This is a genomic window from Paracoccus maritimus (assembly GCF_025195095.1).
GTDB classification, from domain to species: Bacteria; Pseudomonadota; Alphaproteobacteria; order Rhodobacterales; family Rhodobacteraceae; genus Paracoccus; species Paracoccus maritimus.
In genome coordinates, this window is the sequence record NZ_JANAVZ010000006.1 from 115344 (window position 1) to 225866 (window position 110523).

Annotated in this window: 119 protein-coding genes and 1 tRNA gene (2 of these 120 running past the window's edge); 55 read left to right on the forward strand and 65 right to left on the reverse strand. The window is 64.2% G+C overall.

Translation table 11 applies throughout. The annotated features are described in order from the left end of the window. Together lepA and aroA are read right to left on the reverse strand one after the other, a co-directional pair. Window positions 1-186: the beginning of a translation elongation factor 4 gene (gene lepA / locus MU516_RS11855; RefSeq protein ID WP_260277417.1), read on the reverse strand. It extends 1614 nt beyond the left edge of the window; the window shows 186 of its 1800 coding nt (coding positions 1-186); it begins with the start codon at window positions 184-186; the stop codon falls past the left edge of the window. 62 nt (window positions 187-248) lie between these two features. Beyond that, a complete protein-coding gene (aroA, locus tag MU516_RS11860) occupies window positions 249-1580 on the reverse strand; it encodes a 3-phosphoshikimate 1-carboxyvinyltransferase (protein ID WP_260277418.1) in 1332 nt (443 codons plus the stop codon). A 112-nt stretch (window positions 1581-1692) separates the two neighbouring features. On the opposite strand from aroA, the gene MU516_RS11865 reads away from it, so the two are divergent. Then, a complete protein-coding gene (locus MU516_RS11865) occupies window positions 1693-2367 on the forward strand; it encodes a DNA alkylation repair protein (protein ID WP_260277419.1) in 675 nt (224 codons plus the stop codon). Here the strand turns inward: MU516_RS11865 and MU516_RS11870 are convergent. Beyond that, entirely contained in the window at window positions 2355-2867 is a 513-nt protein-coding gene (locus MU516_RS11870; RefSeq protein ID WP_260277420.1) for a hypothetical protein, read from the reverse strand. The two genes, MU516_RS11865 and MU516_RS11870, sit on opposite strands and share 13 nt — an antisense overlap. Window positions 2868-2989: 122 nt before the next feature. On the opposite strand from MU516_RS11870, the gene moaA reads away from it, so the two are divergent. Then, entirely contained in the window at window positions 2990-4003 is a 1014-nt protein-coding gene (gene moaA, locus MU516_RS11875; RefSeq protein ID WP_260277422.1) for a GTP 3',8-cyclase MoaA, read from the forward strand. Window positions 4004-4156: 153 nt separating this feature from the next. After that, window positions 4157-4615 (forward strand): DUF2267 domain-containing protein, encoded by a 459-nt coding sequence (locus MU516_RS11880; RefSeq protein ID WP_207012316.1) that lies wholly within the window; start codon window positions 4157-4159, stop codon window positions 4613-4615. A gap of 282 nt (window positions 4616-4897) precedes the next feature. Here MU516_RS11880 and ispG read toward each other — a convergent pair whose 3' ends face one another. From ispG to MU516_RS11910, 6 genes are all read right to left on the reverse strand, one after another. Continuing rightward, a complete protein-coding gene (gene ispG, locus MU516_RS11885; RefSeq protein WP_209055885.1) occupies window positions 4898-6031 on the reverse strand; it encodes a flavodoxin-dependent (E)-4-hydroxy-3-methylbut-2-enyl-diphosphate synthase in 1134 nt (377 codons plus the stop codon). A 109-nt stretch (window positions 6032-6140) separates the two neighbouring features. Beyond that, window positions 6141-6806, reverse strand: coding sequence for a thiamine diphosphokinase (locus MU516_RS11890; RefSeq protein WP_260277423.1), 666 nt, complete (start codon window positions 6804-6806; stop codon window positions 6141-6143). Then, window positions 6803-7015, reverse strand: coding sequence for a DUF2842 domain-containing protein (locus MU516_RS11895; protein WP_209055883.1), 213 nt, complete (start codon window positions 7013-7015; stop codon window positions 6803-6805). The genes MU516_RS11890 and MU516_RS11895 overlap by 4 nt, the downstream gene beginning before the upstream one ends. Then, entirely contained in the window at window positions 7015-7614 is a 600-nt protein-coding gene (locus MU516_RS11900; protein ID WP_260277424.1) for an NAD(P)H-dependent oxidoreductase, read from the reverse strand. Before MU516_RS11900 ends, MU516_RS11895 begins: the two co-directional genes overlap by 1 nt. Before the next feature lie 5 nt (window positions 7615-7619). Beyond that, a complete protein-coding gene (locus MU516_RS11905; protein WP_209055881.1) occupies window positions 7620-8912 on the reverse strand; it encodes an adenylosuccinate synthase in 1293 nt (430 codons plus the stop codon). Between the two features lie 131 nt (window positions 8913-9043). Then, a complete protein-coding gene (locus MU516_RS11910) occupies window positions 9044-9289 on the reverse strand; it encodes a SlyX family protein (protein WP_311319108.1) in 246 nt (81 codons plus the stop codon). Window positions 9290-9315: 26 nt separating this feature from the next. Between MU516_RS11910 and hisS the strand changes: the two genes are divergently transcribed. Genes hisS through hisG form a run of 3 tightly spaced genes read left to right on the forward strand, consistent with a single transcriptional unit; the run spans window position 9316 to window position 12523 of the window. Further along, the gene (hisS, locus tag MU516_RS11915; protein ID WP_260277425.1) at window positions 9316-10797 is read left to right on the forward strand and encodes a histidine--tRNA ligase; all 1482 of its coding nucleotides are present in this window, start codon (window positions 9316-9318) and stop codon (window positions 10795-10797) included. Further along, on the forward strand, window positions 10797-11852 hold the full coding sequence (locus tag MU516_RS11920) for an ATP phosphoribosyltransferase regulatory subunit (RefSeq protein WP_260277590.1): 1056 nt from the start codon (window positions 10797-10799) through the stop codon (window positions 11850-11852). The genes hisS and MU516_RS11920 overlap by 1 nt, the downstream gene beginning before the upstream one ends. After that, a complete protein-coding gene (gene hisG / locus MU516_RS11925) occupies window positions 11849-12523 on the forward strand; it encodes an ATP phosphoribosyltransferase (protein ID WP_260277426.1) in 675 nt (224 codons plus the stop codon). The genes MU516_RS11920 and hisG overlap by 4 nt, the downstream gene beginning before the upstream one ends. 102 nt (window positions 12524-12625) lie before the next feature. On the opposite strand, the gene MU516_RS11930 is transcribed toward hisG, so the two are convergent. The 5 genes from MU516_RS11930 to MU516_RS11950 form a co-directional block, all read right to left on the reverse strand. Then, window positions 12626-13135, reverse strand: a complete 510-nt coding sequence (locus MU516_RS11930) for a CarD family transcriptional regulator (RefSeq protein WP_209055877.1) — start codon at window positions 13133-13135, stop codon at window positions 12626-12628. A gap of 373 nt (window positions 13136-13508) precedes the next feature. Continuing rightward, the gene (fdxA, locus tag MU516_RS11935; RefSeq protein ID WP_209055876.1) at window positions 13509-13847 is read right to left on the reverse strand and encodes a ferredoxin FdxA; all 339 of its coding nucleotides are present in this window, start codon (window positions 13845-13847) and stop codon (window positions 13509-13511) included. Between the two features lie 159 nt (window positions 13848-14006). Next, window positions 14007-14294 (reverse strand): RNA-binding S4 domain-containing protein, encoded by a 288-nt coding sequence (locus tag MU516_RS11940; protein WP_260277427.1) that lies wholly within the window; start codon window positions 14292-14294, stop codon window positions 14007-14009. Next, window positions 14291-17149, reverse strand: a complete 2859-nt coding sequence (locus MU516_RS11945; protein WP_425606856.1) for a helicase-related protein — start codon at window positions 17147-17149, stop codon at window positions 14291-14293. Before MU516_RS11945 ends, MU516_RS11940 begins: the two co-directional genes overlap by 4 nt. Before the next feature lie 9 nt (window positions 17150-17158). After that, the gene (locus tag MU516_RS11950; protein WP_260277429.1) at window positions 17159-17626 is read right to left on the reverse strand and encodes a tetratricopeptide repeat protein; all 468 of its coding nucleotides are present in this window, start codon (window positions 17624-17626) and stop codon (window positions 17159-17161) included. Window positions 17627-17817: 191 nt separating this feature from the next. Between MU516_RS11950 and MU516_RS11955 the strand changes: the two genes are divergently transcribed. Beyond that, the gene (locus tag MU516_RS11955) at window positions 17818-18102 is read left to right on the forward strand and encodes an SCP2 sterol-binding domain-containing protein (RefSeq protein ID WP_209055874.1); all 285 of its coding nucleotides are present in this window, start codon (window positions 17818-17820) and stop codon (window positions 18100-18102) included. Between the two features lie 10 nt (window positions 18103-18112). Then, window positions 18113-19057 (forward strand): alpha/beta hydrolase, encoded by a 945-nt coding sequence (locus MU516_RS11960; protein ID WP_260277430.1) that lies wholly within the window; start codon window positions 18113-18115, stop codon window positions 19055-19057. 52 nt (window positions 19058-19109) lie between these two features. Here the strand turns inward: MU516_RS11960 and MU516_RS11965 are convergent, their stop codons facing one another. The 6 genes from MU516_RS11965 to alr form a co-directional block, all read right to left on the reverse strand. Beyond that, the gene (locus MU516_RS11965; RefSeq protein WP_260277431.1) at window positions 19110-20078 is read right to left on the reverse strand and encodes a transporter associated domain-containing protein; all 969 of its coding nucleotides are present in this window, start codon (window positions 20076-20078) and stop codon (window positions 19110-19112) included. Beyond that, entirely contained in the window at window positions 20078-20572 is a 495-nt protein-coding gene (gene ybeY / locus MU516_RS11970; RefSeq protein ID WP_260277433.1) for an rRNA maturation RNase YbeY, read from the reverse strand. The genes MU516_RS11965 and ybeY overlap by 1 nt, the downstream gene beginning before the upstream one ends. Continuing rightward, window positions 20565-21644, reverse strand: a complete 1080-nt coding sequence (locus MU516_RS11975) for a PhoH family protein (RefSeq protein ID WP_260277434.1) — start codon at window positions 21642-21644, stop codon at window positions 20565-20567. Before MU516_RS11975 ends, ybeY begins: the two co-directional genes overlap by 8 nt. A 156-nt stretch (window positions 21645-21800) precedes the next feature. After that, window positions 21801-22511 (reverse strand): ABC transporter ATP-binding protein, encoded by a 711-nt coding sequence (locus MU516_RS11980; protein WP_260277435.1) that lies wholly within the window; start codon window positions 22509-22511, stop codon window positions 21801-21803. Further along, a complete protein-coding gene (locus MU516_RS11985) occupies window positions 22508-23272 on the reverse strand; it encodes an MlaE family ABC transporter permease (protein ID WP_260277436.1) in 765 nt (254 codons plus the stop codon). The genes MU516_RS11980 and MU516_RS11985 overlap by 4 nt, the downstream gene beginning before the upstream one ends. After that, a complete protein-coding gene (alr, locus tag MU516_RS11990) occupies window positions 23269-24285 on the reverse strand; it encodes an alanine racemase (RefSeq protein WP_260277437.1) in 1017 nt (338 codons plus the stop codon). The genes MU516_RS11985 and alr overlap by 4 nt, the downstream gene beginning before the upstream one ends. A 175-nt stretch (window positions 24286-24460) precedes the next feature. Between alr and MU516_RS11995 the strand changes: the two genes are divergently transcribed. From MU516_RS11995 to MU516_RS12025, 7 genes are all read left to right on the forward strand, one after another. Then, a complete protein-coding gene (locus MU516_RS11995; protein ID WP_260277438.1) occupies window positions 24461-25993 on the forward strand; it encodes an acyl-CoA carboxylase subunit beta in 1533 nt (510 codons plus the stop codon). A gap of 204 nt (window positions 25994-26197) precedes the next feature. After that, on the forward strand, window positions 26198-26344 hold the full coding sequence (locus MU516_RS12000; RefSeq protein ID WP_260277439.1) for a hypothetical protein: 147 nt from the start codon (window positions 26198-26200) through the stop codon (window positions 26342-26344). A gap of 78 nt (window positions 26345-26422) precedes the next feature. Beyond that, window positions 26423-26839, forward strand: coding sequence for a hypothetical protein (locus MU516_RS12005; RefSeq protein WP_260277440.1), 417 nt, complete (start codon window positions 26423-26425; stop codon window positions 26837-26839). A gap of 130 nt (window positions 26840-26969) precedes the next feature. Beyond that, the gene (locus tag MU516_RS12010; protein WP_209055863.1) at window positions 26970-27218 is read left to right on the forward strand and encodes a hypothetical protein; all 249 of its coding nucleotides are present in this window, start codon (window positions 26970-26972) and stop codon (window positions 27216-27218) included. Between the two features lie 72 nt (window positions 27219-27290). Further along, window positions 27291-27503, forward strand: coding sequence for a hypothetical protein (locus MU516_RS12015; protein ID WP_260277441.1), 213 nt, complete (start codon window positions 27291-27293; stop codon window positions 27501-27503). Between the two features lie 105 nt (window positions 27504-27608). Further along, the gene (locus MU516_RS12020; RefSeq protein ID WP_260277442.1) at window positions 27609-29657 is read left to right on the forward strand and encodes an acetyl-CoA carboxylase biotin carboxylase subunit; all 2049 of its coding nucleotides are present in this window, start codon (window positions 27609-27611) and stop codon (window positions 29655-29657) included. A gap of 4 nt (window positions 29658-29661) precedes the next feature. Next, entirely contained in the window at window positions 29662-30366 is a 705-nt protein-coding gene (locus MU516_RS12025; RefSeq protein ID WP_260277443.1) for a hypothetical protein, read from the forward strand. Here the strand turns inward: MU516_RS12025 and MU516_RS12030 are convergent. Both MU516_RS12030 and MU516_RS12035 read right to left on the reverse strand, forming a co-directional pair. After that, complete coding sequence (locus MU516_RS12030; RefSeq protein ID WP_260277445.1) at window positions 30332-30532, reverse strand: hypothetical protein; 201 nt, start codon at window positions 30530-30532, stop codon at window positions 30332-30334. The genes MU516_RS12025 and MU516_RS12030 overlap by 35 nt on opposite strands. A gap of 114 nt (window positions 30533-30646) precedes the next feature. Then, the gene (locus MU516_RS12035) at window positions 30647-31165 is read right to left on the reverse strand and encodes a DUF4174 domain-containing protein (protein WP_260277446.1); all 519 of its coding nucleotides are present in this window, start codon (window positions 31163-31165) and stop codon (window positions 30647-30649) included. A 57-nt stretch (window positions 31166-31222) separates the two neighbouring features. Here MU516_RS12035 and scpA point away from each other — a divergent pair, with 57 nt between their 5' ends. Next, the gene (scpA, locus tag MU516_RS12040; RefSeq protein ID WP_260277448.1) at window positions 31223-33358 is read left to right on the forward strand and encodes a methylmalonyl-CoA mutase; all 2136 of its coding nucleotides are present in this window, start codon (window positions 31223-31225) and stop codon (window positions 33356-33358) included. 79 nt (window positions 33359-33437) lie between these two features. On the opposite strand, the gene MU516_RS12045 is transcribed toward scpA, so the two are convergent. The 3 genes from MU516_RS12045 to MU516_RS12055 all read right to left on the reverse strand — a co-directional run bounded on the left by MU516_RS12045 (window position 33438) and on the right by MU516_RS12055 (window position 35783). Continuing rightward, on the reverse strand, window positions 33438-34727 hold the full coding sequence (locus MU516_RS12045; protein ID WP_260277449.1) for a homoserine dehydrogenase: 1290 nt from the start codon (window positions 34725-34727) through the stop codon (window positions 33438-33440). 87 nt (window positions 34728-34814) lie between these two features. Beyond that, a complete protein-coding gene (locus MU516_RS12050; RefSeq protein WP_260277450.1) occupies window positions 34815-35258 on the reverse strand; it encodes a methyltransferase family protein in 444 nt (147 codons plus the stop codon). Window positions 35259-35261: 3 nt separating this feature from the next. Next, a complete protein-coding gene (locus MU516_RS12055; RefSeq protein WP_260277451.1) occupies window positions 35262-35783 on the reverse strand; it encodes a hypothetical protein in 522 nt (173 codons plus the stop codon). A 110-nt stretch (window positions 35784-35893) separates the two neighbouring features. Between MU516_RS12055 and MU516_RS12060 the strand changes: the two genes are divergently transcribed. Further along, a complete protein-coding gene (locus MU516_RS12060; RefSeq protein ID WP_260277452.1) occupies window positions 35894-36220 on the forward strand; it encodes a DUF6665 family protein in 327 nt (108 codons plus the stop codon). Between the two features lie 5 nt (window positions 36221-36225). On the opposite strand, the gene MU516_RS12065 is transcribed toward MU516_RS12060, so the two are convergent. Continuing rightward, window positions 36226-36852: a lytic transglycosylase domain-containing protein gene (locus MU516_RS12065; RefSeq protein ID WP_260277453.1), complete on the reverse strand. Its 627-nt coding sequence runs from the start codon at window positions 36850-36852 to the stop codon at window positions 36226-36228. 271 nt (window positions 36853-37123) lie between these two features. Between MU516_RS12065 and ssb the strand changes: the two genes are divergently transcribed. Beyond that, window positions 37124-37615 (forward strand): single-stranded DNA-binding protein, encoded by a 492-nt coding sequence (ssb, locus tag MU516_RS12070; protein WP_260277454.1) that lies wholly within the window; start codon window positions 37124-37126, stop codon window positions 37613-37615. 88 nt (window positions 37616-37703) lie between these two features. Here ssb and MU516_RS12075 read toward each other — a convergent pair whose 3' ends face one another. Then, on the reverse strand, window positions 37704-39029 hold the full coding sequence (locus MU516_RS12075; protein ID WP_260277455.1) for an MFS transporter: 1326 nt from the start codon (window positions 39027-39029) through the stop codon (window positions 37704-37706). A 238-nt stretch (window positions 39030-39267) separates the two neighbouring features. Between MU516_RS12075 and cyoA the strand changes: the two genes are divergently transcribed. The 5 genes from cyoA to MU516_RS12100 are packed head-to-tail and all read left to right on the forward strand — an operon-like array spanning window position 39268 to window position 44187. Next, a complete protein-coding gene (gene cyoA, locus MU516_RS12080) occupies window positions 39268-40476 on the forward strand; it encodes a ubiquinol oxidase subunit II (RefSeq protein ID WP_260277456.1) in 1209 nt (402 codons plus the stop codon). A gap of 13 nt (window positions 40477-40489) precedes the next feature. Then, entirely contained in the window at window positions 40490-42493 is a 2004-nt protein-coding gene (gene cyoB, locus MU516_RS12085) for a cytochrome o ubiquinol oxidase subunit I (RefSeq protein ID WP_260277457.1), read from the forward strand. 1 nt (window position 42494) lies between these two features. Continuing rightward, the gene (gene cyoC, locus MU516_RS12090; RefSeq protein ID WP_425606851.1) at window positions 42495-43106 is read left to right on the forward strand and encodes a cytochrome o ubiquinol oxidase subunit III; all 612 of its coding nucleotides are present in this window, start codon (window positions 42495-42497) and stop codon (window positions 43104-43106) included. Continuing rightward, window positions 43106-43468 carry a cytochrome o ubiquinol oxidase subunit IV gene (gene cyoD / locus MU516_RS12095; protein WP_260277458.1) on the forward strand — a complete coding sequence of 121 codons (363 nt, stop codon included), beginning with the start codon at window positions 43106-43108 and terminating at the stop codon, window positions 43466-43468. Before cyoC ends, cyoD begins: the two co-directional genes overlap by 1 nt. Beyond that, entirely contained in the window at window positions 43465-44187 is a 723-nt protein-coding gene (locus tag MU516_RS12100; RefSeq protein ID WP_260277459.1) for an SURF1 family protein, read from the forward strand. The genes cyoD and MU516_RS12100 overlap by 4 nt, the downstream gene beginning before the upstream one ends. Window positions 44188-44858: 671 nt before the next feature. Here the strand turns inward: MU516_RS12100 and MU516_RS12105 are convergent. The 4 genes from MU516_RS12105 to MU516_RS12120 form a co-directional block, all read right to left on the reverse strand. After that, window positions 44859-44934, reverse strand: a tRNA-Thr gene (locus MU516_RS12105). An 83-nt stretch (window positions 44935-45017) separates the two neighbouring features. Continuing rightward, window positions 45018-46787 carry a heme biosynthesis HemY N-terminal domain-containing protein gene (locus MU516_RS12110; protein WP_260277460.1) on the reverse strand — a complete coding sequence of 590 codons (1770 nt, stop codon included), beginning with the start codon at window positions 46785-46787 and terminating at the stop codon, window positions 45018-45020. A 10-nt stretch (window positions 46788-46797) separates the two neighbouring features. Continuing rightward, entirely contained in the window at window positions 46798-48213 is a 1416-nt protein-coding gene (locus tag MU516_RS12115) for a COG4223 family protein (RefSeq protein ID WP_260277461.1), read from the reverse strand. Between the two features lie 95 nt (window positions 48214-48308). Beyond that, the gene (locus MU516_RS12120) at window positions 48309-48983 is read right to left on the reverse strand and encodes a uroporphyrinogen-III synthase (protein WP_260277462.1); all 675 of its coding nucleotides are present in this window, start codon (window positions 48981-48983) and stop codon (window positions 48309-48311) included. Between the two features lie 65 nt (window positions 48984-49048). Between MU516_RS12120 and tsaD the strand changes: the two genes are divergently transcribed. From tsaD to truA, 9 genes are all read left to right on the forward strand, one after another. After that, entirely contained in the window at window positions 49049-50116 is a 1068-nt protein-coding gene (gene tsaD, locus MU516_RS12125) for a tRNA (adenosine(37)-N6)-threonylcarbamoyltransferase complex transferase subunit TsaD (RefSeq protein ID WP_260277463.1), read from the forward strand. Next, window positions 50113-51054, forward strand: a complete 942-nt coding sequence (locus MU516_RS12130; protein ID WP_260277464.1) for an NAD(P)H-dependent glycerol-3-phosphate dehydrogenase — start codon at window positions 50113-50115, stop codon at window positions 51052-51054. Before tsaD ends, MU516_RS12130 begins: the two co-directional genes overlap by 4 nt. Further along, entirely contained in the window at window positions 51051-51326 is a 276-nt protein-coding gene (locus MU516_RS12135) for a YciI family protein (RefSeq protein WP_260277465.1), read from the forward strand. Before MU516_RS12130 ends, MU516_RS12135 begins: the two co-directional genes overlap by 4 nt. Further along, a complete protein-coding gene (locus tag MU516_RS12140) occupies window positions 51326-51739 on the forward strand; it encodes an EVE domain-containing protein (RefSeq protein WP_260277592.1) in 414 nt (137 codons plus the stop codon). The genes MU516_RS12135 and MU516_RS12140 overlap by 1 nt, the downstream gene beginning before the upstream one ends. 290 nt (window positions 51740-52029) lie before the next feature. Beyond that, window positions 52030-52275 carry a DUF4170 domain-containing protein gene (locus MU516_RS12145; RefSeq protein ID WP_260277466.1) on the forward strand — a complete coding sequence of 82 codons (246 nt, stop codon included), beginning with the start codon at window positions 52030-52032 and terminating at the stop codon, window positions 52273-52275. Next, complete coding sequence (locus MU516_RS12150) at window positions 52275-53453, forward strand: 3-deoxy-D-manno-octulosonic acid transferase (protein WP_260277468.1); 1179 nt, start codon at window positions 52275-52277, stop codon at window positions 53451-53453. The genes MU516_RS12145 and MU516_RS12150 overlap by 1 nt, the downstream gene beginning before the upstream one ends. Further along, the gene (gene lpxK / locus MU516_RS12155) at window positions 53450-54448 is read left to right on the forward strand and encodes a tetraacyldisaccharide 4'-kinase (protein WP_260277469.1); all 999 of its coding nucleotides are present in this window, start codon (window positions 53450-53452) and stop codon (window positions 54446-54448) included. The genes MU516_RS12150 and lpxK overlap by 4 nt, the downstream gene beginning before the upstream one ends. Window positions 54449-54730: 282 nt before the next feature. Next, window positions 54731-55711 carry a 5-bromo-4-chloroindolyl phosphate hydrolysis family protein gene (locus MU516_RS12160; RefSeq protein WP_260277470.1) on the forward strand — a complete coding sequence of 327 codons (981 nt, stop codon included), beginning with the start codon at window positions 54731-54733 and terminating at the stop codon, window positions 55709-55711. A 6-nt stretch (window positions 55712-55717) separates the two neighbouring features. Continuing rightward, window positions 55718-56509 carry a tRNA pseudouridine(38-40) synthase TruA gene (truA, locus tag MU516_RS12165; protein ID WP_260277471.1) on the forward strand — a complete coding sequence of 264 codons (792 nt, stop codon included), beginning with the start codon at window positions 55718-55720 and terminating at the stop codon, window positions 56507-56509. Window positions 56510-56529: 20 nt separating this feature from the next. On the opposite strand, the gene MU516_RS12170 is transcribed toward truA, so the two are convergent. Both MU516_RS12170 and MU516_RS12175 read right to left on the reverse strand, forming a co-directional pair. Then, window positions 56530-57480 (reverse strand): NAD-dependent epimerase/dehydratase family protein, encoded by a 951-nt coding sequence (locus MU516_RS12170; protein ID WP_260277472.1) that lies wholly within the window; start codon window positions 57478-57480, stop codon window positions 56530-56532. A gap of 131 nt (window positions 57481-57611) precedes the next feature. Next, window positions 57612-58367 carry a sugar transferase gene (locus tag MU516_RS12175; RefSeq protein WP_260277473.1) on the reverse strand — a complete coding sequence of 252 codons (756 nt, stop codon included), beginning with the start codon at window positions 58365-58367 and terminating at the stop codon, window positions 57612-57614. A 154-nt stretch (window positions 58368-58521) separates the two neighbouring features. Between MU516_RS12175 and MU516_RS12180 the strand changes: the two genes are divergently transcribed. From MU516_RS12180 to MU516_RS12220, 9 genes are all read left to right on the forward strand, one after another. Beyond that, window positions 58522-58977 (forward strand): universal stress protein, encoded by a 456-nt coding sequence (locus MU516_RS12180; RefSeq protein WP_209055816.1) that lies wholly within the window; start codon window positions 58522-58524, stop codon window positions 58975-58977. 63 nt (window positions 58978-59040) lie between these two features. Then, window positions 59041-59601 (forward strand): NifU family protein, encoded by a 561-nt coding sequence (locus MU516_RS12185; protein WP_260277474.1) that lies wholly within the window; start codon window positions 59041-59043, stop codon window positions 59599-59601. Continuing rightward, window positions 59594-60202 carry a tRNA (adenosine(37)-N6)-threonylcarbamoyltransferase complex dimerization subunit type 1 TsaB gene (gene tsaB, locus MU516_RS12190; RefSeq protein ID WP_260277475.1) on the forward strand — a complete coding sequence of 203 codons (609 nt, stop codon included), beginning with the start codon at window positions 59594-59596 and terminating at the stop codon, window positions 60200-60202. The genes MU516_RS12185 and tsaB overlap by 8 nt, the downstream gene beginning before the upstream one ends. Before the next feature lie 7 nt (window positions 60203-60209). After that, window positions 60210-60632 (forward strand): GNAT family N-acetyltransferase, encoded by a 423-nt coding sequence (locus tag MU516_RS12195; protein ID WP_260277476.1) that lies wholly within the window; start codon window positions 60210-60212, stop codon window positions 60630-60632. A gap of 79 nt (window positions 60633-60711) precedes the next feature. After that, window positions 60712-61701, forward strand: a complete 990-nt coding sequence (locus tag MU516_RS12200) for a BMP family lipoprotein (RefSeq protein WP_260277478.1) — start codon at window positions 60712-60714, stop codon at window positions 61699-61701. Further along, window positions 61702-63351, forward strand: a complete 1650-nt coding sequence (locus MU516_RS12205) for an ABC transporter ATP-binding protein (protein ID WP_260277479.1) — start codon at window positions 61702-61704, stop codon at window positions 63349-63351. Then, window positions 63351-64448, forward strand: coding sequence for an ABC transporter permease (locus MU516_RS12210; RefSeq protein ID WP_209055806.1), 1098 nt, complete (start codon window positions 63351-63353; stop codon window positions 64446-64448). The genes MU516_RS12205 and MU516_RS12210 overlap by 1 nt, the downstream gene beginning before the upstream one ends. After that, window positions 64448-65413: an ABC transporter permease gene (locus MU516_RS12215; RefSeq protein WP_260277480.1), complete on the forward strand. Its 966-nt coding sequence runs from the start codon at window positions 64448-64450 to the stop codon at window positions 65411-65413. The genes MU516_RS12210 and MU516_RS12215 overlap by 1 nt, the downstream gene beginning before the upstream one ends. Next, a complete protein-coding gene (locus tag MU516_RS12220; protein ID WP_260277481.1) occupies window positions 65397-66206 on the forward strand; it encodes a purine-nucleoside phosphorylase in 810 nt (269 codons plus the stop codon). Before MU516_RS12215 ends, MU516_RS12220 begins: the two co-directional genes overlap by 17 nt. Here MU516_RS12220 and yghX read toward each other — a convergent pair. The 3 genes from yghX to MU516_RS12235 all read right to left on the reverse strand — a co-directional run bounded on the left by yghX (window position 66194) and on the right by MU516_RS12235 (window position 68830). Continuing rightward, entirely contained in the window at window positions 66194-67081 is an 888-nt protein-coding gene (gene yghX, locus MU516_RS12225; RefSeq protein WP_260277482.1) for a YghX family hydrolase, read from the reverse strand. The genes MU516_RS12220 and yghX overlap by 13 nt on opposite strands. Before the next feature lie 121 nt (window positions 67082-67202). Next, on the reverse strand, window positions 67203-68255 hold the full coding sequence (gene mnmH, locus MU516_RS12230; RefSeq protein ID WP_260277483.1) for a tRNA 2-selenouridine(34) synthase MnmH: 1053 nt from the start codon (window positions 68253-68255) through the stop codon (window positions 67203-67205). 2 nt (window positions 68256-68257) lie between these two features. Beyond that, a complete protein-coding gene (locus MU516_RS12235; protein ID WP_260277484.1) occupies window positions 68258-68830 on the reverse strand; it encodes a L,D-transpeptidase in 573 nt (190 codons plus the stop codon). Between the two features lie 425 nt (window positions 68831-69255). Between MU516_RS12235 and MU516_RS12240 the strand changes: the two genes are divergently transcribed. Together MU516_RS12240 and MU516_RS12245 are read left to right on the forward strand one after the other, a co-directional pair. After that, entirely contained in the window at window positions 69256-71670 is a 2415-nt protein-coding gene (locus MU516_RS12240; protein ID WP_260277485.1) for a heavy metal translocating P-type ATPase, read from the forward strand. Continuing rightward, window positions 71667-72311: an arylesterase gene (locus tag MU516_RS12245; RefSeq protein ID WP_260277486.1), complete on the forward strand. Its 645-nt coding sequence runs from the start codon at window positions 71667-71669 to the stop codon at window positions 72309-72311. The genes MU516_RS12240 and MU516_RS12245 overlap by 4 nt, the downstream gene beginning before the upstream one ends. A 39-nt stretch (window positions 72312-72350) precedes the next feature. On the opposite strand, the gene MU516_RS12250 is transcribed toward MU516_RS12245, so the two are convergent. The 13 genes from MU516_RS12250 to soxX form a co-directional block, all read right to left on the reverse strand. Beyond that, on the reverse strand, window positions 72351-72830 hold the full coding sequence (locus MU516_RS12250) for a copper chaperone PCu(A)C (protein ID WP_260277487.1): 480 nt from the start codon (window positions 72828-72830) through the stop codon (window positions 72351-72353). Between the two features lie 49 nt (window positions 72831-72879). Beyond that, window positions 72880-73197, reverse strand: a complete 318-nt coding sequence (locus MU516_RS12255; RefSeq protein ID WP_260277488.1) for a hypothetical protein — start codon at window positions 73195-73197, stop codon at window positions 72880-72882. A gap of 31 nt (window positions 73198-73228) precedes the next feature. Next, window positions 73229-73534 (reverse strand): divalent-cation tolerance protein CutA, encoded by a 306-nt coding sequence (gene cutA, locus MU516_RS12260; RefSeq protein ID WP_260277489.1) that lies wholly within the window; start codon window positions 73532-73534, stop codon window positions 73229-73231. 115 nt (window positions 73535-73649) lie between these two features. Further along, on the reverse strand, window positions 73650-73949 hold the full coding sequence (gene rpmB / locus MU516_RS12265; RefSeq protein WP_260277490.1) for a 50S ribosomal protein L28: 300 nt from the start codon (window positions 73947-73949) through the stop codon (window positions 73650-73652). Between the two features lie 185 nt (window positions 73950-74134). Beyond that, a complete protein-coding gene (locus tag MU516_RS12270) occupies window positions 74135-75181 on the reverse strand; it encodes a bifunctional transcriptional activator/DNA repair enzyme AdaA (protein WP_260277491.1) in 1047 nt (348 codons plus the stop codon). A 67-nt stretch (window positions 75182-75248) separates the two neighbouring features. Then, a complete protein-coding gene (meaB, locus tag MU516_RS12275) occupies window positions 75249-76220 on the reverse strand; it encodes a methylmalonyl Co-A mutase-associated GTPase MeaB (RefSeq protein WP_260277493.1) in 972 nt (323 codons plus the stop codon). A 75-nt stretch (window positions 76221-76295) separates the two neighbouring features. Next, a complete protein-coding gene (locus MU516_RS12280; protein ID WP_260277494.1) occupies window positions 76296-77426 on the reverse strand; it encodes a c-type cytochrome in 1131 nt (376 codons plus the stop codon). Next, the gene (soxC, locus tag MU516_RS12285) at window positions 77410-78681 is read right to left on the reverse strand and encodes a sulfite dehydrogenase (protein WP_260277495.1); all 1272 of its coding nucleotides are present in this window, start codon (window positions 78679-78681) and stop codon (window positions 77410-77412) included. The genes MU516_RS12280 and soxC overlap by 17 nt, the downstream gene beginning before the upstream one ends. 16 nt (window positions 78682-78697) lie before the next feature. Next, the gene (soxB, locus tag MU516_RS12290) at window positions 78698-80386 is read right to left on the reverse strand and encodes a thiosulfohydrolase SoxB (RefSeq protein ID WP_260277496.1); all 1689 of its coding nucleotides are present in this window, start codon (window positions 80384-80386) and stop codon (window positions 78698-78700) included. Between the two features lie 82 nt (window positions 80387-80468). Next, a complete protein-coding gene (gene soxA / locus MU516_RS12295; RefSeq protein WP_260277497.1) occupies window positions 80469-81335 on the reverse strand; it encodes a sulfur oxidation c-type cytochrome SoxA in 867 nt (288 codons plus the stop codon). Between the two features lie 82 nt (window positions 81336-81417). Further along, window positions 81418-81747, reverse strand: coding sequence for a thiosulfate oxidation carrier complex protein SoxZ (gene soxZ / locus MU516_RS12300; RefSeq protein WP_260277498.1), 330 nt, complete (start codon window positions 81745-81747; stop codon window positions 81418-81420). A 20-nt stretch (window positions 81748-81767) separates the two neighbouring features. Next, the gene (gene soxY, locus MU516_RS12305; RefSeq protein WP_209055772.1) at window positions 81768-82208 is read right to left on the reverse strand and encodes a thiosulfate oxidation carrier protein SoxY; all 441 of its coding nucleotides are present in this window, start codon (window positions 82206-82208) and stop codon (window positions 81768-81770) included. An 8-nt stretch (window positions 82209-82216) separates the two neighbouring features. Beyond that, a complete protein-coding gene (soxX, locus tag MU516_RS12310) occupies window positions 82217-82702 on the reverse strand; it encodes a sulfur oxidation c-type cytochrome SoxX (RefSeq protein WP_425606852.1) in 486 nt (161 codons plus the stop codon). A gap of 217 nt (window positions 82703-82919) precedes the next feature. Between soxX and MU516_RS12315 the strand changes: the two genes are divergently transcribed. From MU516_RS12315 to MU516_RS12330, 4 genes are all read left to right on the forward strand, one after another. Continuing rightward, the gene (locus MU516_RS12315; protein WP_260277499.1) at window positions 82920-83366 is read left to right on the forward strand and encodes a thioredoxin domain-containing protein; all 447 of its coding nucleotides are present in this window, start codon (window positions 82920-82922) and stop codon (window positions 83364-83366) included. Continuing rightward, window positions 83363-83740, forward strand: coding sequence for an ArsR/SmtB family transcription factor (locus MU516_RS12320; protein ID WP_425606853.1), 378 nt, complete (start codon window positions 83363-83365; stop codon window positions 83738-83740). The genes MU516_RS12315 and MU516_RS12320 overlap by 4 nt, the downstream gene beginning before the upstream one ends. Before the next feature lie 145 nt (window positions 83741-83885). Beyond that, complete coding sequence (gene serS / locus MU516_RS12325; RefSeq protein WP_260277500.1) at window positions 83886-85178, forward strand: serine--tRNA ligase; 1293 nt, start codon at window positions 83886-83888, stop codon at window positions 85176-85178. A gap of 69 nt (window positions 85179-85247) precedes the next feature. After that, window positions 85248-86006: a hypothetical protein gene (locus MU516_RS12330; RefSeq protein ID WP_260277501.1), complete on the forward strand. Its 759-nt coding sequence runs from the start codon at window positions 85248-85250 to the stop codon at window positions 86004-86006. A gap of 16 nt (window positions 86007-86022) precedes the next feature. Here the strand turns inward: MU516_RS12330 and der are convergent, their stop codons facing one another. From der to MU516_RS12345, 3 genes are read right to left on the reverse strand one after another with little or no spacing between them, the layout of a single operon-like run. Further along, a complete protein-coding gene (gene der, locus MU516_RS12335) occupies window positions 86023-87507 on the reverse strand; it encodes a ribosome biogenesis GTPase Der (protein ID WP_260277502.1) in 1485 nt (494 codons plus the stop codon). Beyond that, on the reverse strand, window positions 87504-88832 hold the full coding sequence (locus tag MU516_RS12340; RefSeq protein ID WP_260277503.1) for an outer membrane protein assembly factor BamB family protein: 1329 nt from the start codon (window positions 88830-88832) through the stop codon (window positions 87504-87506). The genes der and MU516_RS12340 overlap by 4 nt, the downstream gene beginning before the upstream one ends. Before the next feature lie 43 nt (window positions 88833-88875). Continuing rightward, entirely contained in the window at window positions 88876-89544 is a 669-nt protein-coding gene (locus tag MU516_RS12345) for a tetratricopeptide repeat protein (RefSeq protein ID WP_260277504.1), read from the reverse strand. Window positions 89545-89687: 143 nt separating this feature from the next. On the opposite strand from MU516_RS12345, the gene MU516_RS12350 reads away from it, so the two are divergent. Beyond that, complete coding sequence (locus MU516_RS12350; RefSeq protein ID WP_260277505.1) at window positions 89688-90638, forward strand: calcium-binding protein; 951 nt, start codon at window positions 89688-89690, stop codon at window positions 90636-90638. A 111-nt stretch (window positions 90639-90749) separates the two neighbouring features. Here the strand turns inward: MU516_RS12350 and MU516_RS12355 are convergent, their stop codons facing one another. The 7 genes from MU516_RS12355 to MU516_RS12385 form a co-directional block, all read right to left on the reverse strand. Further along, window positions 90750-91349 (reverse strand): superoxide dismutase, encoded by a 600-nt coding sequence (locus MU516_RS12355; protein WP_260277506.1) that lies wholly within the window; start codon window positions 91347-91349, stop codon window positions 90750-90752. Window positions 91350-91524: 175 nt separating this feature from the next. After that, window positions 91525-92043 carry a sarcosine oxidase subunit gamma gene (locus MU516_RS12360; RefSeq protein WP_260277507.1) on the reverse strand — a complete coding sequence of 173 codons (519 nt, stop codon included), beginning with the start codon at window positions 92041-92043 and terminating at the stop codon, window positions 91525-91527. Further along, the gene (locus tag MU516_RS12365; protein WP_260277508.1) at window positions 92036-94963 is read right to left on the reverse strand and encodes a sarcosine oxidase subunit alpha family protein; all 2928 of its coding nucleotides are present in this window, start codon (window positions 94961-94963) and stop codon (window positions 92036-92038) included. The genes MU516_RS12360 and MU516_RS12365 overlap by 8 nt, the downstream gene beginning before the upstream one ends. Next, entirely contained in the window at window positions 94960-95295 is a 336-nt protein-coding gene (locus tag MU516_RS12370) for a sarcosine oxidase subunit delta (RefSeq protein ID WP_260277509.1), read from the reverse strand. The genes MU516_RS12365 and MU516_RS12370 overlap by 4 nt, the downstream gene beginning before the upstream one ends. After that, on the reverse strand, window positions 95296-95631 hold the full coding sequence (locus MU516_RS12375) for a TfoX/Sxy family protein (RefSeq protein ID WP_260277510.1): 336 nt from the start codon (window positions 95629-95631) through the stop codon (window positions 95296-95298). Between the two features lie 102 nt (window positions 95632-95733). Further along, on the reverse strand, window positions 95734-95991 hold the full coding sequence (locus MU516_RS12380; RefSeq protein WP_260277512.1) for a hypothetical protein: 258 nt from the start codon (window positions 95989-95991) through the stop codon (window positions 95734-95736). A 91-nt stretch (window positions 95992-96082) separates the two neighbouring features. Beyond that, entirely contained in the window at window positions 96083-97348 is a 1266-nt protein-coding gene (locus MU516_RS12385) for a sarcosine oxidase subunit beta family protein (RefSeq protein ID WP_260277513.1), read from the reverse strand. 255 nt (window positions 97349-97603) lie between these two features. On the opposite strand from MU516_RS12385, the gene ccmI reads away from it, so the two are divergent. The 4 genes from ccmI (at window position 97604) to katG (ending at window position 102040) form a co-directional block, all read left to right on the forward strand. After that, window positions 97604-98848: a c-type cytochrome biogenesis protein CcmI gene (gene ccmI, locus MU516_RS12390; protein ID WP_260277514.1), complete on the forward strand. Its 1245-nt coding sequence runs from the start codon at window positions 97604-97606 to the stop codon at window positions 98846-98848. After that, the gene (gene ruvX, locus MU516_RS12395; protein ID WP_260277515.1) at window positions 98845-99312 is read left to right on the forward strand and encodes a Holliday junction resolvase RuvX; all 468 of its coding nucleotides are present in this window, start codon (window positions 98845-98847) and stop codon (window positions 99310-99312) included. Before ccmI ends, ruvX begins: the two co-directional genes overlap by 4 nt. 165 nt (window positions 99313-99477) lie before the next feature. Continuing rightward, complete coding sequence (locus tag MU516_RS12400) at window positions 99478-99696, forward strand: DUF1289 domain-containing protein (protein WP_260277516.1); 219 nt, start codon at window positions 99478-99480, stop codon at window positions 99694-99696. A 175-nt stretch (window positions 99697-99871) separates the two neighbouring features. After that, window positions 99872-102040: a catalase/peroxidase HPI gene (gene katG / locus MU516_RS12405; RefSeq protein ID WP_260277517.1), complete on the forward strand. Its 2169-nt coding sequence runs from the start codon at window positions 99872-99874 to the stop codon at window positions 102038-102040. A 64-nt stretch (window positions 102041-102104) separates the two neighbouring features. On the opposite strand, the gene MU516_RS12410 is transcribed toward katG, so the two are convergent. The 6 genes from MU516_RS12410 to MU516_RS12435 form a co-directional block, all read right to left on the reverse strand. Next, complete coding sequence (locus MU516_RS12410) at window positions 102105-103208, reverse strand: pyridoxal phosphate-dependent aminotransferase (protein WP_260277518.1); 1104 nt, start codon at window positions 103206-103208, stop codon at window positions 102105-102107. A 40-nt stretch (window positions 103209-103248) separates the two neighbouring features. After that, complete coding sequence (gene cydX, locus MU516_RS12415; RefSeq protein ID WP_260277519.1) at window positions 103249-103377, reverse strand: cytochrome bd-I oxidase subunit CydX; 129 nt, start codon at window positions 103375-103377, stop codon at window positions 103249-103251. A 15-nt stretch (window positions 103378-103392) separates the two neighbouring features. Next, the gene (cydB, locus tag MU516_RS12420) at window positions 103393-104556 is read right to left on the reverse strand and encodes a cytochrome d ubiquinol oxidase subunit II (protein ID WP_260277520.1); all 1164 of its coding nucleotides are present in this window, start codon (window positions 104554-104556) and stop codon (window positions 103393-103395) included. A 4-nt stretch (window positions 104557-104560) separates the two neighbouring features. Continuing rightward, entirely contained in the window at window positions 104561-106141 is a 1581-nt protein-coding gene (locus tag MU516_RS12425; protein ID WP_260277521.1) for a cytochrome ubiquinol oxidase subunit I, read from the reverse strand. A 276-nt stretch (window positions 106142-106417) separates the two neighbouring features. Then, window positions 106418-106654 (reverse strand): Lrp/AsnC ligand binding domain-containing protein, encoded by a 237-nt coding sequence (locus MU516_RS12430; RefSeq protein WP_209055730.1) that lies wholly within the window; start codon window positions 106652-106654, stop codon window positions 106418-106420. Window positions 106655-106687: 33 nt separating this feature from the next. Further along, window positions 106688-108064 (reverse strand): MATE family efflux transporter, encoded by a 1377-nt coding sequence (locus MU516_RS12435; RefSeq protein WP_209055728.1) that lies wholly within the window; start codon window positions 108062-108064, stop codon window positions 106688-106690. 187 nt (window positions 108065-108251) lie between these two features. Between MU516_RS12435 and MU516_RS12440 the strand changes: the two genes are divergently transcribed. The 3 genes in view from MU516_RS12440 to pyrC are tightly spaced (each overlapping or abutting the next) and all read left to right on the forward strand, a layout consistent with a single transcriptional unit that may run on beyond the window. Next, entirely contained in the window at window positions 108252-109214 is a 963-nt protein-coding gene (locus tag MU516_RS12440; RefSeq protein ID WP_260277523.1) for an aspartate carbamoyltransferase catalytic subunit, read from the forward strand. Beyond that, on the forward strand, window positions 109211-109609 hold the full coding sequence (locus MU516_RS12445) for a hypothetical protein (RefSeq protein ID WP_260277524.1): 399 nt from the start codon (window positions 109211-109213) through the stop codon (window positions 109607-109609). The genes MU516_RS12440 and MU516_RS12445 overlap by 4 nt, the downstream gene beginning before the upstream one ends. After that, a protein-coding gene (pyrC, locus tag MU516_RS12450) for a dihydroorotase (RefSeq protein ID WP_260277525.1) crosses the window boundary here: on the forward strand, window positions 109602-110523 show its 5' portion. 368 nt of this gene lie beyond the right edge of the window; only the first 922 of its 1290 coding nucleotides appear in the window; the start codon lies at window positions 109602-109604; its stop codon lies beyond the right edge, outside the window. Before MU516_RS12445 ends, pyrC begins: the two co-directional genes overlap by 8 nt.

Below are 110523 nucleotides of genomic sequence, written 5' to 3' on the forward strand. Positions count from 1 at the left end.
GACGGTGTTGGCCTTGATGGTGATGCCCCGCTCGCGCTCGATATCCATCGCATCCAGGATCTGCGACTTCATGTCGCGTTCGGCGACGGTGCCGGTCAGCTGGATCAGCCGGTCGGCCAGCGTGGATTTGCCGTGGTCGATATGGGCCACGATCGAGAAATTGCGGATGAGGGTCTGCTGGGTCATTGCGCGGCTATACAAGGCCGCAAAGCGCGCGAAAAGAGGGTATCGCGCGCTTGCCCGGCGGATCAGCCCAGATCGCCGCCCAAGCCCTGCATCAGCGGCAGGAAATCCGGGAAAGACGTGGCGATGGGGCCGCCATCGTCAACCGCCACCGGATTTTGCGTGGCAAGGCCAAGGATCAGGAAGGACATCGCGATGCGGTGATCCAGATGGGTGACGGCGGTGCCGCCGCCGGGCACACTGGTCATGCCGTGAACCGTCATGCTGTCGCGCGTCTCCTCGACCCTCACGCCGTTCGCCTCCAGGCCGCGCGCCATCGCGTCGATCCGGTCGCTTTCCTTCACGCGCAGCTCGGCGACGCCGTTCATCACCGTGGCGCCCTCGGCAAAGGCCGCGATCACCGACAGGATCGGGAATTCGTCGATCATGCTGGCCGCGCGTTCGCCAGGCACCGTCACGCCTTTCAGGGGGCCGTGGCGGACGACCAGATCGGCCACCGGCTCGCCGCCCTCTTCGCGAGGATTCTCGAACGCAATGTCGGCGCCCATTTCCAGCAGGGTCACATACAGCCCGTCCCGAGTCGGGTTGCGGCTGACGCCCGGCACGCGGATCCGGGATCCCGGCACGATCAGCGCCGCCGCGACAGGAAACGCCGCGCTGGACGGATCACGCGGCACCGCGACCGGCTGCGCCACCAGTTCGGGCCGCCCGGTCAGGGTGATGACATGACCTTCCTCGGTCGTCTCACTGCGGATCTGCGCACCGAAACCGGCCAGCATCCTTTCGGAATGATCGCGCGTGGGCTCGGCCTCGATCACCACCGTCTCGCCCGGCGCGTTCAGCCCGGCCAGCAGGATCGCCGACTTGATCTGGGCGCTGGCGACCGGGGTGCGATAGCGCAGCGGCACCGGGTCCGCCGCACCGCGAATGGTGATCGGCAGTCGCCCCCCTTCGCGCGTGGTGATGTCAGCCCCGAACTGGGCCAGCGGATCGGTGACCCGCGCCATCGGTCGGCGCGACAGGCTGGCGTCGCCGGTGAAGGTGACGGCGATCGGCGTCGTCGCGACCGCCCCCATGATCAGCCGCACCCCGGTGCCGGAATTGCCGCAATCGATCACCCCCTCGGGTTCGGCGAAACCGCCGACACCCACGCCATGCACCGACCATTCGCCGGGTCCCAGCCGTTCGACCTGCGCCCCGAACGCCGCCATCGCCCGCGCGGTGTCCAGCACGTCCTGCCCTTCCAGAAGCCCGGTGATCCGTGTCTCACCGACCGACATCGCCCCAAGGATCAGCGCACGGTGGCTGATCGACTTGTCTCCCGGCACCTGCGCCTCACCCTTCAGCGGGCCGCTGCGGCGCGACGTCATCGGACGGGGATCGGCGGAATGCGACATGGAAACACCTTTCGATTTGCGCGGCTCTTTTACCGCTACCACGCGGGCGCTGCCACCATGTTCTTGCGGCGCGGCGCAGGGCTTTCTAGAAGCACGGGAAACGGAGACCCCGATGCAGGAACTCGACGCGCTGCGATCCATGGCCGACCCCGACCGGGCCGCGCAGATGGCGGCCTATCACAAGGCCGACCGCACCTATCTGGGCCTTCAGGTGCCACAGATCGAAGCGCTGGTCGCCGAATGGCGCGCGGCGCGCGATGTGGGCGAACGGGTGGCGCTGGCCGCTTCCCTTTGGGACAGCGACATCCACGAGGCGCGGGTGGCGGCGGCCAAGCTGCTGACCCAGGCGCGGATCAGGCCCGATCAGGCGGTCTGGGACCTGATCGCCTCATGGGTGCCGCAATTCGACGCCTGGGCCATCGCCGATCACGCGATGACCGCCGGACAAAAGCGGCTGGTCGCCGACCCCACGCGTCTGGATCAGGTCGCAACCTGGCTGGGCCACCCGAATTTCTGGGTCCGCCGCGCGGCCCTGGTCGGCACCCTGCCCTGGGCCAAGATGAACCACCCCAGGCCCGACGATCTGGACCGGCGCGAACGGATCCTTGGCTGGTCGGCGGGCATGGCCGATGACCGCGAATGGTTCATTCAGAAAGCCATCGCATGGTGGCTGCGCGATCTGTCGAAACGCGACGCACCCCGCGTCCGCGCCTTTCTGGTGGAACATGGCGCGCGGCTGAAACCCTTCGCGCGGCGCGAGGCCGCGCGGCTGATTCAGGACTTGTAGACCTCGATCGTCGGCAGGTCGGTCAGCGACACCCCGATCAGCTGCAGCGCCGGCAGCGACACCTGGCTGCCGCCACTTTCGGGTCCGTCCAGCGGGATCAGATCGACCTTGGCCGACTTGCCGTTGGCCGGGTTGACGATCCGCCCGATGCCGCGCGCCTTGACCAGCGGCGTCTTGATCCAGAACCCGCCCTCGGTCGGATTACCCAGCGAGGCGATGGTATCGCCCAGCTTCGTCTCGGCCACTTCGGGCGCCTGGGCGGCCGCGGCCTTCTGCTCGGCGGTGGTGGTGTCCAGCTGCGCGGCGCTGGCCCGCGCGGCGGCCCGTGGCGCGGGCGCACGGGTGATCGCGGTCGCCGCAGCGACCTGATCGGGCGTCAGGCTGCTGTCGATTTGGGCCGGCGCGGCATCTGCCGCCGGGCGGCTGTCGGTGGTCGTCGCCGCAGGTGTGCAGGCGGCCAGCGCAAGCGTGGCCAGCACGGCCGTGGTCGTCATCCGCATGAGGGGCGCTCCTTCGGGTGGCATTTCGCGCAGGTTAGACCGCCGCGCCGCACCGCGTCCACCAGCGGTTGCGTGATCGGCGGCAGCTTGTGTGTTGGCCGTCACATGCCTAGATTGAGGGCATGGATACCGCCGCCTCCGCGCCCCTCATCGACCCGTTCGCCCGACCGATCACCTATCTGCGGGTGTCGGTCACCGACCGCTGCGATTTCCGCTGCGTCTATTGCATGGCCGAACATATGCAGTTCCTGCCCAAGGCCGAACTGCTGACGCTGGAAGAACTGAACCGCCTGTGTTCGGCCTTCGTGGGGCTTGGCGTGCGCAAGCTGCGCATCACCGGGGGCGAACCGCTGGTCCGGCGCGGCATAATGCAGTTCTTTCGCGGCATGTCGCGCCATCTGGGCAAGGGCCTGGACGAGTTGACCCTGACCACCAATGGCAGCCAGCTTGGCCGCTTCGCCAGCGAACTGGTCGATTGCGGGGTCCGCCGCGTCAATGTCTCGCTGGACACGCTGGACGCCGACAAATTCGCCGCGATCACCCGCTGGGGCCGCTTGCCGCAGGTTCTGGACGGGATCCGCGCCGCCCAGGCGGCCGGGCTGCGGGTCAAGATCAACGCCGTCGCGCTGAAAGGCGTGAACGACGACGAATTGTTCGATCTGGTCCGCTGGTGCGCCGACGAAGGCCACGATCTGACCTTCATCGAGGTGATGCCGATGGGCGATCTGGGCAACGAGGATCGGCTGGACCAGTACTGGCCGCTGTCAGACCTGCGCGCCCGGCTGGCCGAACGCTTTACCCTGACCGAACTGGCCGAACGCACCGGCGGCCCGGCGCGCTATGTCCGCCTGAACGAGACCGGCCAGAAGATCGGCTTCATCACGCCACTGACCCATAATTTCTGCGAAAGCTGCAACCGCGTCCGTGTCACCTGCACGGGCGAACTGTTCATGTGCCTGGGCCAGGAAGACAACGCCGACCTGCGCGCCCCGCTGCGCGCCAGCCCCGACGACACCCTGTTGCGCCAGACCATCCGCGACGCCATCGCACGCAAGCCCAAGGGCCATGATTTCGACTATTCCCGCCAGTCCGTGACGGGCCAGATGACCCGCCACATGAGCCATACGGGTGGCTAGCCGGGGCCATTGTTCCCGCTTGCTGAGTACGCATCAGTAAACCGAGAGATCGCGGCGGGTTTGCGGGACGAAGCTGCCGTTGGTTTGTTCGACAAATACCGTGGAGTTAGATAAGAGTGTCGGTGACGATGACGCCAAAGGAACCAGCGACCGATGCCAATGCCGTGGACATATCGGCACGCCTCCAAGGAATGGCGCGCTTTCCTCGATGACGTGAAAGAGCGCATGTCCCTCGAGTCAGACAACATGGCTTACACGGCGGTCGATGCGGTCTTTCAGGTGTTCCGGCGTCGTCTGACCGCTCAGGAGGGCTTGAACTTCGCAAGTATCTTGCCAAGCGTGCTTCGCTCGATCTTTCTTCAAAACTGGGATGTTACGGAGCCTCGCGCAGCGTTTGACGACCGAGAGACGCTCATCTCGGAAGTCAAGGAGGTGCGGGTAAACCACAACCTAACGCCGGACAATGCGATTGAGGCGACGGCATGGGCGGTTCGGCGCTGCACCAATGGAAGAGACTTCGAGCGCGTTTTGGCAAAGCTTCCGGCTGAAGCGCGCGCCTTCTGGCATGTCGACGTTGCGGATCCTGCCGAGCTGGAGCAACGGATCATTTAGCGGCTTTGCACCATTCGGAAGGTTTGGGCTCAGAGCCGCCCTTCGTCCCCCTTACCCGCAAATCCTGCGGTCCGCGGCCGCAGACCGCATTCCCTAACCCTTCCTTAACCCACAGCCCGCAAGCGGTGTACGCCCTGTGCACGCGTGGTGCCGCGCTGGTGCACGGGTTGTGACACATCAAATCCAGCATTTGCAGGGATTTCCGGGATCACGCTCCGATCCGGCGACACGGGCAACGCGCGCTGCCGTTGCGCGCAACACCCGGGCCTCCGGGCAATGCCTCTATTCGGCCGCGGTCTGCTCGGCCGCCGCTTCGGCTTCCAGCTTCTCGGCGCGTTCCTCGACCAGTCCGACGATGTGGTCGATCATCTGGTCGTTCGACAGCTTGTGGCTTTGCCGGCCGGCCAGATAGACCATGCCGCTGCCCGCGCCGCCTCCGGTGAAGCCCAGATCGGTCATCAGCGCCTCGCCCGGCCCGTTCACCACGCAGCCGATGATCGACAGGCTCATCGGCGTCTTGATGTGTTCCAGCCGTTTTTCCAGCGTTTCCACGGTCTTGATGACGTCAAAGCCCTGCCGTGCGCAGGACGGGCAGGAAATGATCTGGACGCCGCGGGTGCGCAGGCCAAGCGATTTCAGGATCTCGAACCCGACCTTGACCTCTTCGACCGGATCGGCCGACAGGCTGACCCGGATCGTGTCCCCGATGCCCGCCCACAGCAGGTTGCCCAGACCCACGGCCGATTTCACCGTGCCGCCGACAAAGCCGCCCGCCTCGGTGATGCCCAGATGGATCGGCGCGTCGGTCGCCTCGGCCAGTTGCTGATAGGCGGCGGCGGCCAGGAACACGTCGCTGGCCTTCACGCTGATCTTGAAGTCATGAAAATCGTTGTCTTCCAGGATCTTGATGTGATCCAGCCCGGATTCCACCATCGCATCCGGGCACGGTTCGCCGTATTTTTCCAGCAGATGCCGTTCCAGCGAACCGGCATTGACGCCGATGCGGATCGAACAGCCGTGGTCGCGCGCGGCGCGGATGACCTCGCGCACCCGGTCGGACGAGCCGATATTGCCGGGATTGATCCGCAGGCAGGCCGCGCCCGCCTCGGCAGCCTCGATGGCGCGCTTGTAGTGGAAATGGATGTCCGCGACGATCGGCACCGGGCTTTCGCGGCAGATCTCGCGCAGGGCGCGCGTGGTTTCCTGATCCGGCGCGCTGATCCGGACGATATCGGCGCCTGCATCGGCAGCCCGGATCACCTGATCCAGCGTCGCGCGCACGTCGTGGCCGTCGGTGTTGGTCATCGTCTGCACGCTGATCGGGGCGTCACCGCCCACCGGCACATTGCCGACCATGATCTGGCGGGATTTCCGCCGCTCGATATTGCGCCAGGGACGGATCGGGTTCAGCGACATGCGGCACCTTTGGGTTTCGCCTCACCAGATAAGCCATCCGGCCATGCGCGGCAACCGCCGCACGGATCCTTGATCGGCGATCGCAAGGATCAGGGCCCCGCAGCGGCGTTCAGAAATGCGGCAGCCGCAGCGCCGTCATCACGGTTGCAAGGGCGTGGCGCGGCAGCATCAACAGCATCTTGCCTTCGATGCGCAATGTCACCAGACCCTTCGCCATGTTCGAGGTGCCGACGCGCGCGCCCGGCGCGAACTCGATCCCCTCGATCGGCCATTCCAGCCCGGTGCTGACGCCGCGCGCGGGACCCATCGGATACAGCGAGACCCGCGTTCCCGGCATCAGCGGCAGCGTCACACGCGGGGGTGCCAGAAACACGATGTCGTCGCTGGCGATCAGGATCACGGGCGGGCGGGCGACATTGGCCATGGTGGTCAACGCGGCCAGGGTGTGATCCAGCCGCATGCCCGCGAAACCCACGGCGATGACGTATGGCGCCGCGATCCGCGTCAGGCATTTGGTGAAATCGGTGCTGTCCTGTTCGGCGATATGGACCACGCGTTCGGGCGGGATCATCCGTCGGGCGGCCGGGCTGATGCTGTCCAGATCCCCGATCACCCAGTCGGGCGCATGCCCCAGCGCCAGCGCACGATCCGCACCGCCATCGGCCGCCACCAGGGTTGGCGCGACCGCCATCGCCAGCGCAAGTTCGGTTGGTCCGACCGCGCCACCGCCGATAACGGTCACGCCGCGATCCGAGATGACCAGCGGCGGGATCATTCTCCCCGGCCGATGCCGGTGAAGATACGCTTCAGCGGCACGATCCAGATCAGACCCAGACCCACATAGACCAGCAGTTCGATCCAGATCGGTTGCCGCCCCCATCGCGCATCCATCCAGTTTACTAATGTCACCGCCACGACGACATATCCCGGCAGTCCAAGCACAAGGATCAGCAGCGACAGCCGCTTTCGGGTCTTCAGATCCATCACGCTTTCCTTCCGCGTTTGAGGGCTTCGGCGCTCTCGGCCAGTTGCGTCAGCTTCTTCTGCCACGCGGCCATCCGCCGTTCGGCGCCACCGCGCCGCACCGGCCCGAAGAACCCGACCCGCAGCGGCCTTATGCCGCAAAAGCCCAGCACCTGATGGGAGAGGCGCTTTCCCAGCGGGTTGCCGAAGCGCAGCTTCAACCATGCGACCGGTGTGTCCGTCGTCACCAGCACATCGCCCGAGCGCCCCTTCAGCAGCTTGTCCCAGAACGGACTGCGCTTGTGGTACTGGAAGGTCGTTCCGGGCAGGAACACCCGGTCGTAAAATCCCTTCAGCAGCGCCGGTTCCGCGCCCCACCACAGCGGATGCGCGATCACGATGTGATCGGCGTCAAGCATTGCCTGCGTAGCGCGCTGCAGATCATCCTCCAGCGGCTGCGGCTCGGCATAGCCGCGGCGCAGGTTCGGGTCAAAGCGCAGGTCGCGGATCGCGATCCGGTCGATCATGTGATGGGCAGGCAGCGCCCGCTGATACAGGTTCAGCAGATGCGCCGTCAGCCGGTCCTGGTCGGGATGCCCGTCGATCAGCAGCACCCGCATGGCGATCAATCCGCGAACGGGTCGGTGACAAGAATCGTGTCGTCACGTTCCGGGCTGGTGGACAGCAGCGCAACGGGGCACTGGATCAGTTCCTCGACGCGCCGCACGTATTTGACTGCGGCTGCCGGCAGATCGGCCCAGCTTCGGGCGCCTTCGGTCGATTCCTGCCAGCCCTCCATTTCCTCGTAGATCGGCTTGACCTTCGCCTGCAGCGCGGCGGCGGTCGGCAGGTAATCATAATGCTGGCCGTCGATCTGGTAGCCCACGCAGATCTTCAGCGTGTCGAACCCGTCCAGTACATCCAGCTTGGTCAGCGCGATGCCGTTCACGCCGCTGATCGCACAGGTCTGTCGCACCAAAACCGCGTCGAACCAGCCGCAGCGGCGCTTGCGACCGGTGACGGTGCCGAATTCGTGACCGCGTTCGCCCAGACGCTGCCCGTCGGCGTCATCCAGTTCGGTCGGGAACGGGCCTTCGCCCACGCGGGTCGTATAGGCCTTGACGATGCCAAGGACGAAATCGATCGCGCCGGGTCCCATGCCCGTGCCGGATGCCGCCGCGCCCGACATGGTGGTCGAGGAGGTGACATAGGGATAAGTCCCGAAATCGATATCCAGCAAAGATCCCTGCGCGCCTTCGAACAGGATGCGCTTGCCGGATTTGCGCGCCTCGGCCATCACCTTCCAGACCGGCTGCGCATAGGGCAGCAGTTTCGGCGCGATCTCTTGCAGCCTGGCCTTCAGGTCGGCGCGGTCGATCGGATCGGCGCCCAGTCCCTGACGCAGCGCGTCATGATGGGCCAGCAACCGGTCCAGCCGCGCGTCCAGCGTCTCTTCGTCGCCCAGATCGGCGACACGGATGGTACGGCGACCCACCTTGTCTTCATAAGCCGGACCGATGCCGCGGCCCGTCGTGCCGATCTTGGCCTTGCCGGCGGCTTCCTCGCGCAGCTTGTCCAGATCCTGATGCAGCGGCAGGATCAGCGGCGTGTTTTCCGCGATCATCAGGCTGTCGGGCGAGATGCTGACCCCCTGCCCGGTCAGCTTGTCGATCTCGGCAAACAGCGACCAAGGGTCCAGAACGACGCCGTTTCCGATCACGGCCAGCTTGCCTTCACGAACGATACCCGAAGGCAAAAGCGACAGCTTGAATACCTTGCCGCCGATGACCAGCGTGTGACCGGCGTTGTGGCCGCCCTGAAACCGCGCGATCACATCGGCACGTTCCGACAGCCAGTCGACGATCTTGCCCTTGCCCTCGTCGCCCCACTGCGCGCCGACAACCACCACATTGGCCATGAGCCGGTCCTTCCCTTGCCCGAAAATTGTCCGGTGCCGGGTCTAGCGCATGGGTGGTCCGGGGAAAAGCGGCGATTTCCGCTTCGGCCCGGCGCAACCGTCCTTGCGCGGGCGGTCGATGGACGCGCCGCTTACCAATGCGGCGGGCGCTGATCGGACAGCGGGATCGTGCCTCCGCTGTCCAGTTCGCGTTCGGCGGCGGCGTGCAGCAACATCTCGACCCGGCGGGTCAGGCGGACGATCTCGGCGTCCTGCCGGGCGATGACCTCGCTCAGCTCATCTGTCGCGCGACCTTGATGGGCCAGCGCCTCTTCCAGCCGGGCAAGCCGCGCCTCCATGTCCTTGTCCATATCGCCCCCTTCCGCTACAGCAGCCACGGATTTGCCCTCTAAGGCACAGGATCATGGCGAAAGACAAGAAAAAGCAGTCTCGGCCCAAGGCGGAAACGCCCAAGGGGTTTCGCGACTATTTCGGCACCGACGTGACCGAACGCAAGGCGATGCTGGATCGGATCGCCGAAATCTATCATCGCCATGGCTTCGATCCGCTGGAAACCAGCGCCGTCGAGACGGTCGAGGCCTTGGGCAAGTTCCTGCCCGATGTGGACCGGCCGAATGCAGGTGTCTTCGCGTGGCAGGAAGAGGCCGTGCCGGGCGGCGGTTCGGGCGACTGGCTGGCGCTGCGCTATGACCTGACGGCGCCGCTGGCCCGCGTGGCCGCCCAGTTCAGGAACGACCTGCCCAGCCCCTATCGCCGCTATGCGATGGGTCCGGTGTGGCGCAACGAAAAGCCCGGACCGGGGCGATTCCGGCAGTTCTATCAGTGCGATGCGGATACCGTCGGCAGTGCCTCGGTCGCCGCCGATGCCGAGATCTGTGCCATGCTGGCCGACGCGCTGGAGGCGGTGGGCATCGCGCGCGGCGACTACATCGTGCGGATCAACAACCGCAAGGTTCTGAACGGCGTCCTTGAGGCCGCAGAGATCCGCGAGGATCAGGCCGAGGACGCGCTGCGCCAAATCGACAAGTTCGACAAGGTCGGCCGCGACGGCGTGCTGGCCCTGCTGACGACTGGACGGCTGGACGACAGCGGCGCGCGCATCGATGGCGTCGGACTGTCCGAGGTGCAGGCCGCGCCGGTCCTGGCCTTCCTGACGTCGAAGGGCGCGGACAATGCCGCGACGCTGGACAACCTTGCAGCCGCTGTCGGCGGGTCCGCCATGGGCGGCGAGGGCGTGGACGAGCTGCGCCAGATCGCCACGATGCTGGCCGCGATGGGCGTGGCCGAGGATCGCGCCGTGATCGACCCCTCGGTCGTGCGCGGCCTAGGTTACTATACCGGGCCGGTCTTCGAGGCGGAACTGACCTTCGAGATCCTTGACGACACGGGCCGCAAGCGCCAGTTCGGGTCCGTTGCGGGTGGCGGGCGCTATGACGGGCTGGTGGAACGATTTACCGGACAGAAGGTGCCAGCGACCGGTGTCAGCATCGGCGTGGACCGTCTGCTGGCGGCGCTGCGCGCCAAGGGGCTGTCAGGGGCCGAAGATCACGGTCCGGTCGTCGTGACCGTGATGGACCGCGACCGGATGGCCGAGTATCAGGCCATGGCGTCCGAACTGCGTGCGGCGGGCATCCGCGCCGAGGTTTATCTGGGCAACCCGAAGAATTTCGGCAATCAGCTGAAATATGCTGACCGGCGTTCGGCGCCTGTCGCCGTCATTCAGGGCGCTGACGAGGCCGAACGCGGCGTCGTGCAGGTCAAGGATCTGATCCTTGGTGCAAGGCTTGCGACGCAAGCCAGTCACGAGGAATGGAAGTCCCAGCCCGCCCAGACAGAAGTGGCGCGCAACGATCTGGTGGGCGAAGTGAGACGGATCCTGGGATGATCTCCAAGCGCGACAAGCAGGCAGTCGGTCAGCGCCTTCTGGCAGCCTTCCGCGACGCGGGCGCCGCCGAGATCGCGCCCGACATCCTGCTGCCCGCCGAAAGCCTGCTTGATCTTTACGGCGAGGATATCCGCGCCCGCGCCTATGTGACCCAGGATCCGATCCGCGGCGAAATGATGCTGCGCCCGGATTTCACGGTTCCCGTCGTGCAGGCGCACATGGACGACGGCGCCGAGCCGGCGCGCTATTGCTATCTGGGCGAGGTGTTCCGCAAGCAGGACATGGGCGAGCATCACCCGGAAAACCCGCGCGACAACGAATATCTGCAGTGCGGGTTCGAGCTGTTCAGCCGCGACCCCGGCGCCGATGCCGAGGTATTCGCGCTGTTTCACCGCCTTCTTGCACCCTACAGCCTGACGCCCGAGACCGGTGATATGAGCCTGTTGCTGGACGCCGTGCGCGGCCTTCCGGTCAGCACGAAACGGCGCGACGCGTTGCTGCACCATATCTGGCGGCCGGGCCGGTTTCGCAGATTGCTGAACCGGTTCTCCGCACCGGTCCCGCCGCGCGCCTTCCCCGATCCCGTCGGACCCTGGGCCGGACTGCGCAGCGAGGCCGAGATGCAGGAACGTGTGGACCGGCTGCGCGCCGACATGGACGAGCCTCCCCTTCCCGAGCAGTGGTCCGACCGGCTGAACCGGCTTCTGGCGCTGCGCGCCCCGGCAACCGAGGCCGTCGCGATCCTGGAAGGCCTGGCCAAGGACATGCCCGCCATCGCGGAAGCGGTTGCGCGGATTGTCGCACGGTTCGACGCCATCGCGGCGCAAGGCATCGACCCGGCACGGGTCATCTTCGATGCCAGCCATGGCCGCGCGAACATGGAATATTACGACGGCTTCACCTTCAGCTTTCTGGCACCGAACACTGTCTGGCCAGCGGTCGCATCGGGTGGCCGCTACGACGCGCTGACACGGGTGCTGGGCAAGGGTCGCGAAATTCCGGCGGTGGGCGGCATCATCCGCGCCGGGCTGATCGCCGAGATGGAGGCCGCATGATCCGCCTTGGGGTGCCGTCCAAGGGACGGCTGATGGAGCAAAGCTTCGACTGGTTCGCGGATCGCGGGGTGCGGCTGTCGCGCGCAGGGTCCGAGCGTGAATATGCCGGCCGGGTCGACGGTGCGGACGGCGTGTCGCTGGTCCTGCTATCTGCCGGAGAGATTCCGCGCGAACTGGCGGCGGGACGGATCGAGCTGGGCGTGACCGGCACCGATCTTGTGCGCGAGAAGCTGGCCGGCTGGCGCGACGTGGTGACCGAGGTCGCGCCGATGGGTTTCGGTCATGCGGATCTGATTCTTGCCGTTCCCGATTGCTGGCGCGACTGCGAGACGCTGGACGACCTGACCTCGATCGCCCGCGATTTCCGTGCGGTCCACGGCTTTCGCCTGCGGATCGCGACGAAGTATCACCGTCTGGTCCGGGCGTGGCTGGCCGAACACGAGGTCGCCGATTATCAGCTTGTCGACAGTCAGGGCGCGACGGAAGGCACCGTTGCCAACCAGACCGCCGAGGCGATTGCCGACATTACTTCGTCAGGCGCGACGTTGCGCGCGAACAATCTGCGCATTCTGAACGAAGATCCCATCCTGCGGTCACAGGCGACGTTGTTTGCCAGCCGTGCCGCTGGCGGAACCGCCATGACCGGCTTGCTGTCGCAGCTTGGCCTCTGACCCTCACAGGATCGGCCAACCCGGCAAGCAAGTTACAAGGAAAGACCCCGGCAGTCCGAACTGCCGGGGTCTTTGATCATGCTTTGGCCGCCCAGAACCCGGTCAGGCCGCGCGCGACAGCAGAACCTCTTCGACGCGTTTCTGTGCCGCGCCCTCGTCCACACCGCTGACTGCCGCGACTTCGCGGGTCAACCGATCCAGCGCGGCTTCGTAAAGCTGACGTTCGGAATAGGACTGCTCGCGCTGCTCGTCGTTGCGATGCAGGTCGCGCACGACCTCGGCGATCGACATCAGATCACCCGAATTGATCTTCTGATCGTATTCCTGCGCACGGCGCGACCACATCGCGCGCTTGACGCGGGCCTTGCCTTTCAGCGTTTCCAGCGCACGGGCGATCAGGTCGGGGGTGGACAGGCCACGCATCCCGATCTCGGAGGCGCGCGCAGTCGGTACGCGCAGGGTCATCTTGTCCTTGTCGAACGAGATCACAAACATCTCAAGCCGCAGCCCCGCGACCTCCTGCTCTTCGATGGACACGATCCTGCCCACGCCATGGGCGGGGTAGACGACGAAATCATCAGGGCGAAATTCGTTTTTCTTGGTCTTGGACATATGGCTTCCTCTAGGTGGTGCCTTTTCAAGGGCACAAAAGACCGCAAGCGGCGGTTGCCACCTTCGGTCCATCTTGATCTGTTATTTGCTTCTTGCCCGGCAGAGGGCAGGAAGTGGCAGTTTGGGCGCACATCTGAAGGGCCTCTGACTCCCATCAGACGCGAATGTGAATTGAACATAACATAAATAAGGCGCCAAAAAAAGCACCGAGAAATACAGCGCGCAGCCGCACTGAACAAGGCATACCAGCTTTCCGATCAAGGCCTTAGCTGCTCAGCCAGACCCACATCACGGCAATGTGGGCGCGAATCGCCCCGATATTTCCCTGCGATGCAAGCGGCCTTCTCAGCCCTGAAAGGCCCGAAGGCCCCCGTCAATCACCCTCGCCCGGCGCTTCTGAGAAATACTTGTCCAGCTTGCCATCGACGCCATCCATCTCTTCAGCGGTCGGAAGAGGATCCTTCTTCTGCGTGATGACGGGCCACTGCTCGGAATATTTGCGGTTGAACTCGACCCATTTTTCCATGTCCGGTTCGGTGTCCGGGCGGATCGCGTCGGCCGGGCACTCGGGTTCGCACACGCCGCAATCGATGCATTCATCGGGATGGATGACCAGCGTGTTCTCGCCCTCGTAGAAGCAGTCCACCGGGCAGACTTCCACGCAATCGGTGTATTTGCACATGATGCAATTGTCGGTGACGACATAGGTCATTGCACGCTCCCTTCGGGTCCGTCGCGCTAGTTACGCCCGGCATTCGGATCATTCAAGTCCGTGGCTGCCGAAAAGACCTGCGTTCCGACCTGCCCGATGTTGCGCAACCCGCGTTCGCGTCCGCGCACCGGGCGACGAACATCGTCCCCGCCTGCGCAGTCAGCGGTTTTCCGAAGTATCGCCCAGTTCGTCATACAGCATTCGCGCCTCGGAAGCGGGGCCGCGCCTGCCTGAAAGCGCGACGATGCGCAGGCTGTGGACATCGCCATGGGCCGAGACAACCAGAAGATCCCCAGGCCGGACGACACGACCGGGCTTGCGGCAGGGCTGGCCGTTCAGCCTGACCCCGCCGCCTTCGATCCGGTCGGCGGCCAAACCGCGCGACTTGAACAGTCGCGCGTAGAACAGCCATTTATCCAGCCGCAATGCGTCGGGATCGCTCGTCACTTCTTGTCTTTAAGTGCCGCCAGAACCGCGAACGGGCTATCAGGATCGGCCTTCTTTTCAGGGCGCGCCGTATAGGTCTTCGGACCGCTGTGCTGCGGTTTGCCGCCCTTCTTCGGCCCCTTCCCACGAGGCTTGCCGCCATCGCGCCCCGACTTGTTTCCGGGCTCGCCGCGCGCTTCCTGTCCGCCCGCACCGTCCCTGCGCGGTCCGCCGCCGCGACGACCTTGGCCGTCCCCTTGCGGACGACGATTCGCCCGCGGCTTGGGCGCCCAACGGAAGGTATAGAACACCTCGATCTCGGGGGCCGTCTCTTCCGGTTGGGGCGTCTCGCCGGCAGCCTCGGCCTCGGCACGACGTTTCTCGGCCCGCTCGGCCTCCCATCTGGCGCGCGTTTCGGCGGCCAGAACGCTTTCCTCTTCGGTCATCGGCGCGTCCGAGCCATCACCCTCGGGCGCGGGCGGCGGCGCCACGGGTTCGACGGTCTTCAGCTTTTCGCGCTCGCCCTTCTCTGCAGCGTATCCCAGCCCCTGCATCAGGGCCGCGAACTGTTCCAGCGTCATGCCGGTGATCGACAGCATGTCAGGATTGGCCTCGAAACCGCCGCGCGTATCCTGCGCGCGCAGCAGATCAGCCAGACGTTCCAGCATGTCGATCCGGATCGCCCGTTCACCCGCGGGACGATAGCCGGACAAAGTGTAATAACCGTCCGGCACCTCGGCGATATGCGGGATCGTGACAAGCCCGGGCGGCGGGCTTTCGGGAAACTCGTCCAGCCCCTCGGCCAGCGACCACAGCACCAGCCGCAACCGGGTCGGCGCAGGTTTCAGCAGGGCCGGCATGAAAATGGTGAACTGTCCAAAACGGACGCCATGCTTGCGCAGCGCGCCGCGCGCCTCCTGGTCCAGTTCCTTGACCTCGGTCGCGACACCATCGCGCGGCAGCACACCTAGTGCCTCGATGATGCGGAAGGCGAACCCCTTGGCCAGGCCGTTCAGCGCCTCGTCCTTCTGCATCGCGATCAGCGGTTCGAACAGCGCGGCAACCTTGCGGTCGATGAAATGCTGCAGGCGACGCTTGACCTTCTCGGCGATCTCTTCGCCGGCCTCGTCATCGACAAAGACCTGAACGCCGGGGTGCAGCGCATCAGGTCCCTGCACCAGCTTGCCGATCGCCGAGTCACCCCACATGAGGCCACCCTGTTCGGTAAAATCCAGTTCGGTGTCCGGCGCGTTATAGAAACGGTCCGCACGCAGATGGAACTCGGGCTTCAACGCCTCGTAGCTGGCGCGATTCAGCGTTTTCGCCTCGTCCGCCGATCCGGTCTGGTCGGGGCGAAAGCGGAAACCTTCCAGACGGCCGGCGAACTCGCCCTCGACCGTCACCTCGCCCTTGTCATTCACTTCGGCCACAAGGCTCTCCTTCTGCTTGAGCCGGCGCAGCAGCACGGATGTGCGCCGGTCCACAAATCTTTGCGTCAACGCGGCGTGCAGCGCGTCCGACAGGCGGTCTTCTACCGCGCGAGTCTCGCCGCGCCAATGTTTTTCGTCCTCGACCCAGCCGGTTCGTTGCGCGACATAGGTCCATGTGCGGATATACGCCAGACGTTTCGACAACGCATCGATATCGCCATGGGTCCTGTCGATTCTCTGCACCGCGCGGGCAAGCCAGTCGGACGGGATCGTGCCCTCTTGCAGGAAACCGAAGATGCGCGACAGCAGGCCGGTATGCTCGGTCGGCGAAATGCCCCGGAAATCAGGCACTCGGCAGACATCCCACAGAAGGCGGACATCCTTGCCTCCCTGCACCCTGTCGCGGATCTCGGGCATGTCGCGAAGCGATTTCAGGGCATGCAGATCGTCGGCCTCGCGCCCTCGCGACAACAATTCATGTCCCGAGGCGGTTTCCAGCGACTGCACCAGCCGGTCCATCGTGCCGAATTCAAGCGACGCGTTGCGCCACATCAAACGGCTGATCGGCTGGAAACGATGATTCTCGATGGCCTCAACCAACCCGTCCTCCAATGGACGGGCCTCGCCGGTCACACCGAAGGTGCCGGGTTCGGTGTGGCGTCCGGCACGCCCGGCGATCTGACCCAGCTCATGGGGAAACAGCGGGCGTACCCGGCGACCGTCGAACTTGTGCGTGGCGCTGAAGGCGACATGGCGGATGTCCAGGTTCAGCCCCATGCCGATCGCGTCGGTCGCGACAAGATAATCGACCTCGCCCGCCTGGTACATCGCCACCTGAGCGTTCCGCGTCCGCGGCGACAGCGCGCCCATGACGACCGCGCAGCCGCCCTTCTGGCGACGGATCAGTTCAGCCATGGCATAGACGTCATCGACGCTGAACCCGACAATGGCGGACCGTGCCGGCATTCGCGACAGTTTCTTGGACCCCGACCAGGTCAGGGTCGAGAACCTTTCACGCCGCTGGAACTGGACCCCGGGCACCAGCGCGGCAATCGCCGGGCGCATCGTGTCGCTGCCAAGAAGAAGAGTCTCGTGCAGCCCGCGCATATGCAGCAACCGGTCGGTGAAGACGTGACCGCGTTCGGGATCGGCACAAAGCTGGATCTCATCGATGGCGACGAAATCTGCGCCGATCTCGGGCATGGCCTCGGTCGTGGCGACCCAGTACTGAACCCGTTCGGGAACGATCCGTTCTTCGCCCGTGACCAGCGCCACGACCGACGGCCCGCGCGCCTTGACGATCCGATCATAGACCTCGCGCGCAAGCAGGCGCAGCGGCAATCCGATCACACCTGTCCGGTGCGCCAGCATCCGTTCGATGGCGTAATGCGTCTTGCCTGTATTGGTCGGGCCAAGCACGGCAGTCACCCGGCCCCTGTCGTGAATGCTCATGGATTAGATCTCGGTGCCCTGGTCTTCGCGTTCCAGACGTTCGACCGCGTCGATGGCTTCCTGTTGATGCGGATGGATCGAAAGGCTTTCGCGATAGGCTTTCAGCGCGGCTTCGCTGTCGCCGATCTCTTCCAGCATCGCGCCAAGCTGGGTCAGGGCGGCAAAGTGGCGCGGTTCAAGCTGCAGCGCGCGGGCAAGGTCGGACACCGCCGGACCGAACTGACCGGCGGTCGCATAGGCCGCGGCGCGCAACTGCCAACCGGCGGCGAAATCCGGGGCATGATCGGTCAGCGCGGTCAGATGCCCGATGGCAGCGGGCAGATCCCCCTGATCCAGCGCCTCTTCGCCACGCTTGTAAAGCAGATCCATCGCCGCCGATCCGGATTTGGACCATTCGCGCAGGATGTCGGATTCGGCGATACGCCACGCTTCCCCCTCGGTCCGGGCAAGTTGTTCGAACAGCGCGTCCATATCCGCGTCGTTCTGGGCGCTGGCGGGCAAGGCCAGTGCGATGGCTGTTGCGAAAAAGAACAAAATCGTAAGAACTCGGACACGGGTTGCCGCGACGACGGGGTGGTAATGATGACGTTCCGGGCGCATAACCTTGGTGTAACCCAGCCCGCATGGCGGGCGCCAGCCAAAGCGCGACAAAGAGGACCCAGATGAGCAAAGTTGTGAACGCCGCCGTGGAAAAGCTGAACGAAAAGATCGGCAGCTTCGGATCGACCGCGAAATTCGTCATCGAGGATGAAGGAGCGATCATGATTGACGAGAACGGCGCCCGCGCAGGCGACGAAGAGGCCGAGGTGACGCTGTTCGCCAGCCGCGACACGTTCGAGGGCATTCTGGATGGCAGCGTGAATCCCGCCACCGCGTTCATGACCGGCAAGCTGAAGATCGACGGCAACATGGGCACGGCGATGCAACTGGGTCAGGCCCTTTCGTAAGCGTATCGCATTGGAAGACGCGGCTCCTTTCCATCAGCTGCCGGGCGACGAAAGCCGCCCGGCGAATGCCCTTTGGGTCACGGCCGAAGACGGGATCCGGCTGCGGCTGGCCCTTTGGCGATCCGAGGCGGAACCGCTTCGCGGCAGTGTCCTGCTGTTTCCCGGCCGTACGGAATATGTCGAGAAATATGCCCGCGTCGCGGAACGGCTGAACCGCGCGGGATACGACGTGCTGGCAATCGACTGGCGCGGTCAGGGCATGTCCGACCGACTTCAGGTCGATCCACGGCCCGGCCATGTCCGCGAATTTTCGGACTATCAGCTTGATGTCGTCGAAATGGTGATGGCGGCGACCGATCTGGGATTGCCGCAGCCTTGGCATCTGCTGGGACATTCCATGGGTGGCTGCATCGGGCTGGCGGCACTGCATGGCGATCTGCCCGTGGCCAGCGCGGTGTTCTCGGCCCCGATGTGGGGGATCAACCTGCGGCAGATGCCGCATGGGATCGCGCTTGGTGTGGCCTATCTGGCTGGAAGGCTGGGTCATGGCGGGCGTTCGGCGCCCGGCAGCGGTGCCCAAGGCACCTATCTGGTGGACGAGGCGTTCGGGCCGAATCTGCTGACCAATGATGTCGATGAATGGTGCCGGATGCTGCGCGAGGCAGCCGCATGGCCCAAGCTGACCATCGGCGGCGCCAGCTATAACTGGATTTCCCGTGCCCTGAATGAATGTTCGCGCTTGGCGCGCATGGAGTCACCGGATCTGCCGATGACGGTTTCGCTTGGCACGCGCGAACAGATCATTTCGGGCGCGGCCATCCGTGACCGCGTCGCGCGTTGGCCCGGAGCGCGCCTGCTAGAAGTGGATGGCGCGCGGCACGAGGTGATGATGGAGGGCGAGGACCTGCGAGAGCAGTTCTTCCACGCCGCCCTGACGCAATTCGCAGAGGTCTAAGCGCGCGGGGACGCATCTTGGTGCCCGTCGGCGGCGGGCGCTGGAAGCTGCTTCAGACGTCCTTGACCGGGGCGGTCGGATCCTTCGGCTCTGCAGGGTCCACCGGCTTGATCGGGCGGCCCGCAGCCACCGTTTCGGCAGAGCGCAGCCTGACACGCTTGATCCGGCGTGGATCGGCATCGACCACCTCGAACTCCACCCCGGAATCGTGCGAGATGACCTCGCCCCGCAGCGGAACACGCCCGGTCAGCATGAAGATCAGCCCGCCAAGCGTATCGACCTCTTCGCCCTCGTCCTCGCTGGCAAGCTTCAGGCCGGTTTCGGCCTCGACCTCGTTCAGCGGCGCGCGCGCCTGGATCAGCCACTGACCGGGCTTTTCATTGACCCAAAGCCCGCCCTCGTCCTCGTCATGCTCGTCCTCGATCTCGCCGATGACCTGCTCGATCAGGTCCTCGATCGTGACCAGCCCATCGACGCCTCCATATTCGTCGATCACCAGCGCCATATGGGTGCGTTTCTGCTGCATCTGCTGCAGCAACACCCCGATGGGCATGGATGGCGGCACATACAACATCGGTCGCAGCATCGGGCGCAGCGTGAACTTGCCGCCCTGCCCGAACCCGTGCTTCAGAGCCAGATCCTTAAGATGGATCAACCCCAGCGGGCTGTCCAGGGTGCCGCGAAACACCGGGATCCGCGAAAAACCGTGCTCGCGAAACATCTCGACCAGATCGTCAAGCGTGACGTTCAGGGGTGCCGCGATGATCTCGACCTTCGGGATGGCCACGTCGTCCACGCGCATTCGGCGCAGGTTGACCATGCCAGGCGCAGGCGATGCCACCGGTCGCTGTTCGTCGGCGTCCTGTTCCTCATCTTCATCCGACCCGGTCAGGGCATCGAAGAAACGTCCGAAAAATCCTCGTGAACTGGGCAAATCACGACCATCGCCTCCGACGCCATCGGCCGGACCGGCGGCGTCGTCACCAAGGGACGTTTCGGGTAATCGTGGCTCGGAGTTCATCAGACCTTCTCGTGATAGGGATCGGGAATATGCAGTGATTTCAAAATCGAACGCTCGGCGCCTTCCATGGTTTCCGCATCGGCATCGTTCTGGTGATCATAGCCCAGAAGATGCAGCGTCGCATGGACAAGCAGGTGGATAACGTGATCTGCGAAGGGCTTTTCCTGCGCCCGCGCCTCGGCGTCGCAGGTGTCGAAGGCGATGGCGATGTCGCCCAGTTCTTCCTCATGCGGCAGTTCGGGGCGCGCGCCGGGATCGCGCGGAAGGTGCTCGACGGACGGCCAGGACAGCACGTTGGTGGCCTGCGGCTTGCCCCGGAAATCAGCATTCAGCGCGGCGATACGGGCATCGTCACAGCCCATGACAACGACTTCGCCGCCGATCCCATGCCAGCCAAGCGCCGCGGATATGGCGCGGCTGGCCAGATCTTCGAGACCGACGGTTTTCCATCGGTCGTCCTCGATGACGCAGTCGCTGGTGATCTCGTCAGGCATCGTCTCGTCGTATCGCACGCCGCGGCGCATAGCCCCCGCGCGTCCCCTCGGTTTCGCCGCGCGCAAGGGCCGCGGCATCCTCGGCGTCATAAGCGTCAATGATCCGCGCGACAAGCGGATGACGCACCACGTCCCTGGCAGTGAAATAGCTGAAGCTGATCCCCTTGACGCCGTCAAGGATGCGCTCGGCGTCAACCAGTCCCGACTGCATGCCGCGCGGCAGGTCGATCTGGCTGCGGTCGCCGGTGATCACCATGCGCGACCCCTCGCCCAGACGGGTCAGGAACATCTTCATCTGCATCTGCGTAGCGTTCTGCGCCTCGTCCAGAACCACGAAGGCGTTGGCAAGCGTGCGGCCGCGCATGAAGGCCAGCGGCGCGATCTCGATCCGCTTTTCCTCGATCAGCTTCTGCATCTGCTTGCCGGGCAGGAAATCGTTCAGCGCGTCATAGAGCGGCTGCATGTAGGGATCGACCTTTTCTTTCATGTCGCCGGGCAGAAAGCCCAGTCGTTCCCCGGCCTCGACCGCCGGTCGCGACAGGATGATCTTGTCCACATGGCCATTGATCAGCATGGTCACGCCGACCGCGACGGCCAGATAGGTCTTGCCGGTGCCGGCAGGTCCGATGCCGAAGGCCAGTTCGTTTTCGAACAGCGCCCGCACATAGGCTTTCTGCGCATCGGTGCGCGGCTCGACGGATTTCTTGCGGGTGCGCAGTTCGTAGTTCCCGGCACCGAACATCTCGATCTGTTCGGCGGGGCTGGTTTCCGAGGTGCTGTCTATGCCCATGCGAAGCGCGGCCTCGATCTCGGGCAGGCCGACGGGTTTGCCCTGTTCCAGGCGCGCATAAAGACCGCGCAGCAACTGGCTTGCCTCGGCCTGGGCCTCCGGTCCGCCGACAACGGCAAGCTGGTTGCCCCGGCGCAGGATATGAATGCCAAGCGCCTCCTCAATCCGGGCGAGATGCCGGTCGTTGGCACCGCACAGATCGATCAGCAACCTGTTGTCGGGGAATTCCAGCAGGGTTTCAGCGGGATGGGTCGCGACGGGTGGCGTTGGGGTCAGGCCCAAAATATTCTCCAGCTCAGTCCTATATGTACATGGTGGCGGTCCAAGGGGATTCGCACAAGATCCAGTCGCGCGATTGCACCGCATTCCTGCCAGCGAGTGCGGCAAAATTACGGCAGCGGGACGATGTCTGCCATCTTGGCTGGCAAACACCTCGCGTCATGTCGTGTCCTTTCCCAGAAATCCGGTCAGCGGCGCCGCATCGTCCATGTCGGCCACGGCCCCCTGCCATGCGATGGAACCGTCCTGCAACAACGCCACGCTGTCCCCGATCGCCCGCACCGAATCCATGTCATGGGTGATCGTGACGGCCGTCGCGCCGGTCTCTTCGACGATGCCGCGGATCAGGCCGTTGATCCTGCGGGCGCGGATCGGATCCAGTCCGGTCGTCGGCTCGTCGAAGAAGATGACCTGCGGATCGTCTGCGATGGCACGGGCCAGACCCGCGCGCTTGGCCATACCGCCCGACAACTGGGCGGGCATCATGTCGGCGGTTTCAGGCCCAAGACCGACGCGCGCAAGCTTCTCGATGGCAATGCCGCGCGCCTTCTGGCCGGACATGCGCTGCCGCAACCGAAAGCCGACATTTTGCCAGACCGGCAGGCTGTCGAACAGCGCCGCGCCCTGAAACAGCATGCCGAAGCTGTCCAGAAACCGCGGCCGCGCATGGCGATCCAGCGGCCTCCCCTGCCACAAAATCAGCCCTTCGTCCGGCGCCTCGAGGCCCAGGATACATTTCAGCAGAACCGACTTGCCGGTCCCGGACTGCCCGATGACGCACAGGCTTTCGCCCTGTCCGACGTGCAGATCGACCCCGTCCAGAACCGTCCTGGCACCAAAGGATTTTCGCAGACCCTCGATCCGTATCATTCGAAGAACAGCCCGGTCAGGATGAAATTCGCGGCTAGTATTCCCACGGCCGCAGCCACCACCGCAGATTTCGTCGCGCGTCCGACCCCTTCGGCGCCACGGCCCGAGGCCATGCCGTACCAGCATCCGCTGACCGCCACGATCAGCCCGAAGGCGGCGCCCTTGATCAGACCCGAAATCACGTCCCAGCTTTCAAGATAGGCCCAGCTATTGGCCAGATAGGAGGCCGAATTGAACCCCAGCGATTGCGTGCCCACCAGCCAGCCGCCCATGATGCCGATAATGTCGCCGACGCCCACAAGCACCGGCACCGTCAGCATTGCCGCCCACAGGCGCGGCGTGACCAGCCAGCCTGTCGGATCGGTGGACAGCGTCACCAGCGCGTCGATCTGCTCGGTCACTTTCATCGTGCCGATCTCGGCCGCGATGGAACTGGCCACGCGCGCAGCCACCATCAACCCGCCCAGGACCGGTCCAAGTTCGCGCACCATGCCGATGGCGACGATGGCCGGTACCACGTCACTTGCCTGAAACCGCGCACCGCCCGAATGGATCTGCAACGCCAGCGCGGCGCCGGTGAACAGCGCGGTCAGCGCCACGACCGGCAATGACAGCCAGCCGATCTGAAAGATCTGCGCCGCCAGCAGGCGCGGACGGAGCGGGCGCAGATGGAACAGCCCGCGCAGCGTGAACAACGCCACCGCGCCGACCGCGCGCAGGCCGCGCAGCGTGGCGCGACCGGACAGCCGAACAGGGTTCACAGATAGACCCGCTCATAGCGCTGCCGCAGCGCCGTCAAAATCTCGTAGCCGATTGTGCCCGCATGATCGGCCAGCATGTCAATAGGTTGTTCCACGCAGATCAGATCAAGATGATCCGGCACCGTCCGAAGTTCGGTGACATCCGCCGTCACAAGATCCATCGAAACGCGCCCCACGATCGGACAGGCAATGCCATCTGCGTAAAGGCTGGCACCGCTGGACGACAGCGCCCGCAGGATGCCGTCTGCATATCCCGCCGCGACCGTCGCGATGCGTCGCGGCGCGGTGGCGGTCCACGTCGCGCCATAGCCCACGAACTCGTCCGGGGCGACAGGCCGGGTCTGGATCACCGGCAGCGACAGCCGCACGACCTGCTGTGCATCGGCAAAGGGCATCCCGCCATAAAGGCCGACGCCCGGGCGCACCAGGTCGAAGTGATATTCGGGGCCCAAAAGGATGCCGCCTGTCGCCGCAAGCGAAAGTGGGACGTTGCATCCATCCGTCATGGCGCGGAACGCCGCCAGCTGAGTGGCATTGGCCGGGTGATCTGGTTCATCCGCGCAGGCCAGATGCGACATGATGAAATCGGGGCCGGCGTCCAGCACCTCGGCGCGGATCGCGGCCCATTCCGCGGCCTCCATCCCCAACCGGTTCATGCCACTGTCCAACTGGATCGCGAAACGCGCGCCGGGCCGAATCGCGCGGTCGCGAAAAAACTGTTCGGCACTGTTCAGGACCGGCACCAGCCCGTCCAGATCGGCCCCCGGCATATGTCCCGACAGCACGTTGATCGTCGCATCATCGGGAAGATGCGGGCGGATCGCTCTGCCCTCTTTCGCCAGCGCGACGAAGAAGTCGCGCGCACCGGCCTGATACAGCGCAGGCACGATCCGGGACGCACCAAGACCATATCCATCGGCCTTGACGACGGCCGCCGCACGCGCCCCCGGCGCCCTGGCCGCCAGCGCCTTCCAGTTGGCCACGATGGCCGCGATATCGATCTGCAAACCCATCGGGATGGCTTGCCCCCGGCCCCGCGCGAGGTCAAGGGGGCTTGAGGTTGGCGCACCTTAGCAAGTTTGCAGTTTGCCTATTCAGTCATGCACATAGTTTGCAAATTTTCCTGATTTTCCTTTTCCGCATCCTTGTCCCAAGCTACCGTGCCGCAACCTGATCGGGAGGCCTGCGATGAAGGACATTCTGCAAGAGCTGGAGCGTCGGCGCGACGAAGCCCGTCTTGGCGGCGGCCAGCGACGTATCGACGCGCAGCACAAGCGCGGCAAGCTGACCGCGCGAGAACGGATCGAACTGCTGGTCGATGAAGGCAGCTTCGAGGAATTCGACATGTTTGTCGCCCATCGCAGCACCGATTTCGGAATGCAGGACGAAAGGCCGTACGGCGACGGCGTGGTGACAGGCTGGGGCACGATCAACGGACGCATGGTTTATGTCTTTTCGCAGGATTTCACCGTCTTCGGCGGATCTCTGTCGGAAACCCACGCCCAGAAGATCTGCAAGATCATGGACATGGCCATGCAGAACGGCGCGCCCCTCATCGGCATCAACGATTCGGGCGGCGCGCGCATCCAGGAAGGCGTTGCCAGCCTTGCGGGCTATGCCGACGTGTTTCAGCGCAACATCATGGCCTCGGGCGTGATCCCGCAGATCTCGGTCATCATGGGGCCGTGCGCGGGCGGCGCAGTCTATTCCCCGGCGATGACCGATTTCATCTTCATGGTGCGCGACACCAGCTACATGTTCGTCACCGGGCCCGACGTGGTGAAGACGGTGACCAACGAGGTGGTGACCGCCGAACAGCTTGGCGGCGCCGCGACGCACACAAGGAAATCCTCGGTCGCCGATGGTGCGTTCGAGGATGATGTCGAAGCCCTGTCCGAGATTCGGCGGCTGTTCGACTTCCTGCCAATGAACAACCGCGGCACCGTGCCTGTCCGTCCTTTCTTCGACGACCCTTCACGAATCGAGGAAAGCCTAGACACCCTGATCCCCGACAATCCGAACCAGCCCTACGATATGAAAGAGCTGATCGTGAAGGTTGCGGACGAGGGCGATTTCTACGAGATCCAGAGGGATTTCGCGGGCAACATCATCACCGGCTTCATCCGGCTGGAAGGCCGCACGGTCGGCGTCGTCGCCAACCAGCCGATGGTTCTGGCGGGCTGCCTGGATATCGACAGCAGCCGCAAGGCCGCGCGCTTCGTGCGTTTCTGCGACGCGTTCGAAATTCCGATCCTGACCTTCGTGGATGTTCCGGGCTTCCTGCCCGGAACCGGCCAGGAATATGGCGGCGTCATCAAGCATGGCGCGAAACTGCTGTTCGCCTATGGCGAGGCAACCGTGCCGAAGGTCACGGTGATTACCCGCAAGGCCTATGGCGGCGCATATGACGTCATGGCGTCGAAACACCTGCGCGGCGATTTCAACTATGCATGGCCCACGGCGGAAATCGCGGTGATGGGCGCCAAGGGCGCGGTCGAAATCCTGTATCGCAGCGAACTGGGCGATCCAGACAAGATCGCCGCCCGCACCAAGGATTACGAGGACCGCTTTGCGAATCCCTTCGTCGCCGCCGAAAAGGGCTTCATCGACGAAGTGATCCAGCCACGCTCGACCCGGCGGCGCGTCGCGCGTGCCTTTGCCAGCCTGCGCAGCAAGAAGCTGTCGAACCCTTGGAAAAAGCACGACAACATTCCCCTGTAAGTTGCGGATTTTCATGAAGATGCACAACTGTGTGAATGATGCAGCGCAGCCACAGCTTGGCGGCGTTTTGCCGAGCCCCGACAAGGGTGGCTGTCTGGATCATTGCGGCGCGGCTATCATCGCGGCGCGGGCGGCCCGTCAAGAAGCCGTCCCGAACCCGAGCAGCCGGGCGCATCATCGCCCGCATTACAGGAGCAAGACACCATGTCGAAGAAGTTCATCCTCGGCCTCGTGCTGGTATCGGCCTTCGCCGCCTGCCAGCGTCAGCAGCCCGAAGTCGATGTCTACACGCCCGCAGTGGACCCGGTCACGACCGAGCCTGTTTACCAAGGGAAATACGGCGCCAACTGATCGCCCATATTCCGACTTTGCGCGCGGGCGGCACGGCTGCCCGCGCGCCTCGCGCCGCGCCTTAAACGGAGCAGCGCCATGCTGAAACATCGCGGCTTTCCCAGCCGACTTCCCGGCACCGATTTCCAGTTCACGATCCGACGCGAGAACAAGAAAGGGGCCACGCCCCTGTCTCGCCGCGAACGGTTCCGCGACCGCAAGCCCGCCGATCGTCGCGCCGACGCAGGCTTCCTGGCAGCCTTGATCGAGAATTTCGGCGATGAGCCGTTCGAACGCGGCAACCTTGATGCCGGCCGCCTGTCATGGCTGCTGGGACGCGAGGTGATCGCCGTCGGCGATCTGGACCCGGTCAGCTATGATCAGTTGCTGCGGGTCGATCTGGCACGCGCAGAAGCCTCGTTTCCCGAGATTTTCTCGTCGGGCGAAATGCCCGAGGAGCCGGACTGGGATGACGAGGGACGGGACGACGAAATCGACCCGGCGGAGAACCTCTGATGCGCGATTTGCCGCCAAGCAGGGCATTTTCACAGCGATGTCAGTTTGCTGCTGTTGCTGTCTGTGCAATATTGCCCGCGCGAACTTTCAATTCGGGCCCGGACGGCCCCCAGAAAACAGGCAAGACAACATGCACGTCTCGAAACTTCTTCGCATCGCTGGCATCACCGTGGTCGCAGCAGGTCTTTCGGCTTGCGCTCAGCAGGGCTACGGCACGGCCACCGGCCTGTCCCCGGACGCGCAGCGCGCCGCTGGCGGTGCTGTCGCGGGTGCCGTCATCGCCAAGGCACTGGACGAAGACATCGCGACCGGTGCCGCGCTTGGTGCGGGTGCTGGCGCCCTGTGCGACGACGCAGGTGTCTGTCAGCGCCGCTACTGATCTCCGCACCGCAAACGAAAGGCGGCAACCAGACGCGTTCCGCGTCGTTGCCGCATTGACAGGAAGGCCACCATGTCCAAGATTTTTGCAATGCTCGTCGTCGTCGGTGCCACTGCCGTCGCAGGCTGCACGCAGGGCATCAACCCGACCGATACCGACCGCGCCCTCATCGGTGCCGGCGTCGGTGCAACCGCAGCCCATGTCGGCGGCAAGAATGTCATCAAGGGCGCCGCACTTGGCGGTGCCGCCGGTGCGCTCTGCGACGACGTCCGTCTGTGCCAATAACCAACTGACGCGCGCGCACAGCGCGCGATCACTGCCTTATCCGACCGTCCGCGACCTGATCGTCGCGGGCGGTCTTTTCACGTCAGACGTCGTCCCGGAGCGCCCATGTTCAAGAAAATCCTGATCGCCAACCGCGGCGAGATCGCCTGCCGCGTCATCAAGACCGCGCGCAAGATGGGCATCGCCACGGTCGCCGTCTATTCCGACGCCGACCGCAATGCGCTGCATGTGAAGATGGCCGACGAGGCGGTCCATATCGGACCGCCACCGGCCAATCAGTCCTATATCGTGATCGACAAGATCATGGAGGCGATCCGGAAAACCGGTGCCGAGGCCGTCCATCCCGGCTATGGCTTCCTGTCCGAGAACCGCAAATTTGCCGAAGCGCTGGAGGCCGAGGGCGTGGCCTTCATCGGTCCGCCCGCCTCTGCGATCGAGGCGATGGGCGACAAGATCACCTCGAAGAAACTGGCACAGGAAGCGGGTGTCAGCACGGTGCCGGGCTATATGGGCCTGATCGCCGATGCCGACGAGGCGGTGAAGATTTCCGATCAGATCGGCTATCCGGTGATGATCAAGGCCAGCGCCGGCGGCGGCGGCAAGGGCATGCGGATCGCCTGGAACGAGGAAGAGGCGCGCGAAGGCTTCGAATCCTCGAAGAACGAGGCCGCCAACAGCTTCGGCGACGATCGGATATTCATCGAGAAATTCGTCACTCAGCCGCGCCATATCGAAATCCAGGTTCTGGCCGACAAGCACGGCAACGCGGTCTATCTGCATGAACGCGAATGTTCGATCCAGCGCCGCAACCAGAAAGTCATCGAAGAAGCCCCGTCGCCGTTTCTGGACGAGGCCACCCGCAAGGCGATGGGGGAACAGGCCGTCGCCCTTGCCAAGGCTGTGGACTATACCAGCGCGGGCACGGTCGAATTCATCGTCGATGGTGACAGGAACTTCTATTTCCTCGAAATGAACACCCGCCTTCAGGTCGAACATCCTGTGACCGAGCTGATCACGGGCGTCGATCTGGTCGAACAGATGATCCGCGTGGCCGACGGTCAGAAGCTGCCCTTCGCGCAGTCGGATCTGAAGATCCAGGGGTGGGCGATGGAAAGCCGCCTTTACGCCGAGGACCCCTATCGCGGCTTTCTGCCGTCGATCGGCCGCCTGACCCGCTACAACCCGCCGGCCGAGATCGCGGCCGGGCCATTGAAGGCCAGCGGGAACTGGGTGAATGACAGCGAGGGCGATGACAGCCCGGTGGCCGTGCGCAACGATACCGGCGTTTATGACGGTGGCGAAATCAGCATGTTCTATGATCCGATGATCGCCAAGCTGTGCACCTGGGCCCCATCGCGCGCCGAGGCGATCGAGGCGATGCGGATCGCGCTGGACGAATTCGAGGTCGAGGGGATCGGTCATAACCTGCCCTTCCTGTCGGCGGTGATGGATCATCCGAAATTCACCTCGGGCGACATGACGACCGCCTTCATCGCCGAAGAATATCCCGAAGGCTTCAACGGCGTCATGCCCGACGACGCGCAGGTGGTTAGGATCGCGGCAGCGGCTGCCGCCATGCACCGGATCGGAGAGATCCGCCGCAGCCGGATCAGCGGACGCTTGGATAATCATGAACGCCATGTGGGCGAGAACTGGGTGGTCTTCGTCGGCAACAAGGATCTTTCGGTGCGTATCCACGCCGACCGCGAAGGGGCCACGGTCCGGATCGCAGACCGCGATTTGCGCGTCGAAAGCGACTGGAAACCGGGGCAGTCGCTTGCGCGACTGACCGTCGACGGCGCCCCGCTGGTGATGAAGGTCGATCGTATCGCGGCCGGATTCCGGGTGCGGACGCGCGGCGCCGATCTGAGGGTTCATGTCCGCCGCCCGCGGGCCGCAGAACTTGTCCGGCTGATGCCCGAGAAAATCGCGCCCGACACATCCAAGCTGTTGCTGTGCCCGATGCCGGGTCTGGTCGTGAAGATCAATGTCGAAGCCGGCGACGAGGTGCAGGAGGGACAGGCGCTGGCCACGGTCGAGGCGATGAAGATGGAAAACATCCTTCGCGCCGAAAGGAAGGGTGTCGTCAAATCCGTCAACACCGAACCGGGCCAAAGCCTGAAGGTGGACGATGTGATCATGGAGTTCGAATAAGGCCTTGGACTGGCAAACGCTGTTTCTGAACGACCGGGTTGCCGCCGCCCTTGTCACCGCCATTGTCGGCGGCGGGGTGGTGGCAGCCGGCTGGTTCTGGACTCATGCCCTGTCGCGCCGGCGCGACCGGGTGCTGCGGCTGGAACAGGTCTCGGACATTCAGCGCGCCCTGCTGGCCGAGATCCGCGCCCATGTCGCCGCGCTGGAACAGCAGCAAGCCACCGACACCTCGGCGGCAAGTCAGGCGCTGCGGGAAAAGCTGCTTGGCGATCAGCATGTGCCGATTCTGCCCCATGATGCCAATGACCGGATATTCCGCGCCGTGGTCGAGCAGGTGCATATCCTGCCGGAAAACGTCATCGACCCGGTGGTGCGCTATTATCGCCTGATCGCCGTCAGGGTCGCGCTGGCCCAGGACATCCGCCGCAGCGCCAAGGCACAGCCGGATCGTGCAGGTGCGATGCTGGACGACTATCTCAGCCTGACGGACGAGACGCGTCAGGCGGGCAATTTCGCGATGCTGGTGCTGAGCGCAAGCCTGCAGGGCGGCGCGTCGGCCGTGCGGGCCTTGCTGAAGGCGTTGCAGGAAAAGGAACGCGAGGCGGCAACATCCGCCGAGAACGTGATCGAGGGTTCAGGGATCGAGGGTTCAGGGGCTGAAGACCTGGACGATCCTAGTAGAACACTTTCGGACCGGAGATACCCTTGATGGGCGGCAGACCGATGACGGCAGCAATCTCATTGGAATTGCTGGCTTTCAGCAGCCGCCGAACCAGTTCCTCGGTGGCATCCGCAACCGTCTCACGCGGGTTGCGCGCGGCCGGAACGGCCGGTTCGGACGTGTCGATCTTGCGCAGTGCGGACTGGTTGGCCATGGGTTCACCTTTCGACTTCACGGAACGCGATACTGGCGCCCGTATACTGAAGATAGGGGCCGACGCCGCGTTTCGCAACAAAAACCGGTTTTCGGCCAGTCGGTTCCGCAACGGTCATTCCCCCAGATCGGCACGCCCGATTTCCTGCCGACGCAGCGGAAACTTGTCGATGGCCCTGCTGATCTCTCGGACATCCCACGGAAAGGGCTTGCGCAGCTTCACCTGCCCGTCCTTATCCATGATCACCAATGAGAACCCGCGTGGATGCAGTTGCCGGCGCCACGCGCTTGTGGCCTGTGGATCGGCGTCGATGACGACCACCACATCGCGATCGGCCAGCATCCGGGGCTGGGCGCGCAAGGCGCGCATCTGTTCGCGGAAGGCCGGATCTTCGGGGGTGTCGGAAAACACCACGATCGGACGCGAGACCCAAAGGAAATCGTCCGGCCCGACCTCATCGGCACCATATTCCAGCAGTTCCGGACGCGCGGTGCCGGTATCCGGGGCGGACGGCATCTCTTCGGGACTCATCGGGCGGGATTGCGGCGCCTCGGGCGCGGCCGGCGGCGGCGCCTCGCGCGCAGGCCCCATGGCGGCCAGCGCCACCGCGAAAAACAGGAATTTCAAATTCATCGGCACCTCATCCTATCCTGAATATAGGATGCGGCGGCCCTTGGGAAAGGACGGATCATGACAAAACCGACGCTGGAGGATTGGCACAAGCTGGCCGAGAAGGAATTGAAGGGTCGTGATCCCGACAGCCTGACTTGGGACACGCTTGAAGGAATTCCTGTAAAGCCGCTGTATACCGAGGCCGATACCCAGGGTATGCAGCACCTGGGTTCGCTGCCCGGCTTCGGCCCCTATACCCGCGGGCCGCGCGCCACGATGTATGCGGGCCGCCCCTGGACGATCCGGCAATATGCGGGGTTTTCCACGGCCGAGGAGTCGAACGCCTTCTACCGCCGCAACCTGGCTGCCGGACAGCAGGGCGTGTCGGTCGCCTTCGACCTTGCGACCCATCGCGGCTATGACAGCGACCATCCTCGGGTCGAGGGCGATGTCGGCAAGGCCGGCGTCGCCATCGACAGCGTCGAGGACATGAAGATCCTGTTCGACGGCATCCCCCTGGACAAGGTCAGCGTCAGCATGACCATGAACGGCGCAGTGATCCCGATCCTGGCGAATTTCATCGTCGCGGGAGAGGAACAGGGCCACGACAAGTCGGTCCTGTCCGGCACCATTCAGAACGACATCCTGAAAGAGTTCATGGTGCGGAACACCTATATCTATCCGCCCGAACCCAGCATGCGGATCATCTCGGACATCATCGAGTTCACAAGTTCGGAAATGCCGCGCTTCAACAGCATCTCGATCTCGGGCTATCACATGCAGGAGGCCGGGGCGAACCTGGTGCAGGAGCTGGCCTATACGCTGGCCGACGGGCGCGAATATGTCCGCGCGGCCATCGCGGCGGGCATGGATGTGGACGCCTTCGCGGGGCGGCTGTCCTTCTTCTTCGCCATCGGCATGAATTTCTTCATGGAGATCGCCAAGCTGCGCGCCGCGCGCCTGCTGTGGCACAAGATCATGGATGAGTTCGGCGCAAAGAAGCCGGGGTCGAAGATGTTGCGCACTCATTGCCAAACGTCGGGCGTTAGCCTGCAGGAGCAGGATCCCTACAACAACGTGATCCGCACCGCCTACGAGGCGATGTCGGCCGCGCTAGGCGGCACGCAATCGCTGCATACGAACGCGCTGGACGAAGCGATCGCCCTGCCCACAGATTTCAGCGCCCGCATCGCGCGGAACACGCAGCTGATTCTGCAGGAAGAAACCGGCATCACCCATGTCGTCGATCCGTTGGCGGGCAGCTATTACATCGAAAGCCTGACCGCCGAACTGGCCGAAAAGGCCTGGGAGCTGATCGAGGAGGTCGAGGAACTGGGCGGCATGACCAAGGCCGTGGCATCCGGCATGCCCAAGCTGCGGATCGAGGAAACCGCCGCCCGTCGTCAGGCCCTGATCGACCGGGGCGAGGATGTGATCGTAGGGGTGAACAAATACCGCAAGGACAAGGAAGACCCGATCGACATTCTGGATGTGGACAACGTCAAGGTCCGCGCCAGCCAGATCGCCGCGCTGGAACGCATCCGCGCCAGCCGCGATGAAACCGCATGTCAGGCCGCGCTGGACGAACTGACACGCCGCGCCGCACAAGGCGGCAACCTGCTGGAGGCCGCCGTCGAGGCCGCCCGCGCCCGTGCAACCGTAGGGGAAATCAGCATGGCCATGGAGAAAGAATTCGGGCGTCACCGCGCCGAAGTAAAGACCTTGGCGGGCGTCTATGGCGCCGCATACGAGGGCGATGAGGGTTTCGCGCAGATCCAGAAAGATGTCGAAGCCTTCGCCGAACAGGAGGGCCGGCGCCCGCGGATGCTGGTCGTGAAGATGGGTCAGGACGGACATGACCGCGGCGCCAAGGTCATTGCGACCGCCTTCGCCGATATCGGCTTCGACGTTGACGTCGGACCGCTGTTCCAGACCCCCGAAGAGGCCGCGCAGGACGCGATGGACAACGATGTCCATGTGGTCGGCATCAGCAGTCAGGCAGCCGGCCACAAGACCCTTGCGCCAAAACTGATCGAGGCGTTGAAGGCTCAGGGCGCGGGCGATATTCTGGTGATCTGCGGCGGCGTCATTCCGCAGCAGGACTACGACTTCCTGAAGAAGGCGGGCGTCAAGGCGATCTTCGGACCCGGCACGAACATTCCCGCAGCCGCCGCCGATATCCTGCGCCTGATCCGCGAGACCCGCGCGGCCTGACCCGTGACGGTGACGTGAAGGGTGCCCGCGTCCACCGTCGTGTCACGGCGGCGGATGCGGGAAAAGGCTGCGCCGAGGGTCAGACTTCCTCGATCCGCAGCTCGACCGGGTCGCTGACCAGAACACCGGTTCCGGGCAGCGTCTCGATGGCATAGTCGATCGCCTCGGGCGTCGTCTTGTGCGTCACAACCAGCACCGGCACGCTGCTGTCGCTGTGCTGCCCGTATTGGCGCATGCGGTCGATCGAGATGCCAGCATCACCCAGAACCGTCGCGATCTTGGCCAGTGCACCGGGTTTGTCCTGCAGCTCCAGACGCAGATAGTAAGCCGCAGGCACGGCTGTGCGCGCAGGCTTCGCCGCCGTCAGCGATGCCGCTGGCTGGCCGAAAACCGGCATCCGCACGCCGCGCGCCACTTCGACAATATCCGACATCACCGCGCTGGCGGTCGGACCTTCGCCGGCCCCTGCCCCGCGCAGCACGATCTGGCCTACGCTGTCGCCCTCGACCACCACCATGTTGGTGCCGCCGACCAGCTGCCCCAGCGGACTGTCCGCGGGCACAAGACAGGGCGACATGCGCTGTTCCAGCCCGCGCGCAGTCATCTGCGCGACCCCCAGAAGCTTGATCCGATAGCCCAGATCGGAAGCGCGGCGGATGTCGTCGATGCTGACCCGCTCGATCCCCTCGATCTCGACCGCGTCGAAATCGACCTGCGTGCCGAACGCGATCGAGGACAGGATAGCCAACTTGTGACTGGCGTCGATCCCGCCCACGTCAAGCTGCGGATCGGCCTCGAGATAGCCAAGCTGGCGCGCCTCTTCGAACACGGCCTCATAGGGCAGACCCGCGCTTTCCATCCGCGTCAGGATATAGTTGCAGGTGCCGTTCATGACCCCCATCACGCGGGTCACGTCGTTGCCTGCCAGCGATTCCGTCACCGCCTTGATGACCGGGATGCCGCCTGCCACGGCAGCTTCGAACCGGATCACGCGTCCCAGCCCCTCGGCCAGCACGGCCAGATCCTGACCATGCACGGCCAGCAGCGCCTTGTTGGCCGTCACCACGTCCTTGCCGGCCCGCAGTGCCGCCTCGATGCTGTCCTTGGCGATACCGTTATCGCCGCCGATCAGTTCGACATAGACATCCACGTCTTCTGCGGTGGCGACCGCCATGGCGTCGGTTTCCCAGCGATATGACGACAGATCCGCGTCGCGGTTCTTCATTTGATCGCGGGCGCTGACGGCGGTAATGGCAACCTCACGTCCCGACCGGCGCGCCAGCATTTCGGCGTGCTTCTGAACGATCTTGACGACACCGATCCCGACGGTGCCGAGCCCGGCGATACCCAAGCGGAGGGGGGACGACATGGAAGCCTCTTTTTAGCGATTGCGCGGGGTGTTAGCGCGCCCGGTCGCTGGTTGCAACGAGGAAGGCGGAATGTCCGCCCCGTCGGATCAGATCCAGCGACGCGTATGTGCCCGATATTGCGCGAACATATCTGGGAAGGCGGTCGCAAGCCGGGCCTCTTCCGCGGCGATGAACCGGCGCGAAATGACGATCATGAACACAGGCACCAGGATCAGTGCGGCAACCGGCGCCGCGAAGATCAGGCAAAGCCCAGCAAGGATCAACGCGTCACCCAGATAGATCGGGTTGCGCGACAGAGCGAACACGCCCGTCGTGACCAGCGCGGCGGGCTGGCCATGTGGATCCAGTGTCGTGCGCTTGCGCCACATGGTTCCGGCGGCCGCGATCATCACGGACAGACCCGACAGAATCAGAATCCAGCCAGGCAACCCTTGCCAGCCGGGCCCATGCGGGACCAGACGGCCCAGCCCCCAGGCCACGGCGCAAGACCCGGCCAACCAGACAGGCGGATAATCCAGTGTCAGCCGCAATGCCTAATCCTCGTCGTCATGGCCGGCCCATTCCCCATCGATGCCTGTCGCACGCATGATCGACACCACGCGCCGCGCCACTCTCAGCGTGGTAGCGTGTATGTCCCGGATATCCCCGGCGCTCATGTCGTCGGGATACCGCTCGCCCCGGGTGTTGATAAAGGTCGGGTGCCAATATCCCGGCTGTTCCGCCGGGCGCCACGAGGCGTGGCACAACAGGTTGCGCTTCAACCGGATTTCGGTCAGTGCCTCGGCCAGCAGGTGCCGGTCGTCGATCCGCGCGCGCCCGATCGCGGCGACGAAACTGTCGATCAGCGTGCCAAGCGAATCGTCGGCGATTTCTTCCATGCGGCGCAACCATTTCTGTAACGCCGCGTCATCAGCATCCCGGCCAAGTCCCTGTCGAGTCAGAGAAAAAATCGCGCGCTTCAACGCCTCTTCCAGGAAACCGAACCCGGCCACGGCGTGGCCAAGGGCCTGGGCCATTTCGTCGGACAGTCGGTCGGGGGCGCGCGGCAAACTCATGCTCTGGTGATAACGCCTCGGGCAAGGCGTGTCTGCCCCCGGCTGCCTGTGCAGGCTTGCCCTGTCAGCCTGACCCGATAGGCTGCCGTCATGGCGGCAGAGGACGCGCAATGAGCCGATTTCGCACCCGCACCGACTGGGCAACTGCGCTGGCGCAGGGTGGCGATGATGTGCTGGCCCATGAATTGCAGGCCGAGCGTGCATCTTCCCTGGGAACGGCGGGCCGTCGCATGGAGCGCGCATTGACCAAGCTTGAAAACGACCCCAGCAACGCCGCCCTGAACGAGGCGGGACGGCTGGCGTGGGAATTCATGGTGCTGCGCGAGATGTCCGGCCTGCGCGACTGGCCGCAGGTGGTTCGTCTTTACGCAATTCCCGAAGCCGTGCTGCGACGGATGGGCGCATCGGCGACGATCACCAAGGGAAAGCAAGGCTGACCGGATCAGCTGCCGGCGATGATGCGGACATAATTCCTTGTCTCGCGATATGGAGGGATGCCGCCATACTTGGCCACCGCGCCCGGTCCGGCGTTATAGGCCGCCAGCGCAAGCCGCCAATTACCGAACTGGTTGTACATCATGCGCAGATAGCGGGCCCCGCCCTGAAGATTCTGCACCGGATCGTTGGGGTTCACGCCCAGCTTCGCGGCGGTGCCGGGCATAAGCTGCGCCAGCCCTGTCGCGCCCTTGTGGGAGCGCGCGCGGGGGTTCCAGCCCGATTCCTGCTGAACCAGCCGCAGGAACAGATCCTCGGGCACCCCATGCTTGCGCGCGGCAGCGCGCGCGTGCGGAATGAAATCGCTGCGCTTGCCGCGATAGGCCGGGATATTGGTCGAAAGCTGGATGTTGACGGTGCTGCGATTGGCACCGCCCGGCTGCAGCCGTGCCGATTGCTGATACTGCGAGGCCAGCCGCGAATCCATCAGCCGAGTCTGCCGGGCGAACTGATCGGCCCGTGACTTCGACGAGCTTCCGGAAAGCCGCAACCCCTCTGCCGCGACTGGCATCGCAGCCAGCATACCGATCAATGCAGCGCTCAGCGCCAGTCTTGCCCCGGGAATGATCCGCATCGCTCCGCCCTCGTTCTTGCCGGAAATCGCGTCTTTCTGACGCCGCGCTTTTCTGTATCGCGTTTGCCGAAAGCCTATACGCAATCAGCCGTTGCCGCCAGTCATGCGATTTCGGGCCTCGGTGCCTCCCTCGATGTCGGCGGTTTCTCGCCGACAAGCCCTGAAACCCCGGGGCAGGCCTGCGCCCGAAAGGCTGGCGAGTGAATGCTTGAGGCATCCATCAGGCTGCGATACATGGACGGACAAGCACATCGAAGCAGGGAACCCCGTTATGGCAGGCAGCGTCAACAAGGTCATTCTGATCGGAAATCTGGGACAGGATCCCGAAGTCCGCACCTTCCAGAACGGCGGCAAGGTGGTGAACCTGCGCATCGCCACGTCGGAACAGTGGAAGGACCGCAACACCGGCGAGCGGCAGGAGCGGACGCAATGGCATTCGGTCGCGATCTTCGCCGAACCGCTGGCCAAGGTGGCCGAGCAATATCTGCGCAAGGGCAGCAAGGTGTATATCGAAGGTCAGCTGGAAACGCGCAAATGGCAGGACCAGTCCGGCAATGACCGCTACTCCACTGAAGTCGTGTTGCGGCCCTTCCGCAGCGAACTGACCATGCTGGACGGGCGCGGCGAAGGTGGTGGCGGCTCGGGCGGCGCACCGCGCGATCAGGGCGGCTATGGCGGCGGCGGATACTCCGGCAACGACGCACCCGCGGGTGGATCGTCGGGCGGCGGGCGCAGCGACTATGACGACGAAATCCCGTTCTGATCGACAGAAATCGGTATGAAATGATGTAAAGGCGGCCCTTCTGCCAAGGGCCGCCTTTTTCGGTTCGCGCCTGCCGATCGCCCTACCCCTACCAGGAGGCGCCGAATTCCAGCCGCCGGGCAAGCCACAGCGCCAGAATCGTCGCAACCGCACCCGACAGCAGGTACAGCCCCGAGAGCATCAGACCGCCCCATGCCGTCAGCGCCAGCGCGGCCAGCGGCGCGAAGCCCGCGCCGAACAGCCACGCCAGGTCGGATACGATGGCCGAGCCGGTGTAGCGGCGGCGCGGCGGAAACAGCGACGCCACAGCCCCGGACGATTGTCCGAAACTGACGCCAAGGATGATGAAGCCCGCGATCATGTAAACGGCCTCGCCGAAGCCGCGCCCCGAGAGCAGAAGCGGTGCGACAACGCTGAAGGCCGCGATCGCGATGGCGCCCCGGAACAGCAGCTTGCGATGACCGATCAGATCCGCCAGCAGCCCGGACAGGATGATCGCGGCGATGCCGAACAGCGCAGCCACCGATTCGATGATCAGGAAGCTTGTCACGCTTTCCTCGGTGTACAGAAACACCCAGGACAGCGGAAAGACCGTGACCATGTGAAACAGCGCGAAACTGGCAAGCGGCACGAACGCGCCGATCAGGATGGTCCAGCCGTCATTGGTAATCGCATTCCGCAGGCTGATCGGTTCCAGTTCGCGCGATTGAAACATCCGCGTGTATTCCGGCGTTGCCACGATCCGCAGGCGCGCGAACAACGCCACGACATTGATCGCGAAGGCGACGAAGAACGGATACCGCCAGCCCCAGTCAAGGAAATCCGCCTCTGACAACTGCGAGACGAGATAGGCGAACAGCAGGCTGGCGACGATCAGACCGACCGGCGCGCCAAGCTGCGGCACCATCGCATAAAAGCCGCGCTTGTCCTTTGGCGCGGACAACGCCAGCAACGATGGCAGGCCGTCCCACGCCCCGCCAAGGGCCAACCCTTGCCCGATCCTGAGAATACACAATACCGCGATCGAGGCTGCGCCGATGCTTTCATAGGATGGCACCAACCCCATCGCGACCGTCGAACTGCCAAGCAAAAGCAGCGCCAGGGTCAGCTTGACGCTTTTGCCATGGCGCCGGTCGATCGCCGTGAAGATTGCCGTGCCAAGTGGCCGCGCGACAAAGGCCAGCGCGAAGATCACGAATGACCAAAGCGTGGCGCGCAACGGTGTCTCGAACGGGAAATAGCGCATCGGGAAGACGATGACCGACGCGATAGCGAACACGAAAAAGTCAAAGAATTCAGAGCTTCGGCCGATGATGACGCCGACCGCGACATCCGAAGGAGAGATGGTGTGTTCGTGGGTCTCCGCCTCGGGCGGCAGGTCTTCGACGGGATGCGTCACGGGGGAAGAATTCATGGCGTGCGGATTCCTTCATCGGCTGATGACGGGCATGTGGCAGATCAACAGGCATAGGAAACCAAATCGTGCCTTGATGCCGCCTGCAGCGCAATACACCGGCGACGCGACAAAGTGTCTGTGTCAAAATGTCGTATGTTGCCACCTGTGCGACTACTTTAGCAAACTGGTCCGAACGAACGCGCCATCATACGACCAATATCCCGTATTTCCCTGCCCCACAGGTAAGGACGCCAGCATGCGTATTTTGCCCCCAGCCCCCGGCGCCTTGGCGCTGGGAATGTCGTTTCTTCTGCTGACAGGCTGCAAGCCGGTTGTTCTGGCACCTGCCGGCGATATCGCCGAACGTCAGAAGGATCTGTTGCTGGCCGCGACAGGGCTGATGTTGATCGTCATCATTCCGGTCATGTGCCTGACACTGTGGTTTGCTTGGAAATATCGGGCCGCCAACAGGCAGGCTGCGTACCGCCCCGACTGGGATCATTCGGCCAAGTTCGAACTGGCGATCTGGGGTCTGCCGCTGCTGATCATCATCTGCCTGGGCGCGCTGACCTGGGTCGGCACCCACCTTCTGGATCCGTATCGCCCGCTGGACAGGCTGAGCGCGACCGAGGAGATTGCCGAAGATCATCAACCCCTGAAGGTGCAGGTGGTCGCGCTGGACTGGAAATGGCTGTTCATCTATCCCGAACAGGACATCGCCGCCGTGAACGAACTGGTCGTGCCGACCGACCGCGAGATCGAGTTCAGCCTGACCGCCTCCTCGGTGATGAACGCCTTCTACATCCCCGCGATGGCCGGAATGATCTATGCCATGCCCGGCATGGAAACCAAGCTGCATGGCGTTTTCAACCACGAGGGCGAATATCAGGGACTGGCGTCGCACTACTCTGGCGCCGGTTTCTCGGGGATGCGGTTCAAGGCCCATGCCACCGACACGGCCGGCTTCGACGACTGGGTGTCGCGGGCGCGCGAAGGCCAAGATGCACTGACCCGCGACGAATATCTGCGACTCGAGGCCCCAAGCGAGAACGTGGCACCGCGGATCTATGCCGAGGTTGATCCAGATCTATTCGCCCGTGCCGTCAATCTCTGCGTCGAGGAGGGCAAGATGTGCATGGCCGAGATGATGGACATCGACAGCAGGGGCGGTCTGGGGCTGGAAGGCACCATCAACATCCAGTCGCTGACCCACGACAAGCACGCAAGGCGCGGCGCGCGCCCGGTGCTGGGCCATCAGCCGATCATGGTCACCAGCATCTGCACCCCCGAAGAGGCGGCCCTGATGTTCGCCGATCTGGGGAGCACGCAACCAACCTCGCGCGCTGACCAGAGCCGGCTTCAAAGCCGTGCCCTGCCCGTGCCCGACAGCCTGTTCGACAGGCTGATCGCGCCGACCATCCGCGATGCCGGCAACACTGCCGGCACCGCAGACCAGAAACTTTGAACGGAATTTCGCGATGGCCGTACCTGCCAATGTCGAGACCACATTCCTGCTTGGCCGTCTGACCTGGGACGCCATCCCCAAGGAACCCATCGTCTTCGCCACGTTCATCGTGGTCGCGATCGGCGGCGCCGCGGTCCTTGCGCTGCTGACGAAATACCGGCTTTGGGGCTATCTGTGGCACGAATGGTTCACCTCGGTCGACCACAAGAAAATCGGGATCATGTACATGATCCTTGGGCTGATCATGTTGGTGCGCGGATTTGCCGATGCGGTGATGATGCGAATTCAGCAGGTCTGGGCCTTTGGTGGATCGGAAGGCTATCTGAACGCCCATCACTATGACCAGATTTTCACCGCCCATGGCGTCATCATGATCTTCTTCGTGGCGATGCCCTTCGTCACCGGGATAATGAACTATCTGGTGCCGCTGCAGATCGGCGCGCGCGACGTGTCCTTTCCGTTCCTGAACAACTTCTCTTTCTGGATGACGACGGGTGGGGCGATCATCATCATGGCGTCGCTGTTCGTGGGCGAGTTCGCGCAGACCGGCTGGCTGGCGTTCCCGCCGCTGTCGGGCCTGTCCTACAGCCCCTATGTCGGGGTCGATTACTATATCTGGGGGCTTCAGGTCGCCGGGGTCGGAACGACACTGTCAGGCATCAACCTGCTGGTCACGATCCTGAAGATGCGCGCGCCCGGCATGACGATGATGCGGATGCCGATCTTCACCTGGACCTCGTTTTGCACCAACATCCTGATCGTGGCGTCCTTCCCGGTCCTGACCGCGACGCTGGTTCTGCTGACACTTGACCGCTATGTCGGCACGAACTTCTTCACCAATGACCTTGGTGGCAATCCGATGATGTACATCAACCTCATCTGGATCTGGGGTCACCCCGAGGTCTATATCCTGATCCTGCCGCTGTTCGGCGTGTTTTCCGAGGTTACCTCGACCTTCTCGGGCAAGCGGCTGTTTGGCTATACCTCGATGGTCTATGCGACCGTCTGTATCACGGTTCTTTCCTATCTGGTCTGGCTGCACCACTTCTTCACCATGGGATCGGGCGCGTCAGTGAACTCGTTCTTCGGGATCACGACGATGATCATCTCTATCCCGACGGGTGCCAAGATCTTCAACTGGCTGTTCACCATGTATCAGGGCCGCGTCCGGTTCGAGCTGCCGATGATGTGGACCATCGCTTTCATGCTGACCTTCACCATCGGCGGCATGACAGGCGTTCTGCTGGCTGTGCCGCCCGCCGATTTCGTGCTGCACAACTCGCTGTTCCTGATCGCGCATTTCCACAACGTGATCATCGGCGGCGTGCTGTTCGGCAGCTTCGCGGCGATCAATTTCTGGTGGCCGAAGGCCTTCGGCTTCAAGCTGAACGTGTTCTGGGGCAAGGTCAGCTTCTGGTTCTGGGTCGTGGGTTTCTGGGTCGCCTTTGCGCCGCTTTACGTTCTGGGCCTGATGGGCGTGACCCGCCGGATGCGCGTCTTCGATGACCCCGACCTTCAGATCTGGTTCATCATCGCGGGGTTCGGCGCATTCCTGATCGCCTGCGGCATTGCGGCCATGTTCATCCAGTTCGGCGTCTCGATCTGGAAGCGCAACGAGAACCGCGACCTGACCGGCGATCCCTGGAATGGACGCACGCTGGAGTGGGCGACATCATCCCCGCCCGCGCCCTACAACTTCGCCTTTACGCCGGTCATCCACGGCCTCGACGCCTATGCCGACATGAAGGCGGCAGGCGCAGCGCGCGGCAATGGGAACTTCATCCCCATCCACATGCCCCGCTATACCGAGGCCGGGATCATCCTTGCCGGCCTGGCCACCGTCTGCGGCATGGCGCTGATCTGGTATATCTGGTGGCTTGCCGCACTGTCCTTCGTCGGGCTGGTCGGCTACGCGATCCATCACAGCTTCAACTATGACCGCGACTATCACATTCCTGCCGACGAGGTGCGCGTGACCGAGGACGCCCGCACCCGCCTTCTTGCACAAGAGGCCTGAGATGAGCATGGGCACGCAACCCACGACCTACTGGGAAACCGAACCGCATCATCACGAGGACGGAGCCTCGACCGGCATCGGCTTCTGGGTCTATCTGATGAGCGACTGCCTGATGTTCGCGGTGCTGTTCGCGACCTTCGGCGTCCTGCACGGCAGCTATGCCGCCGGTCCCGGTCCGAAGGACCTGTTCGATCTGGAACTGGTGGCGATCAACACGGCCATGCTGCTGTTTTCGTCGATCACCTACGGCTTCGCGGTGCTGGCGATGTCCCAAGACCGCAAGGCCGCCACGCTGCGCTGGCTGGGGGTCACGCTGTTCTTCGGACTCAGTTTTCTGGCGATCGAGCTGTACGAGTTTCATCACCTGATCCATCTGGGCGCAGGACCGCAGCGTTCGGCTTTCCTGTCGGCCTTCTTCACGCTGGTCGGCACGCACGGGCTGCATGTCGCGTTCGGCTGCATCTGGCTGGTCACGCTGATGGTCCAGGTCGCACGTTACGGTCTGATCGCGGCCAATCAACGCCGCCTGATGTGCCTGTCGCTATTTTGGCACTTCCTGGATGTGATCTGGATCGGTGTCTTCACGATTGTCTATCTTCTGGGGATGATCTGATGTCCGCACATACCAACAATAATCACGCGCACGGCAGCCATCGCGGCTATCTGACCGGCTTCATCCTGTCCGTGATCCTGACCGCGATCCCCTTCGGCCTTGTCATGTCCGGCGGGCTGGACAGCCGGATCCTGACCGTTGCCATCGTCGTCGGCTGCGCGATCATCCAGGTTCTGGTCCACATGGTCTATTTCCTGCACATGAACAGCCACGCGGAAGAAGGCTGGACGCTGCTGTCGACACTGTTCACGGTGGTCATCGTGATGATCATGATCGCGGGTTCCTTGTGGGTCATGTTCCATCTGAACACCAACATGATGCCGCAGATGAACCACGACATTCCCTTGGAATCCTTGCCGTGACATCCGGGCGCAGCCCCCGTCGCGTGGGGCTGATCGGGGCGGGGATCGTGGCGGCCCTTCTGGTCGCCGTCCTGTGCGGGCTGGGCGTCTGGCAGGTGCAGCGCCTGCAATGGAAGACCGACCTGATACGTCAGGTCGAGGCGCGTCTTTCGACGCCCGCCATTCCGGCACCGGCAATGGCAGCCTGGCAGGGGCTGGATGGAACTGACGACTATCGGCGTGTGATCGTGACGGGTCAGATGGATCAGCAACACGAAGCGCTGGTGAAGGCCGTCACCGCCTACGGAGCCGGCTTCTGGGTCATGGCGCCACTGAAGACCGACCAAGGCTGGACGGTCTGGATCAACCGCGGCTTCGTGCCGCAGGATCGCACCGCGGCGTCGTCCAGATCGCAACCACAGGGCGTCGTCACGATCACCGGTCTGCTGCGGATGAGCCAGCCTGGCGGCGCCTTTCTGCGGGCCAATGATCCCGACGCCGACCGCTGGTACTCGCGCGATACAGCGGCACTGGCCACGTCCCGCGGGCTGGATCGCGTCGCGCCCTATTTCATCGACGCGGACGCAGGCTCAGGTGATGAACTGCCGATCGGCGGGCTGACGGTTGTCCGGTTTCGAAACAACCACCTTGGCTATGCATTGACGTGGTTTGCGATGGCGCTTGGCCTTGCGGCGGCCGCCACGATCCTGCTGCGCCGGGAACGTCACCGCGAAGCCTGATCCGGCATGCGGCAGGGCCCGTAACCCTCCCACGCGGGACCAAAGGTCACCACGGGCAGGCCACGTTTGTGTAATTGAGCAGCGGAAAAAGTTGGGCTACACACCGTTACACCCTGCATGGTGAAATTGGTAAACACAGGAGACTTGCGGGCCGCCAGCCAGTGAGTGCCCCGTTGGAAACGGCGGGAGTAGAGCTGCTCAAATTCGGGGAAACCTCACGGGTCATGCCGGTGGCGATCCCGAGCCAAGCCCGCCGGACGAATTTCCGGCGCGGAAGGTGTAGAGACTAGACGGGCAGGGCCTAAGGCGTAACGGGCGCTAGGGCCAAGGGATAGTCCAGACCACGAACGCCCAGGCGGGCGGCGGCGGAAGTCGAAGTGGTATGAAAATCTCCCGCCTTCGGGCTTCCCGGTTCGAGCCCGGGTGCAGGGACCATTCTTCGCATGACAACGCGGATGACTGCCTAAGGACGCCGCGCACGACTGATCGCGGCAGCCCATGGGCCCAGTTTCGCCAGGGCCACAACTCTTTGGTGATGCTGCAGGTACAATGCGGCCCACCCCCCCCACCATTCCATAGTGACGCTTGGTTTCTGTCACCCGCGCTGGAAAATAGGGGACAAGACGCAAGAAGGCCGGTCACGAGGACCGGCCTTCTTTGAATTGCAACCGTGGTGCCGGTGAAGGGACTCGAACCCCCGACCCCATCATTACGAATGACGTGCTCTACCAGCTGAGCTACACCGGCATCAGGTTGTGCGGCGCCGGATAGCAGGTTCCCGCGAAAGGGGGAAGAGGGGCAACGTTTTTTTTGCCCCTCATTTCACGCTCTCAGCGGCGTCTTGCACTACCGTCATTGGTCCAGCTTTGGTCCTCGGGCGGCTCGACATCGGGTCGCACCGGCTGCGGTTCGTCCGCGGTCGCGGCGGCGGGGGCAACCGGTTCCGGCCGTTGCTGATCGGTGGGTTCCGGCGGCGAAGCCTGAGGCTTTTCAGGGCTACGATCCGTGCGCGACGGCGCGATCTCGACGAAGTCTTCTTCTCGCGGCACCATTCCGGGCGCCACATCCGCGACCTCGATCTTGGCCTCCTTCGGCTTAGCCCCGGTGCTCTTGGACGCCGGGCCTTCGACGACAGGCTCCTCGGCTGCGCGGTCGACCGTCTGTTCGCGTTCCTTGCGGGGCGCGGTGGTCTCGACAGTCTGGACCGTCTCGGATGGCTTCGGACCGCCCACAAGCAGCGGCAGCATCTCGGCCCCGGCGCTGTTGACCGTGCCGCGTCTGGTTTCGGGCTCTCGCCATGTCAGCGTATCGAAGCCGCCACAGCTGTCGCAAACCGGTGCCCAGTTCTCCATGACATTGTGGCACTTGTCGCACACCCATTGCGGGCCGCGCGACGCCGTCAGGGCCTTGGCAAGCCAGCCCCGTACCACGCTGTCATCCGCCCCTTCGCCGCGTTCGACCGCCGCCATGATCGACAGTGTCCGCACCGTCGGATGCGTTTCGGCCAGATCACCCAAGGCGCGGCGCGCTCCGGGAAAATCCTCGGCCGAAAGCAGAAGCTCTGCCTTCAACAGCCGGGATTCCTCGTTCTCGGGGTTCTTCTTGATCAGCCGGTCGAATCGCTTCAGCCGCGCCGAGGGTGTCTCATCGGGCACGATCTCGGCATAGGCGGCTGCTACATCAGGATGCGGGCGGACCGACCAGGTCTTCTCCAGAACCCGCGAAGCATTGCGATAATCCTTCTGCGCGACATAGCTGCGCGCTGCCAGGACGGCAGCGGGGATCAGGTCGGGCGAGGCACGGTTGGCCGAAATCGCGGCCTCGCGGGCGCTGATCGAATTTCCGGAAGCCAGCACCTCGCTTGCCTCCTGCAGGGCCAGCACAGCGTCGCGGCGCAGATGGACATCCTGGGGAAGTTCACCCTGCTTGCGCTTTTCCTTCAGCAGCTTGCGCGCGCCTTTCCAGTCATGTTCGCGCATTTCCAGATCCAGCAGCGTGTCCTGAATCTCCTTGTGGCGCGGTTTCAGCGCATAGGCTTTCTGCGCAAGTTGCAGCGCGGTCGCGCTGTCACCCTCGGCCAGTTTTTGCCGCATCAGCCCACGAACACCGACGAATCGGGTGCGATCATCTTCCAGCAACTGGCGATAGGCGGCACCGGCCTTCGCATCGTCGCCAGCCACCTCTGCCGCCTGCGCCGCCAGAAGGTTGGTCAGATGGGGCTTGTCCAGATATTTTGCAGCCTTGCTGGCCTTGTCCTGCGCCAGCTTACCTTCCCCGGACGCCACGGCAAGCATCCCCTCGCCAAGAGCATCATACCCCTTTTGCTCGCGTGATCGGGCGAAATAGCGATCGATGGCTGTTTCATCCCCCGCCAGAAAGCGCAGGAAGGCCAGTGCTAGCCCGAGGATCTTGAAGACCACCCATGCGGCGATCATCAGCACGATCAGCGCAATGATCGCCTTCAGCGGACTAAGCACGATTTCGGTGCCCGCATATTCCAGACGCAGCGTCTGACCCGCGTCCGACAGATGCATTGCGCCAAGCGCGATGGCCAGCACCGCGGCGAAAAAGAACAGGATCTTCAACAATGACAGAAACATGACCGGGCCCTCAGTTGGAATTGGCCGAAAGATCGGACAAAGCCGACTGTGCATCACGATAGGCATTGGCGCCGGCCATCCATTCGGCCATTGCCGGTGCCGTTCGCGCGGCGTCAGACAGCGTCTGCATCTGGTCCAGGGCGCCGCCGATACGGCCCGCCTCGACCTCGGCATTGGCGCGCGACAGGACGGCGTCGGCATCGTCGCCCTCTCGCGGGGCAACCGAACGCGCGCCGGTCTGGGCCCTCAGGAAATTGGTCAGCGGGTTTCCCCCGCCGGTGGTACTGTCTTCGCGCAGCGAGGCACGCAATGCTGCGCGCGCGGCATCGCCGAAACCGGCTTGCAGACTGTCCAGACTGGGGACCTCGCGCGTCAGCGCATCCGGGGTGTCGATGCCTGCATCCTGCAGCGTCTGGCGCGCCTCATCCGGAGTGACGCCGCGATCCAACGCCGCCTGCAGCGCCGAAATGGCTGCGACCGCCTCGGCGCGTCGGGTGCTGTCCTCTGCCGCCTCTTGCAATTTCTGCGCCTCTTGCTGGGCGGCGGCGATATCGGTCTGCGCCGTTTCGGCGGCAGACTGGATCTGCTGTTCCAACGCTCCGGCCCGCTGTGCCAGCGCCTGGATGTTCTGCGCGGTTTCGGGATCGATGGTCGGCCGTGCGGCAAGTTCTTCGATGCGGGTGGATTGCTGTTCCAGTTGTTCCTGCAGCGCCTGGATCTGCGCGGCAGACTGGGCGACTGTCTCCGAGCTGTCCGCCCCAGCATCCCCGTTTTCCTGTGGCGCGGCCGCCGCAGCATCGGCCAGTTCGCTCCGCAGCGCGGCGACCTCTTCCTGCGCGGCGGCACGGGCAGCACTGACGGCGTCCGCGCGGATCGCATCGCTGTCGATCTGCGGTGCCACGGCTTCCGGGGTCTCATCAGGCAACCAGCCCGCCGGCAGGTGCGGAAGGGCCCAGATCGTCGCAGCCGCGCCCAGTCCGGCGGCAACAACCCCACCAAAGGCGACCGGCCAGAAGCCGGTTTTCCTGATCGTCACATTCTGTTGGGGCGTGGGTGCGGATGCAGGCGTTTCACGCAGAACAGCTTCCGCCGGCGCCTCGGTCACCGGGTTCGCCTTCTTTCCTTCGGCAGGTTCAGCTGCCTTGGTCTGACCTCTGGCGGGCGTCGCGGCTGCGCTGCTGGTGGCCGTCTTTGCCTTGGCTGCAGGACGTCCCTTGCCAGCATCGCCGACAAGGGTCGACTCGGCCGCGGCAATCTCGCCGCCGGTTGCGGCGGCAGGGGTACCGTCGCCCGACCCCACATCTTTCGCCTTCACTGTGCCGGGCTTCGCGGCCTGTCGCTTGCCGGCGGTCGCATCCTCGGCATCCTTGCCGGCCTTCGGGCCCTTGGGGTTGCTCGTGGTGTTCTTCTGGTCTGGTTTTGTCACGTCCTGTCCCCGTCATCTCATGCCACGGCGGCACAGCCGTCAAAGGCGTCTGCGCCAGACTAATCAGGCGCGGCGCTCTGCTCAACCCGCTGTGATCACCATTGTTCCTTGTCCTGGCCCGAGACGAGGCGACGAATCGCCGCGACGACCCCCGGCGCATCGGGGTGCCGTGCGGTCGCGGACCGTGCCATCGGGCCTGTCCAGACCGACAGGACGCCGGGTGCGATCGCGGCCAACCACAGCGGCGCGGTTGCCGCAGCCGCCGCCTGGGACAGCAATCCAGCCGACCGTGCCGACAGCAGCGGCACCACGACAGGATCGCTCTGCCCCAACAATTCCTGCGCCTGCTGCGACAAGGCGCAGGGCTGCTGGTCATAGACGATCACGCCTTCGACCGGCAGAGGACGCGCAACATGGACGCCGCGCGGATGCAGGGCGGCAAGCCCCGAGGCGGCAATCAGGGGGGCAAGGCCCTCGGCATCGCCCGGTCCTTCGATCACCTCGAAACCAGCCTCTCTGGCCACGGCCGCGCTGCGCGGCCCGACGCAAAAGGCCGTGCGGCCGTTTCCCGGCCCGGCGGACGGGATCGCGTGGACCGACGTAAAGACCAGCGCGGCGGCGCTGGCCAGCCGGGCGGCGTCGTGTTCGACCGGCACGATCCGCAGAATCGGGGAAATGACGACTGGCAATTCCGGAACCATCGCGGCCAGCCGTCGCGAATCCGCCTCGGGACGGGTCAGCAGAAGCGTGGGCGCCTTGCGTGCTGGCATTGGCTTCCTTTCTGGCCGGTGCTACCTGATCAGGGGTAAGCGCCCCTTCCCCGCCCGGCAAGAGCATGGACGATCTGATTTTCCTTGGCATCGAAAGCAGTTGTGACGACACCGCCGCTGCTGTCGTCACAGGCGACAGGCGGATCCTGTCATCGGTCGTCAGCAGCCAGACCGATCTGCATGCGGATTTTGGCGGCGTCGTTCCCGAAATCGCCGCACGCGCCCATGCCGAGCGTCTTGATCTGGCGGTCGAACAGGCGCTGAGCGAAGCCGGGATGGCGCTGCGCGATCTGTCGGGCGTCGCGGTGACCGCCGGGCCGGGCCTGATCGGTGGGGTGATGGCGGGCGTCATGTGCGCCAAGGGCATTGCGGCGGGTGCAGGACTGCCGCTGGTCGGTGTAAACCACCTGGCGGGCCATGCGCTGACGCCGCGCCTGACCGACGGCGTGGCCTTCCCCTATCTGATGCTGCTGGTCTCGGGCGGGCATTGCCAGTTCCTGCACGTGACCGCGCCCGAGGATTTCTCCCGCTTGGGCGGCACCATCGACGATGCGCCGGGCGAGGCGTTCGACAAGCTGGCAAAGCTGCTGGCCCTGCCCCAGCCCGGCGGCCCCGCAATCGAGGCCGAGGCCGCGCATGGCGACCCGGATCGTTTTGACCTGCCACGCCCGCTGTTGGACCGGCCGGGATGCGACATGTCGTTCTCGGGGCTGAAGACCGCCGCGTTGCGGTTGCGCGACCGGCTGATCGCGGAACAGGGCGGCCTGCGGCAATCGGACCGGCAGGATCTGTGCGCCGCCTTCCAGACCGCCGTGGCCGAAGTTCTGGCCGAAAAATCGCGCCGGGCCTTGGCTGCCAGCCCGGTGCCGCTGCTGGCCGTGGCTGGTGGCGTCGCCGCGAACGGGACGATCCGGGCCGCGATTGAACGGGTGGCACAGGACCATGGCGCGCGGTTTCTTGCGCCCCCCCTGCGGCTGTGCACCGACAACGCCGCAATGATCGCATGGGCAGGGATCGAAAGGTTCCGACTGGGACACCGCGACGGGATGGACCTGACCGCCCGGCCGCGATGGCCGCTGGACAGCCATGCGACGCCGATGCTGGGCAGCGGCAAGAAGGGGGCAAAGGCATGAACATCACGATCCTTGGGGCGGGCGCGTTCGGCACGGCGCTGGCGGTGGCCCTGTCGGTCAACGGACCGGTTACCCTTTGGGGGCGCAGGCTGGGGTCGGATCGTCAAAGCCCGCGTCTGCCCGGCGTCACGCTGCCGGCAGCGATCAACCTGACCGAGGATCTGGACACGGCCCTGAATGCGCAATGCCTGCTGCTGGGTCTGCCGGCACAGGCCTTGGGTGGATTTCTGGCCGACCATGCGGACGCACTGGACGGCAAGACGCTGGTCAGCACGGCCAAGGGGATCGATCTGACGCATCTGACCGGTCCTTCGTCGCTGATCGCGCAAGCCTGCCCGGCGGCGCATGTCGCGGTGTTGACCGGCCCATCGTTCGCCGCCGATATCGCACGCGGCCTGCCGACCGCGCTGACTCTGGCCTGCACCGATCCGAAGATCGGGCAGTCGTTGCAACACGCGTTTTCGACGCCGGTCTTGCGGCTTTACCGCACGACCGACGTTACCGGTGCGGAACTGGGCGGTGCGTTGAAGAACGTCATCGCCATCGCCGCCGGCATCGTGATCGGCGCAAGGCTGGGCGACAGTGCCCGCGCCGCGATCATCACGCGCGGCTTTGCCGAGATGACGCGACTGGCCGTCCGACTGGGCGCGCGATCCGAAACCCTGACCGGATTGTCCGGGCTGGGCGATCTGACGCTGACCTGCACCTCGCCGCAGTCCCGCAATTTCCGCTTCGGACACGCGCTTGGCGAAGGGGCCGCGTTCGACACCACGACCACGGTGGAAGGCGTGGCGACCGCCCGCGCCGTCGCCCGACTGGCCGAACGGCTCGGCACCGACATGCCGATCGCCGCGATGGTTGCCCGGCTTGCCGATGGCACGGTTTCGGTGGAAAAGGCGCTGGAAGACCTTATGAACCGCCCGCTGAAGGAGGAATGATGCCGCTTTTCGCCGTGATCTGCCGGGACAAGCCCGGCGCGCTTCAGACCCGTCTGGAGACCCGCGAGGCCCATCTGGCCTATATCGAGGCCACAGGTATCGTCCGCATGGCCGGGCCGCTGATCGAAGGCGGCGAAATGCGCGGTTCCCTGATCATCCTCGAGGCCGACGACCTTGCGTCCGCGCACGACTGGGCCGCCAACGATCCCTACAAGGCCGCCGGTCTGTTCGACAGTGTCGAGGCGATCGAATGGAAGAAGGTGATCGGCTGATGGCCTACTGGCTGTTCAAATCCGAACCCGACGTGTTCGGCTGGGACGACCTGATCGCCAAGGGCAAGCAGGGCGAACAATGGGACGGCGTCCGCAACTATCAGGCGCGCAACAACATGCGCGCCATGAAGAAGGGCGAACTTGGGCTGTTCTATCATTCCAATATCGGCAAGGAGGCTGTCGGCATCGTCGAGGTGATCGCCGAGGCGCATCCGGATTCGACTGCCGCCGATCCGAAATGGGAATGCGTGGATGTGAAGGCGGTGAAACCCCTGCCCCGCCCCGTCTCTCTGGATCAGGCGAAGGAAGAACCGCGCCTGAAGGATATGGTGCTGGTCAACAACAGCCGCCTGTCGGTCCAACCTGTGACCGAAGAAGAATGGGCAGTGGTGATGGAATTGGCAGGGCTGTAGCCGCCTTCGCCCTGCGCACTCCGGCCTGTCCGGACGCGCCCCATCCGCGTCCCCTCGCCGATCAAAGGGTTCCGGCCGCCAACGACCGGAACCCTTCACCCCACGGCACGCCCCACACCAACGCGCACCACCGCAGGTTCCGGATCCGGCCTTCTGGCCCGAACTGGTGGAAAGATACCCGCAGGCAGCGCGTCTGTGAAATCCAAAGCCCGTAGGGTTTTAGACAAACCCGCTTCATCTTGCTGCGCTGCCGCGTTAGGCTTTGCACATTCCGACAGCCAGGAGGCCACATGAGCCAGCGTCTTCACCTTGTCTTCGGCGGCGAACTGATCGACCCGCAATCCACCCAGTTCCGCAACACCGACGACATTCATATCGTCGGCATCTTCCCGAACTACGAAACCGCCTACAGCGCCTGGAAATCCGAGGCGCAGCGGACCGTGGACAGTGCCCATACGCGGTATTTCATCGCGCATCTTCACAGGCTGCGGGACGAGGAAACCGAAGTCAGCCCGACCGAGGAACTGGGCGACTGATGGCAATGTCCGGGTTGGGCAAGCTGGGTCTGTGGCTGCACTTGCGTGGCACGGCCCGAACGGACCACGCCCGGATATCCCTGCCCGAAGGCAGCGGGCCGGTTCTGATCATGCATGTTTCTGCAGATGCACAGCGGGCGGCAGCGCAGGTCGAGGCGCGACTGATCAGCAGCCGACCCACCCTGCGGATCCTGAGGCTTGGACAGGACGGCACCTCCGGTCCCGGCACCGACATCCACGCCGCTCGGGCCTTGCTGGAGGGGGCCAAGCCCGATGCGATGCTGCTGCTGGGAACGGACCTGCCCGCCGCGCTGATCGCGGCTGCCGCGCAGCGTGACCTGCCGATGATCCTGGGCGAGGCACGGCTGGACGGACCCGCCGGAAGATGGGGCCTGCGCGGCGCAATGCAACGCCAATTGCTTGCCAGCATGCGCGCAGTTCTGGTGACCGACCCGGCAAGCCACAGGAACGCGATAAGGATGGGCGCCGATCCGTCCCGCGTCGTGATGACCGGCACCGTGGCCGAGATCCGCGAACCCCTTGGTTGCACCGAGGCCGAACGAGAGGGCTTTGCGGAGCTTCTGCACGGCCGTCACGCCTGGCTTGCAGCCGCTGTTCCCGAGGCCGAGGAACAGGCCGTTCTGAACGCGCATCGGGCGGCGATGCGGCAATCGCATCGCGCCCTGCTGTTTCTGTCGCCGCGTGATACGTCCCGGATCGACGTGCTGGCCGAGACGGTCGAGGCACAGGGTTTGCTGGCCGGGCGACGCACCAGGGACGAGGAACCGACCGATGAGATTCATGTGATGATTACCGATGGCACGACCGAGATGGGCTTGTGGTATCGCCTTGCCCCGGTAACCTATATGGGCGGCACGCTGTCAGGCGACGACGCTGCGGCACGCCATCCTTTCGAACCAGCCGCGCTGGGATCGGCGATCGTGCATGGCCCCGCGACCTCGCGCCACCAGACGGAATGGCAGCAACTGGACGGGGCCGGCGCGGCGCGACTGGTCGCGGACGCGGACGGGCTGGCGACGGCCATTGCGGAATTGACCCAGCCCGATCTGGTCGCCGCGCTGGCAAGCAGCGCCTGGACGGTCAGCACGGGCGGCGCCGATGTCGCGAACCGTATCGCGGCGCCGGTTCTCGGCGCCCTGCAAGGTGTCCACGCATGAGACGCGCCCCCGGATTCTGGTATCGCAAGCCCCCCACGGTCGCGGCCCGCATCCTGTCGCCGCTTGGGGCGATCTACGCCCAGGCCACGGCCCGCCGTCTGTCGCAGGGAGCGCGCGAACGCGTTGGCGTGCCGGTGATCTGCGTGGGTAATCTGAATGCGGGTGGCACCGGAAAGACCCCGACAGTCATTCATCTGCAGCAGCACCTGGAACAGCAGGGCATCACCGCCCATGTCGTCTCGCGCGGCTATGGCGGGTCCGCCAAGGGTCCGATGCGCGTCAACGAACGTCAGCACGATGCCGCGGAAACCGGCGACGAACCCTTGCTGATGTCGGCCTTCGGTCCCGTCTGGGTTGCCAACGACCGGGCGGCGGGCGCACGGGCCGCCGCCGCCGCGGGCGCCGAGACAATCATCCTGGACGACGGATTTCAGGATCCCGCGCTGGCGCATGACCTGTCGATCCTGGTGGTCGATGCCGCGAAAGGCTTTGGCAACACGCTGTGCCTGCCTGCCGGTCCCTTGCGCGAACCGGTGGCAACCGGGCTGTCCCGCGCCGATCTGCTGCTGAGCATCGGCCCGGCCGAAGCGCAGGCCCGCTTTACGCCTCCGGACGGCGCGCCACCGCATCTTCGCGGCGATCTGGCGCCGTTGCGGACGGGCATCGATTGGACCGGGCATCGCGTCCTGGCCTTCGCCGGGATAGGCCACCCCGAGAAATTCTTCGCAACGCTGCAGGACCTTGGGGCCGAACTTGTTCGCGGCGAATCGCTGGATGACCACCAAAGCTTCACGCCTGCCCTGCTGACCCGCCTAGAATCCGAGGCACGGGCCAGGGGCGCGCAACTGGTGACCACAGAAAAAGACGCCGTGCGGCTGCCGTTGGCGTTCCGGCCAAAGGTTCTGGCGCTGCCCGTCAGGTTGCGCATCGCGGATGCCACGGCGCTGCACGATGCCTTGTCGAAGCTGTTTCCCCGATCCGAACAAGGCCGCTGAGGCGCGGTCGACAGTGGCTCGGGCGTCCTGCCCGGCAGGCCATCACGACCAGCCGAGGATTGCGCGGCCGCGGCTCTACCCGCCCGTCAGTTTGCCAAGGGTCTTTGCAATTCGGCAATCAGTGCCGATATAGAGGCGCGAAGCCCCGCGCGGTCCCGCACCGCACCGACCGCCATGAAAGGACCGACATGTCCCGTAACGCCATGCAGAGGCTAAGCTTTTATCTTCTGGTGCTGCTGACGCTGTACGCGTCGCTTGCCGGTGCGGCCTGAGGGCGGACGCATGGCAACGCGTTTCGGTGGTCGTTTTTCACCCGACATGCCGCGGGATCAGCGCCGCGCCCCACCCGGTCCGATGCGGCACCGGCTGGCATCGCGTCCGAAATGGGTGACGATCGCTGCCAGCCCGTTCCTGCTGACAGCATTCTTTCAGGCGCCGCTTGGCATGGTCACGGATCTCGCTGCATTCGGTGTCATCGCCGCCGCCATGTGGATGACGCGCGAAGGCCTGACCGCCGAGGCAGCCTATGACGCCCGCCGTGTCGCAAGGCGCCCCGCGATCCCCCGCAAGCTGTTCGGCGGCGTGCTGGCCGGTTTGGGTCTGGGTCTTGGCGCGGCCGAGCCCGGCGCGGTCGCGGGCGCATCCGTGATTGGCGTCGCCGGCCTTGCGCTGCACTGGCTTGCCTTCGGCGCCGATCCGATGCGTGACAAGGGAATGGACAACGCCGACAGCTTTCAGCAGAACCGCGCCGCCCGGATGATAGAAGAGGGCGAGGCGCATCTGGCCGAGATGCAGGACGCGATCGCCCGGATCGGCGATCGCAGGCTTGAGGCCCGCGTGGCAGTCTTCGCGGCAACGGTCGAGGATCTGTTCGACAGGGTCCGCGAGAATCCCGGCGATCTGTCCGCAGCGCGTCGATACATGGGGGTCTATCTCATGGGCGCGCGCGACGCGACGTCCAAGTTCGCGGCGCTGTATCCAAGGACCCAGGATCCCGGCACCCGCGTCGATTACGAGACTTTTCTGGACGATCTGGAAAAGGATTTCAGCGCCCAGGCGGACAAGCTGCTGGACGGGGATCGCAACGATCTTGAGATCGAGATATCGGTACTTCGTGAACGCCTGATGCGTGAAGGGGTTCGCCCCGCGCCAGAGCCGGTGGACACCGACGACACCAGGACGCGGATGCTGCGCAGCGAGGACGCGCGCAAGTTCGACGAACTGATCTCGTCGGATCGCGACGCGGCAAAATCGCGCCGCTAGACCCGAATGCACCGTTTCGCGCTGAAGATCGAATATGACGGCAGACCGTTTGCGGGATGGCAGGCGCAGGCCGATCAGCCCTCGGTGCAGGAAGCCGTAGAACGCGCGCTGGCGCGGCTGGATCGCGGTTTTGCCGAAGGCGCCCGTATCTCGGCCGCAGGACGCACCGACGCCGGGGTCCATGCCACTTCCCAAATCGCCCATGCCGACCTGCAGCGCGACTGGGACCCGTTCAGGCTGCGCGAGGCATTGAACTTTCACCTCAAGCCCGCGCCGATCGCGATCCTGGACACAGCCCGTACCGATGCAGACTTCCATGCCCGGTTCTCGGCCGTGGAAAGGCGCTATGTGTTTCGTCTGATCGCGCGACGGGCGCCGCTGACGCATCTGCGCGGCCTTGCCTGGCAGGTCCAGAATTCGCTGGATCTGGACGCCATGCGACAGGCCGCCGCGCATCTGGTCGGCCACCACGATTTTACCACGTTCAGATCATCGATCTGCCAGGCGAAAAGCCCGGTCAAGACACTGGATGAGATCGCCATCGACCGGCTGGAACAGCCGCATGGACATGAGTATCGCTTTCACCTGCGGGCGCGGTCCTTCCTGCACAATCAGGTGCGTTCCATCGTCGGCACCTTGGAACGGGTCGGCGCGGGTGCGTGGCCGTCCGGGCGTGTCGGCGACGCGCTGGCGGCACGCGATCGCGCGGCTTGCGGCCCGGTCTGCCCGCCCTACGGCCTGTATCTAAGCGGCGTGCGCTATCCGGACGATCCCTTCGCGGCTGCCGGACATCCTTAGGCCGCTGACCGCATTTCCGGTTACCTGACGGCGGTGCCTTCATCCAGCGTGGACCAAAGGTCGCGCAGCCCCTCAATAATATCGATGCTGGCGACGAAACCCAGCTGTTCGCGTGCAAGCGATGGATCGCCACGGGACTCGCGAATATCGCCGGCTCGTGCGGGCGCGTGAACGACCTTCGTGGCCCCCTGCCCTGCGATGCCGTCGATGGTCGCAGCCAGCTGCAACAGGGTCGTGCTGTTGCCGGTGCAGATATTATAGACATCTGCCGAAGACGATCCATCCGCCCTGTCCCTTGCGCGGATCAAGCCCTCGACGACGTCCGAGACATGAACGAAATCCCTGCTTTGCAGCCCATCCCCGAAGACCGTGTGCGGCGCATTCGACAATCTGTTGGCACAAAACCGCGAGATCACCCCGGCATAAGGAGAGCGCGCATCTTGAAGCGGACCATAGATATTGAAGAACCTGAGGCCGACCGAGGGCACGCCGAAGACATGCGCCATTGCCTGCGCCTGATGTTCACATGCCAGCTTGTCCGCCGCATAGGGAGAGATCGGGCGAGGACGCATGTTTTCATGGCAGGACTGGCCCGACAGATCGCCATAGACCGCCGCCGAAGAGGCATAGACGATCGGCAGGTTTCCGGCCTGCTCCGCGGCATCCAGGACATTCATGGTTCCCGACAGGTTGATCTGATGACCCAAAGACCAGTTCGAAATGCAGGATTGAACCGAGACAAGTGCGGCCAGGTGAATGATCCCGTCGGCACGCGACGCCAAATCGGCGACCAGATCGCGATCCCGGACATCGCCCCGAACGAAACGGGCAGCAGCGGGAAGCCCCATACCGGTGCCGCCGCCCGACATATCGTCAAGGACCGTCACTTCCTCGCCGCGTTCCAGCAGCCTGCGCACAAGATGCGTGCCGATGAAGCCCGCACCGCCGGTGACCAGCGTCCGTCGGTTCAAGATGTCAGGCTCTTCAATGTTTGCATCTGGGCGCATCCGCTATGTCGGTCGCAGGGGCGAAATATCGACCAGGTTGGCAAGACTGACAAGACAGGATCCGGTCTTGAAGAACGTTTCGTCCCGCGGAACGCCTAGCGGCGCCCATGACGCTTGGGACGCTCATCCTTGTAGATGACTACCCGCAACGTCTGCCACAGCACCCAGAGATCCAGCGACATCGACCGGTTCCGCTGATAGATCAGGTCCAGCTTCAGCTTGGTCGGCAGGCAGCGGCGGGCATAGGCCAGCTCAGTGGCCTTCGCGCTTTTGCAGCGCGCCAGAACGCGGTCTTCATGGCGATGATAGATCAGGGTGGCCAGGCCCGTCACGCCCGGACGGTTTTTCAGCACCTGCGCATAGATCGACGGATAACGCTCGACATATTCGCGGATGGTCGGGCGCGGCCCGACAAAACTCATGTCGCCCTTCAGGATATTGAAAAGCTGCGGCAGCTCATCGATCCGGCTGCGGCGCAAAAAACGTCCAAGCGGCGTGATCCGCCAATGTTTGTGCGCGCCGGTCACGCCGAAATCGCCATCCTGGCGCAGCATCGTCCGGAACTTCAGATGCGTGAAAGTGCGATCCGCCGAACGCATGCGCGGGGCCGCATAAAAGATCGGACGCCCTTGAACCAGCAGCAGGACCGCCGCCACAACCACCATGACGATCGACAGCGGGACCAGCAGGGCCAGCGCGAGCGAGATGTCGAAAAGGCGCTTGGACAGCGGCATGTGTTCGCGATCCTGCGCAAACCCATGTCCGTCCCCGACGAACCAGGTCATCTTGGGCGCGGCCAGCGCCGTCAGCTCTGCCGCTTCAGCCTTGTCCCAGTCTTGATGGATCGTCACGACGCGGTCCGTTGCCTCGGTTTCTGTGTCGAATTTGCGGTAGCATATTGCCCTGCGCATGGAAACAGCATCAGCGCGTTTTGCCGCAGTCCCTTGCGCGACCATGGCAGTTCGGCCACTGTATCGGCAAGAATCCCCCAAGAACGGCCGAAACATGCGCAAATTCCTGGTGCTTCTGGACGATAGCCGCGAATGCCTGAACGCGATGCGCTTTGCCGCGATGCGCGCCGCGAACAGCGGTGGCGGCGTGGTGATCCTGTCCGTAATCCCCGCCGACGACATTCAGCATGGCTTTGGCGTCGCCGACGTGATGCGTGCCGAAGCCCAGGAACGGATCGAGGCGCATTTCGAGGTTTTCGCGAAATGGATGCGGTCACGCCCCAAGGTCGAGCCCGAGTTGATCATCCGCGAAGGCGACCCGGCCGAGGAGTTGATCGCGCAGCTTTCCGACGATCCGGAAATCGGCGTGGTCGTGTTGGGGCTGAATGCGGACAAATCGGGCCAGAACCCTGTGCTGACACGGCTGCTGCGTGAAGCCGCGACTTTGTCCTGCCCCATCACCATCGTTCCGGGCGATATTCCAAAGGAACGGCTGGAGGCGATCACCTGAGCCTCGGGGCGGCTTGACCTGTGTGCCACGCATCGCCATATCAGGTCCAAAGGAGCGCTGCCGATGTTCATTCAGACCGAAACGACGCCCAACCCCGCGACGCTGAAATTCCTGCCCGGAGAAACCGTTCTGGACAACGGGACGGCAGATTTCCCCAGCGCAGATGCCGGCGCCGTATCACCGCTTGCCCGACGCATCTTCGCGGTCGAGGGTGTGAACGGCGTTTTCCTGGGCCGCGATTTCGTGACCGTCACCAAGGCTGACGACCTGCCTTGGGATCACCTGAAGCCTTCGGTTCTGGGTGCGATCATGGAGCACTTCCAGTCCGGAGCGCCGGCGATCGAAGGCGATGCGCCCGACAGTTCGGGCCATGCCGATCACGATGGTCCGGACGCCGAGATCGTGGTGCAGATCAAGGAATTGCTGGATACGCGCGTGCGCCCCGCGGTCGCGCAGGACGGTGGCGACATCACCTTCCATGGCTTTGATCGGGGTGTGGTGTACCTGCATATGCAAGGCGCCTGCGCGGGTTGTCCGTCCTCGACGCTGACGCTGAAGATGGGGATCGAGAACCTGTTGCGCCATTATATTCCCGAGGTGGTCGAGGTCAGGCCCGTTGCCTGACCCTGTCTGCCTTGGCTTTGACACATCGGCCGCGCATTGCGCGGCCGCTTTGTTACGTGGTGACCGGGTTCTGGCCCACCGTCACGAAGACATGGCCAAGGGACAGGCTGAACGGCTGTTTCCAATGCTTGAGGAACTGCTGTCCCAGGCAGGGCTGGGATGGCCGGATATCGACGTGATCGGCGTCGGTACCGGGCCCGGGAACTTCACCGGCATTCGCGTCGCGGTCGCAGCGGCGCGCGGTCTGTCGCTTGCACTGCGCATTCCCGCAATCGGCATCGGTGTGACCGAGGCCGCGGCTTACCGTCTGCCCCGCCCCTGCCGCATCGTCATCCCATCTCGCAAGGACCAGGTGATCTGGCAGGATTTCGGCATCGAGGCCGCGGAGTCCGGGACCGAGGGCCGGCCGCAGCAAGCTGCGGCCGGCACGCTGCCGCCCGGCCCCGCGCCGGCTGCGCCGGCATTCCCGTTGGCCGTCGCCGTTGCTGCGCTGGCTCTGGAACGCCGGGCCAGTCCCGGCCCGCGGCCCGCGCCGGTCTATCTTCGTCCGGCCGACGCCGCCCCGCCGCGAGAGCCGGCCCCGGTGATCCTTGACCGGTGATCCTTGAATGACGCCCGACGAACTTGCCGCGCTGCATGCCAGTTGCTTCACGGATGCACCCCCACCCTGGAGCGCGCCCGAGTTTGCGGGATCCCTGAAAAGTCACGGCGCGTTTCTTCTGCTGAGGCCGGCGGCGTTCCTTCTGGGACGCGTAATTGCCGGCGAGGGCGAGTTGCTGACGCTTGCCGTGGCACCCGACGCGCGTCGGCATGGCCTAGGTCGCGAGCTGACGCTGCAATTTGCCGCCACGTCACGCGCTCGGGGTGCCGATGTCGCTTTTCTGGAGGTCGCCGAGGACAATCACCCCGCCCGCGCGCTGTATGAAGGGCTGGGCTGGACCGAGGTCGGTCGCAGACGCCGCTATTTCGGACCGCGAACCGACGCGCTGGTGATGCGGATTCGCCTTCAGGATCACCAAGAAGACGGTTGACCCCCTGTGGGCGATGCGCCCTAATCGGGCGATCAGGCGGGCGGCTTGAATCGTCCGCGACAACAGGATGAGACATAGCATGACCTTGATGAAATCGCTGATGGCCGGCTGCGCGCTGACAACCCTTGCCTCCGGCGCCGCCATGGCGGACCCGGCACTGATCTACGATCTTGGCGGCAAGTTCGACAAATCCTTCAACGAGGCGGCATATGCAGGCGCGACCCGGTGGGTCGAGGAGACGGGCGGCAGCTACAAGGAACTGGAAATGCAGTCCGAGGCACAGCGCGAACAGGCGCTGCGCCGGCTGGCCGAGACGGGCGCGAACCCGATCGTGATGACCGGGTTTGCGTTTGGCGACGTTCTGAACAAGATCGCCCCTGATTATCCAGACACGCGTTTTGCAATCATCGACATGGTGGTCGATCAGCCCAATGTGCAGTCGGTCGTCTTCACCGAAGAGGAAGGCAGCTACCTTGCCGGTGTGATGGCCGGGATGGCATCGCAGACAGATATCGTCGGCTTCATCGGCGGCATGGACATCCCGCTGATCCACAAGTTCGAATGCGGCTATGCCCAAGGGTTCAAGGCCACCAAGCCCGAGGGCAAGGTTCTGATCAACTATACCGGCACAACCCCGGCGGCATGGAATGATCCGGTAAAAGGCGGCGAGCTTGCCAAGGCGCAGATCAGCCAGGGCGCCGACGTGGTCTATGCCGCGGCGGGCGGCACTGGGATCGGCGTGCTTCAGGCCGTCGCGGACGCCGGCAAGCTGGGCGTCGGCGTGGACAGCAACCAGAACCACCTGCATCCCGGCAGCATGCTGACCTCGATGGTCAAGCGGGTGGACAATGCTGTTTACGATGCCTTCGTGGCAGGCACCGACATGGTCCCCGGCGTGAAGGTCATGGATCTTGCCGCGGGTGGTGTGGACATCGCCGTGGACGATGCGAACAAGGATCTGGTGACGCCCGAGATGCAGGCCGCCATCGACGAAGCCCGGGCCGGAATCGAGTCGGGCGCGATCGAGGTCCACGACTACATGACCGACAACACCTGCCCGGTCCAGTAAATGGCCGCGGCGGCGCAACAGACAGGGGGGCGGCCGGATACGGCTGCCCCCTATGCCATCGAACTTCGCGGAATCTCGAAGGCGTTCGGCCCGGTTCAGGCAAACAAGGACATCGACCTTCGCGTCAGGAAAGGCACGATACACGGCATCATCGGCGAGAACGGCGCCGGAAAATCCACGCTGATGTCGATCCTGTATGGCTTCTACAAGCCAGATCGCGGCGAGATACTGGTGAACGGCCAGCCGATCACGATCGCGGACAGCCAGACCGCGATCCGTGCGGGCATCGGCATGGTCTTCCAGCATTTCAAGCTGGTCCAGAACTTCACCGTGCTGGAGAACATCATTCTCGGGGCCGAGGACGGGGGGCTTCTGCGACCGTCGCTGACCAAGGCGCGCGGCGTCTTGAAGCAGCTGGCACAGGAATATCAGCTTAACGTCGATCCCGACGAAACGATCGATGAATTGTCCGTGGGCCACCAGCAGCGGGTCGAGATCCTGAAGGCGCTGTATCGTCAGGCCGATATCCTGATCCTGGACGAGCCGACCGGCGTGCTGACCCCAGCCGAGGCCGATCACCTGTTCCGCATCCTTGAAGGACTGAAGGCTGAAGGCAAGACGATCATCCTGATCACCCACAAGTTGCGCGAGATCATGGAGATCACCGACAGCGTCAGCGTGATGCGACGCGGTCAGATGGTCGCCTCGGTCGAGACGGACGGAACCAGCCCCGAGGAACTGGCCGAGCTGATGGTAGGCCGCAAGGTCCTGCTGAATGTCGAGAAAGCACCGCCCCAACCCGGCGCCCCGGTTCTGGAGGTCCGCGACCTGAAACTGGTCGATGACGAGGGCGTCGAACGCCTGCGCGGGGTCAGCTTCGATATCCGCGCCGGCGAGATTCTAGGCATCGCGGGCGTCTCGGGCAACGGCCAGACCCAGTTGCTGGAATTGCTGGGCGGCTTTCCGGAAAAAGGTGCGAAGGTCAGCGGCAGCATTCGCATGAACGGGCAAGAGCTGGACCTGACGGGAACGAAATCCGATGCCGCGACGCGCCGCGCGCGTGGTATCGGCCACGTCCCCGAAGATCGCCAGTCCGAAGGGCTGATCATGGATTTCGCCGCCTGGGAGAACGTCGCCTTTGGATATCATCACGCGCCGGAATATAATCGCGGCCTGTTGATGGACAACGCCGCCATCCGTCGCGATGCCGAACGGAAGATGGAACATTTCGATGTCCGCCCCCGCAACCCGAATCTTGCGGCGCGCAATTTTTCCGGCGGGAACCAGCAAAAGATCGTCGTGGCCCGCGAGATAGAGCGGAACCCGGACCTGCTGCTGGTCGGTCAGCCGACGCGCGGCGTCGATATCGGGGCGATCGAATTCATCCACAAGCGCATCGTGGAACTGCGCGATTCCGGCAAGGCTGTGCTGCTGGTCAGTGTGGAACTGGACGAGATCCTGTCCTTGTCGGATCGCGTGGCGGTCATATTTGACGGCCGCATCATGGGCGAACGGCTGCCCGATCAGACCACGACCGGGGAACTGGGCCTGCTGATGGCGGGCGTCACGGATACCGACCACCACGACGCCGAGGACGGCATTCCGCCAGCGCATGCCCATGTCGATGAACAGCCCAAGGAGCCCCGCTGATGGACAAGATGCCGAAATGGGCGGACGTGATCCTGACTCCGCTGATCTCCTTGCTGCTTGCCATGATCATCTCTGCGCTGGTCATCCTGGCCATCGGGGAAAGCCCGACCATGGCCCTGAAGACCATGGTGGATGGGGCCCTTGGCTCCAGCTATGGCTGGGGCTTCACACTGTACTACACCACGAATTTCATCTTCACCGGGCTTGCCGTGGCGGTGGCCTATCATGCCAGCCTGTTCAATATCGGCGGCGAGGGTCAGGCAATGGTCGGCGGGCTGGGCGTGGCGCTGGTCTGCCTGGCGCTGCCATGGCCGCATTGGGGGATCGCCCTGCCTGCCGCGATGGTGGGGGCGGCGCTGTTCGGTGCGGCATGGGCGCTGATCCCGGCCTATCTGCAGGCAAAGCGGGGCAGCCATATCGTGATCACCACGATCATGTTCAACTTCATCGCCGCCGCGCTGCTGAACTATGTTCTGGTCAACCTGCTGCGACCAGTGGGCAGCATGGACCCGGCCTCGGCCCGCTTTCCCGAAGGCACGCATTTGCCGGCGCTGACCGACATGGCCGCCGCTTTGGGGATGGAGTGGGGCCGCAACACCCCGGTCAACATCACCTTCTTCATCGCCATCGTGGCCTGCGTGCTGGTCTGGCTGCTGATCTGGCGCACCCGACTGGGATATGAGATCCGGGCGTTCGGACGTTCCGAGCCCGCCGCGATGTATGCCGGCATCTCTCCGGTCAGGATCACAGTGATCGCGATGCTGATCTCTGGCGGGCTGGCGGGCCTGATGGCCATCAACAACGTCATGGGCGAATCCGAACGTCTGGTCCTGAACGCGGTCGAGGGCGCCGGTTTCATCGGCATCGCTGTGGCGCTGATGGGCCGCAACCACCCGTTCGGGGTGTTCCTTGCCGCGCTGTTGTTCGGCTTCCTGTATCAGGGCGGGGGCGAGCTTGCACTGTGGACCAGCATTCCGCGCGAACTGATCATCGTCATTCAGGCGCTGGTCATCCTTTTCACCGGCGCGCTGGACAACATGGTGCGCATGCCGCTTGAACGGCTGTTCCTGGCGATGCGCAAGCGGGGGGATGCGTGATGGATTTCGCCACGATCATCCAGATCCTCGACAGTGCCGTGCGGTTGATGACGCCCTTGCTGCTGGCCTGTCTGGCGGGGCTGTATTCCGAGCGCTCGGGCGTCTTCGATATCGGGCTGGAAGGCAAGATGCTGATGGCTGCGTTCACCTCGGCCTCGGTCGCCTTCGTGACCGGCAGCGCGTGGCTTGGACTGCTGGCCGGCATCGCCGGGTCGATGGCACTGTCGCTGATCCATGGCCTTGCCTCGATCACCTTCCGGGGCAATCAGCTGATCTCGGGCGTCGCGATCAATTTCCTTGCGTCGGGCATGACGGTGCTTCTGGGGATCAAGATCTTCGGGCTGGGCGGACGGACGCCAGCCCTGACCGATGGCGGCAGGTTCAACGAGGTCACGCTGCCCTTCGCGGATGCGCTGCGTGACGTGCCGATCTTGGGGCCGATCTATTCGGAACTGATCTCGGGCCATACGATCCTGGTCTATGTCGCCTTTGCCCTGGTGCCGTTGACATGGTGGGTGCTGTTCCGCACCCGCTTCGGCCTGCGGCTGCGCGCGGTCGGCGAGAACCCGGCATCGGTCGATACCGCCGGCGTGTCGGTCACGCGGCTGCGTTTCGCCGCCATTGCCCTGGCGGGCATCCTTTGCGGGCTGGCTGGCGCCTATCTGGCCACCGGGCTGTCGGCTGGCTTCGTCAAGGAAATGACCGCCGGGCGAGGCTTCATTGCCTTGGCCGCGCTGATCTTCGCAAAGTGGCGACCGTGGAACGCGCTGTTCGCGACCTTCCTGTTCGGCCTTTTGGAGGCGATCGCCAACCGCTATCCCAACCTTGATCTGGGCATCGTCACGGTGCCGTCGATGTTCATGAACGCGTTGCCCTATATCCTGACCGTGATCATCCTTGCCGGTTTCGTGGGCCGCGCCATCCCGCCACGCGCGGGCGGAGAACCCTATGTCAAAGAGCGCTGATCTTGCCACCCTGATCCGCGACAGGGCGGGCGACATGGCCCCGGAATACGGGCTGATCCTTGGTTCGGGCCTTGGCCATCTTTCGGCGCATGTCGATGGCACGGCCATTCCCTATGACGAATTGCCGGGATTTCCCCATGCCGGCGTGTCGGGCCATGTGCCCCAGCTTGTGATCGGCGAACTGGAAGGTCGGCGCGTCGCAGTTTTTGGCGGACGGTCGCATTATTACGAATCCGGGCGCGCCGACGCGATGCGGCTGCCGCTGGAAACGCTGGCGGCGCTGGGAACCAAGAAGCTGATCCTGACCAACGCCGCCGGATCGCTGCGCCCCGACATACCGCCCGGCGGGCTGATGCTGCTGGACGATCACATCGCCTTCGCAGGAACGAACCCGCTCATCGGTGAGGCGACCGACGCCCGCTTCGTGCCGATGACAGACGCCCACGACACACAGATGCGCGACGCCCTCAGCGCCGCGGCGCAGGCCGAGGGCATCGATCTGCCCGAAGGCGTCTATTGCTGGTTCTCGGGGCCCAGCTTCGAGACGCCAGCCGAAATTCGCGCCGCCCGGACACTTGGCGCCGACGCCGTCGGCATGTCCACCGTGCCGGAAATCATCCTTGGCCGGTTTCTGGGGCTTCGCTGCGCCGCCATATCGGTGATCACCAACATGGGCGCCGGGCTGTCCGATGAATCGATCAGCCATGACCACACAAAGGCCATGGCACCGATCGGCGCATCGAAACTGGAAGCGGTGCTGCGCCGTTTCCTGCGCGACGCTCAGGTCAGGTAACGTCCGAACCAGTCCAGCGTGCGCTGCCAGGCAAGTTCCGCCGCCGCCTGATCATAGCGTGGCGTCGAATCGTTGTGGAAACCGTGGTTCACGCCCTCATAGATATGCGCCTCATAGGTCTTGCCGGCGGCTTTCAACGCCTCTTCGTAGGCTGGCCAACCCTCGTTGATCCGCTCGTCCAGACCAGCGAAATGCAGCAGCAGAGGAACCTCGATCTTCGGGACGTCCTCGACCGGCGCCTGCCGTCCATAGAAGGGCACCGAGGCAGAGAGCTCCGGATAGGCGACCGCCAGCGCATTGCAGACCCCGCCACCGTAGCAAAAGCCGACGCAGCCGACCTTGCCGGTCGAATCCTCGCGCGTCAGCAGGTGTTGCGCGCCCGCGAAGAAATCGTTCATCAGCTTTTCCGGATCGACCTGCTGCTGCAGTTCGCGCCCCTCGGCGTCATTGCCCGGATAGCCGCCGACCGACGTCAGCCCATCCGGCGCCAGCGCCATGTATCCCGCCTTGGCAAGCCTGCGCGCCACATCCTCGATATACGGATTGAGGCCGCGATTCTCGTGGATCACCAGAACCGCAGGCAGCCTGCCCTCGGCAGTGGAGGGCCGCGCCAGATAGCCACGCACCTCGCCGTGGCCTTCGGGCGACGGATAGGTGATGTATTCCGGCAGAATGTCAGGATCGTTGAAGCTGACCTGCTCGGCCAGCGCATAATCAGGGCTCAGCATGTCCAGAAGCACCGCTGCCGTTACCGTGCCGACGGTGAACTTCGTGGCACGATCCAGGAACTGGCGCTTGGTGATGCGGCCATGTGCATAGAAATCGTACAAATCCAGCAGCTCTTGCGGGAAGTCTTTCGCTGTCATTCGAGGCATCGGCTTCTCCCAGTTTGCTGGCCCAAGACTACCCCCGAACCGTCGCCAAACCGGATCACAAACCGGCGACCTGCTTCATGCGCCGACCCAAGGGACAGGACCAGCCGTCCAGTCCCCTTGATCAGCGGGCCAGATCGGTCAGCGCGGCTTCGACCTGCCCGGTCGCTGCTTCCAGATCCCGCAGATCGCTCAGTGCCACGACGGCTTTCTCGCGTTCGGCATATCGCAAGCGGTGCTTGAGATATCTGGGATCATAATGATCGCGCATCAGACCTTCTGCCAGCGCCTGCCACATGCCGGACGACGCCATCTTCTGCCATGCCAGAATCCGTTCTGCCGGATGCAGCGGCGCAAGCGATGCAAGGATCTCGGCCAAGCGGTCCGGATCGGCCACCAGATCTGCATAGTCACGGGCTGAATAGGCCGCGCGTGCCTCGACGGGTACCTGCAGCCTGATCCGGGGGGCCGCGCAGATCGCCTGCCACAGCGCCTTCGGAATCGTGATGTCCCCGATCCGGCTGCTTTCGGCCTCGACGAACACAGGACGCGCTGGGTCCAGCCCTTCAAGCTGCGCCGCAAGGTGACCCTCGAACATCTTCTGGCTGGGTTGCCCGCCCGGCATGGCCCCGAAAAGGCTGCCGCGATGGCGCGCCATCCCCTCGAGGTCGATGCATTGTGCCCCGCGCGCCGTCAATCGCTGCAGGATCGCGGTCTTGGCGCTGCCGGTGTTCCCGTCCAGCACAACGACCGGCGCGGCAACGGGGCCGTTCTGCACACGATCCACCACCAGCTTGCGCCATGTCTTGTAGCCGCCTTCGATGCGGTCCACGCGCCAGCCGATCTGTCCCAGTATGGTCGCAAAGCTGCCCGAACGCTGCCCGCCGCGCCAGCAATAGATCAGTGCTTTCCAGCCACCGCCGCGATCTGCCAATGCCCCTGCGATATGCCGCGCGGCGTTCGCGGCGACCAGGGCGGCGCCGATCTTGCGTGCGTCGAAGGGCGAGGATTGCTTGTAGATCGTGCCAACCTGCGCGCGCTCCTGGTCGTCCAGCACCGGCAGGTTGATCGCGCCCGGCAGGTGATCCTCGGCGAATTCCTGTGGTGAACGGACATCAATGATGTCGTCGAACCCCGCAAAGGCGGGGTCCGCGACGCAGGTCGGACGAATGGTCAAGATCAGTAGACGTAGACGGGCGTGCCCACGGGGACCTGATCGAACAGGCTCATCACGGCCTCGTTGCGCATCCTGATGCAGCCATTGCTGACCGCGCGCCCGATAGATCCGGGATCCGTCGTGCCGTGGATGCGGATCGCGGTGTCCTGCCCCTTGTCGTTGTAAAGATACAGCGCGCGCGCGCCCAAGGGGTTGCTTGGCCCACCCGGCATGCCGTTTTCCCACTTGGCGTATTGGCCGGGATTGCGCTTGATCATGTCCTGGGTCGGCGTCCAGCTTGGCCATTCGACCTTGCGGCCGATGCGTGCCTTGCCCTTCCAGACCAGTTCGTTCTTGCCGACCGCCACGCCATAGCGGACAGCCCTGCCCGGCGCGATGACGTGGTAGAGGAAGAAGTCCTTGCTGACCACGACGATGCTGCCGACTTCGAAATCATTGCGGATCGAAACCTCGGTCGGGGCATAGGGGTCGCGGGCCTCGGCGGCGGCGGGGGTCACTTGCGCGGCCTGCGACATCGCCAGCGACGGGGCGACGATCAGCGGCAACGAAAGCGCGATCATTTGACGGCGGTTCATGGTTTGGTTGTCCTCAAGCCTGTATGTCTTCTGCATTGCCAGCAAAATACAGGAGAGAGTGGCCAGCTTGCAACTCAAGAGGCCGTATTTGACATATTTCGACTTGACCGGCGCCATCGCCGATCACAACTGTTGATTGATGAGACACGCTAGACGCCACGCTTCTGCCTGCTGTCAGGACGGCAGAGCCCGCCGCGCCACGCGGCGTGCGGCGCATATTTGCCGTGGGCGGGGCGATCGGTCCTGCCGCTGCCATGTCGATGCGCGTCCCGCAGTCGCGCGCCCGATCCGGTATCCCGACCCATCTACGATGGACGAAGCCGCGCCACGCATCCAGATCCCGAAAGTTGTCCCCCGCAGTCCCCAAGCACCTCCTGTTTTCCCGACCATGCCGACCTATAACCGCATGATCTGGGGAAACGGACATGACCACCCATACCAATATTGACCTTGCCATACCCGGCATCAACTGCGCCTCGTGCGCAGGCCGGGTCGAACGCGCGCTGAAGGGCCTTGGTGGCTTGCAAGACATCGCGGTAAGCCCCGTGACCAAACGCGCGCATATGCGACTTGACGGCACGACCCTGCCGCAGATCGACGCCGTGCTGACGCAAGCCGGCTATCCGCCCGAACTGACAACGACCACGCTGGATGTCGCGGGGATGAGTTGCGCATCATGCGCCAATCGTGTGCAGCATGCACTAAGCGCGCGGCCCGATGTCGTCTCGGCCAGTGTCAATTTGTTGACGAATTCGGCCAGCGTCACACACGCGCCCGGACTGGATCCCGCGGAACTGGTGCAAACTGTGACCCGGTCGGGCTACGCGGCCAAGCCCCCCGATGGTCGCACCACCCCTGACGCGCACCGGGACGAAGCCCTGACACTGCGAGATGATTTCCACCTGGCGCTGATGCTGACCCTGCCGGTCTTCATTGCGGAAATGGGCGGGCATGTATTCCCGGGATTTCATCGCTGGCTCATGGGTCTGGCCGGGACGACACCGCTGTGGCTTGCAGAGATGCTGCTGACGGCGGTCGTCCTTGCGGTGCCGGGACGGCGCTTCTTCACGATCGGTGTGCCCGCGCTGTTGCGTGGCAGGCCCGAGATGAACAGCCTTGTGGCGCTGGGGGCCGGGGCGGCCTTTCTGTTCTCCTCGGTCGTGACGCTTGCGCCGCAGTTCGTGCCCGCTGCCTCTCGCCACGTCTATTTCGAGGCAGCAGCGGTCATCGTCACGCTGATCCTGATGGGCCGGTGGCTGGAAGCACGGGCGAAGGGACAGGCGGGCGAGGCGATCAAGCGCCTTGTCGAACTTGCGCCCGATCAGGCCACGCTTATTCGTGACGGACGCGACATGCAGGTGGCCGTGTCCAACCTGCTGCCTGGCGATCTGGTCCGGCTAGCGCCCGGAGAACGCGTCGCCGTCGATGGCCAGATCACCGAGGGGCATGGCCATATCGACGAATCGATGCTGACCGGAGAGCCTGTGCCCGCTGAAAAGGCGCCGGGCGATCCCGTCACCGGCGGCACGGTGAACGGAATGTCGGCGCTGACCTATCGCGTGACCGCGACCGGCAAGGATACGGCCCTGTCGCGCATCGTCGCGATGGTCGAAACCGCTCAGGCCGCCAAGCTGCCGGTGCAGGCGCTGGTGGATCGGATCACACGGATCTTCGTGCCGGCCGTGATGTCGCTGGCAGCGCTGGCCTTCGCCTTGTGGCTGGCGTTCGGGCCGGGACTGGCCGAGGCCGTGGTCGCAGGCGTCGCGGTCCTGATCATCGCCTGCCCCTGCGCGATGGGACTGGCGGTGCCGGTGTCAATCATGGTCGGAACAGGTCGCGGAGCAGAGCTGGGCGTTCTGTTCCGGCGCGGCGAAGCACTGCAAAGGATGGCCGAAGCCGACCGGATCGCCTTCGACAAGACCGGCACGCTGACCCTTGGCCGCCCGACGCTGACACGCATCGTGACGGCCGGAATATCCGAAAATGACGCATTACGGTTGGCTGCGGCGGCCGAGGCGCGATCGGAACATCCGCTGGCGGCGGCGATCATGTCCGCGGCCACGGTCAGAGGGCTGGATCTTCCCGACGCACAGCTTGCGAAGACCACCGCAGGGCGCGGCCTGACCGCGCGCGCCGATGGCCGCGACCTGCTGATCGGCAATCTCGATGCGCTGAGAGAGGCTGGCGTGCCCGCCGACCCGGCGCTTGTTGACGCGGCCGATCGCGCCGCAGCCGATGGGGGCACGCCCGCACATCTGGCAATCGACGGTGTCCACCGGGCCTGCTTCCTGCTTGCCGACCCCGAACGTCCCGAGGCCGCGCAAACGATCGCGGAACTGGGCCACATGGGTCTGCGCTGCGCAATGCTGTCGGGCGACTTGCAGGCCACGGCTGATACGGTTGCGCGTCGTCTGGGCATGGTCGAGGCGCAAGGCGGGCTGCGGCCCGATGACAAGCTTGAGGCGATCGAAAGGATGGGGCCACGAACGATCTTCGTCGGCGACGGAATCAATGACGCGCCCGCGCTGGCCGCGGCGGGCACCGGCATCGCCATTGGCAGCGGGACCGACATCGCCATCGAATCGGCGGACGCGGTGCTGATGTCGGGCGATACCTCTGGTGTGGTTCGCGCGATCCGGTTGGCCCGCGCGGTGATGCGCAATATCCGGCAGAACCTGTTCTGGGCTTTTGCCTACAATATCGCCTTGATCCCGGTCGCAATGGGGGTTCTGGTGCCCTTCGGTGGCCCGGCATTGTCGCCGATGCTGGGCGCCGGGGCGATGGCGCTGTCATCGGTGTTCGTTGTCGGCAATGCCCTGAGACTGAGGAGAGCGACGTGATCGGAAGACGACTATTCCTGACACTGGCGGCCCTGAGCGTTCTGGCCGTGCCTGCCCCCGCGCAAGAGGCGCCGCGCCTGTTGATCCTGGGCGACAGCCTGGCCGCAGGCGATGGGCTTGCACCCGATGACCAGCTTGTTCCGGTGCTGTCGCGCTGGCTGGACCGGCATGGCATCCAGGCCCGGATCGACAATGCCAGCCTACCCGGCGACACGACTGCGGGCGGACTGGCCCGGCTTACCCCTGAACTGCTGGATCAGGCGGACGCGGTAATGGTCGAGCTTGGCGGGAACGACATCCTGCTGGAGATTCAGCCCGAGACGGCCGAGTCGAACCTGGATGCGATCCTGACCCGCGCGGGGGCGGACGGTCGTCCGGTCCTGCTGGTCGGCATCATGGCGCGCCCGACCGACCCGCCAGCCAAGCAGCGGGCCTGGGCGCAGTTGTGGCCGCGACTGGCCGAACGCCACGATGCGCTGCTGCTGGAAAACCTTTATGCGCCGCTGATCGTACTACCGCTCGAACGCCAGCCCGAGATGATCCAGTCCGATGGGATCCATCCCACGGCCAAGGCAGTAGATCTGATCGTCGAGGATCTTGGCCCCAAGGTCGCCCAGCTTCTGTCACGAATCACACGCTGAAATTGCGCCGCGCCTTTCAGGCGCGGCGCAACGCCAAGATCAATGGTCGGCTTTTTCCATGTCGCCCATCTTATGCATTGCCTTGCCGTGCTCGGGCGTGCGCTGGTTGTCCACCGGCACCTCGACCTGTTCGGTTCCGCAATCGCCGAAATCCAGCGTCAGCGGAATCGTCTGGCCATCCTCAAGCGGCGATTTCAGGCCAAGGAACATGACGTGATCGCCGCCGCGCGCCAGTTCGTGCGTGCCATTGGCAGGGATCGGAAATCCCTCGTCGACCTCGGTCATCTTCATCACGCCGTCAACTTCTCGGTGCGTATGCAGTTCGACCCGCTCGGCCACGTCCGAGGACGCCCCGGAAAGGCGGCAATCGCGATCCGCGTGGTTGCTGAGAACCATGAACGCTGCACCGGTGACGGGATTTGCGCTGCGGGCATATGCGTCCTGCACTTCGACCCCGTCATGGGCGGCTGCGGCAAAGGGAATCAGCGCCGCGACCGCGGCAAGATATATGGACTTCATGTTGATCTTCCTGAATTTCGTGTTGTCAGACTGTAATGATGAATGACAATCACACTGGAGGATCGCGCGCGGCGGCGGGCGGCGCCTGACGCGCGGGCATAGTGGTCGCGGGCTGAAACGCCTGAACGAGCCTCGCCCGTGGCGACGGCGCCGGGGGCGGGTCCGGCGACACCGCCGCGGCCATCATCGCCAGCGCCATGTCAGGGCACACATGTGCCCGTCCGTCAGGCCGGCCATCCGCGCCGACGCTGATGACGATCCCTTCGCCGGTGCACAGGATCATCTGTCCACCGATCTTAACCGTGCCGCGCGCCGCACCCAGCCCGATGCCGGTCAACATGAGGCCAAGGATCAGGCAAATTCTCAACGCCGGGTTCATGCGTGACAGAATGGCGCAGTCACCGTGTTTCTTCCAGAAGCCATTCTGTCGCATCCGGTGTGGTCGCAACAAGGTGCCAGGTGATCACCGGCAGGTCATAGGGATGCATGTCCCGGATCAGCGTGATCAGCGCGTCGCGCCGCCCCTCATGGGTCTTGAAGATCAACCGTATCTCTGTTTCGTCCTCGATCGCACCCTGCCAGTGGAACAGGCTAACGATCTCTGGCTGGATCTGCGCGCAAGCCGCCAGCCGCCTTTGCAGCGCCGCGCGGGCGATGTCTTTCGCCACCGCGGAGTCGGGACAGGTCGTTTCAAGATGCAGCATTCGTTCACCCCCTTGATGCCATCCATAAAGGCCAGAACAGAAGGACGACAAGAGGTCAGGACATACGCGAAAGCCCCGCCGAAGCGGGGCAGACCTAGGCGTCAATTCGCAAGGATCAGGCCTGAAGTTCGGCCGGGCCTTCTTTCTTGGCGATCTCGCGCTTGATCTTCAGCGCGCGGGCCGACAGATCGGTGTCTTTCGACTTGGCCAGAAACTCGTCCAGGCCGCCACGGTGATCGACCGAGCGTAGCGCGGAAGCCGAGATGCGCAACGAATAGCTGCGACCCATCTTTTCCGAGGTCAGCGTCACGTCATTCAGGTTCGGCAGGAACCGGCGACGGGTCCTGTTGTTGGCGTGGCTGACATTGTTACCGGTCATCGGGCCTTTGCCGGTCAGTTCGCAGACGCGCGACATGGTGTTTATCCTTCGTCTCAACTTGGCGGGCGTCCCCTGCAGACGGGTCCGACCCAATGTGAAAGGGCGCCGCGTCGCAGCGCCCGAAAATCCGTTCGCGGGTGATTACAGCGCGCGACGATCCGCGTCAACCGGGAATTGCCGCAAATCAGGGGGTCGGAGGCCCTCCAGACGCCTGCCACAGGTCAGGCATAGCGACGTTCGGCCTCGATCAGTTTCTCCTTGCGCCACAATCCACCAGCATACCCCGTCATGCTGCCATCCGCGCCGATGACGCGATGACACGGCACGACCAGCGCGATTCGGTTCGTCGCATTGGCGCGTGCCACGGCGCGTGTCGCGGACGGCTGTGCGATCTGCTCTGCAAGTTGGCCATAGCTTCGGGTCTGACCGGCCGGAATATCCTGCAGGGCGCGCCACACCTGACGCTGAAACTCCGTCCCGTGCAAATGAACGGGGATCGAGAAACGCGAAAGATCGCCTGAGAAATAGGCGCGAAGCTGACCCTCGACCTGGTCTATCACCGCGCTGCGCCCCAGACCCACGCGCCCGCCAACAAGGCCAGACAGCTTTCGCAGCCCTTCCGGCAACGCCTTGCGGTCGATGAACTCCAACAGATGCAGCGCCTCATCGTCTGCGATCGCGATCATGCCGCCAAGTGGCGTGTCGATCCAGTCGGCACGAAGATCGCCGCCGCCCCGCATTCGATGCGGCGGGTGGCCGAACAGTCGGGCGAACGCGGTCCGAAACCCGCTGGCCGAATCAAACCCCGCGTCAAGCTGTGCCTCGATCATCGCCGCCCCCTTTGTCAGTGTCCGCATTCCGTGCCGCAGCCGCGCCGCCCGCGCCATCTGCAGAAAGCTTTGTCCGAAATGCCTTTGAAACGCCCGTCGCACCGTAGACGGATCCAGCCCGATGCCGATCAGATCGGCCTCGGACCAGCGGCGGCCGGGATCATCCTTCAGATCCGCCATCAGTCGCATGACAAGCGCCTCTCCCTCCGCGGTCGCCCCGATAGGACGGCAGCGCAGGCAGGGGCGAAATCCCGCCGCGCGCGCCTGTGTCGCGTCTGCGAACCAGCGACAGTTCTCGGGGCGGGGCTTGCGCGCCGGGCAGGTCAGGCGGCAAAAAATGCCGGTTGTCGTCACGCCGACAAGCGCGCGTCCCTCATAGGCCGGATCACGCGCAAGCAGCGCGTCGTAAAGCGTATCGGGCGGCGGCAAATCAAGCATGGCGGAATCCTTGTTCATGCCCTTTTCTAGCCGATTCGCTGCCAGGATGGGGCGCGAAATCGGGCGTCTAATCCACCCGACGCGACAAGTCTTCCAGCATTCGCGATGCCGCCTCGCCCGGTGCCATCTCGCCCGCTGCCACTGCGTCGCCCAGCCTGCCAAGCCGTGCCTTCGCATCAGCCTCGTCCAGCCGTGCCAGCAATCCGGCGCGCAGTTCGGCCATGAACCAGTGACGCGCCTGCGCGGCGCGGTTGCCGTCGAAATGCCCATGTTCGCGCCGCCAATCGGTCAGCGTCGTCATGTCGTCCCACGCGCTTTCCAGACCGTGTCCGGTCGCAGCCGACACCGCCACGGCCTTGGGAAACCCGTCCGGATCCTGAGGTCGCTTGCGCAGCAGGCGCAGGGCCCCGGCATAATCGGCCACGGTGCGGCGCGCGGTCGGCAACAGGACGCCATCGGCCTTGTTCACAAGGATCAGGTCGGCCATTTCCATGATGCCGCGCTTGACGCCCTGCAATTCGTCGCCCCCGGCTGGTGCCAGCAGCAACACGAACAGATCCGACATCTCGGCGACCAGCGTTTCGGACTGCCCGACCCCGACGGTCTCGATCAGCACCACGTCGAACCCTGCCGCCTCGCACAGCCGGATCGCCTCGCGCGTGCGCCGCGCGACGCCGCCAAGCTGGGCGTTGGACGGGGTCGGCCGGATGAAGGCGGCAGGATTGCGCGACAACGTCTCCATCCGGGTCTTGTCACCCAGGATCGAACCGCCCGAGCGGGTCGAGGACGGATCGACAGCCAGCACCGCGACCCGCAGGCCGCGTTCGGTCAACATGGTTCCGAACGCCTCGATAAAGGTCGACTTGCCGACGCCAGGCGTACCCGACAGCCCGATCCGCAACGCCTGACGATCAGGCAGCGCGGACAACAAGGCGATGGCCCGTTCGCGATGATCGGGTCGCGTCGATTCGATCAGGGTGATCGCGCGGGACAACGCGCGCCGGTCACCCCTGATCAGCGGTTCAAGCAATTCGTCCATGCGTCCCCAACGGAAACGAAGACCGGATGTCTCCGTATCATCGTGGATATTTGCATGGCGGCGAAATGCCAAGCCTTACGGATGTGCACGCAGATAGGCGATCACGGCGTCGATGTCCTCGGTCTTCTTCAGCCCCGCGAACGCCATCTTGTTCTTGGGAAGAAAGCCCTTGGGGTCGGCCAGATAGCCATGCAGCGTCTCGTCGTCCCAGACCATGCCGCCCTCAGCCGCTTCCTGCATGGCCGCCGAATACTTGTAGTCATCGACGGCGCCCACCTGACGATCGACGACGCCGTTCAGCATCGGGCCGACGCGGTTCTTCGCGCCTTCGCCGACCTGGTGGCAGGCCTTGCATTTCTTGAACACGTTTTCGCCCGCCGCGACCAGTTCCGGGTCGGGTTCGGTCGCCGCCGCCTGTTCGTCGCCTTCGCCTGCCGCAGCGTCGGCGGTTTCGCCCCCGGCAGCAGCTTCGGTCGCCTGCTCGGCAGAGGCGTCCTCGACCGGGGCGTTATCCGCCGGCGGATCTTCCGAGTTCTCCTGGACCGATTCTTCGCCGCCATCGCCGTCATCCGGATCGTTGGGCGTCACATCCAGAACCGAGGCATGCATGGTGATCTCGACGCTGTCCTTGCAGTTTTCCATGCAGGGTTCGCCGCTGAATTCGGGGTATTCCGTTTCTTCGCGGTCATCGACGATGAAGCCATCCGCGTTGGGCATCGCGACATCCAGGAAATTGTCCCGGGACAGCACGAAGTCATCCTCGACCAGATAGTTCGAATAAAGGATATAGGCGGTGATCGCATAGGTGTCGTCGGGGGTCAGGATCTGCGCCTGCCCGAAGGGCATCGAGCGGTGGACATAATCCCAGACGGTCGAAAGATGCGGCCAGTAGCTGCCCACCGTCTTAACCGGATCCTTTCGATCCAGCGTGTCCTCGCCGCCTGCCAGCTTGGGCCAGTTTCCCAGCCCCTCGGCAAAGTCGCCATGGCACGCGGCGCAATGTTCAAGGTATTTTTCCTCGCCGGTCATGACATCGCCCGACCCTTCGGGCAAACCGCGCCCGTCGGGCATGATCTTGACATCCCATGCGGCGATTTCTTCGGGCAGGGCCTCGCGGCCAAGTCCAAGCCGACCTGCATCATCCTGTGCCAGCGCCGGACCGGACGTTATCACGCCAAGCGCCACGGCCTTAAGAAACTTCGACATTTTCCGCGCTCCCGTCTTGCTTGATCCACCAGGTCTGAATGGCATTGTTGTGATAGACCGAGTTCTCGCCGCGGATCGCTCGCAGCGCCGACTTGGTCGGCTGCACATAGCCTGTGTCGTCCATCGCGCGCGACTGCAGCAGCATCTCTTCGCCCTGCCAGTCGTGATCCAGCCAGAACCGCGTCATCTGCATCGGCTGCCCCGGCGCGGCCAGCCGGGCCGTCTTCCAGGTCTTGCCGCCATCGACCGACACATCGACGCGCGTGATCGCACCCCTGCCCGACCAGGCCAGCCCGGTGATCACCAGCGGCCCGTTGCCATGCCGGATCGGCACCTGCGGGCTGGGTGCGGTGACGACCGACTTCGCATCCATCACCCAGGTCCACTTGCGGCTGGTTCCATCGGCCAGAGTGTCAGTGTATTTGCTGGTCTCTTCGCGGCTTTCCACCGGCCCGTCCGTCACCTCGATGCGACGCAGCCACTTGACCCACAGGTTGCCTTCCCAGCCGGGCACGACCAGCCGCGCAGGATAGCCATGTTCCTTGCGAAGCGCCTCGCCGTTCGCCTTGAAGGCCACCATGCAATCGTCCAGCGCCTTCTCGATCGGGATCGAACGGCCGTTCGAGCTGGCATCGGCCCCCTCGACATAGATCCATTTCCCTTCGGGCTTGACGCCGGCCTCATCCAACAGAGTCTTCAGTGGGATGCCGACATATTCCATGTTGTGGATCATGCCGTGAGTGAACTGCGAACCGTTCAACTGCGCGCCAGCCCATTCCATGCCGGTATTGGCCGCACATTCGCAGAAATAGACACCCGAGTGCCGCGGGAAACGCTCCAGATCCTCATAGGTGAAGACCAGCGGGCGATCGACAAGCCCGTTGACCATCAGCCGGTAATCGGGCTTGGCCAGTTCAATTGCCCCGGAATGGTGACGCTCGAACGCGCAGCCGGCCGGGGTGATCGTGCCGTCCAGCGCGTGGATCGGCGTGAAATTGATCGAGCTGATCGGATCGGCGGTCAGCCATGGCACGTTGCGGCGCACCACATCGGATTCGAAGCGGATCGGCAGGCCATAAGGCGTCTCATCGACGCCCTCGCCGGTATAGCGGGCCCAGTCCTGAACTTCGGTGATCAGCGGATCGGGTCCGCCTTGCGCGCGGGCAGACAGGGCGGCGGCAGGCAATGCGACACCAGCCGCCAGCCCCGCCCGCAGAATGCCGCGGCGGCTGGTCGTGACAGATTTTCCGGCCATGTGAGTGGGTCCTTCCTCAGTCTCCCGTGACGGTGATAGAGTTGTTGGGCGCGGTTGCGACCGTGCCCTGCTTGCGGATGTAGTCCTCGACCACATCCCAGATCTGCGGCCCCTCGGTGCCTTCGTTGACCGAGGCCCAACCGGCGATCACATAGTTCCGGGCCGGATCGATCGGCGCATTTTCCTTAAGCAGCATCATGTTGCTGATCCGGTTTCCGATCTCGGCATAGGGGTCGATTGTGTAGCCCAGCCCACCCACGCGAACCATGTCGCCGCCCTGCTGGTAATAGGGGTCTTCGTTGAAGATATTGTCGGCCACGTCTTCCATGACCGTTTTCAGCATCTCGCCCGACATCTCGGTGCGATAACATTCGCCATAGGTCATCGACGTGACCGAATGGATGTCCTCGCGCGTGATGTCGCCCGGCAGGACTGACGCCCCCCAGCGGACACCGGGCGACAAGGCGATCTCGGCGTCTCGTTCGGACAGCATGGCATCGCAGATCAGGTCGTCCCAGCTGCCGTTGAAATTGCCGCGCCGATACAGCAACCCTTCCGACTTGCCGATCACCTCAGCCAGATCGGCCTCGTAGGGGGCGCGGATCTCGTCGATCAGACCAGCCATCTCGGCATCAGGTTCGATCACGTCCGAAAAGATCGGGATCAGCTTGTGGCGGAAACCCATCATCTTGCCACCCTGCACGTCCAGATCGACCCGGCTGACGAATTTGCCATGGCTGCCGCTGGCGATGATGATCGTTTCGCCGACCAGCACGGGTTCGGGAACCGCGTCGTGGGTATGGCCGGACAGGATCACGTCGATTCCCTTCACGCGGCCAGCCATCTTGTGATCCACGTCAAAGCCGTTATGCGACAGGCAGACGACCAGATCGACACCCTCTGCGCGCAGATCGTCCACCACCTGCTGCATCCGTTCCTCGCGGATGCCGAAGCTGTATTCGGGGAACATCCAGCTTGGATTAGCGATCGGCAGATAAGGGAAGGCCTGACCGACAACGCCCACGCGCAGGCCGTTGGTCTCGAAGATCTTCGAGGGTTCGAAGGCCGGCTCGTCCCACTCGACGTCGAAGATATTCGCGCCCAGCAGTGGCTGATCCATCATCTCGATCAGCTCCTGCACGCGTTCGGTGCCGAAGGTGAATTCCCAGTGCGCGGTCATCGCCTGCGAACCCAGCAGGTTCATCACCCGCACCATATCCTCGCCGCGGGTCTGCAGGCTGGTATAGCTGCCATGCCAGGTGTCGCCGCCGTCCAGCAGCAGCGAATTCGGACGGGCCGCGCGGATCGCCTTGACCACGGTCGCGATGCGGTCGAAGCCGCCCATCCGGCCATAGGTCCTGGCCAGATCGGCGAAATCGGGCCAGGTCATCGCGTAGGCGTCGGGGCTGCCGGGCTGGATGCCGTACATCTTCTGGAACGCCTCGCCCACCACATGCGGCACCCTGCCCTTGGCCTCTCCGACCCCGATATTGGTGTCCGGTTCGCGGAAGAAGACGGGCTTCAGATGCGCGTGACTGTCGGTGATGTGGATCAGGGTCAGATTGCCGAAGTCGTCGAACTGCAGCAGCTGGTCCTGCGTCAGCGCCTGCTGTGCAAAGGCCCGAGGCAGGTTGCCGAACCCCAGACCCGCAAGCGCGGCCGAGCTGGCAAGACCAAGCTGCAACATTTCGCGGCGAGAGATCATCGGCATTCTCCGTAAATATTCATATACGTGCAGTCGTTAAGGCGGAAAAACCCGCGCGACCGATCGGACGCGCGGGCATGGTTCAGTGGCGGACGCTGACACCCTCGACCGGCAGGCCGTTGCCACGCGACGCGACATACAGTTCCAGCGCGCGGAATTCATCACTGCCGATCGGAAAGGTTTCGGCACGGGTATCGCGAATGCAGCCCCGGAAACGGTTATGCTGCGAGACCAGACCGGCGTCCTTCAAACGATAGACGGGAAAGCCGTTGGTCTGACCCTGGCTCAGGTGGTCCGCACGGATCCAGTCGCCATAGTGATCCTCGTGGCAGTTCGAACATGCCAGTTCAAGCTGCCCATACCGGGTGTAATACATCTCTTTGCCCTGTTCCCAGAAGGGCTGGGCGGCGCCGTCGATTGCGACGTCCATCGGCATGCCGCGCGACTGCATCGAGATCAGGGCGGTCAGGTTCTTCATCCTGTCACCGTTCCAATCCAAAGCTTCAGCCTGCATGCGGGACGTGCGGCAGTCGTTGACATAATCCTCGACCGACCACAGCGCACCGTCCTTGTTGACCTTGGGTGTGGTCGCACGAACGCCTTTCATCGACTCGGACACATCCTCGTGGCAGGAGGCGCAGCTCTTGCCGGCCTCGCCCTCGACCATGTTCCATTCGTCCATGCCCTGATCAACGAAGATCATGCCGGGATTTTCGAAATCATCCGTCTGCATGGTCTGCGTGTCAGGGTCCCGGAACAGCCAGCCCGAATAGATCTCGTCCAGCGCCCCGTCCAGGTGTTCGGGGGCGGGTGCGGCGGTCTGCAATTCGACCTCGCCCCCGTTGATGACGATCGGATCGGTCGATTCCGGGGCCGTCTCGGCCAGCGCCGGCAGGGCCAAGGCGCAGGCCATCGCGGCCAGTGCAGCCCTGCGAAACGGGATTGTCATGTTCTCTCCTCCCTTGGTTGGCACCCGGCCGATCATTGTTCGCCGGCCGGGGCGACCTTGCCTGGGGTTTCGTCCCGTTTCCTCAGGACACCTCGACCGAATGCTTGTCCTCGTAGACCGAGCCGTCGTCGTCGTACCAGGTAAAGACGAACTCGCCCGATTCCGGCACCTTGGCCTCGAACTCGAAATACGGGTTGGTGCTGATCGCCGGGTCCATCGCCACATCCAGGACATCGGTGCCGTTGAAGGTCACATGGAACCGGTTGATGATCGAACGCGGGATGACATTGCCATCCTTGTCCTTGCGCTGACCCGATTCCATGGGATGCGAAATCAGCGTCTTGATCTGGATCACCTCATCCTTCGAGGCGGTCTTCGGGACGCGTACGCGGGGTTTGACGTTGTCTGCCATATCTTGTTTCTCCTTCCCGCTCAGCCGCCGCAGCCGCCGATGGTGACCTTCACATTCGATGATGTGCGGACGAACGACCCGTCGGCCAGTTTCGCGACGGCCACGACATCCTGCGTCTCTGCAAGGCGAATCCGGGTCGAGGCCATATGGGCGCCAGCCAGTTCACCGAACTTGAAGGTTGCCACGGGTGGCGTCGGGTTGCCCGGCGCAAGGACCAGGATCTCCGAGGCACCCTCGGCCTCGACGCTGATCGGCACCGTGTTGCCATTCTCGGCGATCTCGGGCGCGGTCAGGGTGACGCCATCGCCCTCGGCGACCTCGGCCCCACCAGTAAATTCGGCAATCAGTTCGTCGGCCGTTTTCTCGGCCGCGCCGTCCTGCGCCATCGCGGTCAGGGGCAACGAGGCAAGCGCCGCCGCCCCAGCACCCACGACCAGAACTTCTCGTCTGTCGATCTTCATTGCTGCAATCACTCCTTCAGCGTCGCGATATAGGCGACGACGTCTTCGATCTGCTGCGCGTTCAGCAACGGCGGCAGCGGCTCGGTCCCGGCCTTCCCGGTGAACGCGTCGCCGGGCCGGACATAGCCAGCGGTCTTGTACATGCTGGGCATCATCGATTCGGGGAAGGTGCGCTTGGCGTCCGCCACGATGCCGCGCAACTGCTCGACCGACCAGCGATCACCGGCACCATCCAGCGACGGGCCTATGTTGCCCTGGAATTCGGCATCGGTCCGGGCGCTGATCGCGTGGCAGGCAACGCAGTTCCCGGTGCCCTTGTCGGCATAGATCTTTGCGCCTTCTTCGGGATTGCCTGCGGTCTCGGACAAGGGCTCAGCAATTGCACCGATATCGTCATAGGCTACATCCTGCGGCGCGGTCTCGGCGGCAAGGGGCATGGCCGACGCCATCGCCACAAGTGCCGCCGCTGCCGTAAACGCGGCATGGCGTGGCATGAGTTTCCTCCCTCTCGTCTTCTCCCTGTTGCGACAAAGGTAAGGGGCATCGCGCACACAATGCAACATAAAATTCGCATTTGACTATATGACTTTTCGCAACGCATCCGGTAAGCTGCTGAAACTGCGGTGCGTTCGCGCGCCACCCCCTGCAACGCTTGCCAGAACCGGGCCAAGCGCCTAAGTCTTGTGGATCGTCTTTGAAGGAATTTCGCCCATGCGGCGCCCCGCCTTATGTCTGGCAATCGCCTGTGCCGCGCTGCTTTCGTTGCCCGCGGCGGTTTCCGTGACGGCTGTCGCACATGCGGCCCAGATCTCGCGCGACAGCGTCGACTGGCAAGCCGCCCCGGTGCGGCTGCTGATGGTCGAGGCCAAGGGCTGCATCTATTGCGCCGCCTGGAACCGCGAGATCGGCCCAGGTTACCCCAAATCAGCCGAGGGAAAGGCCGCGCCCTTGCTGGTCACGGATATCGACGGTCCGTGGCCCGATGGTGTCGTTTTGGACCGACGCCCCACCATCACCCCGACCTTCATCCTGCTGCAGAATGGCGACGAGGTCGCGCGGCTTGAAGGATATCCGGGCGATCAGTTCTTCTACCCGCTGATCGACGATATGCTGTCAAAGGCGGGCCTGCAGGCCGCAGACATGAGGGAAGACGGATGACACGTTCCGCACAAGACATGATGATCGGCAAGCAATCCCCCGCCGTCCCGCTGCCTATGGACGAGAACTGCGGCAACCTTGCCCCGGCCGACATGATCGAACGGGCGACCGAGGCCGCCGCCTTCATGAAGGCGTTGGCCCACGAGGGCCGCATGATGATCCTGTGTCATTTGTCCGCAGGCGAAAAGACCGTGACCGAACTGGAACGGCTGCTTGGCCAGCGTCAGGCCGCCGTCAGCCAGCAGTTGGCACGCCTGCGCGCCGAAGGGCTGGTCAGTTGCCGCCGTGACGGCAAGGCGCGGCTTTACTCCGTTTCAGATCCTCGCGCCGAAGAGGTGGTCGGCCTGATGTACCGGCTGTTCTGCGCGGGCTGAGACGACCGCGCCGAATGCTGCGAGCGCAGGTGATCCACCACATCGGGACCGGTTATTTCATCCGATAGCTTTTCGCCGGGCTTTCGCCCCGCGTGCGCTTGGGCTAGGCAGCGATCAAGCAATTCCAGCCAAGACGGTAAACGCCATGCATGATATCCGTGCCATCCGTGAAAATCCCCAAGCCTTCGACAACGCGCTGACCCGGCGCGGCGGCGTGGCGATGTCGGCGCAGGTGTTGGCACTGGACGCCGACAGGCGGGCAAAGATCGCCGCTGCGGAAACAGCACAGGCCGAACAGAACCGTGCCAGCAAAGAGGTCGGTGCCGCCAAAGCCAGCGGGAACGAGGCGGAGTTTCAGCGCCTGCGTCAGCTGATGGCCGACAAGAAGGCAGACATGGCCAAGATGCAGGCCGAGGCCGCACTGCTGGACGGGCGGCTGCGTGATTTGTTGATGGGCATTCCCAACCTGCCGCTGGACAGCGTTCCGGATGGTGCCGATGAAGATGACAATGTCGAACTGAGGCGCTGGGGCGCCCCGCGCAATTTCGATTTCGACCCGGTCGAGCATTTCGAGATTGCTGGCGTTCGGCCCGGCATGGACTTTGAAACCGCCGCAAAGCTGTCGGGCAGCCGCTTCGTCCTGCTGAAGGGCGCAGTGGCGCGTCTGCACCGCGCGCTGGCGCAGTTCATGCTGGACCTGCACGTCACCCGCCACGGGCTGGAAGAAACCTGGACTCCGGTTCTGGTGCTGGAAGAGATGATGGTCGGGACCGGACAGCTACCGAAATTCGGCGAGGACAGCTATCAGACCCGCGACGGATACTGGCTGATCCCCACCGCCGAGGTGACGCTGACAAACACCGTGCATGGCGATCTGGTCGATCAGACGACCTTGCCCCGCAGGATGGTCGCGCACAGCCAGTGTTTCCGCTCCGAGGCCGGCAGCGCCGGGCGCGACACGACGGGGATGCTGCGCCAGCACCAGTTCGAGAAGGTCGAGATGGTGTCGATCACCGATGCCGAAAACGGACTTTCGGAACACGCGCGGATGACCGGTTGTGCCGAGGCGATCCTCGAGGCGCTGGACCTGCCCTACCGCACCATCGCCCTGTGCACCGGTGACATGGGATTCGGTGCACGGATCACCCACGATATCGAGGTGTGGCTGCCCGGCCAGAACAGGTATCGCGAGATCAGCAGCGTCAGCTATTGCGGTGATTTTCAGGCGCGCCGCATGAATGCGCGGTATCGCCCCGAAGGTGGCGGCAAGCCGGAATTCGTTCATACGCTGAATGGCTCGGGGCTGGCGGTCGGCCGCGCCCTGATCGCCGTGCTGGAGAACGGCCAGCAGGCAGACGGATCGGTGAGCTTGCCAGCGGCGCTGCTTCCCTATCTGGGCGGCGCGACGGTTCTTTCCGCGGACGGTGTCTTGTCCTGACGCCTTGTCGGCCCGGCCTCGGCGACGAAGGCATCCGAAACCCAAGGCGACCGCGCTGCGTTGGCCTGTATGTCTCGCGTTGGCCATATCACGCATGTCCTGATTGCCACTGGCTTTGTCGCCAGTGGCCTGGCGGTCGTGATGCATTCGCGTGGCCTGCCACGGCTGGAGGAAACCTACGGTTCGGGCGGTGCGCTGTCGTCGCTGTCACCCGACCTCGCAGGGCGAACCTCCTCGGACCTGATCCAGCACCTCTATCTGCGTCCGGAAAATCCCGTGATGTGGGCACTGCTGTTCGTCCTGTTTCTGCTGGTTCTGCTGGACGCAGGCGGGGAAGTCATTGAATCGCCTGCAAAGAAGCGGCGTGGCGGACATGGCGTTTGTCCGGCACTGGCCTTGGCGCTGATCGGGGGTGCATTGTGGCCCTGGCTTGACGGCCAGGAACCACTGATAGCCGCCGTTTGCGCCATCCTTACCGCGATCAGCGCGACTGTCGCATCCGTCCGCGCATCGAACCAGCACCGGCCCGCGATCGGATTTCTGGCCGGATGGAGCACCGGTCTGGCCGCCGCATCGCTGGCTGCCGTCATCGCAGAGCAAGCAAGCCTGGGGGTAAGCCAGACCGCGATTGTCGCCATACTGCCGGCGGCGATCATCGGCATGGCGGTCCAGCACAGGCTGGGACGCAGTTTCAGCTATTCCGTCGCGCTGATCTGGGCGTTCTGCGGACTTGCCGCGACCACGATGGGAACCGCGCCGATGGCGGCGCTGGCGGCGATCCTTGGAATTACCGCCATGACCGCCGCGCTGATCCGCGCCGCAAGCTGAGCCAGCGAATAGGCGGTCAGCCCCCCTTGGGTCGCTGGCGGTTCTTGTGCTTCGACAACGCGCCCGACTGGCTGATCTTCGTGGCTTTGTGGCGATACGGATTGTCGCCGCCCTGATCGCGGAAGAATAGCCGGATCGGCGTGCCCGGCATATCAAAATCCTCGCGCAAGCCATTGACAAGATAGCGCTGATAGCTGTCCGGCAGCTTATCGGTATGGGTCGCCTTGACGATGAACGCGGGCGGGCGGGTCTTGACCTGGGTCATGTAACGCAGGCGAATCCGCCGCCCACCCGGCGCGGGCGGCGGGTGGCTTTCGGTCATCGCCTCCAGCCAGCGGTTCAGCTTGGCGGTGGACACGCGGCGGTTCCAGACATCGTGCGCCTTCAGCACCGCGGCATGCAATCGATCCAGCCCCTTGCCAGTCCGCGCCGAGACCGTGACCAAGGGTGCGCCCTTCAACTGCGGCAGAAGCTTTTCGAAACTTGCGCGCAATTCGTTCAGCTTGTGCGGCTTGTCGTCCTCCAGATCCCACTTGTTCGCGGCGACGACGACGGCCCTGCCTTCGGATTCGGCGAAATCGGCGATCCGCAGATCCTGCTGCTCGAACGGGATGGCGACATCCAGCAGCACGACGACCACTTCGGCAAAGCGCACGGCACGCAGACCGTCCGCCACCGACAGTTTCTCGACCTTGTCGGTGACGCGCGCCCGTTTGCGCATCCCGGCGGTGTCGAATATCCGCATGGGCGTGCCCATGAAGTCGGTCGTGACACTGATCGAATCGCGGGTGATCCCGGCCTCGGGACCGGTCAGCAGCCGATCCTCGCCGATGATCCGGTTGATCAGTGTGGATTTTCCCGCATTCGGCCGCCCGATCACCGCCAGTTGCAGCGGTCGCGCGGCCGAGGGGCGCCAGTCCTCTGCGCCCTCGCCCGCCTCGGCTTCGGCTTCGGTCAGATCCACGTCGGTTTCGGCGGCGACCGGAGCCGGTCGCGCGGACTCGACCGCATCGGACAACGGCACGAGGGCGCGGTACAGGTCGTCCATCCCCTCGCCATGCTCGGCTGATATCCGCAGCGGCTCTCCCAGGCCCAGAGAAAAGGCCTCCATCGCGCCTTCCTCGCCTGCGCGCCCTTCGGCCTTGTTGGCCGCAAGAATCACATGGCGGGCGCGGCGGCGCAGGATTTCGGCAAAATATTCGTCTGCGGCCGTGACACCCACGCGCGCATCGATGACGAACAGGCAGATATCGGCCTCGTCCACCGCGCGTTCAGTCAGCCGCCGCATGCGTCCCTGCAGGCTGTCGTCGTCGGCCATTTCAAGGCCGGCGCTGTCGATCACGATAAAGCGCAGGTCTCCCAGACGACCAGCACCTTCGCGCAGGTCGCGGGTAACGCCGGGCTGATCATCGACCAGCGCCAGACGCTTCCCGACCAGACGGTTGAAAAGACTTGATTTTCCGACATTCGGCCGGCCGACGATGGCGAGGGTGAAACTCATCTGAAGGCGTGCAGCTGACCGTCGCGCGACAGCACGAACAGGGTTTGACCGGCGACCACCGGGGCCGATGCCGCGCCGCCCGGGATTGCAGCCTGACCGACCAACCCGCCCGAGGCCGGGTCGAAGACCCGCAAGACCCCGTCAGAGGAGGCGACGAACAGACGACCGCTGGCCAGCACAGGCCCGTAATGGCCATAGATACGATCCTGCTTCTTGATCTTCTCATCGGTGTAATAAGGCAGATCGACCCGCCAGATGACCCCGCCCGTTGCGGCATCAAGCCGGATCAACTGCGCCTGGTCGTTGACCGCAAAGACCGATCCACCGGCGACCGTGACGGGGCTGTTCGCGCCGTCCTTGGCGGACCAGGCCTCGACGCCGCTGCCCATCTCGACCGCATTAATGCGCCCGGAAGACGTTCCCCCATAGACAGCACCGCCCGAAATGACCGGATCCCCGGTCATGTCACGAACCCAGGTGATCGCGCGCCCAATACGGCTGCCAGCGACCTGCGCTGTCCAAAGCGTCGCGCCGGTCTGCGTGTCCGCCGCCAGAAGCTGACCCGACGAGAACGGGAAGATCACGGTGTTGCCCTGAACCGCGGGAACCGCCACGCCCATCACGCCAGAGCTGGACCGCGTTCCGGCGGTCTGCCAAAGTACCTTGCCGTCGGCAGCACGAACGGCCCATCCGACATTGTTGCGCGCGACCGTATAGACGACACCGTTCGCGACGGCGGGACCGCCACCGATCGGCGCATCCACCCGTTGACGCCACAGCACCTGCCCCGAGACGGCATCCAGCGCGACCAGTTCGCCGAAGCCGGTGGTCGCGAAGACCCGACCGCCTTCATAGGCCAGACCACCGCCAGATGCGCTGTTGCCGTTCTCGCGGACCGGGGTGATATCGGTGCTCCAGGCGGTGCCGCCGGAGAGGGCGCTGGCCGTCACCCTTGCGCGACTGTCCAGCGTGAAGACACGGCCCCCGCCCACGATGGGATCAGCGGCGATGCGATGACGGCGATCATTGCCCTGACCTATGCCCGACGACCAGATCCGCGTCGTTCCTCCGCCGCTTAGCGCGACGTGTCCGGGCTGATGGGCGGCGTTTCCGCCACGATGGGTCCACTCGGCGTTCGCGCGCGGCGCCGCCAGCGACAACGCGGTAGAGCTGACCGGAGCAGCCCCTTCGACGGCCGGCCCGTCCGGCGAAGTGACGGCCAGCGGATCCAGCCTTTCACCGGGCAGGATGACTTCGCGGTTGCCGCAGGCCGACAGGCTCAGCGCAGCCGCAAGGGCCATGGTCAGTCGCAGCGTGGCGGTCATGCGCGCCTCTCCCTCATCGTTCGTCGTTGGCCGGGCTTATCTTTCAGCCGGCTTGCATGCTGTCGGTCGGCTCGGGCTCGACCCCAAGCGCGATCATCATCTCGGAGAGGCGGCGACGCAAGGCTTCGCTGAGGCCATCCTTCTGCTGAATCTGCCGGATCAGCGTGATCGCGTCATCGGTCCGCCCCGCCTCGATCAACGCGACGGCCTTCTGTTCCAGCGCCAGCAGTTCGAACGGCGCACCGGATCGCGACAGCCGCGTCAAAATAGCGTCCCGTTCGGACGGATCCATTTGCGACCCGTTCAGCATGACCAGTTTCAATTCGGCCAGATCGTGCAGCACGGAGTCCTGCGCATCGGCACCGGCGACCTCGCGCAGCGCTTCGGCCGCTGCGTCATTGCCCCCTTCCCGAACCCAGCCCGAGGCCGCCAGCAATGCGGAAAGCGCCTCGCGCCCCTGCGATCCGTCTGCATCGACCGCCAGCAGTGCCGCGGGATCATCCGACGATTCGGCGGTCAGCACGGCATCGCCCCACGCCTCGGCGTCGGCACGTTGCCGGGCCTGATCGTATTCATACCAGCTGACACCGATGACCAGCAGCAGGATCAGCGCCAGCGCGATCCAGCCATAACGCCGGTAAAGGCCGAACAGCCTGTCGCGCCGAAGATCCTCGGTCACCTCGTCGATGAAGCTGTCGTTCTGATTGGCCATCGCCGCAAAATCCGCAGTTTTTCTTTCGCAGGCAGTCTTATACCGTGCAGAGTGGGATTGCCAATGCCGCGACGCCCGGTTCATCGAACCGCGCCAAGGGCAGTCGGATGTGCGAGACGCGAGGAATCAAGGGGACTGTCGCGATGTTCACGGGGTATATGTTCGAGTTGATGTCTTGGTGGCTGCTGTTCGGCGGCGTCATGACAACAGCGTTCATCCTGCACAACGATGATGACGATGACGGAATCGATGTGGAAGATTCTCCGTTCGGCGGACTGGACGATTTCGACGTGGACAGATTCGGCGCCTCCGCCATCGGCACCGAGGAAGCCGACACGCTGACAGCGGGCGACGAAACCCCGACAGCCATGGCCGGGCTTGACGGCGACGACACCATCACCGGGTCCCGCGACAGCGACTATATCCTTGGCGGCGCGGGCGATGACCAGATCGACGCACGGGTCGGCATCGACACCATCCGTGCCGGGGATGGAGACGACGCGGTGTCAGCCGGCTTGGGCACCGATTCCGTGTTCGGCGACGCCGGTGACGATACGTTGGACGGCGGCGGCCAGAACGATTTTCTGGACGGCGGCGCCGGAAACGACGTGCTGATCGGCGGGATCGGACCTGATTCGCTGTCAGGCGGGGACGGTGACGACACGCTGTCCGGCCTCGCCGAAGATCGCGCGGCGGCGCGCAATGCGACCGAGGCAGATGAGGACGGTCCCGATATCCTGGACGGTGGCGACGGCGATGACGTGCTGTGGCTGGGCATGGACGACATCGGCACTGGTGGCGAAGGCGCAGACGAATTTGCGGTCGATCACCGCGGCGATCACGATGATGGGGTTCGCACCATCACCGACTACAATCCGGAAGAGGACGTGATCACGCTGCATCTTGATCCGACCGCGGCCGGCGAGACACCACCCGAGATCAGCCAGAATATCAGCGAAGACGGCGCCGACAGGCTGATCTCGGTCGATGGGGTCGAGGTGCTGCGCGTTGTTGGTGCCGGGTCAGGTGATCCGATCGAGATAGAAACCCCATCGCCCGAAAACGAGGATGAGAACGAGAGTGAGGAGGCCTAGTCCCTGGGTCGCTCTTCCGGAACCGTCCGGTCGCAACTGAAAAGCCTGCCGCGACAGCGGCAGGCTTTTCCTTCTCAGTGACGGGCTCGTGGTTCCGTCAGCTATCGCAGCTTACATGCGCGACGCGACGTTTTCCCAGTTCACCAGATTGTCGAGGAAATTCGACAGGTATTTCGGCCGCGCGTTACGGAAATCGATGTAGTAGCTGTGCTCCCACACATCGCACCCCAACAGAGCGGTCTGCCCGAAGCAAAGCGGATTGACGCCGTTCTCGGTCGAGGTGATTTCCAAGGAACCGTCGGCGTTCTTGACCAGCCATGCCCAGCCAGAGCCGAACTGCCCGCCACCCTTGGCCGCGAACTGTTTCTTGAACTCATCCACCGAGCCGAAATTCTCGCTCAGTGCCTCGACCAGCGTGGAGGGAATGTCTCCGCCATTCGGGCTCATCATTTCCCAGAACTGGCTGTGGTTCCAGTGCTGGCTGGCGTTGTTGAAGATTCCGTTCTGCGCCACGGCACCCTTTTGGTAGGTGCCCTTGACGATATCCTCCAGCGACTTGCCTTCCCACTCGGTGCCCGCGATCAGCTCGTTCAGCTTCTCGACATAGGCATTGTGGTGCTTGTCGTGGTGATATTCCAGCGTCTCCTTGGACATGCCTGCGCTTGCCAGAGCGTCATGTGCATAGGGAAGATCGGGAAGGGTAAAAGCCATTTTCCTCTCCTTTCTGAAAGGGTTGAGCTTGCGGGTCGGGCGCACAGTCCCGCATTCGCGGGGTCAACGCAAGGGGGCGAGGCGGGTTCCTGAACCGTGACAGAAAAAGAGGCTATTCGGCCCCTTTTGACCTGCGGGCGAACTTGCCCAAAGGATCTGTTCCCAATACGACCGCTTAGCGTGGGGCGAGACCGGAACCCGGACACGCGGCCGATTGCAGCACCAGATCCAGATAGTCTGCGGTCGAGCGGAAACCGATCAGGCGAAAGCCGCCATCGACCCGCCAGAACGCCGCCGCCGTCTGCGCAGCCCGGGATCTGCGCAGCCCATCTTGTGGCAACGCATCAAGATGGGCGGGGCTCAGCTTGGCGATCACGTCGCTGGCATGATCCCCGATCACCTCGAAGACCGCCCGTGCGTCCGAGACATCCGCGATCAGCGCGTGTTCCGCGGCAAGGGCCTGTTCCAGCGCCGCGATGGCGTCCGGCGTCTCTTGCGCGGGCAGGATCAGCAGCAGTTCGTCCGGCGACATCCAGCCAAGACTGCGGCTGCCATCGGTAGAGATCCGGGTCGCGTCCGGGATCGCAAGACCTGCCGCCTCTGCGATGGCATCGCCCGAACGCGACAAATCGGCGCGAATCGTGATCATGCCCAGCCCATCCAGCCGGGCGACGGTTGCAAGTGCCTCAGCCATTCAGACGTGCCCCTTCCTTGTCGTAGAACACCGGATCGCAGATCCGTCCCTTCAGCACCTCGCCCGAGGGCAGCGGGAATTCCAGCACCTGCCCCATCCGGCCGGTTCCGTGGCGCACCAGCGCCATCGCGATAGGACGGCCAAGCGTCGGAGAATGATAGCTGGAGGTCACGCGCCCCTGGGTCTTGCGCTGCCCGTTGGGATTGGTGCCCTCATCCACCGCCAATGCGCCATCCGGGATCACCCGGTCATCCAGGCTTTCCAGCCCGACCAGTTGCCAGCGCGCCCCGTCCTTCATGTGGCTGCGCGACTGCGCGCGCTTGCCGATATAGTCGGACTTCTTCTTGCTGATCGCCCAGCCCAGTCCCAGATCCTGCGGGATGATCGTTCCGTCGGTCTCATCCCCGATCATGATGAAGCCCTTTTCGGCACGCATCACATGCATCGCCTCGGTGCCATATGGCGTGATGCCCAGATCGCGACCCGCCTCTTGCAGGCGTTCCCACAATTCCAGGCCGCGCCCGGCCGGCACCGCGATCTCGTAGCTGAGTTCGCCAGAAAAGCTGATCCGGTAGATGCGTGCCGGCATCCCCGCAATGTCGCCTTCGACCCATTGCATGAACGGCAACGCCTGCTGCGACAGGTCGATGCTGCCGGGCAGGCGTTCCAGCAGATCGCGCGCCTTCGGGCCAGCCACGGCGATCTGCGCGTATTGTTCGGTCACATTGGCGGTATAGACCTGCCAATCCCACCATTCGCATTGCAGCCAGTCTTCCATATGGCCATGTATCCGGTCCGCACCGCCGGTGGTCGTGTGGCACAGCCAGGTGTCCTCTGTCAGCCGGGCCACCACGCCATCATCCATCAGGAAGCCGTTTTCGCTGCACATCAGGCCATAGCGGCATTTCCCGACCGGCAGACTGGACATCATGTTGGTGTACATCATGTCCAGGAACTTGCCCGCATCCGGGCCTTTGACCAGGATCTTGCCTAGGGTCGATGCATCCAGCGTCCCGACCGAATTGCGCACCGCCAGGATTTCACGATTGACCGCAGCATGGCGATCCTCGTCCCCGCGCGGATAGCAATAGGGACGGCGCCATTGGCCGACCGGTTCCCACGACACGCCGTGGCGTTCATGCCATGCGTGCAGGGGCGTCTTGCGCAGCGGCTGGAACGCCTCGCCCCGCGCGTCGGCGGCGATCGTCGCCAGTGTCAGCGGTGTATAGGGTGGCCGGAACGTCGTCGTGCCCGTCTGCGGGATCGGCTGGTTCAAGGCGTCCGACAGGATCGCAAGCCCGTTGATATTGCTGACCTTGCCCTGATCGGTTGCCATCCCCAGCGTGGTATAGCGCTTGGTGTGTTCGACACTGGCATAGCCCTCGCGCGCGGCCAACAGCACGTCGGTCACCTTCACGTCGTTCTGGTAATCCAGCCACATCTTCGCCCGCAGCTTGTAGGGGGCATTCGCGGGCATGCACCAGACTGGCATGGTCGCGCCCTCGGCGCGTTCCAGATCGCCCGCACAGCGCAGATCGCCGCTGGCGGCACCCGTTGCGGTAACATTCCCCCGCCCGTCCGCGCCCAGAGGCGGGCGATCCGGGTCGGGGCGGAACATCGCCTGTGCCTCATCCCACAGCAGCTTGCCACCACAATGGCTGTAAAGATGCACGATCGGCGACCAGCCGCCCGACATAGCCACGACGTCACAGTCGATCGTGCCGGTATGCTTGCCTTCGCCCTTCTGGTCGCAGACCGCGACGCTTTCGACATGGCGACCGCCCGTGACCTTGGCAATGGCGCTGCCGGTCAGCACAGTGATGTTCTGCGCGCGTGCCGCCTGCGGCAGATCGCCATCAGCGCTGTCGCGGGCGTCCAGCACCGTGACATCCAGCCTAGCCTCCTGCGCGATCAATGCGGTGCGATAGGCATCGTCGTTGTTCGTCACGACCACGATCCGCTGACCCGGCGCAACGCCATAGTCCACGATGAAATCACGCACAGCCGAGGCCAGCATGACCCCCGGCACGTCGTTGCAGGCGAATGCCAAGGGACGTTCCAGCGCGCCGGTTGCGGTGACGATGTGGCCCGCGCGGATCCGCCACAGGCGCTGTCGCGGGATGCCCTGGTTCGGATCGTGGTCGGCCAGCGCCTCTCGCGCCAGAAGATAACCGTGATCGTAAAGCCCGGTTGCCATCGTATTGCGGCGCAGCGTGACATTCGCCCGTCCGCGCAGATCGTCCAGCAAGGCCTGGATCGTCGCCTCTCCCGCCTTGTGATCGACGGGCGTGCGGCCGCCCCAGACCGGGTTCTGTTCAAGAACCAGAACCTTGCCGCCCTTCTCCGCAGCCTCGCGTGCGGCGGTCAGTCCGGCGATGCCGCCGCCAACGACGACCGTATCATAAAGCGCGTAGGCCTGTTCATAGCGATCGGGGTCGGGATCGGTGGGGGCACGGCCCAGACCCGCGCTGCGGCGGATGATAGGCTCGAACAGATGTTTCCAGAACGGGCGCGGATGGATGAAGGTCTTGTAGTAAAATCCCGCCGGAAGCATCGGCGACAGCCAATTGTTGACCGCGCCGATATCGGCATCCAGCGAGGGCCAGCAGTTCTGGCTGCGCAGGATCATGCCCGGAACCAGCGCAGTCGTGGTGGCACGCTGGTTCGGTTCGAACCTGCCGCCCTGTCCCAGGCCGAACAAGGCGTTCGGCTCCTCGGCCCCCGAGGCGACGGGACCGCGTGGGCGGTGATACTTGAACGACCGGCCCATCAGCATCTGGCCGCTGGCCAGCATCGCCGAGGCCAGCGTGTCTCCGCGCAGCCCGCGCAGATACCGCCCGTCAAAGCGGAACGGGATCTGAAAGGCGCGGTCGATCAGGCGGCCGCCACGGGCCAGACGAAAAGGAGGCGTGTGGGTCATTCGGCATGGCTCCAGTCTGGCTGCCAGTCGGGGCGGACCTTGCGGATCGCATCGACGATATCCTGAGGCGGGGCGTGGGTCTGCGCGCGATATGTGCCATAGACCTGCAAGGTCACCGTATCGCGTGCGGCCAGAAACCACTTGCCGCAACCATAGGCATGTCGCCAGCGTTCAAAATGCACACCCTTGGCGTTCTTGCGCGCGAACATGTAATCCTCGAACTCCTCATCCGACCCCTCGGGGCCGACGCGTTTCAGATGCGCCTCGCCACCGGGATGAAGTTCGGTTTCCTCGGCGTCTAGCCCGCAATAGGGACAGGTCAGGATCAGCATTCAGGCATCCTTGGGCGGAAGGGTGGAAAGATATTCGCGGGCCATCCCGGCAAGTTTCCCGCGAATGGCATCGTCGGACAGGGCGGGGCCGGACAGCCAGACGAAGCCCGGCTTGGCGCGACCACCCTGCTTCATGGGTTCGGTGCCCGGCAAGGCCAGCGCGGCGGTCTCGGCGGCCTTGCCGACGCGAAACATCGCGCGACCCTCGCGCGCGGCGGCCAGCATGTTGCCGTTCATCAGAAAGCACCAGCCACCGAACATGGGCTTGCCCGACAGATTGTCGGAATGTCCGAAATCTTCGCTCAGCTGCGCCTCGAGACCGGTGTCACGGGTCATGATCCGACCCGCCGACATGCGGAAGCCGGGGGCATGGCCCCCGGCAAGAAGCTGCGAAACCGCGACGCACCGAGAGCGCGGCGCAATGTCGTCAAGTTTGCCTCAGTTCGAGGTCGGTTCGGTGACGCCATCGGCCGGCGCTGGTTCCGCCGGGGCAGATTCGGCCGGAGCGGCATCAGCCGGCTCGGCTGCATCGGGCGCGGCATCGACATTGACGGTCGTATCCGCACCCGCCGGGACAGTGGCGTCTGACGCGGTATCCATGTCGCCGCCCGACATGAAGAAGAACAGCAATGCGACGACCACCACGACGGCGCCGACAATGAAATACAGGGCGTTGTTGTTATTGCCTTCGGCCATGTTTGTTCCTTTCTCTCAACAGCGTGTTGAGGGAACAATGACGCGTGACCGGTATCCGTTCCGAGGCGATGAAGCATTGGCGAAAGCTTGCCTAATGCGCCACGCCGGCGGCAACCGATTCGTCGATGAATCGGCCCTCGCGGAAGCGATTCAGCCCGAAATCGGCCGCCAACGGACCGGGTCGACCATTGGCCACAAGTTCGGCCATCGCCCAGCCCGATCCGGGAATCGCCTTGAAGCCGCCGGTGCCCCAGCCGCAATTGACGAAAACCCCGCCCACCGGCGTCGTGGACAGGATCGGCGACCGATCGCCCGTCATGTCGACGATGCCGCCCCATTGACGCAGCATCTTCAGCCGCGAAATCATCGGAAAGGTCTCGACCAGCGCCCGGACGGTTTCCTCGACATGATGCCAGGAACCGCGCTGGGTGAAGTTGTTGTAACCGTCGGTGCCACCGCCGATCACCATTTCACCCTTGTCGGATTGCGACAGGTAACCGTGGACGGTGTTGGCCATCACCACCACATCCATGCAGGGCTTGATCGGCTCGCTGACCAGCGCCTGCAATGCGACGCTTTCGATGGGCAGGCGGAAACCGGCCATCTCGGCCAGCTGCGAGGAATGACCCGCGACGATCAGCGCCAGCTTGTCACAGCCGATCCGGCCCTTCGAGGTGTTGACGGCGCGGACCTGCCCGGACTCGGTTTCCACGCCCTGCACCTCGCAGTTCTGGATGATGTGCATGCCCATGTCGGAACAGGCACGCGCATAACCCCAGGCAACCGCATCGTGCCGTGCCGTGCCGCCGCGCGCCTGATACAGCCCACCAAGCACCGGATAGCGCGGGCCGTCCAGGTTGATGATCGGCACCAGTTCCTTCACGCGGGCGGGTTCGATCCATTCGGTCGAAACGCCTTGCAGGTTGTTGGCATAGACGGTGCGCTTGTAGCCGCGCACCTCGTGTTCGGTCTGGGCCAGCATGATCAGGCCGCGCGGGCTGAACATGATGTTGTAGTTCAGGTCCTGTGACAGCGTCTCGTAAAGGCTTAGCGACTTGTTATACAGCGCCGCCGAGGGATCCTGCAGATAGTTGGACCTGATGATCGTGGTGTTCCGGCCGGTATTGCCGCCGCCAAGCCAGCCCTTTTCGATGACCGCGATATCTGTGATGCCGAAATTCTTGCCCAGGTAATACGCGGTCGCCAGCCCGTGCCCGCCCGCGCCGACGATGACGACCTTGTATCTGTCGCGCGGCTGGGGGCTGGCCCAGGCCCTGCCCCATTGCTGGTGCTGTCGAAACGCCTCGCGCGCAATGGCGAACACGGAATAGCGGCCGGAGCGTGAAGCAGCTGGCATCTGGATCCCCTTCCTCGGTCGCGAACAGAATGGCCGCGCGGCGGCGCGCGAACAAGACGTGATGCGGCAGCTTCGGATCAAATTCCGACATCGCCTGCGGCCATCGTCGTGCACAATTTCGTCAGCGCGTTGCCCTGGGGCACGAATCTCCGTGCAAACACGCCCGCATTCGGCGACCCCAGCCGGGGATGCGGCACCACGCCACTTTCGGATCTTCCGTGACACGACTACAGATGTGGCAAGCGGAGGAATGCGATGTTCTGGATTTTCTGCACGGTTCTGGTGCTGTGCGTTTCAGCGGCGATCTGTGCCCCGATCTGGCGGGCACGGCAAAGTGACACGGCGGCGGCCATGCCTGCAGCGGCCTATGACCTGCAGGTGTATCGCGACCAGCTGCGCGAGGTTGAACGCGACCTGGAACGCGGCGTGATCGCCCCCGAGGATGCCGACCGGCTGCGCACCGAGATCGGCCGCAAGGTCCTGGACGCCGACCGCCGGCAGGGCGATGCGGCCCCGTCATCGCGCGGCGGAGCCGGTGCCGGAGCGGCGCTGGTCTTGCTGGCGCTACTGGCCGGGGCGGTGGCGCTGTATCTGCGCGAGGGCGTGCCGGGCGCGCCCGACCTGCCCATCGCAAGCCGCATCGCGATGGCGGAACGCGCCTACGACACGCGCCCCAGTCAGGACCAGGCCGAGGCGCAGGCAACCGCACCCGCCGATCTGCCCGACCCTGATCCCGAATACATGGCGCTGGTCGAACAGCTGCGCGCGGCGGTCGCGCGCAATCCCGACGATCCTCAGGGGTTGACCCTTCTTGCGACCAGCGAAATGCGGCTGGGCAACATCACGGCGGCGCGCGACGCGCAGCAGCGACTTGTCGAGGCACGCGGCGACGCGGCCAGCGCCGAAGAGGTGATGCGGCTGGCCGCCTTGATGATCGAGGCAGCCGGAGGCATCATAACCCCCGAGGCCGAGCAGGTCCTGGCCCGTTCGCTTGGCAAGGATCCCAATCAGCCGCAGGCGCGATATCTGCTGGGATTGCTGCAACTGCAGAACGGTCGGCCCGACCGTGCCTTCCCGATCTGGCGCCGGCTGATCGAGGAAGGACCGGCCGACGCTCCGTGGATCGCCCCGATCCGCAACGGCATTCAGGATCTGGCGTGGCTTGCCGGTCAGCCCGACTATGTTCCGCCCGAACCGTCGACGCCCGGAATGCCGTCACTTCCCGGACCGGATGCCGACATGCTGGATGCGGCCGAAGACATGTCGCCCGAACAGCGCCAAGAGATGATCGGCGGCATGGTCGCACGGCTGGAAGCCAGACTTGCCGACCAGGGCGGCACCCCCGAGGAATGGGCCCGGCTGATCTCGTCTCTTGGCGTGCTGGGGCAGACGGACCACGCGCGCGACATCTGGGCCGAGGCGCAGACCCGCTTTGCCGCCTCGCCCGAGGCGCTGCAGACGGTCCGCGCGGCAGCGCAGGCGGCGGGACTGGTCGAATGATTTTCGTCGAGATCGCCGAATTCGCCGGCGCCTTGCCCAGGATCGGCGGGCTGGCGGGGCTGGATCTGGGCACCAAGACGATCGGCGTTGCGGTCAGCGACGGGCTGCGGCAGGTCGCCTCGCCGCTGTCAGTGATCCGGCGGCGAAAATTCACGCTGGATGCCGAAGACCTGCTGAAAATCATCGAGAATCGTGGCCTGGTGGGCCTGATCCTGGGGTTGCCACGGAACATGGACGGCAGCGAAGGCCCGCGCGCACAATCAACGCGGGCCTTCGCACGCAATCTTTCGCGGCTGACCGACCTGCCGATCGGCTTCTGGGATGAAAGGCTGTCGACCGTCGCGGCCGAGCGTGCCTTGCTCGAGGCGGATACGTCGCGCCGACGCCGCGCCGAAGTCATCGATCAGGTCGCCGCCGGGTACATTCTTCAGGGCGCGCTGGACCGTCTGCGATATCTGGGCTGAGGCGCCCTGTATGCGCGCGCAGCGCGCGCCCGGCCCAGCGGCAGCGACCGGGCCGGGCCCTGCCCGGCCCGTGCCCCTTCACGCCCTTCGAACCAGACCGTCAGACAGGGCAGAAAGCCACTGGGCGCGCTTGCGGCGATGGAATGCCGCCTCTAGTCTCGACGAATGAACGACGCTCCTCCCCAAAGCCCTTGCATCAACATTTGCGTCATGCACCCGCGGCACGGTATCTGCGCCGGCTGTTATCGCACGCTGGACGAAATTGCCTGCTGGGGCGGGATGTCGCCGCAGGAACGTCGCGATGTGATCGACATGCTGCCCGCCCGCAAACCGCTGCTGAAGAAACAACGCGGCTTGTCCGCTCAGAAAACGCTTCGGGACTGATCCGCTAGGGCGACTATGATAAGGAAATCTTATTCAAACCCGAAGAAAAAGCAATTTTTCCTTTATTGATAATTGCCGTTAAACTTCTTGCGACAGATGGTTGCCGATATCGGCCATCATGCCATCTTCACGAACGCGCGCTACGCAACGAACGCAGCCACTCGGAGGAACTATCATGGACGGAAGCGATATCCCTGCCGGCAAATGCCCGGTGATGCATGGGGGCAATACCGCCACCGGAAGCTCGGTGATGAGCTGGTGGCCCAACGCGCTGAACCTGGACATCCTGCACCAGCACGACAGCAAGACCAACCCGCTGAAGGGGTTCAACTATCGCGAGGAACTGAAAAAGCTGGACGTCGAGGCGCTGAAGCAGGATCTGCACGCCCTGATGACCGACAGCCAGGATTGGTGGCCCGCCGATTATGGCCATTACGGCGGGTTGTTCATCCGGATGGCGTGGCATGCGGCAGGATCCTATCGCCTGGCCGATGGTCGCGGCGGCGGCGGCACCGGCAACCAGCGCTTTGCCCCGCTGAACAGCTGGCCGGACAATGTCAGCCTGGACAAGGCAAGGCGGCTGCTGTGGCCGATCAAGCGGAAATACGGCAACAAGGTGTCTTGGGCGGACCTCATCATCCTTGCCGGCACCATCGCCTATGAATCGATGGGTCTGAAAACCTTCGGCTTCGCCTTCGGCCGCGAGGATATCTGGCATCCGGAAATCGACACCTACTGGGGTGCGGAAAAGGAATGGCTGGCACCGTCCGACGAACGCTATGGCGACGTCGAGACCCCCTCGACGATGGAAAACCCGCTGGCCGCCGTGCAGATGGGCCTGATCTACGTCAACCCAGAGGGCGTGAACGGCAAGCCCGATCCGCTGAAGACCGCCGAACAGGTGCGTGAGACGTTCAAGCGCATGGCAATGAATGACGAGGAAACCGCCGCGCTGACCGCCGGAGGCCACACCGTCGGCAAGACCCACGGCAATGGTGATGCCACGGCGCTGGGTGCAGATCCCGAATCTGCCGGTCCTGAAATGCAGGGCTTGGGCTGGGACCATCCCGACATGCAGGGACAGGCTGCCCGTGCCGTGACATCCGGTCTGGAAGGCGCATGGACGACACATCCGACCAAGTTCGACATGGGCTTTTTCGAGATGCTGTTCGGCCATGAATGGGAACTGCGCAAATCGCCCGCCGGGGCCAATCAGTGGGAACCCGTCGACATCCGCGAAGAGGACAAGCCGGTCGATGCGACCGACCCGACCAAGCGGCGCAATCCGATGATGACCGACGCCGACATGGCGATGAAGATGGACCCGACCTATAACGCGATCTGCCAGAAGTTCATGGCAGACCCCGCGTATTTCCAGGACATCTTCGCCCGCGCGTGGTTCAAGCTGACCCACCGCGACATGGGCCCAAAGGTCCGTTATCTGGGACCCGATGTGCCGGCAGAAGACCTGATCTGGCAGGATCCGATTCCGGCCGGACCTACCGGCTATGACATTGCCGCCGTCAAAAGAAAGATCGCGGATAGCGGCCTTTCGATGGCTGACATGGTATCCACGGCATGGGACAGCGCCCGCACCTATCGCGGCTCGGACATGCGCGGCGGCGCCAACGGCGCCCGCATCCGCCTGGCCCCGCAAAAGGACTGGGAAGGAAACGAGCCTCAGCGCCTGGCCCGAGTGCTGTCGGTGCTGGAACCGATCGCCGCGGAAAGCGGCGCATCCATCGCCGACGTGATCGTTCTTGCCGGCAATCTGGGGGTCGAACAGGCCGCCAAGGCTGCGGGCTTTGAACTCGAGCTGCCATTCTCGCCCGGTCGCGGTGACGCCACCGACGAGATGACGGACGCCGAATCCTTCGATGCGCTGGAGCCTCTGGCCGACGGCTATCGCAACTGGCAGAAGCAGGATTATGCCGTCAGCCCCGAGGAACTGATGCTGGACCGCACCCAGCTGATGGGTCTGACCGCGCCCGAGATGGTCGTCCTGATCGGCGGCATGCGCGCGATGGGCACCAATCACGGCGGCACCCGGCATGGCGTCCTGACCGAACGCGAAGGCGCGCTGACGACGGACTTTTTCGTCAACCTGACCGACATGGCCTATAAATGGGCGCCGGTTGACGGCGGGATCTATGAAATCCGCGACCGCAAGACCGGCGCTGTGAAATGGACCGCGACTCGCATGGACCTTGTGATCGGCTCGAATTCGATCCTGCGCGCCTATGCCGAGCTGTATGCCCAGGACGACAGTGCCGAGAAGTTCGTTCAGGACTTTGCGTCGGCCTGGACCAAGGTGATGAACGCAGATCGGTTCGACCTGCGCTGAGCACGCTGCGTGTCCGGCCCCACCGGGCCGGGCACGCCATCCTGACGACCCTGCTGCTTGTTCTTCAGCCGATCAGCGCCATCGCGCGCGGCAGGCGGTCTGCCAGCACGTCCAGTTCCGGCGCTGGTGCACAGCTGATCCGGACACAGCGATCCAATGGTGCAACACCCGGCATCCGGATGAACACGCCCTGCCCCTGCAGCGCTTGGACCAAGGCGCGGGAATATTCGCCATCCCGCCCCGTATCGACGGCGACGAAATTCGTCGCGGACGTCAAGGCGCGCATGCCGTTATCCGCGGCGATCTTGCCGATCCTGTCGCGCGCCGCTGCCACGTTCGCCAGCACATCCGCCAGCCATGCCTGATCGCGCAGCGCGGCCAAGGCGCCAGCCTGCGCGATCCGGTTGACGCCGAAATGGTTGCGGATCCGGTCGAACCCGGCGATCAGATCGGGGTCTCCGACCGCATATCCGATCCGCGCACCGGCCAGCCCGTAAGCCTTCGAAAACGTGCGCATCCGGATCACGCGCGGATCGCCGGGGGAAATCTGCGGCACCGCCTCGGCGGGCGCGAACTCGACATAGGCCTCGTCCAGAACCAGCATCGTGTCCTCGGGCAGTTCTTCCAGCATGTCCTGAATGACCTTGCCCGGATGCCAGCTTCCCATCGGATTGTCAGGGTTTGCCAGATAAACCAGCTTTGCGCCCGTCCGTCGCGCTTCGCGGACCAGCGCCTGCGGGTCTTCGGCGTCATCGCGATAGGGCACCTTGTGCAGAACGCCACCGAAACCCGCCACATGATAATTGAAGGTCGGATAGGCCCCGTCCGAGGTAACGACCGCATCGCCCGGTCCGACCATCAGACGGACAAGATTGCCAAGCAGCCCGTCCACGCCTTCGCCCACCGTGATGTGGTCCCCCGGCAGGTCAAGATGCTCTGACAGCGCCTCGACAAGCCGGTGACTGGTCGAATCACCATATTGCCAGAGCCTGGGCAGTTCGGCCTGCATCGCCTGTATCGCATGCGGGCTTGGGCCGAAGCCGCTTTCGTTCGCGCCGATCCGCGCGTCGAAGACAGACCCGATCCTGCGTTGCAGTTCCTCGGGTCCGACAAAGGGAACGGTGGCTGGCAGCGCGGCGGGGATCGGGGCAAAGCGGGGACGTGTCATGGGCGCGATTCGTGGCCCATTTCCGCCCGTATCGCAAGCGTCAGTCCTTCGTTTCCCCGCCTCGCCCGTCCAGCATCGCGCGGTCGTCGCGAAGTTCCAGCCAGATCGCATTCACGACTGCCAGCAGCGCGGCCAGCGGCAAACCCAACATCCATGCGAAATACCACATGCGCGGCTCCTTTCCTCAGTAGCTGTGCGTATCGGGGTTCGACACATCGTCTTCCGTCACCTTCCCCCACAACACGCGATAAACCCACGCCGTATAGATCAGGATCAGCGGCATGAAGATTACCGTCGCAACCAGCATCACGAACAATGTCTGGTGCGAGGATGACGCGTCCCAGATGGTCAGAGAGCTGTCGGGATTGGTATTGGACGGCAACAGGAACGGATAGATCGTCAGACCCACCGACGAGATCATCCCGAAGACGGCCATCTTCGACCAGCCAAGCGGCGACAATTCTCCGCCGGATCGCAGGGCCCGGCCCGCCATAGCGGTGCCAAGAAACCCCATGACAGGCGCAATCACGATCCATGGGCGGTCGGCATAGGCAGCCAGCCAGCTTCCCGAATGCGCGACCGCCGATGCCAGGGGATTCGACGGACCGTCATGGGGCGGTTCGGCCACGAAGGCGTATCCGTCGATGAAAAACGCCAGCCAAAGCCCGGCCAGCGCATATCCCGCCAGCACCACCTTGGATGCGATGCTGCCAAAGCGACGGGCGCGTTCGGCAATCACGCCTTCGGTCTTCAGCACGATCCAGCCCGCGCCATGCATGACCAGCATCGCCAGCGACACGATCCCGCAAAGCAGCGCGAAGGGGCGCAACAGGCCAAACAGCTTCCCGAACGCTCCGCCCTCATAGACCGAATGCAGATCAGGCGTCAGGTGAAACGGCACACCCAGAAGCACGTTGCCGACCGCCACGCCGAACAGCAGCGCGGGCACCGCACCGCCGAAGAACAATGCCCAGTCCCACCGGGCACGCCATGTCGGATCTTCCCGCTTGGAGCGATACTTGAAGGCCACCGGACGAACGATGAACGCGCTGAGGATCAGGAACAGCGCAAGGTAGAAACCCGAGAAGCTGACCGCGTAAAGCGGAGGAAACGCCGCGAAGATCGCGCCGCCGCCAAGGATGAACCAGACCTGGTTGCCTTCCCACACCGGCCCGACGGTGTTGATGACCACGCGACGTTCGGTGTCGGTCTTCGCGACAAAGGGCAGCAGAGCGCCGGTGCCCATGTCGAAACCGTCGGTCAGCGCGAAGCCGATCAGCAGGACGCCCAGAAGCAGCCACCAGATCAGGCGCAGATGCTCGAACGAGACAAGTTCATACAGGATCATGGCATCACTCCGCAGGCGCCAGACGGGCGCGGTGGGCGGTATTCCAGTCGTCGGTCAGTTGCACATCCTCGGTCGGACCCTTGCGGATGTATTTCAGCAGCAACTTGATCTCGATCAGGAACAGCACGGTGTAGAAGGTCGCGAAGCCGGCGATGGTCAGCAGAAGTTCTGTCACCGACAGCGCGCTGACCGACAGCGCGGTGGGCAGGATGCCGTCCACCGTCCAAGGCTGTCGCCCGTATTCGGCGACGATCCAGCCCAGCTCTGCGGCGATCCACGGCGCGGGAATGATCAGCACCGCAAATCGCAGCGCCCAGGTCGGATAGCGCCCACCCCGGAACGAGGACTGCACGAAGAAATAACCCATCGTCGCGATGAACAGGAAACCCAGCCCGACCATGATGCGGAACGCCCAGAAGATCGGCCAGACATGGGGGATCGTATCCTCGGCCGCCTGCGCGATCTGCGCATCGGTCGCCTCGCGCGGATCATCCAGATACCGGCGCAGCAGCAGAGCATAGCCCAGATCGTCGGAATGGTCCTCGAAGCTCTGCATCACCGCGCGATCGGTGGCCTCGCGGTCCCGCTGAATGGTCATCAGCGCGTCATAGGCGATCAGCCCCGACCGGACGCGGCGTTCCGCCTCTTCCTCAAGCTGGTTGATGCCGGGGATCTCTTCGGTCAGAGACCGGGTGCCAATCAGCCCCATGACATAGGGCACATGCAGGGCCCATTTGGTCTCGCGCGCCTGCTGGTCAGGGATACCGACCAGCGTGAACGGCGCGGGGGCGGGCTCGGTCTCCCACATGGCCTCGATGGCGGCCAGCTTCATCTTCTGGTTCAGCCCGGCATCATAGCCCGATTCGTCGCCCAGCACGACGACCGACAACGCCGCCGCCAGCCCGAAGCTGGAGGCCACCGCGATCGAGCGGCGGGCCAGCCCGACATGACGCCCCTTCAAAAGGAACCACGCCGACACGCCCAGCACGAAGACCGAGGCGGTGACATAGCCGGCGCTGACGGTGTGGACGAATTTCGCCTGCGCGACGGTGTTGAACATCACCTCGAAGAAGCTGGTCATCTCCATGCGCATGGTCAGCGGATTGAATTCGGCGCCGACCGGGTTCTGCATCCAGCCATTCGCGATCAGGATCCACAGCGCCGAGAAGTTCGACCCGAAGGCGACCAGCCAGCCCACGACCAGATGCCCGACCTTCGACAGGCGGTCCCAGCCGAAGAACCACAGGCCCACGAATGTGGCCTCCAGGAAGAACGCCATCAGCCCCTCGATCGCCAGCGGGGCACCGAAGACATCGCCGACATAGTGGCTGTAATAGGACCAGTTCATGCCGAACTGGAATTCCATCACCACGCCCGTCGCGACGCCCATGGCGAAGTTTATCCCGAACAGCGTTCCCCAGAACTTGGTCATCTGACGCCAGATCGGGCGGTCGGTCATGACATAGACCGTCTCCATGATCGCCACCAGGATCGACAGGCCAAGTGTCAGGGGAACAAACAGAAAATGGTACAAAGCGGTCATGGCGAATTGCAGCCGCGACAGTTCGACGACACCGATATCCATGGGCGCGATCCTTGTTTTCGACATCGCGATCATAGCAAGTTGCGCAGCCGATCCCAAGCGTTGGACCGCGTGGCAGGCTGTCGCTGCGACCGCATGTCGCATTCAATGATTTGCATTTATCAAACCGCCCGCGCAGCGCTCAAAGAGTTTGATGCAACGGGACCGCGAATTTCAATATCGCAGCCGACTGTCAGAGAGGTCGGAATCCCAAGCCCGTGTCCCTATGCCCGGCCTCCAAACCAGCGGCGCGAGGTCATTCGGTGATGCGCTGCGCGGCTAGAACGCGCGGAAGGTCATGGTGGTCAGCGTGCGGCTGATGTGGGGGATGTCGAACAGGCGATCCGACAGGAACCTTCCGACATCCTCGTCCTCGGGAATATAGACCTTGGCCAGCAGGTCGTAATCTCCCGAGGTCGAATAAAGCTCGCTGACGATCTCGCGATCATAGATCGCTTCGGCGACCTCGTAGGTCCGGCCGGGCTCGCAGCGGAACTGGACAAAGACGGGGCGCATCGCGGTCTCCTGCTGGTCGTGTCGGGCCGCAGGTTAGACCGCGGGTGGCTGCGCGGTCCAGTCCCCTCGACGCCAGCCGCGCCAGAACCGGATCAGCAGCAGGACCGCTGCGACCGACAGCCCGGCGACCAGCCCCAGCCACAGGCCGGGCGCGCCAAATCCCAGCGGAAAGGCCAGGCCCCAGGCGATCGGCATGCCGACAACCCAATAGCTGAAACCTGCGATCCACATCGGCACCCGCGTGTCATGCACACCGCGCAGCAGCCCCAGCGCCACCACCTGCAGCGCATCGGTCAGCTGAAACAGCGCGGCATAGAACAGCAGCATCGCGCCGATCGCCACGATGACCGGCGTCTCGGGGTCGGCCGGGTCCAGATACATCCGCACCAGCGCGTCGGGAAAGATCAGATACAGCGCCACGGCCAGCACCGCGAACCCCATCGACAGTGCCGTGACCGTCACCCCGGCATCGCGCATCCATGCGGCATCGCCGCGTCCCTTGGCCTGCCCGATCCGCACCGTCGCGGCGTTGGACAGCCCAAGATGGGCCATGAACGTGATCGAAGCGATCTGTATCGCGATGCCATGCGCGGCCAGTTCCTTGGTCCCGATCCAGCCCATCATCACGTTCGAGGCGACAAACAGCCCGCCCTCGGCCAGCATGGTGACGCCGATCGGCAGGCCCAGACGGAAGATCGCCCAGAACGCCGGCCAGTCGGGCCGCCAGAACCGCTGGAACAGGTTGTATTTGCGGGCCACGGGCAACCACGCCGCATAGCCCACCAGCATCAGCAATTGCGTCACCTGCACCGACAGGCTGGCGATGGCCGCGCCGCGCACGCCCAGTTCGGGCGCACCCAGATTGCCGAAGATGAACACCCAGTTCATTGCCACGTTCAGCGGCAGGCCGGCCAGCGTCACCCACATCACCACCTGCGTCCGCTCCAGCGCCGCGAGGTAGGAATTCAGCGTCAGCCCGGCCAGCATCGGCAACAGGCCCCAGCCGGCGATCCGCAGATAGTCCTGCGACATCTCCGAGATCAAAGGCGTCTGTCCCAGCGCCAGCAGGATCGGTTCGGCAAACCACATCGGCGGCATCACCAGAAGCGAGAAGATGCCCGACAGCCACAGCGCCATGCGGGTGCCGCGCCGTACCTCGGTCTCGTCGCCGCGGGCAATGCTGGTGGCGATCAGCCCCATCACGCCGGTGCCGAATCCCATGCCAAGGAAGAACAGGATGATCAGGAACGAGGTCGCGATGACCAGCGCGGCCAGTTCCTCGACCCCGTACCAGCCGATCATCACCGTATCGCTGACACCGATGGCCATGCGCGCCAGATGGCTGCCGATCAACGGCAGACCCAGCGACAATGTCGCCACCACATGAGGGCGATAGCGTGACCAGAACATCCCGATCCCATATCCGGGCCACGTTAAACGGGCAATCACCAGATTTGCACGGTATGCAGGAATCTGCCTGCTGCGTTCGTTGACAATCTACCGCGTCCCTGCCGCCGCGCCGAACCGCCCTGCCCGCTTGCCGCCTCATGCGCCATCTGCGATAGAAGACGCGTCCCGATCCTGCCAGAGGCCGCCCATGACATTTCGCGCCCGCCACCTTCTGGGCATCGACCATCTCGCGCCCTCGGACATCGTGCAGCTTCTTGATCTGGCCGAGGAATATGTGGCGCTGAACCGCCGCACCGTGAAACATTCCGACGCGCTGGCCGGGATGACCCAGATCAACATGTTCTTCGAGAATTCGACCCGCACGCAGGCCAGTTTCGAACTGGCGGGCAAGCGGCTTGGGGCCGATGTGATGAACATGGCCGTCGCGCAATCCTCGGTGAAGAAGGGCGAAACACTGATTGACACCGCGCTGACCCTGAACGCCATGCAGCCCGATCTTCTGGTGGTGCGCCATCAGAACTCGGGGGCGGTGAACCTGCTGGCGGAAAAGGTGAACTGCGCGGTCATCAACGCCGGCGACGGACGCCATGAACATCCCACCCAGGCACTGCTGGACGCGCTGACGATCCGCCGCGCCAAGGGCCGGTTGCAGCGCCTGACCGTGGCGATCTGCGGCGACATCGCCAACAGCCGGGTGGCACGGTCGAACCTGATCCTTCTGGGCAAGATGGAAAACCGCATCCGCCTGATCGGCCCGGCGACGCTGATGCCCGCAGGGGCCGCCGAGATGGGCGTCGAGGTCTTTCAGGACATGCGTGCCGGTCTGGAAGGCGCCGATGTGGTAATGATGCTGCGGCTGCAGAAGGAACGGATGGATGGCGGCTTCATCCCATCCGAGCGGGAATACTATCACCGCTGGGGACTGGACGCCGAGAAACTGGCGCTGGCCGCCGAGGATGCCATCGTCATGCATCCCGGTCCGATGAATCGCGGTGTCGAGATCGACGGCACCATCGCCGACGACATCAACAGGTCCGTCATTCAGGATCAGGTCGAAATGGGCGTCGCGGTGCGTATGGCCGCGCTGGATCTTCTGGCCCGGAACCTGCGCGCCGAACGAGGCCGCGCCGCAGCGGGGGTGATGGTTTGAGTAGACTCGACGACAGCAAAACCATAATCGCGAGGATCATCGCAAATCTCGAAGATAATGGTGTCATAGCCACGGCGCTTCATGTTTCTGATTTTTACTCCGACTACACGTCCGAAGATGCCCTGCTATTCAGTTCAGCGATATCTTGGTTGGCTGCAGAGAACGTAATAAGGTTTCGAGGGGAACCGATACCGGATGATGCGGATGACACAAACCACTATAGCGCCGTTTTGACGTCGTTCGGTTTTTTGGCGCTCGAAAGAGAACTTTCCAGCGCGTTAACGCTCCGAGACCAGTTGAAGGAAGCACGCGCTGGCGCCCGAAATTGGGCGAGCGTGGGCGATCTAGTCGGTGGAATTCTCGGCGGCTTTTCAAAGACTATTAGCAATGGATGACGCATTCACCCTGTTCTCCAACGCCCGGCTGATCGATCCACAGGCACAGACCGACCGGATCGGCAGCCTGCTGGTCCGCGACGGGCGCATCGACGGCGTCGGGGCCGCTGACGAAACCGCACCGGAAGGCGCGACGGTGATCGACTGCCAGCAACGCGCGCTGGCGCCGGGGCTGGTCGATTGGGGTGTCAAGATCGGCGAACCGGGCGAGCGTCACAAGGAGAGTTTCCGCAGCGCCGGTCTGGCCGCCGCCGCGGGCGGTGTGACCACGATCATCGCCCGGCCCGACACGATGCCGCCGATCGATACGCCGGAATCGCTGGAATTCGTCACCCGCCGCGCGGCCGATGCGCCGGTCAACATCCATCACATGGCCGCGCTGACCAAGGACCGCGCGGGCCGCGAGATGGTCGAGATCGGGTTCCTGACCGATCTGGGCGCGGTCGCCTTTACCGACGGGGTGCGCGTCGTCACCGATACGCGGGTGCTGTCGCGCGCAATGACCTATGCGCGCGGACTGGATGCGCTGATTGTCGGCCATCCGCAGGATGCGGGCCTGTCCAGGGGCAGCGCCGCAACCAGCGGGAAATTCGCCTCGCTCTACGGTATTCCGGCGGTGTCGCCCGTGGCCGAGGTGATGGGGCTGGACCGCGATCTGTCGCTGGTCGCCATGACGCGCTGCCGCTGGCATGCCGACCAGATCACCACGGCGGGGGCACTGCCCTCACTGACCCGTGCGCGGCAGGCCGGGCTGAATGTCAGCGCCGGAATCTCGATCCACCACCTGACGCTGAACGAATTCGATGTGGGCGATTACCGGACCTTCTTCCGCTTCACGCCGCCCCTGCGGTCGGAAGAGGACCGACAGGCGATGGTGCAGGCGGTGGCCGAGGGGCAGATCGATGTGATCGCCA

What these genes read in the sequence shown, in the direction of transcription:
- MU516_RS12180 (WP_209055816.1), top strand. Translation starts at nt 58,522, where the DNA reads ATGCGCAAATTCCTGGTGCTTCTGGACGATAGCCGCGAATGCCTGAAC.
- MU516_RS12005 (WP_260277440.1), top strand. Translation starts at nt 26,423, where the DNA reads ATGCTGAAACATCGCGGCTTTCCCAGCCGACTTCCCGGCACCGATTTC.
- cyoD (WP_260277458.1), top strand. Translation starts at nt 43,106, where the DNA reads ATGTCCGCACATACCAACAATAATCACGCGCACGGCAGCCATCGCGGC.
- MU516_RS11950 (WP_260277429.1), bottom strand. Translation starts at nt 17,626, where the DNA reads ATGGACGCGCTGTTCGAACAACTTGCCCGGACCGAGGGGGAAGCGTGG.
- truA (WP_260277471.1), top strand. Translation starts at nt 55,718, where the DNA reads ATGCACCGTTTCGCGCTGAAGATCGAATATGACGGCAGACCGTTTGCG.
- cyoB (WP_260277457.1), top strand. Translation starts at nt 40,490, where the DNA reads ATGGCCGTACCTGCCAATGTCGAGACCACATTCCTGCTTGGCCGTCTG.
- MU516_RS12385 (WP_260277513.1), bottom strand. Translation starts at nt 97,348, where the DNA reads ATGCCAGCTGCTTCACGCTCCGGCCGCTATTCCGTGTTCGCCATTGCG.
- MU516_RS12330 (WP_260277501.1), top strand. Translation starts at nt 85,248, where the DNA reads ATGTCTCGCGTTGGCCATATCACGCATGTCCTGATTGCCACTGGCTTT.
- der (WP_260277502.1), bottom strand. Translation starts at nt 87,507, where the DNA reads ATGAGTTTCACCCTCGCCATCGTCGGCCGGCCGAATGTCGGAAAATCA.
- MU516_RS12380 (WP_260277512.1), bottom strand. Translation starts at nt 95,991, where the DNA reads ATGGCCGAAGGCAATAACAACAACGCCCTGTATTTCATTGTCGGCGCC.
- MU516_RS11965 (WP_260277431.1), bottom strand. Translation starts at nt 20,078, where the DNA reads ATGAACTCCGAGCCACGATTACCCGAAACGTCCCTTGGTGACGACGCC.
- MU516_RS12435 (WP_209055728.1), bottom strand. Translation starts at nt 108,064, where the DNA reads ATGTTCTGGTCACGCTATCGCCCTCATGTGGTGGCGACATTGTCGCTG.
- MU516_RS12120 (WP_260277462.1), bottom strand. Translation starts at nt 48,983, where the DNA reads ATGCCAGCACGCAAGGCGCCCACGCTTCTGCTGACCCGTCCCGAGGCG.
- MU516_RS11900 (WP_260277424.1), bottom strand. Translation starts at nt 7,614, where the DNA reads ATGCGGGTGCTGCTGATCGACGGGCATCCCGACCAGGACCGGCTGACG.
- MU516_RS11870 (WP_260277420.1), bottom strand. Translation starts at nt 2,867, where the DNA reads ATGCGGATGACGACCACGGCCGTGCTGGCCACGCTTGCGCTGGCCGCC.
- MU516_RS12425 (WP_260277521.1), bottom strand. Translation starts at nt 106,141, where the DNA reads ATGGATATCGGTGTCGTCGAACTGTCGCGGCTGCAATTCGCCATGACC.
- MU516_RS12110 (WP_260277460.1), bottom strand. Translation starts at nt 46,787, where the DNA reads ATGTTTCTGTCATTGTTGAAGATCCTGTTCTTTTTCGCCGCGGTGCTG.
- MU516_RS12315 (WP_260277499.1), top strand. Translation starts at nt 82,920, where the DNA reads ATGCGGCGCCCCGCCTTATGTCTGGCAATCGCCTGTGCCGCGCTGCTT.
- tsaD (WP_260277463.1), top strand. Translation starts at nt 49,049, where the DNA reads ATGGACGATCTGATTTTCCTTGGCATCGAAAGCAGTTGTGACGACACC.
- cydB (WP_260277520.1), bottom strand. Translation starts at nt 104,556, where the DNA reads ATGATCCTGTATGAACTTGTCTCGTTCGAGCATCTGCGCCTGATCTGG.
- lpxK (WP_260277469.1), top strand. Translation starts at nt 53,450, where the DNA reads ATGAGACGCGCCCCCGGATTCTGGTATCGCAAGCCCCCCACGGTCGCG.
- soxA (WP_260277497.1), bottom strand. Translation starts at nt 81,335, where the DNA reads ATGACAATCCCGTTTCGCAGGGCTGCACTGGCCGCGATGGCCTGCGCC.
- MU516_RS12130 (WP_260277464.1), top strand. Translation starts at nt 50,113, where the DNA reads ATGAACATCACGATCCTTGGGGCGGGCGCGTTCGGCACGGCGCTGGCG.
- alr (WP_260277437.1), bottom strand. Translation starts at nt 24,285, where the DNA reads ATGGGTTTGCAGATCGATATCGCGGCCATCGTGGCCAACTGGAAGGCG.
- MU516_RS12145 (WP_260277466.1), top strand. Translation starts at nt 52,030, where the DNA reads ATGAGCCAGCGTCTTCACCTTGTCTTCGGCGGCGAACTGATCGACCCG.
- MU516_RS12020 (WP_260277442.1), top strand. Translation starts at nt 27,609, where the DNA reads ATGTTCAAGAAAATCCTGATCGCCAACCGCGGCGAGATCGCCTGCCGC.
- MU516_RS12000 (WP_260277439.1), top strand. Translation starts at nt 26,198, where the DNA reads ATGTCGAAGAAGTTCATCCTCGGCCTCGTGCTGGTATCGGCCTTCGCC.
- MU516_RS12140 (WP_260277592.1), top strand. Translation starts at nt 51,326, where the DNA reads ATGGCCTACTGGCTGTTCAAATCCGAACCCGACGTGTTCGGCTGGGAC.
- MU516_RS12135 (WP_260277465.1), top strand. Translation starts at nt 51,051, where the DNA reads ATGATGCCGCTTTTCGCCGTGATCTGCCGGGACAAGCCCGGCGCGCTT.
- MU516_RS12215 (WP_260277480.1), top strand. Translation starts at nt 64,448, where the DNA reads ATGGATTTCGCCACGATCATCCAGATCCTCGACAGTGCCGTGCGGTTG.
- MU516_RS11865 (WP_260277419.1), top strand. Translation starts at nt 1,693, where the DNA reads ATGCAGGAACTCGACGCGCTGCGATCCATGGCCGACCCCGACCGGGCC.
- MU516_RS12210 (WP_209055806.1), top strand. Translation starts at nt 63,351, where the DNA reads ATGGACAAGATGCCGAAATGGGCGGACGTGATCCTGACTCCGCTGATC.
- meaB (WP_260277493.1), bottom strand. Translation starts at nt 76,220, where the DNA reads ATGGACGAATTGCTTGAACCGCTGATCAGGGGTGACCGGCGCGCGTTG.
- MU516_RS12270 (WP_260277491.1), bottom strand. Translation starts at nt 75,181, where the DNA reads ATGCTTGATTTGCCGCCGCCCGATACGCTTTACGACGCGCTGCTTGCG.
- MU516_RS11980 (WP_260277435.1), bottom strand. Translation starts at nt 22,511, where the DNA reads ATGATACGGATCGAGGGTCTGCGAAAATCCTTTGGTGCCAGGACGGTT.
- soxY (WP_209055772.1), bottom strand. Translation starts at nt 82,208, where the DNA reads ATGAAGATCGACAGACGAGAAGTTCTGGTCGTGGGTGCTGGGGCGGCG.
- MU516_RS12280 (WP_260277494.1), bottom strand. Translation starts at nt 77,426, where the DNA reads ATGTCGAAGTTTCTTAAGGCCGTGGCGCTTGGCGTGATAACGTCCGGT.
- aroA (WP_260277418.1), bottom strand. Translation starts at nt 1,580, where the DNA reads ATGTCGCATTCCGCCGATCCCCGTCCGATGACGTCGCGCCGCAGCGGC.
- MU516_RS12065 (WP_260277453.1), bottom strand. Translation starts at nt 36,852, where the DNA reads ATGCGGATCATTCCCGGGGCAAGACTGGCGCTGAGCGCTGCATTGATC.
- scpA (WP_260277448.1), top strand. Translation starts at nt 31,223, where the DNA reads ATGACAAAACCGACGCTGGAGGATTGGCACAAGCTGGCCGAGAAGGAA.
- MU516_RS11890 (WP_260277423.1), bottom strand. Translation starts at nt 6,806, where the DNA reads ATGATCCCGCCGCTGGTCATCTCGGATCGCGGCGTGACCGTTATCGGC.
- MU516_RS12030 (WP_260277445.1), bottom strand. Translation starts at nt 30,532, where the DNA reads ATGGCCAACCAGTCCGCACTGCGCAAGATCGACACGTCCGAACCGGCC.
- cyoC (WP_425606851.1), top strand. Translation starts at nt 42,495, where the DNA reads ATGAGCATGGGCACGCAACCCACGACCTACTGGGAAACCGAACCGCAT.
- MU516_RS12045 (WP_260277449.1), bottom strand. Translation starts at nt 34,727, where the DNA reads ATGTCGTCCCCCCTCCGCTTGGGTATCGCCGGGCTCGGCACCGTCGGG.
- MU516_RS12440 (WP_260277523.1), top strand. Translation starts at nt 108,252, where the DNA reads ATGACATTTCGCGCCCGCCACCTTCTGGGCATCGACCATCTCGCGCCC.
- cyoA (WP_260277456.1), top strand. Translation starts at nt 39,268, where the DNA reads ATGCGTATTTTGCCCCCAGCCCCCGGCGCCTTGGCGCTGGGAATGTCG.
- ccmI (WP_260277514.1), top strand. Translation starts at nt 97,604, where the DNA reads ATGTTCTGGATTTTCTGCACGGTTCTGGTGCTGTGCGTTTCAGCGGCG.
- MU516_RS12400 (WP_260277516.1), top strand. Translation starts at nt 99,478, where the DNA reads ATGAACGACGCTCCTCCCCAAAGCCCTTGCATCAACATTTGCGTCATG.
- MU516_RS11880 (WP_207012316.1), top strand. Translation starts at nt 4,157, where the DNA reads ATGCCAATGCCGTGGACATATCGGCACGCCTCCAAGGAATGGCGCGCT.
- MU516_RS12410 (WP_260277518.1), bottom strand. Translation starts at nt 103,208, where the DNA reads ATGACACGTCCCCGCTTTGCCCCGATCCCCGCCGCGCTGCCAGCCACC.
- MU516_RS12250 (WP_260277487.1), bottom strand. Translation starts at nt 72,830, where the DNA reads ATGAAGTCCATATATCTTGCCGCGGTCGCGGCGCTGATTCCCTTTGCC.
- MU516_RS12075 (WP_260277455.1), bottom strand. Translation starts at nt 39,029, where the DNA reads ATGAATTCTTCCCCCGTGACGCATCCCGTCGAAGACCTGCCGCCCGAG.
- cydX (WP_260277519.1), bottom strand. Translation starts at nt 103,377, where the DNA reads ATGTGGTATTTCGCATGGATGTTGGGTTTGCCGCTGGCCGCGCTGCTG.
- yghX (WP_260277482.1), bottom strand. Translation starts at nt 67,081, where the DNA reads ATGCCTCGAATGACAGCGAAAGACTTCCCGCAAGAGCTGCTGGATTTG.
- MU516_RS12355 (WP_260277506.1), bottom strand. Translation starts at nt 91,349, where the DNA reads ATGGCTTTTACCCTTCCCGATCTTCCCTATGCACATGACGCTCTGGCA.
- MU516_RS12035 (WP_260277446.1), bottom strand. Translation starts at nt 31,165, where the DNA reads ATGAATTTGAAATTCCTGTTTTTCGCGGTGGCGCTGGCCGCCATGGGG.
- MU516_RS12345 (WP_260277504.1), bottom strand. Translation starts at nt 89,544, where the DNA reads ATGGCCAATCAGAACGACAGCTTCATCGACGAGGTGACCGAGGATCTT.
- MU516_RS12060 (WP_260277452.1), top strand. Translation starts at nt 35,894, where the DNA reads ATGAGCCGATTTCGCACCCGCACCGACTGGGCAACTGCGCTGGCGCAG.
- MU516_RS12375 (WP_260277510.1), bottom strand. Translation starts at nt 95,631, where the DNA reads ATGACCCGTGACACCGGTCTCGAGGCGCAGCTGAGCGAAGATTTCGGA.
- MU516_RS11930 (WP_209055877.1), bottom strand. Translation starts at nt 13,135, where the DNA reads ATGTCCAAGACCAAGAAAAACGAATTTCGCCCTGATGATTTCGTCGTC.
- MU516_RS12205 (WP_260277479.1), top strand. Translation starts at nt 61,702, where the DNA reads ATGGCCGCGGCGGCGCAACAGACAGGGGGGCGGCCGGATACGGCTGCC.
- MU516_RS12430 (WP_209055730.1), bottom strand. Translation starts at nt 106,654, where the DNA reads ATGCGCCCCGTCTTTGTCCAGTTCCGCTGCGAGCCCGGCCGGACCTAC.
- hisS (WP_260277425.1), top strand. Translation starts at nt 9,316, where the DNA reads ATGGCGAAAGACAAGAAAAAGCAGTCTCGGCCCAAGGCGGAAACGCCC.
- soxB (WP_260277496.1), bottom strand. Translation starts at nt 80,386, where the DNA reads ATGATCTCTCGCCGCGAAATGTTGCAGCTTGGTCTTGCCAGCTCGGCC.
- MU516_RS12160 (WP_260277470.1), top strand. Translation starts at nt 54,731, where the DNA reads ATGGCAACGCGTTTCGGTGGTCGTTTTTCACCCGACATGCCGCGGGAT.
- MU516_RS11995 (WP_260277438.1), top strand. Translation starts at nt 24,461, where the DNA reads ATGAAGGACATTCTGCAAGAGCTGGAGCGTCGGCGCGACGAAGCCCGT.
- rpmB (WP_260277490.1), bottom strand. Translation starts at nt 73,949, where the DNA reads ATGTCGCGCGTCTGCGAACTGACCGGCAAAGGCCCGATGACCGGTAAC.
- ispG (WP_209055885.1), bottom strand. Translation starts at nt 6,031, where the DNA reads ATGTCGCTGAACCCGATCCGTCCCTGGCGCAATATCGAGCGGCGGAAA.
- soxX (WP_425606852.1), bottom strand. Translation starts at nt 82,702, where the DNA reads ATGCCACGCCATGCCGCGTTTACGGCAGCGGCGGCACTTGTGGCGATG.
- MU516_RS11955 (WP_209055874.1), top strand. Translation starts at nt 17,818, where the DNA reads ATGAGCAAAGTTGTGAACGCCGCCGTGGAAAAGCTGAACGAAAAGATC.
- fdxA (WP_209055876.1), bottom strand. Translation starts at nt 13,847, where the DNA reads ATGACCTATGTCGTCACCGACAATTGCATCATGTGCAAATACACCGAT.
- MU516_RS12200 (WP_260277478.1), top strand. Translation starts at nt 60,712, where the DNA reads ATGACCTTGATGAAATCGCTGATGGCCGGCTGCGCGCTGACAACCCTT.
- katG (WP_260277517.1), top strand. Translation starts at nt 99,872, where the DNA reads ATGGACGGAAGCGATATCCCTGCCGGCAAATGCCCGGTGATGCATGGG.
- soxC (WP_260277495.1), bottom strand. Translation starts at nt 78,681, where the DNA reads ATGGCCGGAAAATCTGTCACGACCAGCCGCCGCGGCATTCTGCGGGCG.
- serS (WP_260277500.1), top strand. Translation starts at nt 83,886, where the DNA reads ATGCATGATATCCGTGCCATCCGTGAAAATCCCCAAGCCTTCGACAAC.
- MU516_RS12240 (WP_260277485.1), top strand. Translation starts at nt 69,256, where the DNA reads ATGACCACCCATACCAATATTGACCTTGCCATACCCGGCATCAACTGC.
- MU516_RS11895 (WP_209055883.1), bottom strand. Translation starts at nt 7,015, where the DNA reads ATGGATCTGAAGACCCGAAAGCGGCTGTCGCTGCTGATCCTTGTGCTT.
- MU516_RS12370 (WP_260277509.1), bottom strand. Translation starts at nt 95,295, where the DNA reads ATGCTGATCCTGACCTGTCCCTATTGCGGGCTAGACGCCGAGGAAACC.
- MU516_RS11905 (WP_209055881.1), bottom strand. Translation starts at nt 8,912, where the DNA reads ATGGCCAATGTGGTGGTTGTCGGCGCGCAGTGGGGCGACGAGGGCAAG.
- soxZ (WP_260277498.1), bottom strand. Translation starts at nt 81,747, where the DNA reads ATGGCAGACAACGTCAAACCCCGCGTACGCGTCCCGAAGACCGCCTCG.
- MU516_RS12015 (WP_260277441.1), top strand. Translation starts at nt 27,291, where the DNA reads ATGTCCAAGATTTTTGCAATGCTCGTCGTCGTCGGTGCCACTGCCGTC.
- MU516_RS12365 (WP_260277508.1), bottom strand. Translation starts at nt 94,963, where the DNA reads ATGACCCACACGCCTCCTTTTCGTCTGGCCCGTGGCGGCCGCCTGATC.
- ssb (WP_260277454.1), top strand. Translation starts at nt 37,124, where the DNA reads ATGGCAGGCAGCGTCAACAAGGTCATTCTGATCGGAAATCTGGGACAG.
- MU516_RS12220 (WP_260277481.1), top strand. Translation starts at nt 65,397, where the DNA reads ATGTCAAAGAGCGCTGATCTTGCCACCCTGATCCGCGACAGGGCGGGC.
- MU516_RS12360 (WP_260277507.1), bottom strand. Translation starts at nt 92,043, where the DNA reads ATGGCTGAGGCACTTGCAACCGTCGCCCGGCTGGATGGGCTGGGCATG.
- MU516_RS12350 (WP_260277505.1), top strand. Translation starts at nt 89,688, where the DNA reads ATGTTCACGGGGTATATGTTCGAGTTGATGTCTTGGTGGCTGCTGTTC.
- ybeY (WP_260277433.1), bottom strand. Translation starts at nt 20,572, where the DNA reads ATGCCTGACGAGATCACCAGCGACTGCGTCATCGAGGACGACCGATGG.
- MU516_RS12235 (WP_260277484.1), bottom strand. Translation starts at nt 68,830, where the DNA reads ATGAACCGCCGTCAAATGATCGCGCTTTCGTTGCCGCTGATCGTCGCC.
- MU516_RS12185 (WP_260277474.1), top strand. Translation starts at nt 59,041, where the DNA reads ATGTTCATTCAGACCGAAACGACGCCCAACCCCGCGACGCTGAAATTC.
- MU516_RS12195 (WP_260277476.1), top strand. Translation starts at nt 60,210, where the DNA reads ATGACGCCCGACGAACTTGCCGCGCTGCATGCCAGTTGCTTCACGGAT.
- MU516_RS12010 (WP_209055863.1), top strand. Translation starts at nt 26,970, where the DNA reads ATGCACGTCTCGAAACTTCTTCGCATCGCTGGCATCACCGTGGTCGCA.
- ruvX (WP_260277515.1), top strand. Translation starts at nt 98,845, where the DNA reads ATGATTTTCGTCGAGATCGCCGAATTCGCCGGCGCCTTGCCCAGGATC.
- MU516_RS12055 (WP_260277451.1), bottom strand. Translation starts at nt 35,783, where the DNA reads ATGAGTTTGCCGCGCGCCCCCGACCGACTGTCCGACGAAATGGCCCAG.
- MU516_RS12150 (WP_260277468.1), top strand. Translation starts at nt 52,275, where the DNA reads ATGGCAATGTCCGGGTTGGGCAAGCTGGGTCTGTGGCTGCACTTGCGT.
- MU516_RS12320 (WP_425606853.1), top strand. Translation starts at nt 83,363, where the DNA reads ATGACACGTTCCGCACAAGACATGATGATCGGCAAGCAATCCCCCGCC.
- MU516_RS12340 (WP_260277503.1), bottom strand. Translation starts at nt 88,832, where the DNA reads ATGACCGCCACGCTGCGACTGACCATGGCCCTTGCGGCTGCGCTGAGC.
- moaA (WP_260277422.1), top strand. Translation starts at nt 2,990, where the DNA reads ATGGATACCGCCGCCTCCGCGCCCCTCATCGACCCGTTCGCCCGACCG.
- cutA (WP_260277489.1), bottom strand. Translation starts at nt 73,534, where the DNA reads ATGCTGCATCTTGAAACGACCTGTCCCGACTCCGCGGTGGCGAAAGAC.
- hisG (WP_260277426.1), top strand. Translation starts at nt 11,849, where the DNA reads ATGATCCGCCTTGGGGTGCCGTCCAAGGGACGGCTGATGGAGCAAAGC.